Here is a 108804-nt window from a genome sequence, read left to right on the forward strand (position 1 = left end):
TGGCCGCCGCCGAGAAGCTCGACCCCGAGCTGCTGGCCGAGGCCAAGCGGCACGGCTTCTCGGACGCCCAGATCGGCGGCATCCGCGGCCTGCGCGAGGACGTCGTCCGCGAGGTACGCCACGCCCTGGGCATCCGCCCGGTCTACAAGACCGTCGACACCTGCGCAGCCGAGTTCGCCGCGAGGACCCCGTACTTCTACTCGTCCTACGACGAGGAGTCCGAGGTCGCCCCGCGCGAGAAGCCCGCGGTGATCATCCTGGGCTCCGGCCCGAACCGCATCGGCCAGGGCATCGAGTTCGACTACTCCTGCGTCCACGCCTCCTTCGCGCTCCACGACGCGGGCTACGAGACCGTCATGGTCAACTGCAACCCCGAGACGGTCTCCACCGACTACGACACCTCCGACCGGCTCTACTTCGAGCCGCTCACCCTGGAGGACGTCCTGGAGATCGTGCACGCCGAGCAGCTGGCCGGACCGGTCGCCGGCGTCGTCGTCCAGCTCGGCGGACAGACCCCGCTGGGTCTCTCGCAGGCCCTGAAGGACAACGGCGTCCCGATCGTCGGCACGTCCCCCGAGGCCATCCACGCCGCCGAGGACCGCGGCGCCTTCGGCCGGGTCCTCGCCGACGCCGGTCTCCCGGCGCCCAAGCACGGCACCGCGACCACCTTCACCGAGGCCAAGGCCATCGCCGACGAGATCGGCTACCCGGTGCTCGTGCGCCCGTCGTACGTGCTCGGCGGCCGCGGCATGGAGATCGTCTACGACGAGACCCGGCTCCAGGCGTACATCTCGGAGTCCACCGAGATCGGTCCGGACCGGCCGGTCCTGGTCGACCGCTTCCTCGACGACGCCATCGAGATCGACGTGGACGCGCTGTACGACGGCTCCGAGCTGTACCTCGGCGGCGTCATGGAGCACATCGAGGAGGCCGGCATCCACTCCGGCGACTCGGCCTGCGCCCTGCCCCCGATCACGCTCGGCGGCTTCGACGTCAAGCGGCTGCGGGCGTCGACCGAGGCCATCGCCCGCGGCGTCGGGGTGCGCGGACTGATCAACATCCAGTTCGCGATGGCCGGCGACATCCTGTACGTGCTGGAGGCCAACCCGCGCGCCTCCCGCACCGTCCCGTTCACCTCGAAGGCGACCGCCGTGCCGCTGGCCAAGGCCGCAGCCCGGATCTCGCTCGGCGCCACCATCGCCGAACTGCGCGAGGAGGGCCTGCTGCCCGCCCAGGGCGACGGGGGCACGCTCCCGCTGGACGCCCCGATCTCCGTCAAGGAGGCCGTGATGCCGTGGAGCCGCTTCCGCGACATCCACGGACGCGGTGTCGACACGGTCCTCGGCCCGGAGATGCGCTCCACCGGCGAGGTCATGGGCATCGACAACGTCTTCGGCACGGCGTACGCCAAGTCGCAGGCCGGGGCCTACGGGCCGCTGCCCACCAAGGGCCGCGCCTTCATCTCGGTCGCCAACCGGGACAAGCGCTCGATGATCTTCCCGGCCCGGGAGCTGGTCGCGCACGGCTTCGAACTGCTCGCCACGTCGGGCACCGCCGAAGTGCTCAAGCGCAACGGCATCCACGCCACCGTCGTGCGCAAGCAGTCCGAGGGCGAGGGTCCCGGCGGGGAGAGGACCATCGTCCAGCTCATCCACGACGGTCAGGTCGACCTCATCGTCAACACGCCCTACGGCACGGGCGGCCGTCTCGACGGCTACGACATCCGCACCGCTGCCGTGGCCCGCGGCGTGCCCTGCCTGACGACGGTCCAGGCGCTCGCGGCGGCGGTCCAGGGCATCGACGCGCTCAACCTCGGCGGGGTGGGCGTCCGTTCGCTCCAGGAACACGCGGAGCAGCTGACCGCGGCCCGCGACTAGCAGCCCACGAGGGGGACACCGAACCGGTGTCCCCCTCTTCGTGAGGACACCCGTCCTCGTGAGGACACACAGGACACCACTGAGATGTACAAGCTCTTCTTCAACCTGGTCTTCAAGCGGATGGACCCGGAGGAGGCCCACCACCTCGCCTTCCGGTGGATCCGGCTCGCGGTCCGCGTCCCGGTGCTGCGTACGTTCGTCGCCGCCGTGCTCGCACCCCGCTACGAGGAACTGCGCACCGAGGCCCTGGGGCTGCGGATGCACGGCCCGTTCGGGCTGGCCGCCGGGTTCGACAAGAACGCCGTCGCCATCGACGGCATGTCCATGCTCGGGTTCGACCACGTCGAGATCGGCACCGTCACGGCACAGCCCCAGCCGGGCAATCCCCGCAAGAGGCTCTTCCGCCTTGTGCCGGACCGGGGGCTGATCAACCGCATGGGCTTCAACAACGACGGTTCCGCCGCCGTCGCCGCCCGGCTCGCCGCCCGCCGGGAGATCTTCCGGACGGTCGTCGGCGTCAACATCGGCAAGACCAAGGTCGTCCCCGAGGGCGAGGCCGTCGGCGACTACGTGACCTCCACCGAGCGGCTCGCCGCCCACGCGGACTACCTCGTCGTCAACGTCAGCTCGCCGAACACTCCCGGCCTGCGCAACCTCCAGGCCACGGAGGCGCTGCGCCCCCTGCTCAGCGCGGTGCGCGAGGCCGCCGACCGCACGGTCACCGGCCGCCGCGTCCCCCTCCTGGTCAAGATCGCCCCGGATCTCGCCGACGAGGACGTGGACGCCGTCGCGGACCTCGCCGTCGAGCTGGGCCTCGACGGCATCATCGCCACCAACACCACCATCGCCCGCGACGGTCTCGGCCTGAAGTCGGACCCGGCGCTGGTGAAGGAGACCGGTGGGCTCTCCGGCGCCCCCGTCAAGGAGCGCTCCCTGGAGGTGCTCCGCCGCCTGTACGCGCGAGTGGGCGACCGCATCACCCTCGTGGGTGTCGGCGGCATCGAGAACGCCGAGGACGCCTGGCAGCGCATCCTGGCGGGGGCCACGCTCGTCCAGGGCTACAGCGCCTTCGTCTACGAGGGCCCGTTCTACGCCCGGGCCGTCCACAAGGGCCTGGCCGCCCGGCTCGCCGCGAGCCCCTACGCCACCCTTGCCGAGGCCGTCGGCGCCGAGACCCGAAAGGCAGCCACCTCATGAGCCCTCTGGAACCGTTCGGCACCCGTCTGCGCCGCGCCATGGACACCCGCGGCCCCCTGTGCGTGGGGATCGATCCGCACGCCTCACTGCTCACCGCCTGGGGGCTGAACGACGACGTCAACGGCCTGGAACGGTTCACCCGTACGGTGGTCGAGGCTCTGGCCGACCGGGTCGCCGTCCTCAAGCCGCAGTCCGCGTTCTTCGAGCGCTTCGGCTCGCGCGGCATCGGGGTGCTGGAGAAGGCCGTGGAGGACTCCCGGGCCGCCGGCGCACTGGTCCTGATGGACGCGAAGCGCGGTGACATCGGCTCCACCATGGGCGCCTACGCGGAGGCGTTCCTCCGGAAGGACTCGCCGCTCTTCTCCGACGCCGTGACGGTGTCGCCGTACCTCGGCTTCGGTTCGCTGCGCCCGGCGCTCGACCAGGCCGTCCTCAGCGGCTGCGGGGTGTTCGTCCTCGCGCTGACCTCCAACCCGGAGGGCGCCGAGGTCCAGCGCGCCACCGCGTCCGGCGGAGGCTCGCTCGCCCAGCTCATGCTGAACCACATGGCCGACGAGAACGCCGGGGCGGATCCGATGGGCCCGGTCGGCGCCGTGGTCGGCGCCACGCTCGGCGACGCGGGCGTGGACCTGGACATCAACGGCCCGCTCCTCGCGCCGGGCATCGGCGCCCAGGGCGCGACCCCCGCCGACCTGCCCGGCGTCTTCGGTCCCGCCGTGCGCAACGTCGTGCCGAGCGTCAGCCGCGGCATCCTGCGCCACGGACCGGACGCGGCCTCCCTGCGCGGGGCCGCGGAGCGCTTCGCCGACGAGGTCCGTGCAGCGGTCGACGGCGCGTAGGCGTACGCGAGGGACGGCCCGGGAACCCGTGCCCCAGCCGTCCGGGAGACGTTCGGGTCCGTTCCGAGGCTGCTCCCGGTCGGTTCCGGGGGCCCGCCCCGGGGTCGGGACCGGCTCTCCGGGGCGGAGCCATGCCCTCCGAGGGCCCTGCCGAAGCACTCGGCAGGGCCCTCATCTGCGTCTTCGACCGACGCTTTCTTGACAGAAAGCGGGTCAGTATGTCTGGAATATCCAGGTCGGCCGATGCTGACCAGGACTTTTCCGCTGTTCTCGCTGACTGGAGCGGTCTCGGCCGCTAGTCTCCGTCGAGAGTCAGCGATGCAACGGCCACTGCGTTGTTCGTTGCTCGCCTGGTGAGAGCCGACTAGGTTCCTCACCGGTCCGTATCCGACAGTTCGACATCCGAGGTGACGTAGGCGTGGCTCTTCCGCCCCTTACCCCTGAACAGCGCGCAGCCGCGCTCGAAAAGGCCGCCGCGGCTCGCCGGGAGCGGGCCGAGGTCAAGAATCGACTCAAGCACTCCGGCGCCTCCCTCCACGAGGTCATCAAGCAGGGCCAGGAGAACAACGTCATCGGCAAGATGAAGGTCTCCGCCCTGCTCGAGTCGCTCCCCGGCGTCGGCAAGGTCCGTGCCAAGCAGATCATGGAGCGACTGGGCATCTCCGAGAGCCGCCGTGTGCGGGGTCTCGGCTCGAACCAGATCGCGTCGCTCGAGCGCGAGTTCGGCGGCGGCGCCGCCTGACGTTCCCGGGCACTCCCGAGAACCTGGATAATCGCTGCATGGCAGCAGAGGTACGTCCGCGGCTGACCGTGCTCTCCGGCCCCTCCGGGGTCGGCAAGAGCACGGTCGTCGCCCATATGCGCAAGGTCCACCCCGAGGTCTGGCTCTCGGTGTCGGCCACCACCCGGAAGCCGCGCCCCGGCGAACGTCACGGTGTCCAGTACTTCTTCGTCGGCGACGACGAGTTCGACAAACTGGTCGCCAACGGCGAGCTGCTGGAATGGGCAGAGTTCGCGGGCAATCGCTACGGCACTCCGCGCCGTGCGGTCCAGGAGCGCCTGGAGGCAGGCGAACCGGTGCTCCTGGAGATCGACCTCCAGGGCGCGCGTCAGGTCAAGGAGTCCATGCCGGACTCCCAGCTGGTCTTCCTGGCCCCGCCGAGCTGGGACGAACTGGTCCGCCGCCTCACCGGCCGCGGTACCGAGGCCCCCGAGGTCATCGAGCGCCGCCTCGAGGCGGCGAAGGTCGAGATGGCCGCGGAGTCCGAGTTCGACACCACCCTGGTCAACACCTCCGTCGAGGACGTCGCGCGCGAGCTGCTAGCCTTGATGGAAGTTGTCTGATCTTTCTGATTTCCCCGTAGTTTCTTCGGAAGGCTAGAGCGTGTCCTCTTCCATCACCGCGCCCGAGGGCATTATCAACCCGCCGATCGACGAGCTGCTCGAGGCGACCGACTCGAAGTACAGCCTGGTGATCTACGCGGCCAAGCGCGCGCGTCAGATCAACGCGTACTACTCGCAGCTCGGTGAGGGTCTCCTCGAGTACGTCGGTCCGCTGGTGGACACCCACGTGCATGAGAAGCCGCTCTCGATCGCGTTGCGCGAGATCAACGCGGGCCTGCTGACCTCCGAGGCCATCGAGGGCCCGGCCCAGTAGTACCCGGCCCGGGGCCGGCCGCAGTCGCCCCCGGGAGCAAGCGGCACTGTCACCACAGGCCCGGCGGAGCATCCGCCGGGCCTGTGGTGTGTCATAGAGGCGATACGTATCGCCATCGGTGGGGAGCGGGAGACGCAGTGGACAAGCCGAAGGTCGTTCTGGGTGTCAGCGGCGGCATCGCCGCCTACAAGGCGTGCGAGCTGCTGCGCCGGCTGACCGAGTCCGGACACGACGTCCGGGTGGTGCCCACCGCCTCCGCGCTCCAGTTCGTCGGTGCCGCGACCTGGTCGGCCCTCTCGGGGCACCCGGTCTCCACCGAGGTCTGGTCGGACGTCCACGACGTCCCGCACGTGCGGATCGGGCAGGGTGCCGACCTCGTCGTCGTCGCCCCGGCCACCGCCGACGTGCTCGCCAGGGCCGCCCACGGCCTCGCCGACGACCTGCTGACGAACACCCTGCTCACCGCCCGCTGTCCGGTCGTCTTCGCGCCCGCGATGCACACCGAGATGTGGGAGCACCCCGCCACCCGGGAGAACGTGGCGACGCTGCGCCGCCGCGGCGCGGTCGTCGTCGAACCCGCGGTCGGCCGGCTCACCGGCGTCGACACCGGCAAGGGCCGGCTGCCGGAGCCCGGTGAGATCTTCGAGGTCTGCCGCAGGGTGCTGGCCCGCGGCGCGGCCGCCCCGGATCTCGCCGGCCGTCACGTGGTGGTGAGCGCGGGCGGGACCCGCGAGCCGCTCGACCCGGTCCGGTACCTGGGGAACCGCTCCTCCGGCAAGCAGGGCTACGCGCTGGCCCGCACCGCCGCGGCCCGCGGGGCCCGGGTGACACTGATCGAGGCCAACACCGGTATGGTCGACCCGGCCGGCGCCGACGTGGTCCACGTCGGCACCGCGGTGCAGTTGCGTGAGGCGGTGCTGAAGGCCGCCGCCGACGCCGACGTGGTCGTGATGGCCGCGGCCGTCGCCGACTTCCGCCCGGCCGCGTACGCCGAGGGAAAGATCAAGAAGAGGGATGGCCAGGAGCCCGCGCCGATCGCGCTGGTGCGCAACCCCGACATCCTCGCCGAGATCTCCGCGGAGCGGGCCCGTCCGGGGCAGTTGGTGGTGGGTTTCGCCGCCGAGACCGACGACGTGCTCGCCAACGGCCGGGAGAAGCTCCGCCGCAAGGGCTGCGACCTGCTGGTCGTCAACGAGGTGGGGGAGCGGAAGACCTTCGGCTCGGAGGAGAACGAGGCGGTGGTCCTGGCCGCGGACGGGGCCGAGACACCGGTTCCGTACGGACCCAAGGAAGGACTCGCGGACACGGTCTGGGACCTGGTCGGGGCCCGGCTGGCGTGACGCGCCCCGCGCGGCGGTCCCGGTGGCGGGGTGTGACGAAGCGCTCACTCCCGGGTCCCGCCCGGTGGACACGCCGGAACCGGGTGAATCCGGAATGAATTTCTCATCCCTCGCGAAGGACGCGTCAAATCTGGCGAATCCGCCCCTTCCGGGCGCATGTCGCCGTCGCCCGTGCCCGGGCGACGGGTGATTCGGCCGACGGTGGGCCGCCCAGGGTGCGAGACGCTGGTCCGGTCGACGGGAGTGCCCGATAAACTGTCCCTCGGACACGACGCGGGGCGCAGCCCCCCGGCCGGTCCACCAATGATCAGCCAGCAGCCGCTGCAACCCCAGGGAGCGTTGTGTCCCGTCGCCTGTTCACCTCGGAGTCCGTGACCGAAGGTCACCCCGACAAGATCGCTGACCAGATCAGCGACACCATTCTCGACGCACTGCTTCGCGAGGACCCCACGTCGCGCGTCGCCGTGGAGACGTTGATCACCACCGGCCTGGTGCACGTCGCAGGTGAGGTGACCACCAAGGCGTGGGCGGACATTCCCACGCTGGTGCGCAACAAGATCCTCGAGATCGGCTACGACTCCTCGAAGAAGGGCTTCGACGGCGCCTCCTGCGGTGTCTCCGTCTCCATCGGGTCCCAGTCGCCCGACATCGCCCAGGGTGTCGACACCGCCTACGAGAGCCGGGTCGAGGGCGATGACGACGAACTCGACAAGCAGGGTGCCGGCGACCAGGGCCTGATGTTCGGGTACGCCTGCGACGAGACCCCCGAGCTGATGCCGCTGCCGATCTACCTCGCGCACCGGCTGTCCCGCCGTCTCTCCGAGGTCCGGAAGAACGGCACCATCCCGTACCTGCGCCCGGACGGCAAGACCCAGGTCACCATCGAGTACGACGGCGACAAGGCCGTCCGTCTCGACACGGTCGTGGTCTCCTCGCAGCACGCGTCCGACATCGACCTGGACTCGCTGCTCGCGCCGGACATCCGTGAGTTCGTCGTCGAGTACGTGCTGAAGGAGCTCGTCGAGGACGGCATCAAGCTGGACACGGACGGCTACCGGCTGCTGGTCAACCCGACCGGCCGCTTCGAGATCGGCGGCCCGATGGGCGACGCCGGCCTGACCGGCCGCAAGATCATCATCGACACCTACGGCGGCATGGCCCGCCACGGCGGTGGCGCGTTCTCCGGCAAGGACCCGTCCAAGGTCGACCGCTCGGCCGCCTACGCGATGCGCTGGGTCGCCAAGAACGTCGTGGCCGCCGGCCTCGCCTCGCGCTGCGAGGTCCAGGTCGCGTACGCGATCGGCAAGGCGGAGCCCGTCGGCCTGTTCGTCGAGACCTTCGGCACCGCCGCGGTCGACGTCGAGAAGATCGAGAACGCCATCGGAGAGGTCTTCGACCTGCGCCCGGCCGCGATCATCCGCGACCTCGACCTGCTTCGCCCGATCTACTCCCAGACAGCCGCCTACGGCCACTTCGGCCGTACGCTCCCCGACTTCACCTGGGAGCGTACGGACCGCGTCGACGCGCTGCGCGCGGCGGCGGGCCTCTGACGGCACCCGCTCGGCACGAGGGGCCCCGGACCGGACAGGTCCGGGGCCCCTCGCGTGTTCGACGGGCCCGGGTGCGCAGGCCCGGGCGCTGTCGGTGCCGTCTGGTAGGAATGTGGCTGTGAGCAGCGACGACGAAGCCTCCGAGCGGCCCGGGGACGGTTCGCCGGAGCAGCTTGCGCTCATCCGGGAGACCGTACGGAAGGCGGCGAAGCCGCGGGCCAAGCCGCGCACCTGGCGCGGGGCGGCGCTCGCCGGGGAACTCCCGGTGGCACGGGTCGTGGTCAACAAGGGCGTGCTGCACCTCGACCAGTACTTCGACTACGCGGTGCCCGAGGAACTGGACGAGGCCGCGCGACCCGGAGTCCGTGTCCGGGTGCGCTTCGGCGCGGGGTCCCACCAGGTCCGGGAGGGCCGCCGCGAAGGCGGCCGGCTGATCGACGGCTTCATCGTCGAGCGACGGGCCGACTCCGACTACCCGGGCCCGCTCGCCGCCCTCGCGGACGTGGTCTCGCCCGAGCCAGTGCTCGGCCCCGGGCTGCTCGGCCTGGCCAGAGCGGTCGCGGACCGCTACGCGGGCAGCCTCGCCGACGTGCTGCAGCTCGCCGTGCCGCCCAGGAGCGCACGCGCCGAGTCCCGGCCGTCGCCCCCTCCACTGCCCCCTCCGGTGGTCCCGGAGCCGGGCACCTGGACCCGTTACGACCAGGGGCCGGCGTTTCTGCACGCCCTGGCGGAGGGCGGCGCGCCGAGGGCCGTGTGGACGGCGCTCCCCGGCCCGCACTGGGCCGGCGAACTGGCGGGAGCCGTCGCGGCGGCCCTCGCGTCCGGCCGGGGCGCACTGGTGGTCGTCCCGGACGGGCGGGCCGTCGCCCGGGTGGACGCGGCCCTGACCGGCCTGCTCGGTGAGGGACGCCACGCGGTGCTCACCGCGGACGCGGGCCCCGAGAAGCGGTACGGGCAGTGGCTCGCCGTACGGCGCGGCTCCGTGCGGGCGGTGGTGGGGACGCGCGCGGCGATGTTCGCGCCGGTCCACGACCTGGGGCTGGTCGCGATATGGGACGACGGCGACTCCAGCCACAGCGAGCAGCACGCGCCGCTGCCGCACGCGCGGGAGGTCCTGCTGCTGCGTGCCGCGCACGAACGCTGCGGATTCCTGCTCGGCAGCGTCAGCTGCACGGTCGAGGCCGCCCAGCTCGTCGAGACCGGCTGGGCGCGGCCCCTGGCGGCGGGCCGGGAACAGGTGCGCCGCGCCGCGCCGCTGATCCGCACGGTCGGCGACGGCGAGCTCGCGCGCGACGAGGCCGCACGGGCCGCCAGACTGCCGTCTCTGGCGTGGCAGACCGTCCGGGACGGCCTGCGCACCGGACCCGTGCTGGTCCAGGTGCCCCGCCGCGGATATGTGCCGAGGCTGGCCTGCGAGCGCTGCCGGGCGCCCGCGCGCTGCGCGCACTGCGCAGGCCCCCTGGAGGCCCCACGGGAGCAGGACCTCAGGTGCGGCTGGTGCGGACGGGACGCCTCCGGCTGGCACTGCGCCGAGTGCGGCGGGGCCCGGCTGCGCGCACGGATAGTGGGGGCCCGGCGAACCGCGGAGGAGCTGGGCAGGGCGTTCCCGGCGGTGCCGGTGCGGACGTCGGGGCGCGACCATGTGCTGGACTCCGTACCCGGCCGTCCCGCGCTGGTGGTCAGCACACCGGGCGCCGAGCCCGTCGCCGAGGGCGGCTACGCGGCCGCACTGCTGCTCGACGGCTGGGCGATGCTCGGGCGTCCCGATCTGCGCGCGGGCGAGGAGGCGCTGCGGCGCTGGACGGGTGCCGCCTCGCTGGTGCGGGGTCAGGCGGAGGGCGGCACGGTCGTCGTGGTCGCCGAGCCCACGTTGCGCCCCGTCCAGGCCCTGGTGCGATGGGACCCGGTCGGCCACGCCCAGCGCGAGCTGGCCGAGCGCGCCGAGCTGGGCTTCCCGCCGGTGTCGCGGATGGCCTCGGTGACCGGCCGGGCGGAGGCGGTCGCGGGCTTTCTCGCCACGGCGTCCCTGCCCGACGACGCGGAGGTGCTGGGACCGGTGCCTCTGCCGTCGCCCTCGCCGGGGCGTTCACGCCGGCCGGGCGACCCGCCCCCGGCTTCCCCATCAGGGCCTCGGCCGGGGGAGCAGTGGGAACGCGCTCTGCTGCGCGTACCGCCCGGCAGCGGCGCCGCGCTCGCCGCCGCGCTGAAGTCCGCCCAGGCCGCCAGGCTCGCGCGGGGCGGTGGAGATCCGGTACGGATCAGAGTGGACCCGCCGGACATCGGCTGACGGGGAGGAGGCGGCACCGGACATCGGCTGACCGGGAGGCAGGGCCCGGCCGGGTGCTCGTGGGCCTGCCCCTCCGCTGCCTCCGGGGCCTCCGACGTGCCGTCCGCACCATGCGGCGTCCGCGGCCGGGCGGGAACGACGTGGCCGAGCCCGGCCGCGCGACGGGCCCCGGGGCGGTCGGGCCGGTGCGGGCAGGCGGTGATCGGCACAGTTCGTGCGACAGCGCCGCAGGGCGAGCGGAGTCCGACCCGGAGCCGCAGCGGATCATCTTCGTCAACCTCGACGGCTCAACCGGTCTGGTAGACCTGGCCTTCTTCAGCGGCAGTCAGGCCGGCTGCGCGCACACGATCTCTCACAGCCGGCTGCTGCCGGTCCGCGGGAGATCCAACGCCGTGGGCCGCGTTCGCTCAGTGTCGTCGGATCCGCCGCGCGGGATCTGACGACACTGGTGGAGTTGCGCCGTTCCGGAGGCCTCGACGCTGTGGCGGACCGATGGGCGGAGCGTCAGGAGCGACCTGAACCTGAGGCGAGAGAGCCCGGCGGCGGCACGGTCACTTTCGAGCTCGACAAGCAGGACCCGAAGAACCCGGCCGGGGACAGGTTCACCGGGAAGCGCTTCGAGAAGCTTCTGAACATCACGCTCAACTCCTTGGTGTTCCGCTCCGGCGGACAGGACCTCACCACCACCGGCACCTACATCGAGATGACCGCTTACTGGGCCTCGTGGTCGCCGACTGTTGTGATGCCGGGGCCGCGACGGGCGCCCACCCCGCCAGTGGACGCCGACAAATGCGAACATCGGAGCAACCCGACCGCGAGCGTCTACTGATGATCTTTGCGTGAGGTCTCGCCAGAGCCGACGAGCGTCCCAGTTCAGGCACACTCCGTCTGCGACATCACGCGTGGAATCTCAGTAACAGGACGGGCGGTACGCGTTCACCAGCAGCGTGTCGGCGGTGCGCGGCCCGTCGGTGGTGGCGGGCAGCACATCGACGGTAATCCTGGTGAACCCGGCCTCGTCGAGCAGCTTGGTCCAGACCTGCTCCTGGAGCACCCAGCGACACATCGTGGCTTCCTCGCCGTCCGGTGTCTTCGCCGGGACTTGGGCGGCCACCACATCGGGCTGGGCGGGCGCCCCGCTCAGGTAGTGGGCGAGAGTTGCGAACACCAGCCGCCCGCCCGGCTTGAGGGCGGCGGCCGCCGCGGGCAACAGCTGGCGCGGGTCGGTGAAGTCGAGGGCTCCGAAGATGCTGTACAGCACGTCGTACGTGTCGCGCATCGCCTGGAGGTGGGGCAACGCCTCGGATTGCACAATGAGCAGGCGCGGCGCGAGGTGGGCGTACAGGTCGGTTGCCCTGGCGTGCTGGGCGGGCGAGGCGTCGAGGGCGATGACCCGGGCGGGCTGGTGATGAACCGCCAGGTGTGCGGCGTGCCGGGTGGCGCCAGCGCCGAGGTCGCCCACATAGCAGTCGGTCAGGTCTCCCAGGACCTCCGTGCCGGGCCCGGCGTCCTGGCCCCAGTTCCAGTAGAACGTGTCGGGAACAGCGCGGTCGCTGGAGGCGCGGGCGCGGCCGTAGTGGTGCCAGAGGTCTGCGGTGCTGGATGTCACCCGCCCTATCCTGGCGGCCACTACCCGACAGCGGGCGACTTCGGCGAAATCTCACCCCGGGCGCGCTTCGGGGCCCCGGCCGTCCAAACTGGAGTACCCCGAAGCGCCCGCGCTACGGTGTGGTCAGTGCGAGTCGTTGCCGGGGTGGCACGGGCCGCACTCGGCGGCGTCCGCCCACAGCGACAGGTCGACCTCCCAGCCGTCGGCCGCGATGATGTGGGCCGTCTTGATCACGGAGCCGTCGTTCTTGAAGTGCTGGCGGATCGCGGAAGTCCTGCCTCGCTGCGGCGCCGGGACGCCAGTCTTTCGGAGGGGGACCTGGAGGCTGACCGGGTTCATGGGCTGTCCGGGCCGGCGGCCAGGAAAGAGCCACTGTGAGCTTCTGCTACTGGCGTAGGGCATGTGTTGTCGAGACCGGATGTAGGCCCGCATCAGGTCGGCGACGGGCTCCGGCAGCGGGGACGGCGGCTCTCTGGCTTCGTAGGTGACAACGAAGGACGACTGTCGTGGAGTTGCGGCAGCAGAGGGTGATCAACTGGCTGCGGAGTGTTGGCGAGAATCAGTAACACCACCTCGGCACTGCGCGTGTCGGCGGGCTCAGGAATGATGCTTCCGTTCGAGGCCGGTGGAGCGGGGCTGTGGTGGAAAACGACCTGGGCGAGCTGATTCATCTGGCCGATCCCGCCGGGGACCAGCGGCCACGTTGCCTCTATGCGTGTGCTGAAGCTGCCATCCCCTGGCAGAGACATCTTGGACTGCGAGTTCGTCGTGGAGGCCGAGATCGTCAAGGGCAGCTTCTCCGTCTATGTCACGTCCGATAACCTCGATGACCGGGAGGGGGCCCTGGGGGTGCTCGCCGGGAATCGGTTCGTGTCGTGGCTGAACTCGGGGCGGACGGTTCAGCTCAAGATCAAGCCGCTGCGCCCTGGTGTCAGTCCATGACAGCCCGTCGTCGCAGGTGACGGTCAGCTTGCCCCTCTTCCCGGCGGCTGGCTGGATCGATGATCAGCGTGCGCGTCCTGAGAAGCTGCGGCGGGCGTTTGCGGGCTAGCGGTCCTGGTGCGGTGCTGCTCAGCGCGCTTGTCAGCTGGCCGCTTGCTGTTCGGCGCGGGCTCGGGTGGTGGCGAGGCGGTAGGAGTCGGTGCCGGGTTCGATGATGTTGCCGCCGAAGGTAAGGCGGGCGACGATGGCCGCGCAGAGGCGTGGGTTGGTGAAGGTCTTCGGCCGATCGGAACATCGGTACAGCGGTCAATACTGCAACCGCATCTGGGGTGACGATCAGTCTCGGCCGTTTGACGGTGACTGTGTGCTGATGCGCTGACGGTCGAACAGGTTGAGTCGTGGTCGGAGGGGATTGCCGGGCTGCATGCCCGGTTTGCCCACCGTTTTGGCAGGTTCGAGCCGCGCGATCGGGCGCTGGACTACCTGGAGGGGCTGGTCGCTCCTCTGGAGAAGAACGGCTGGACGCCGGCCGAGTGGATCGGCCAGCTCCGCCCGGACGGTGTCCAGCGCCTGGTCAACCTCTCCGACTGGGCGGTCGGAAGCGCATCCGCGCCGGTCGGTATCGGGTCCGAACCACCTGCCGGAACGTCCCGTCACCGTTCGCGGCCGCGGCGCACCCGCGTGGTGCGGCGCCGCGCGCGGCGCCGTCCGCCGGCGTGCCGCCCCCGCACGGCACCGCCCCGGCGTCCGCGAGGGTGCGCCGGGGCGGTCGGGGGAGGGGTCAGCCGTTGCGCGGGCCGGGGAAGGCGCTCGGGCGGACCTCCTCGCGGAGGGGGTGGGCGCCGGGCGCCGGCTGCGGTGGCATGGAACGTGCCGCAGGTACCGCGGGGGCGACGGGCATCGTGCGGGTCGCCCCCTGCTCCGGCTCGGCGGGCACGGCGGTGGGCTGCGGCGTGGTCCGCCGTGATCCGTAACGGCGGTGCACCGCCTGCTTGGTGACGCCGAGAGCCGAGCCCACCGCGTCCCACGAGAAGCCCAGCGAGCGGTCGAAGTCGACCGCGGCGGTCACCAACGTCTCGACGCTGTCCCGCAGTTCCTGGGCCAGACGGACGGTCGGGGCGGGCGCCCGGCCGTAGACGACGAAGCCCGTGGACGGGCCCGAGCGACGCGGACGGTAGACGTTCCCCAACTGGGCCGTGAGCGTGCGCAGAGCATCCACCTGCCGGCGGACCCGCTCGATGTCCCGCACCAACAGATGCAGACTTGCCCGGGCCTGGGCGTCGTGGGTTGCGTGGTCGGCCATGAACAAGCCTCTCGAACCGGCGTTGAAAAGGGTCGGGCCGATCCGGCGGCCCGCTTCGGTCAATCTCTCTTGACAACGCGCCACCGGGGGTTCTGGTCACGCTGCGGAGGAGCAAGCGCACATGCACGGGGCGCGCGGCAGCCCGCGCGCCCCTGTCGGTGCGGCCAAATAGACTGGTGCGTCGCGCGATCACCCCGGCACACAGAGCGAGGTATTACCAGTGAAACTTGTCTTCGCAGGCACCCCCGAGGTCGCCGTACCCGCCCTGGACGCCCTGATCGCATCCGGCCGGCACGACGTGGCGGCGGTCGTCACTCGTCCGGACGCCCCCGCGGGACGCGGACGCCGTCTGGTGGCCAGCCCGGTGGCCCAGCGCGCGCAAGAGGCCGGCATCGAGGTCCTGAAGCCTGCGAGGCCGCGCGACGAGGACTTCCTGGCCCGGCTGCACGAGATCGCGCCGGACTGCTGCCCCGTGGTCGCCTACGGCGCGCTGCTCCCCAAGGCGGCTCTCGACATCCCGGCCCGCGGCTGGGTCAATCTGCACTTCTCGCTGCTGCCGGCCTGGCGCGGAGCGGCTCCGGTGCAGCACGCGATCCTCGCGGGCGACGAGATGACCGGCGCCTCCACGTTCCAGATCGAGGAGGGGCTGGACTCGGGCCCGGTCTACGGCGTGATCACCGAGCACGTGCGTCCGACGGACACCAGCGGAGATCTGCTCACCCGGCTCGCCTTCGCCGGCGCCGGACTGCTGGCCGCGACCATGGACGGCATCGAGGACGGCACGCTCGAGGCCGTTCCGCAGCCGGCCGCCGGGGTCACCATGGCGCCGAAGATCACCGTCGAGGACGCGCACGTGGACTGGCGCACGCCCGCCCTCCGCGTCGACCGCATCGTCCGGGGCTGTACCCCCGCGCCCGGCGCGTGGACGCTCTTCCGCGGCGAGCGGCTCAAGCTCGTCAACGTCCAGCCGCTGCCGGACCGCACCGAGCTGGCGCCCGGTGAGCTCTCGGCCGGCAAGAACCATGTGTACGCCGGTACCGGTTCGCACGCCGTCGAACTCCACTGGGTACAGCCGCAGGGCAAGAAGCCGATGCGTGCCGCGGACTGGGCGCGTGGCGTGCGGATCGCTCCCGGGGAGATGCTCGGCTCGTAGTGTCGCGTCGGGCAGGCCTGCCCGACGCGGCAGCGGCGTCCGGTGCACGGGGCCTTGCCCGGCCCTCCGGGGCCGGGCCAAGGGATCGCGGGGCGCCCCGGATCGACCTCGTGGTGGGTGTGCCCGGTCGATGCGGCGGTGCCGCGAGTCGACGTACCGGGCGTCGCGACGGGGCGAACCTCGGCTGTCACGGCACCGGCCCGCGCCCCGAGCCGCGGCCGGGGGCGGTCCCGGGGCGAGGGCGGGGACGCCCGGCCGGCCGACGTAGGCTGAAGGGGTTCGACCCTTCCGAAACGCGGAGCACCTTTGAGCCAGCAGAGCCGTCGTCGTCCCTCCCAGCCCTACCGCCCCCCGCAGAAGGACCCCGTGCGGATCCTCGCCTTCGACGCACTGCGGGCCGTGGACGAGCGTGACGCGTACGCCAACCTCGTCCTGCCCCCGCTGCTGCGCAGGGCGCGTGAACAGGGCGACTTCGACAGCAGGGACGCGGCGCTCGCCACGGAGCTGGTGTACGGCACGCTGCGGCGCCAGGGCACCTACGACGCGATCATCGCCGAGTGCGTCGACCGGCCGCTGCGCGAGGTCGACCCGCCCGTCCTCGACGTACTGTCGCTCGGCGCGCACCAGCTGCTGGGCACGCGCATCCCGACGCACGCCGCGGTGTCGGCGAGCGTCGAGCTGGCCCGGGTCGTCCTCGGCGACGGCCGGGCCAAGTTCGTGAACGCGGTGCTGCGCCGGGTCTCGCAGCACGACCTCGACCGCTGGCTGGAGCGGGTCGCGCCGCCCTACGACGAGGACCCCGAGGACCATCTCGCCGTCGTCCACTCCCATCCCCGCTGGGTCGTCTCGGCCCTGTGGGACGCGCTGGGCGGCGGCCGCGCCGGGATCGAGGACCTGCTGGAGGCCGACAACGAGCGGCCCGAGGTGACGCTGGTCGCCAGGCCGGGCCGGTCTTCAGCGGGCGAGCTGCTCGATCTGCTGGGCGAAGGGGGCGGGCTGCCCGGCCGCTGGTCGCCGTATGCCGTGCGGCTCGCCGAGGGAGGCGAGCCGGGCGCTCTCGACCCCGTGCGGGAGGGACGAGCGGGGGTGCAGGACGAGGGCAGCCAGCTCGTCGCGGTCGCCCTGGCGGGCGCGCCGCTCGACGGCCCGGACGAGCGCTGGCTGGACGGCTGCGCGGGCCCCGGCGGCAAGGCCGCCCTGCTGGGTGCGCTGGCCGCCGAGCGCGGCGCCGTCCTGGTCGCGGCCGAGAAACAGCCGCACCGGGCCCGTCTGGTCGAGCGGGCGTTGGCCGGCAATCCCGGCCCGTACCAGGTCGTGACGGCCGACGGCACCCGCCCGGCCTGGCGTCCGGGCACCTTCGACCGCGTCCTCGTCGATGTGCCGTGCTCGGGCCTGGGCGCTCTCCGGCGCAGGCCCGAGGCCCGCTGGCGCCGCCGCCCCGAGGACCTGGACGCCTTCGCCCCGCTCCAGCGGGCCCTGCTGCGCGAGGCGCTGGAATCGGTACGGGTGGGCGGAGTGGTCGGGTACGCCACGTGCTCGCCGCATCTCGCCGAGACCCGAGCGGTCGTCGACGACGTCCTCGACGCGCGCGGCGGGTCCGTCCGGGCCGAGTGGATCGACGCCCGCCCCCTGATGCCCGGCGTACCGGCCCTGGGAGACGGCCCGGACGTCCAGCTGTGGCCGCATCTCCACGGCACGGACGCGATGTACCTGGCACTGCTGCGCCGCACGGCCTGACGCCGCCGGAGACCGGCACGTCACCGCGTCGCACGCCGCAGCGGGCCGGCGGCGCGTCCCGGCTCGGCGCAACCTGCGGCAGAGCGGCGCGTCCGGCGTCCGGGACGGTTCCGGGCGGCAGGTCCGGGCGATGCCCGCGGCGTACTCGTCGTCGTGCACCGGCGCTCGGGGCGGCCGAGCGCGAAGTCGCCCCCCTCCTGCCCCGGCGGACGGTTGTCGGGACGGGCCACGCGCACGGTCCGGCCCGCAGTGCCGAGGAGCCCGTCCGCCCCGGCGCACAGGGCGGCGGGGACGGCGGCACCGCGCACGCCGCAGCCGGCCGGAAACTACCGCGGTGGGCACGGGAGTCCGTGCGCCCGGAAGCCCAGTCGCGGCCGGGTTCGACGTGCCGTTCGTCGCGACGGCCTCGTGGGTGCCGCCGGTCGGGCGGAGACCGTCCCCGCCGAACAGGCCGCTGCCGCCGGTCGGCCGCGTCCCGTCGACGGGGATCCGGGTCCGGTTGAATCCCTCGGCGATCATCGGCAGATCGGCGTCGGCCTCCTGGAGGTTCCGGTGCCCGAGGCGCTGGGAGGCGGCGAACCAGCCGTGCCGGTCTCCGCGACCCCGGTCGGGGTCGTCGCGGACGAAGCGGCGCACCGCGGTGCTGCCGTTCGGCGGTCCTGCCGGCCGGCCCGCCGAACCCCGTGCGAGGCCGTCGTGCGGTGCGGAATGCCGGAATCATGGCGACTCGTGCGCCCCGCGCGGCCGGCGGTACCGAGGAAAGGACGGCTTCCGCCGACTCCGAGGCAGGGAAGCACTCCGGAGCATGGCAGTCTTGGCACATGGCCCAGATCAACCCCAGCATCCTGTCCGCCGACTTCGCCCGACTCGCCGAGGAGGCGAAGGCGGTCCGAGGCGCCGACTGGCTCCACGTCGACGTCATGGACAACCACTTCGTGCCCAACCTGACGCTGGGGATCCCGGTCGTCGAGTCGCTGAGCCGGGCGACGGGCACCCCGCTGGACTGTCACCTCATGATCGAGAGTCCGGACCGCTGGGCTCCCCAGTACGTGGAGGCCGGTGCCGGGTCCGTCACCTTCCATGCGGAGGCCGCCGCGGCGCCGGTGCGGCTGGCGCGGGAGATCCGGGCCAAGGGCGCGCGCGCCTCCATGGCGCTCAAGCCCGCCACGCCCGTCGAGCCGTACGAGGACCTGCTGCCCGAGCTCGACATGCTGCTGGTCATGACCGTGGAACCAGGCTTCGGCGGCCAGGCGTTCCTCGACATCATGCTCCCCAAGATCCGCCGTACCAGGGAGCTCATCAACAAGCACGGCTTGGAACTGTGGCTCCAGGTCGACGGCGGCGTCTCGGAGTCCACCATCGAGCGGTGCGCCGAGGCCGGCGCCGATGTGTTCGTCGCCGGATCCGCGGTCTACGGGGCCGAGGACCCGGTGCAGGCCGTCCGGACGCTGCGCGAGCAGGCCGACCGGGCGATCGCGTCGGCACCCTGGGCGTGCAACCACTGAGCCACAGCTCGGTGAACGGGGCCCTACCGGGCTGATCAACATCACCCGGATCTGTCAGGATGGCGGTTCCGGAATGTGAACAGCAGTGAGGAGAACGCGGTGTCTGCTATGTCGGCGGGACGGTCGGCCCTGCGGATGGGACCCGCGGAGCTGGTGCAGGCGGCGGCCATGGCCCGACGCTTCTATCTCGAGGGCAAGTCCAAGATCCAGATCGCCGAGGAGTTCGGCGTCAGCCGCTTCAAGGTGGCCCGGGTCCTGGAGACCGCGCTCGAACGAGATCTGGTACGGATCGAGATCCGCGTCCCCGCCGAGCTGGACGCGGAGCGCTCCGACGCGCTCCGCGCCCGTTACGGACTGCGGCACGCGGTGGTCGTGGAGTCCCCGACCGAGGGCGAGGACGAGTCGCCCGACCCGGAGAACCTCGGCGAGGTCGCGGCGGATCTCCTCGGTGAGCTCGTCACCGAGGGAGACGTGCTGGGACTGGCCTGGGGCCGCTCCACGATCCACATGGCGGCCGCGCTCGACCGGCTGCCGCCCTGCACGGTCGTCCAGCTCACGGGGGTGTACGACGCCGGGACCGCGGAGCGCGGCTCGGTCGAGGCGGTGCGGCGCGCCGCACAGGTGTCCGGCGGCGAGGCGCACCCGATCTACGCGCCGATGCTGCTGCCGGACCCGGCGACGGCCGCCGCGTTGCGCAACCAGACGGGCATCGCCAGGGCTTTCGAGTACTTCGACAAGGTCACGGTCGCCTGCGTCTCGATCGGCTCGTGGGAGCCCGGCATCTCGACGGTGCACGACATGCTGAGCGACGAGGAGCGGGCGCACTACGCCTCGCTCGGCGTCGCGGCCGAGATGTCCGCCCATCTGTTCGACGCCGACGGTCGACGTGTCGGCCGTGACCTGGGCGAACGCTGTATCACGGTCGAGGCCGACCGGCTGCGCCGCATCCCCGAAGTGGTCGCCATCGCCGGCGGTCAGCGCAAGGCGGCGGCGATCGGGGCGGTTCTGCGGTCCGGGCTGGTGACCAGCCTGGTGACGGACACCGCGGCTGCGGACTACCTGCTCACGGAGTCCCGCCCCGCACCACGCCCGGCGCTGGAGCGGGCCGACCCCGACGACTGACCGCCACGGATCCGGTCCGGGCCGAAGCCCGTTCCCGCGCCGGGGGAGCGCGATCGGGGCGCGCGCCGCATCGTCACGGGCCGGGACGGGGAGGTCTACTACACCGACGACCACTGCGAGACGTTCAGGGTGGTACTCCGATGAGAAACGATCCCCTCGCCGCACTGTTCGGTGCCACCCCGGGGCGGAACATCACCGTGCTCGACCTCCACGGCGTCACCGACAAGAAGACCTTCATGGAGCGCTGCGCCGGCGACCTGGGGCTCCCCGCGTGGTTCGGCCGGAACTGGGACGCCCTCGCCGACTGCCTCACCGACCTCCCCGGCGAGGAGGGCACCCTCGTGCTCGTGTGCCGGTGGCAGGGGTACGCCGCCGCGCGGCCGGGGGAATGGGCGATCGCCCAGGAGGTCTTCACCCACGCCGTGGAGACCATGCCCGGGCAGCTCGCCGTGCTGCTCACCCTTGGAGGATCCGACGAGAGGGCGACCCCCAGTGCTGGATGATCGGCCCGCACGGTCCAGCCCCCGGCTCATGGGAGAATGAAGTACGTGCGTCTTCTCCCGGGCGAGTGTCCGGGACCCCTCCGAATCGACTGGGATGTTCAGCACGTGCGTTTCCTCAACGACATCAAGCCGCCGTACGACCTGACGTACGACGACGTGTTCATGGTGCCGAGCCGCTCGGCCGTGGGCTCCCGTCAGGGCGTCGACCTCGCTTCCCCCGACGGCACGGGCACCACCATCCCGCTGGTCGTCGCCAACATGACCGCGATCGCCGGTCGCCGGATGGCCGAGACCGTCGCCCGCCGCGGCGGACTCGTCGTCATCCCGCAGGACATCCCGATCGACGTCGTGACCGAGGTGATCACCTGGGTGAAGACGCGTCATCACGTCCTCGACACGCCCATCGTGCTCACCCCGCACCAGACCGTCGCCGACGCGCTGTCCCTCCTGCACAAGCGCGCCCACGGGGCGGGCGTCGTCGTCGACGAGGAGCAGCGGCCCGTCGGCGTCGTCACGGAGCACGACCTGTCCGGCGTGGACCGCTTCACCCAGCTCGCCGAGGTGATGTCGAAGGACCTGCTGCTCGTCGACGCCGACATCGACCCGCGCGAGGCGTTCACCAGGCTCGACGGCGCCAACCGCAAGCTCGCCCCGGCCGTGGACGGGGACGGCCGCCTCGCCGGCATCCTGACCCGCAAGGGCGCTCTGCGCGCCACGCTGTACACGCCGGCCACCGACGCGAACGGCAAACTGCGCATCGCCGCCGCCGTCGGCATCAACGGCGACGTGGCGGGCAAGGCCAAGCAGCTCCTCGACGCCGGCGCGGACGCGCTCGTCGTCGACACCGCCCACGGCCACCAGGAGTCGATGATCGCGGCGATCAAGGCCGTCCGCGCGCTCGACCCGCAGGTGCCGATCGTCGCGGGCAACATCGTGGCCGCCGAGGGCGTCCGGGACCTCGTCGAGGCCGGCGCGGACATCATCAAGGTGGGTGTCGGCCCCGGCGCCATGTGCACCACCCGCATGATGACCGGCGTGGGCAGGCCGCAGTTCTCCGCCGTCCTGGAGTGCGCCGCCGAGGCGAGGAAGTACGGCAAGCACGTGTGGGCCGACGGCGGTGTCCGCCACCCGCGCGACGTCGCCATGGCGCTCGCCGCCGGCGCGTCCAACGTGATGGTCGGGTCCTGGTTCGCGGGGACGTACGAGTCGCCCGGCGATCTCCAGCAGACGGCCGACGGCCGGCTCTACAAGGAGTCCTTCGGCATGGCCTCCGCCCGTGCCGTCCGCAACCGTACGAGCGAGGAATCGGCTTACGACCGGGCCCGCAAGGCGCTCTTCGAGGAGGGCATCTCCACCTCGCGCATGTTCCTCGATCCGTCCCGCCCGGGCGTCGAGGACCTGATCGACTCGATCATCGCGGGTGTCCGCTCCTCCTGCACCTACGCGGGTGCCGGTTCCCTGGAGGAGTTCGCCGAGAAGGCGATCGTCGGCATCCAGAGTGCCGCCGGCTACGCGGAGGGCAAGCCGCTGCACGCCAGCTGGAACTGACGCCCCGCCGTACGGCCGGCCTGAGCCGGTCCGTGCCGCCCACCGACGGCCGTGGCCCCGGGGATCTCCCCCGGGGCCACGGCCGTTCCGGCCGGGTGCCCCGGTCTCCCGGGCTGCGGGTGTGCGATGCGGCGCAACACACGGGGGATCCCGCTTCGTGGTGGTTCTGCGTACCGCACCGCCTCCGCACGTGCGGGGGGTTCAGGCGCTCCCCCTCCCCGCGCTCACTGCGGCCCGTGCGGGGGCGAAGCCCGACGCCCGGACGGCCCGGGTCACCGCGGAGGCCATCCGGGCGTGGCCGCTGTCGTTCGGATGCAGACCGTCCGCCAGGTCGTCCGCCGTCAGCAGACCGGCACCGGGCAGCAGAGCCAGCCGGTCGTCGCCGTCGGCGACGAGCTCCCGGACGGCCTCCTCCATCGCCGCGCGGAGGTCTGCCAGCGTCGCGCCCAGCGGATTCCGCGCCGTCTCCGCTTCGGGGCGCAGCACGGGGGAGACCAGCAGCAGCGGGGTGGTCCGGTGCCCCCGGCGGACGAGGGAGACGAAGGCGCGGGTCTTCTCGTACAGCAGGGGAGCGGAGCAGGGGACGCCCGACCAGCAGTTGGTGCCGAAGGCGAGCGTCACCAGGTCTGCCGGAAGCGAGGCCAGCTGCTGCGCGGTCGCCAGTTCACCGCGGGCCGACCCCGCGTAGCCGAGGTTCACGTAGTCCAGGCCGAGGGCCCGGCCGGCTGCCGAGGGCCAGGCGTGCGCGGGGCGGGTGGACCACCATCCCTCGGTGATCGAGTCGCCGTGGACCGCCCAGCGAGGCCGGCGCGGTGCCGGGATCACCCTGCCGCCCAGTCCGCGCACCCCGAGGACCACCGGTGCCTGTGACTCCGGCGGATGGACGGTGAACGGACCCGGGCCGGGCGGCAGGGGGATCGTGACCGTCGCCTCCTCGGCGGGCTCGGTGAACCACTCGGCCGCACAGCGGTCGCCCTCCCACAGCGCGAAGCAGTGCGCGAGGTCGCGAAGCGCGTCGGTCGAGCCGGGCACCCGGGCCCGGTAGCGCAACTCGACCGCCCGGGCGCCGTCGGCAGCCGTGAACTCCAGCCGTACGCCGATCGGGAGCGCGGCGCGTTCCCGGGTGTCCCACGGCAGCCGTTCGAGATCACCGGGGTCGGCCCTGACCGGACGCCCGCCGTCGAGCCAGGCCACGCCGCGCAGGAATGGTCCGGGGTCGAGCCAGTTCGGGTCCGGCGTCACGGATGCCTCCGTCCGGTCGGGTGCGGGATCTGACTCCTACCCCGCAAGCGGCGAACGCTGCCTCCCGTCCGGCTGCGCCCCCTCCGCGACCGCCGTCCGCCGACGGCCTCACCACCGGTGGCCGGTGACCGCCCACGGGGTTACCGGGGGGAGCATTGCGCGGCCCGTGACCGATCGCGTAGCTTCTGCCCGTACCCGGCGGTAACCCGCTGGTCGTATGTCCCGAACGTTCAGGGGAGCCCATGCGCCGGCGATTGCGCCCTTCCACGGTCCGTGGCCGGATCGTGGCCCTCACCGTCGTGCCCGCCGTGGCCCTGCTGGCGTTGTGGAGTTTCGCCATGGTGTCCGTGACGGGCGATCTGCGAGCGCTGGTCCGGCTCCAGAGCGTGTACGAGACGTTCGGCACCCCCGTCGACACGGCGGTCGGGCAGATCCAGATCGAGCGCCGGCTCGCCGCGGCCTATCTGGGCGCCGGGCAGCGGAACGCCGGGGCGGCCGACGCCGCCGCCCTGCTGTCCCAGCAGCGTTCGACCGACCGGGCAGTGGAGGCGATGCTCGACGCCGTCGGGGACCCGGAACGCCGCGAGGACCTCTCCGGCCGGCAGCGGGCGTCCCTGGACGCGATGGTCCGGGCCGCCGCACGCCTCGACACGCTGCGGGAGGAGGTGGTCGACCGCAGGCTCTCCTGGAGCGAGGCGGTCGACGCCTACACGGTGATCGTCGAGCCGACCTTCGACGTCCAGTCCCAGCTCACCGCGCTGCAGGCCGGACAGCTCGCACGCGAGGCGCAGGTCGTGGTGGAACTGGTACGGGTACGCGAGTTCGTCTCCCGCGAGGACGCGCTCGTCGCCGGGGCACGGGCCGCCGGCATCCTCACCGACGGCCAGTACGACATGCTCACCGCTGCCATCGAGGACCGCCGGGTCTTCCACCGCACCTACGTGCCCGATCTGCCGGCCGACTCCCGGAAGCTCTTCACGGACTTCCAGCGGGGCCCCGAGTACCGGGCACTGACCTCGGGGGAGGACGCGCTGCTCCGGGCGGGTGCGGCGAACGCGGGCCAGGCCATGGCGGACGCCTCGTGGCGGACGACGACGGACCGCGCCGTGAAGCGGTACATGCTGCTGTGCACCGAGTCGGCCCTGAACGCGGCCGAACGCGGGCGTGCCTTCGCCTACCGCGAGATGGTCAAGGCGGCCGTCGTCGGCCTCACGGGGCTGGTCGCGGTCGGGCTCTCCGTCTGGCTCTCGGTGAGCGCCGGCCGCCGGATCGCCCGGCGGCTGGAGGAGCTGCGGGACGCGGCCGACGTCCTCGCCACCCGACGGCTGCCCGAGGTGATGGAGCGACTCGGTGCGGGCGAGGACGTCGACCCGGCCGCGGCGGCGCCGCCGCTCGACTTCGCCGACGGGGACGGGGAGCCCGACGAGATCGCGCAGGTGGGCACGGCCCTCAACGCGGCGCGCCGGGCGGCCGTCGAGGCGGCGGTGAAGCAGGCGACGTTGCGGCGCGGCGTCTTCGCCGTGCTGCTGAACATCGCACGGCGGAACCAGGCGCTGGTGCACCGGCAGGCGAAGCTCGTCGACACGCTGGAACGCCGGACGACGGACCCCGACACGCTCGAGGACCTGTTCCGCATCGACCATCTGACGACCCGGATGCGGCGCCACGCGGAGGGCCTGATCATCCTCTCGGGAGCGGCGCCCGGACGGCGTTGGCGGGGGCCGGTGCCCCTCGTGGACGTGGTCGCGGCCGCCGTCGGCGAGATCGAGGACTACACGCGGGTGGTGGTGCCCCCGATGCCGGCGGTGGGCGTCGGGGCGGACGCCGTGGCGGACGTGGTGCACCTCGTCGCGGAACTGGTCGAGAACGCCACGGCCTTCTCGCCGCCGCACACCCAGGTGACGATGCGCACGGGCGAGGCCCGCAACGGCTTCGTGCTGGAGATCGACGACCGAGGCCTCGGCATGGACGGCGACGAGCTCGCCGAGGCCCACCGCACCCTGGCGCGGCCGGGCGACTTCGACCCGGTCCAGGACGAACGCCTCGGGCTGTACGTCGTGGGACGTCTCGCGGCCCGGCACGGCATCACCGTCACCCTCACGCGCTCTCCGTACGGGGGCACCACCGCGGTGGTGCTGCTGCCGAACAAGATCACCACCCCGGCGGAGCGGGAGCCTCGGCCGGAGCCGGAGCCGGAGCCGGAGCCGGAGCCGGAGCCGGGGCCGGACTCGGTCCCGCTCCCCTCCTCCGAACCGGGGCGGGAGCATGCGGAGGCGGGCGCGGTGGCGGCGTACGGGGCCGGGACCTTCCCGCCCGAGCACGCGCCGGCTTCCGAGGATGCCGTGCTCCACGCCCTTCCCACGGGCGCCGTGCCGACCGCGGACGGGCCGGCCGGGCACGGCAGTGCCGCGCCTTCCGATGGAGAAGGCGCCACCGGCGCGCGGTCCGGCGGCGTCGGCGAAGTCGCGGGTGTCCGGCCCGGCGGCGGTCCGGAGATCGGAGCCGGTCCCGCCGCCGACGGCACGGGCGGGGGAACCCGGCCCGGCCCCGGCATCGAGGTGGCAGACGTCCGGCCCGGCGGCCCGCCGCGCCCGCTGCCCGCCCGCCGGCGCTCCCGCCCCCTGACGGCGGAGGTGGAGACCGCCCCCGGCACCGTCCCCGGGGCGGATCGGCCCCCCGCCGGCCCGGCGCCGCGTCCGGACGTCGGGCCGGGGAGCGACGCGGCCCCGCCGTCCACCGCGGCCGTCCCCGGAGCCCGGGCCGCCGGCGAAGCGCCCGCGCGGGATCCGGCACCTCGGAAGCTGCCCACCAGGATCCGGCAGGCGTCCCTCGCCGACCCGCTGCGCGAGGGACCCGGCGGAACGCGGCAGGACGGGCCCGGAAGACCGGAGAGGGAGGTCAGCGCCGAGGAGATGCGGGCCATCTTCGGGGCCTTCCAGCGAGGGCTCGACCGCGGACGGAGGAGCGAGCCCCGCGGGAGTGAAGCGCAGGGCGGTCCGCCCGACGGGCCGGAAACCACGAACGACGAAGGGACGCACGACGATGGCTGAGCCGTACGACAGAGAGACCGGACGGACCGCCGCCGGTGGCCTCGGCTGGCTCCTCGACGACCTGCTCGAGAGGACCGACCACGTCCGGCAGGCCGTGCTGCTCACCGGGGACGGCCTGGTCACCTCCGCCTCCCGGGGCATGCCGCAGCGCGACATCGAGCACCTGTCCGCCGTCTGCGCCGGCTTCCACAGCCTCGCCAAGGAGACGGGTTCCCGATTCGCGGCCGGGAAGGTCCGTCAGACGATGGTCATGCTCGACGACGCCTACCTCTTCATCACCCCGGCGGGCGATGGGAGCCGTCTCGCCGTGCTCAGCGACGCCGAGACCGACGTAGGGCAGCTCGCCCACGAGATGGCGCTCCTGGTGAAGCGCGTCGGCAGGCACATGACCGTTCCCGCGCGCTCGGCCGCCGAGGCCCCCGACGCGTAGTCCCGTGAACGATCACTGGTACGAGGACGAGACCGGGTCGATGGTGCGGCCGTACACCGTCACCCGTGGCCGGACCCGTCCCGTCGCGGAGCACCACTTCGATCTGATGTCGCAGGTCAGGGCCGTGGACTGGGACAAGCCCGAGCCGCGACTCGACCATGCCCGCAGCGCGCTGCTGGAGCTGGTGCGCCGGGCGCCGAGGCCCGTCGCCGAGGTCGCCGCGGACGCCGACATGCCCCTCACGGTCGTCCGGGTCCTGCTCGTGGACCTGGTGGAGGCGGGTCTGGTGCGGATCTCCGAGCCGCCCGCCGGGCGGGGCGCGCACGATCCGTACCTGTTGAGGGAGATAGCCGACCGGCTGCGCGAGATGTGAACGCTTTTGCGCGGCCGTGCAATGTTCCCCCGTCGTCGCCCTCAGCACGCAACGATCTTGCGCGGGTGCGCAAAGCTCATGCATTACGGTCGGGAACGTCAACCTCGTAGGGTCCTGCCTGTACGTGGAGTGGCGGGGACCGTCTGCTCGGCGATCCCCCGCGCTCCGGGCTGCCCTCAGCCGTGCCCGCGCCGGGCCGCCGCGGTCGCCGCCTCACCGATAGGCAGCGATAAGGAGCCTCCCCAGTGTTGGACCACGGCGCAGCGCCCACCATGACCCCCCAGAGGGATCCCGGTGGCCCCGCCCAGGGCCTCGGCAGCCGTCTGATGCGGCGCAAGCCCGTCGAGCAACTCGTCTCCGAGGGCGGTCAGGGCGAAGGCGGCACGCTCCGCCGCTCGCTCACCATGTGGCAGCTGACCATGATCAGCATCGGTGCCACGCTCGGCACCGGTATCTTCGTCGTCCTCGGCGAGGCCACCCCGCTCGCCGGCCCGGCCGTCGCGATCTCCTTCGTGGTCGCCGGCCTGACCGCCCTGTTCTCGGCCCTGTCCTACGCCGAGCTCGCCGGCGCCGTGCCGGTCTCCGGCTCGTCCTACTCGTACTCGTACGCCACCATGGGCGAGCTGATCGCCTGGGTGTGCGGCTGGTGCCTGGTGCTCGAGTACGGCGTCTCCGTCGCGGCCGTCGCCGTCGGCTGGGGCGAGTACCTGAACGAGCTGCTCGACGGCACGATCGGGGTGACGATCCCGGACGCCGTGTCCGCGCCGATCGGCGAGGGCGGGTTCATCAACCTCCCCGCCCTCGTCGTCGTGCTGCTCGCCATGGTCTTCCTGATGGGCGGCGCCAAGGAGAGCGCCCGCGTCAACACGGTCATGGTCGTTATCAAGATCGTGACGCTGCTGCTCTTCATCGGCATCGGCTTCCTGGGCATCAAGGCCGGCAACTACACCCCGCTCGCCCCGCTCGGCGTCACCGGCATCAGCGCCGCCGCGGCCACGCTGTTCTTCTCGTACATCGGCTTCGACGCCGCCTCCACCGCCGGTGAGGAGGCGAAGAACCCGAAGCGGGACCTCCCCCGCGCGATCATGCTGTCGCTGCTGATCGTCACCGTGCTCTACTGCCTCGTCGCCCTGGTCGCCGTCGGCGCCATGCCGTGGCAGGACTTCGAGGGCACCGAGGCCGCACTCGCGCAGATCATGAAGGACGTCACGGGCCAGAGCTTCTGGGGCGTGGTGCTCGCCGCCGGCGCCGTCGTCGCGATCGCCAGCGTCGTCTTCGCCGTGCTGTACGGCCAGACCCGGATCCTGTTCGCGATGTCCCGCGACGGCCTGGTGCCCAAGGTCTTCGCCAGGGTGAACGAGAAGACCGGCGCCCCGCGCGCCAACACGCTGATCGTCTCGCTGTTCTGCGGCGTCCTGGCGGCCTTCATACCGCTCGGCGAGCTGGCCAACGCCACCAGCATCGGCACGCTCTTCGCCTTCGGGCTGGTCAACGTCGCCGTGATCATCCTGCGCTGGAAGCGCCCCGACATGAACCGCACCTTCAAGGTGATGCTCTTCCCGGTCACCCCGATCCTCGGATTCGGCTTCTGCGCCTACATGATGCTCAGCCTCCCCGGCATCACCTGGGTGTGGTTCGGTGGCTGGATGGCCGCCGGGCTCGTGTTCTACTTCCTGTACGGCCTTCGCCGCTCCCGGTTGGCAACAGCAGAGAAGTGATCCACCCCCTGTGCGACTGAACGATCTCGACGAACGCATCGTCCACGCCCTCGCCGAGGACGCCCGCCGTTCCTACGCCGACATCGGTTCGCTCGTCGGCCTGTCCGCGCCGGCCGTGAAGCGGCGCGTGGACAGGCTCCGGGCGGAGGGAGTCATCACCGGCTTCACGGTCCGCGTCGACCCGGCCGCGATGGGCTGGGAGACCGAGGGCTTCATCGAGATCCACGCACGCAGCAACACCTCGCCCGAGACCATCAAGCGCGGCCTCGAGCGGTACCCGGAAGTCGCGTCCGCCTCCACCGTCACCGGTGAGGCGGACGCGATCGTCCAGGTCTTCGCCTCCGACATGCGCCACTTCGAGCGCGTCCTGGAGCGGATCGCCGGCGAACCCTTCGTCGAGCGGACCAAGTCGGTCCTGGTGCTGTCGCCCCTGCTCAGGCGGTTCTCCTCGGGGGCGCCCGCCTGAGTCCGCGGCGGCCCGAGCCCGCGGTGGGAGGGGCGGTCCCACGCGGGCTCCTCCGGTCCCACCGCGGGCTCCTCCGGTCCCACCGGAAGCCGTCGGGGTGCCGACGCCCGAGGCGCAACGAATCACCGGCCCTGGCCGGATTCACGCAACGGATCGACACTCGGAACGCAACGGTCTCGCCTTGTCCCGGCGGTTGGCCGGAACGTACCGTTTTTGACGTCTCCCCGACGCCCTCCCCACTCCTTCCGAGGTAGGTCCATGCCGCCGCTGCGCACCGCCCTGCTCCAGAGCTCCGGGACCCCCGGCGACATCGCGAAGAACCTCGAGATCCTCGACACCCACGCGGCCCGCGCCGCCGCCGCCGGAGCCGGCCTCCTCGTCGCCCCGGAGATGTTCCTCACCGGCTACGCGATCGGCGCCGACGTGCACCGCCTCGCCGAGACGGCCGACGGCGCCGCCGCCGGGGCCGTCGCCGCGACCGCCGCCCGCCACGGGATCGCCGTCGTCTACGGTTACCCGGAGCGCGGCACCGGGCCCGAGGCGGAGGCGGTGTACAACGCGACGCAGCTGATCGGTCCCGACGGCGCCCGCCTCGCGAACTACCGCAAGACCCATCTCTTCGGCTGCTTCGAGAAGCAGTGGTTCGCGCCGGGCGACGAGACGGTCGTCCAGGCCGAGTTCGGCGGCCTCCGCATCGGCCTGCTGATCTGCTACGACGTCGAGTTCCCGGAGAACGTGCGCGCCCACGCCCTGGCGGGCACGGACCTGCTGGTGGTGCCGACGGCGCTGATGAACCCCTTCCGGTTCGTCGCCGAGAAGCTCCTCCCGGTCCGCGCCTTCGAGAGCCAGATGTACGTCGCGTACGCCAACCGCACCGGCCCCGAGGGTGACTTCGACTTCGCCGGGCTGAGCTGCCTCGCGGGCCCCGACGGCATCGTCCGGGCCCGCGCCGGCCATGGAGAGGACCTGGTGGTCGGCGACGCCGACCCGGTCCTGCTGGCCGCCTCCCGCGCCGACAACCCGTATCTGCGCGACCGCCGGCCCGGCCTGTACGGGCCGCTCGCCCGCTGAGACATCCCGCCCCGCCCCCGCCACACCAGGAGCAGCACCCCATGACGTCCACGGTGCCCACCGCCGTCCCGCACACCGACGCGCAGCCGCCCATCACCATGTTCGGGCCGGACTTCCCGTACGCCTACGACGACTTCCTCGCGAACCCGGCGGGCCTGGGCCAGATACCCGCGACCGAGCACGGCACCGAGATCGCGGTCATCGGCGGTGGTCTCTCCGGCATCGTCGCCGCGTACGAGCTGATGAAGATGGGCCTCAAGCCGGTCGTCTACGAGGCGGACCGGATCGGCGGCCGGCTGCGCACGGTGGGCTTCGAGGGCTGCGACCCGTCGCTCACCGCCGAGATGGGCGCCATGCGCTTCCCGCCGTCCTCTACGGCGCTGCAGCACTACATCGACCTGGTGGGTCTGGAGACCAGGGCCTTCCCCAACCCGCTCGCCGAAGCCACCCCCTCCACCGTCGTCGACCTCAAGGGCGAGTCGCACTACGCCGAGACCATCGACGACCTGCCGCAGGTGTACCGCGACGTGGCGCAGGCGTGGAACGCCTGCCTGGAGGAGGGCGCGGACTTCTCCGACATGAACCGCGCCATGCGCGAGCGCGACGTCCCGCGGATCCGCGAGATCTGGGCGAAGCTCGTCGAGAAGCTCGACAACCAGACCTTCTACGGCTTCCTCTGCGACTCCGAGGCCTTCAGGTCCTTCCGGCACCGCGAGATCTTCGGCCAGGTCGGGTTCGGCACCGGCGGCTGGGACACCGACTTCCCCAACTCCATCCTGGAGATCCTCCGCGTCGTCTACACCGAGGCCGACGACCACCACCGCGGCATCGTCGGCGGCTCCCAGCAGCTGCCGCTGCGGCTCTGGGAACGCGCGCCGGAGAAGATCACGCACTGGGCGTACGGCACCTCGCTCGCCACGCTGCACGTGGACGGGGAGCCCCGGCCCGCCGTGACCCGGCTGCACCGCACCGCGGGCAACCGGATCACCGTCACGGACGCCTCCGGCGACATCCGCACCTACCAGGCGGCCGTCTTCACCGCGCAGTCCTGGATGCTGCTCTCCAAGATCGCCTGCGACGACTCGCTGTTCCCCATCGACCACTGGACGGCGATGGAGCGCACGCACTACATGGAGTCGTCCAAGCTGTTCGTCCCGGTGGACCGGCCGTTCTGGCTGGACAAGGACGAGCAGACCGGCCGTGACGTCATGTCGATGACGCTCACCGACCGGATGACGCGCGGCACCTACCTGCTGGACGACGGCCCGGACAAGCCCGCCGTCATCTGCCTCTCGTACACGTGGTGCGACGACAGCCTCAAGTGGCTGCCGCTGTCCGCGAACGAGCGCATGGAGGTCATGCTCAAGTCGCTCGGCGAGATCTACCCGAAGGTCGACATCCGCAAGCACATCATCGGCAACCCGGTGACCGTGTCCTGGGAGAACGAGCCCTACTTCATGGGCGCGTTCAAGGCCAACCTGCCGGGGCACTACCGCTACCAGCGGCGGCTGTTCACCCACTTCATGCAGGACCGGCTGCCCGACGACAAGCGCGGCATCTTCCTCGCCGGCGACGACATCTCGTGGACGGCCGGCTGGGCCGAGGGCGCGGTGCAGACGGCACTCAACGCCGTGTGGGGCGTGATGCACCACCTCGGTGGTGCCACCGATGCCACCAACCCGGGCCCGGGTGACGTCTTCGACGAGATCGCCCCGGTGGAACTCCCCGAGGACTGACGCCCAGGACTGACGCCCAGGAGTGACGCCCAGGACTGACGCCCCTCCCGGGACCCGCACGCCGCGGGTCCCGGCGTGAACGAACCCCCGCCGCCGACCGCGATCCGGCCGGACCCGGGAGGTCACCTCAGCCGCCGCCGGCCGGACACCCCGGCCGGCGGCCCCGTGTGCGCCGGGTCCGGCGCGGCGGGTCCCGCGCAGGCCGCCCGTGTTCGGGCCCCGCCGACAGGCGGCATACGACGGTATGAGACGCGGCCGCTGCCGGGAGACGCCATGTCGCACTGCCGACTGCTGCCCGGTCCCGGCAGTGTGCTTCCGCGGTGATCGATGCGACGATGCTTCATCGGCGGGTTCGCCGCCTCGGCGGAGTCGCACTGAAGGCCCGGATCTCCCGGTTCCAGCGTCTTCGGGCCGGTTCCTCCCACCGCTTCCCTGACTCCCCCATCCCAGACAGGACACGGTATGACCGAACCCCGGGCGAGGCGGTACCGGCACTGGGCCTCCCGCGCTCTCACCACTGTGTTCTTCGCAGTGCTCGCAGGTGTCGGATTCCTGTGGACCGCACTGGGAGTCTCCGGGGGTGGAGCCGCCGTCGGCCTCATCGGTGTGCAGGGCAGCATCACCGTGACGGCCTGCGACACGCGTCAAGCCGCGAGAGGGGGCGACACCACCCACTGCCGGGGGACGTTCGTCTCGGCGGACGGTCGGATCACCGACAGACATGCCGAGACGGACCCCGCGGAAGCGCGCCCCGGGGACCAACTCAGGGTTCGCAGTGTGATCACCGGCGTGTATACCGTCGAGGACATGTCATCAGGGGCTCTGCACATCCTGGGAATCGTCGGGGGCGGGATCGCGAGCGCCGTCGGCTTCTACGGGATGTTTCGCGCGCCGGCGCTGAGCGAGGTGCGGGCCTCATGGCGGTCGTGGTCCCGCGTGCGCTCCGGACGGTGAGTTGCCGTCGGCCGGTGACGGCTGCGGCTGTTCCGGCGAGAGTGGTGCGCGGGGAGGACCGGTCGCGCGCGTCATCGAACGCCGCGAGCGTCACCGCGCCGTGGCACCGACGTACGACAGGCTTGCCGTCCGCTACGAGGCGACCGTGCGTCGTGGTGCGCCGTGAGCGCCCGCACCCGGCGCCTGGCAGCGCTGGTCGGAGAACAGGCCACAGCGCCGTCAACGCAGCCCGCAACTTCGCGGCCCGCCCTTTCGGCCGGGGCCGTGCCGTCAGCGCAGCGGGGTGAGGAGGCAGCGCCCGACCAGGCCGACCCCGGCGTCCAGCCGTTCGGTGAACTCCTCGGCCAGAGAGGGAAGTTCCCGAAGCCCCCACAGCAGGCGCGCCGCCGACCAGGCGCCGTCACGGGCCCGCTCCAGGCTCCATGAGCCGAGGAGATGGGTGAGCGGATCGGCGATCTCCAGCAGATCGGGACCGGGCATCAGATCCTCGCGGATGCGCTCCTCCAGCATCGTGAGGATGTCGCCCACGCGGTCGAAGTCGGCTTCCAGGTCCGGGGGTCGGCAGCCGAGCGTACGGCAGGTGTCCACCACGGCCAGCGCGAGGTCGTGTCCGATGTGCGCATTGATCCCGGCCAGCGCGAACTGCAGCGGGCGTACGCCGGGATGACGCCGGAACTGGAACAGCGGCCGCCAGCAGGCCGGCGCCCGGCCGCCTGCGGCGACCGTGTCCGCGGCCGACAGATAGCGCTCGGCGAAGAGGACCTGCAACGTGACCGCGGACTCGCGGTCGGGGAACCCGCCGTTGTCGATGCACCGGCCGAGTTGTTCCGTGACGGTCAGGTAGACGCGGTTGAAGACCGCGATCCCGTCGCCCGCGGGCCAGTCGGAGCGGAACGCGCGCATCCGGTCCAGCACCGTGCTGATCGGGGCACGGCGCGCTCCGCCGCCGGCCGCGTACTGTGCGATCTTCGCCATGGGGGCAGCGTCCCAGCCTTAGGCTCGGACACGCGCCGCCCGGCCGCAGACGTCCCCGGAACGGGGGAACGTCACGGCCGCGGCGGCCTGGGGAGGGAGCACAGCACATGTCAGGCGTACCCGATCGGCGCCGGGCGGAACGGCGGGACCGGCGTCTTGCGGTCGGCCGGGGCGTCATGGCCGCGGCGGCCTCCGCGGTGGTGGCCCTGGGCACCGTCGCCGGACTGATGTCCACCGCGGCGGGCCGTGGCGGCGAGGACGGTACGGCACGGCCCGAGGCGAGGAGTGCGCCCGTGACGGTACCGCTGCCCGCACGCCCGAGCCGTACGCCGTCCGCGCCCGAGGCGTCCCCGGCGCCCTCGCCCTCGCCCGCGGCCCCGGCCGTGTCCGCCACCTCGTCCCCGAAGAGCCGCCCGGCCGGCGGCACCGGGACGCCCGCGGCCGCCGGCCGGCTCTACCGCCATCCGCAGTCCCAGGTCCTGGACTGGGTGCGGGAGCACCGTGACGATCCCCGCAGGCCGCTGATCGAGTCGCGCATCGCCGCGCACCCCGCCGCGGTCTGGTTCCCCGAGCACGACCCCGGTCGGATCACGGGCCGGGTGCGGGCGGTGACCTCGGGTGCGGCCGCTTCGGGCCGTGTGCCGGTGCTGGTGCCGTACGCAATCCCGGACCGGGACTGCGGCGGCGCGTCCCGGGGCGGCGCGCCCGATCTCGCCGCGTACGACGCCTGGATACGGCAGTTCGCCGCCGGCCTCGGCGACGGACCGGTCATCGTCGTCCTGGAACCCGACTCCATCGCCCTCGCCGACTGCCTCGCGGACGACCGCCGGGCGGCCCGCTACGCCTCGCTCGCCCGGGCGGCGCGCACCCTGAAGGCCGCCAACCCCCGGGCGAGGGTGTACTTCGACGGAGGCCACTCCGGCTGGCACCCGGCCGCTGAGCAGGCCGCCGAGCTGCGTGCCGCGGGCGCCGCCACCAGCGGCGACGGCATCTTCACCAATGTCTCCAACTTCCACGGCACCGACGAGGAGGCGCGGTACGCACGCCGGGTACTGTCCTCCCTCGGCGGGCCCCCGGGTCTGGGCGCCGTCATCGACACCAGCCGCAACGGCAACGGCGCGCCGCAGCAGGGCGCCTGGTGCGATCCCGCCGGCCGCGCCCTCGGCCGGACCCCGACCACCGGGACGGGGGAGGCCCGCATCGACGCCTATCTGTGGGTGAAGCTGCCCGGGGAGTCGGACGGGTGCCGGGGCGCGGCGGGCACCTTCGCCCCGGACTACGCCTACGACCTGGCGACCGGCTGACCGCCGCCGTCACCCTCGTCGTACGTGGAGGTGCCCGCGTCCGGCAGCGGTTCCTGCGGCTCCTGTTGCTTCATGTGGGCGAGGGCGAGGGCGAGGGCGAGGGCGAGGGCGAGGGCACGCAGCACGTGGTGGCGGCCGTCACGCCGACGGTGCGGAGGGCGATGCCGCCCAGTTCGAAGTTCACGGTGAACTCCGGGCTGACGGCGCCCACCCCGATGATGAGGCCCGCAGCGGCCGGGACGAGGTTCAGCGGATTGCGCGGGTCCACCTCGGCGTTGATCCAGATCTGGGCGCCGAGCAGGCCGATCGTTCCGTACCGGGACGACCGTGATGCCGCCGGCGCACCGCCCGGATCGCGGCGACGACCGCGCCGCACTTCGGGCGGAGCCCGGGCGGGAGCGCGAGGCACGCGGCGGTCCGGCAGGCGGCCGTCGAGCACACCCGGGTGGCGGCCGTCTCGCCGACGGCGGCGCAACCCCCGCGCTACGCCCGGAGATCCGGTGCCGGAGCGGGAGCCTGAGCGCCGGATGCCCCCGGCGCGGTGGGCGCCGGCCCCCGGGCGCTGCCCCGCAGCACTCCCGCCCCCGGCACCAGCCCGAAGGCGAGCACCGTCACCAGCCCGAACGACACGACCAGCGAGGTCAGATCGGCGATCCCGCCGATCGCCGAGGGAGCGATCAGGCCGGACGTGTATGTGATCGTCGCCACCCCCGCGATCGACTGGCTCGGGTTCGTCCCGCTGCGCCCCGCCGCCGCGAACGCCAGCGGCACCACCACGGCGATACCGAGCCCGATGCAGCCGAACCCGGCCATCGCGGCCGCCGGATGGGGCGCCAGAACCACCAGTACGCCTCCGGCGGTCGCGAGTACGCCGCCGGCGCGGACCGTGCGGACCGGGCCGAACCGGTCCACGACCCGGTCGCCGGCCAGCCGCGCCACCGCCATGGTCAGGGCGAACGCCGTCGTGGACGCGGCGGCGAGCCCGGCCGAGGTGCCCAGCACGTCCCTCAGGTAGACCGCCGACCAGTCCAGGCTCGCGCCCTCGGCGAACACCCCGCAGAAGCCGATCGCGCCGATGACCACCGCGGACTTCGGCGGCAGTGCGAACCGAGGGGGCGGCTCCTCGTCGGCGGAGCCGCGCAGGTCGAGCACACCCTGACAGGCCAGCAGACCGACCACCGTCAGGGCGGCGGACGCGAGCAGATGATGGAGCCGTGCGTCGCTGCCGAGATGCGCGGCCACCGTGCCCGCGGCGGAGCCGAGGAGTGCGCCCACGCTCCACATGCCGTGCAGCCCGGACATGATCGAGCGGTCGAGACGGTTCTCGACCTCGACCCCGAGGGCGTTCATGGCGACGTCGGACATCCCCGCGGCGGCGCCGTACACGAACAGCGTGGCGCACAGGGCGTACACGTGGGGGGACAGTGCCGGGAGTGCCAGGGACAGCGTCCAGAGCGCGAGCAGCCCGCGCAGCGCGGTGCGTGCCCCGTAGCGATGGCTGACGGCGCCCGCGAGCGGCATCGCGAGGGACGCGCCGATGGCGGGGAAGGCGAGTGCGAGGCCCAGTTGTCCCGCGCTGACGCCCGCGTGGTCCTGGATCCACGGGATGCGGGTGGCGAAGCTGCCGGTCACGGCACCGTGCACACAGAACACGGCGGCCACGGCGTAGCGCGCCCTGGTCAGCCGTCGCTTGTCGTAGGCCACCTGTGTCGGCATCGGCGTCGTCCTCCCCGGTAGTCGTGGTCTGCGCGTAAACTATCAGGAACCCTGCCTGATAAATACCCGGCAGTGAGGCAGCATCTGGAAGGATTCCGGTATGCCCGCATCCCCGAGCACCGCCCGGGCCATCAACGACCGGCTCGCGCTGCGACTGCTGCAGCAGGAGGGCCCGTTGACGGCAGGCCAGCTGAAGACGCTCACCGGACTCTCCCGGCCCTCCGTCGCGGACCTGGTGGAACGGCTCCAGGTGTCGGGGCTGATCCGGGTCGTGGGAGAGGCCGGCGAGAAGCGCCGCGGGCCCAACGCCCGGCTGTACGGGATCGTCGCCGACCGCGCCCATCTCGCGGCCCTCGACGTCCGCACCCAGGGCCTCTCCGTCGTGGTCGCCGACCTGGTGGGCGCCACACTCGCCGAGGCGACGCTGCCCATCGGCAGCGACACGGGCACGGATCCGGCCGTCGAGCGGGCCGTGGCCCTGCTGGAGAGCACGGCCCAGGAGGCCGGTGTCCGGCGTCTGCACAGCGTCGGCATCGGCGCGCCGGGGCTGATCGACCCGGTCACGGGGGAGCTGCGGAACTCCACCAAGCTGCCCGCCTGGCATCGCAGACTCGTCGCCGCCCTCCAGCAACGGCTCCCGGCGACCGTGCTCGTGGAGAACGAGACCAATCTCGCCGCCGTCGCCGAACAGCGCCTCGGGTCCGCCCGCGGCCTGGACGACTTCGTCCTGCTCTGGCTCGGCCAGGGAGTCGGCGCGGCCGTCGTCCTCGGCGGCGCGTTGCGGCGGGGCGCGTCGGGCGGCGCGGGGGAGATCGGCTTCCTGCCGGTGCCCGGCACCGGCGGGCTCCCGTCCGCGACGGGCTGCGACGCCGGTTTCCACGCGCTGGCGGGCGCGGCCGCAGTCCGGGAACTCGCCGTGCACCACGGCATCGACGCGGAAGCCGAGGAGGCGGTACGGGCCGCGGCGGCGGGGAAGTGCCCCGGCGGGCGCGGCGAAGCCTTCCTCGACGCGCTCGCCGGGCAGCTCGCGGTGGGGGCCGCCGCGGTCGCCGCCGTGCTCGACCCCGGCTGTGTGGTCCTCGGCGGGGAGATCGGGTACGCCGGCGGCGCGGCCCTCGCCGGACGGGTGGAGGCACGCCTGGCGGCCCTGTCGCCGCTGCCCACGGGCGTGCGGCCGACGGAGCTGGGCGGTGAGGCCGTGCTGCGGGGCGCCCTGCTCGCGGCCCGGGACGCGGCCCAGGCGGAGCTCTTCGCGCCGGCGCCCTGAGGGTTCGCCTTGCCGCGGGTGTCCGTTGCGCCGTTGCCCCGGTGGGGTACGTGCCGGCCGCGGGGCGCATCAAGGGGACTGGACCAGTGCGTTCAATAGGTCTGGACCATCCCGGGTCGGTGGGCTCCTGTGAGCCAGCACACAGAGAATCGCCCGTATGGCCCGCCGGTGCTCGTGGCACACTGGGCCTGTATCAGCAGCAGCGCACTCCGGGGTCGGTGCAATTCCGAACCGGCGGTTACAGTCCGCGACCCGTCCGCAGCCAGCGGTCGGTTGACCAGGTGAAATTCCTGGACCGACGGTGAAAGTCCGGATGGGAGGCAGTGCGCGGCGGGCGGCCCTGGCGGTCCGCCGGCCGTAGCGGCTGATCGTCCTCGAAGGACACGCCGAGGACGGTCGCAACCGCTGACGCCGGCGTTTCCCGAGGTGCCGCGCCGCTTCTCTGTCGACATCGACAGCCCCGGAGTCCGTGCCCGAAGAGGCAGGAGGACCCGGTGGCCACCGCAGCCGACACGCACGCCATGCGCCGAGCCGTCGCGCTCGCCGCCCGCGGTCTCGGCTCCACCAGCCCCAACCCGGTCGTCGGGTGCGTCGTCACCGACGCGTCCGGGCGCCGGGTCGGCGAGGGCTTCCACCAGCGCGCCGGCGGCCCCCATGCGGAGATCCACGCCCTCCGGGAAGCGGGCGGGCACGCACGCGGCGGCACGGCGTACGTCACCCTCGAGCCCTGCAACCACACCGGCCGCACCGGCCCCTGTGCCCAGGCCCTGGTCGAGGCCGGGATCGCCCGTGTCGTGTACGCGGTCGCCGACCCGAATCCTCAGGCCACCGGAGGGGCGGACACCCTGCGCGCGGCCGGCGTCCAGGTCGAGCAGGGCCTTCTCGAGGAGGAAGCGGAGGCAGGCAACACCGCCTGGCTCACCGCGGTGCGGCTGCGCCGCCCCCACGTCGTGTGGAAGTACGCCGCCACCCTCGACGGCCGGATCGCCGCCGCAGACGGGACCAGCCGCTGGATCAGCTCGGCCGAGTCCCGTGCCGACGTCCACAGGCTGCGCGCCGAAGCCGACGCCGTGGTCGTCGGCTCGGGCACGGCCCGTGCCGACGACCCGCAACTCGCGGTCCGCGGCATCGACGGCGCCACCCAGCCGCTGCGGGTCGTGCTCGACACCGAGGCCCGGGCCGTGAAGCCCGGAGCCCGGGTCCTCGACGCGGCCGCCCCCACCCTCGTCGCCGTCGCCGAGGACGCCGAGACCGCCCTCCCCGGCGTGCTGCGGCTGCCCCGGGACGGCCGCGGCCTGTCCGTCCCCGCCCTCCTCGAAGCGCTGTACGCGCGCGGCGTCCGCTCCGTGCTCCTCGAAGGCGGTCCCACGCTCGCCGGATCCTTCGTCGCCGCGGGCTGCGTCGACCGAGTCGTCGGCTACCTCGCGCCCGTACTCCTCGGCGACGGCCCCGCGGCCCTCGCGGGCGCCGGAATCACCACCATCACCGAAGCGTTGCGGCTCGACGTGGCCGAGACCGTGCGTCTCGGCCCCGATCTGCGCATCACCGCGACCATCCCCAAGGGAGCCTGACAGTGTTCACCGGAATCGTCGAAGAGCTGGGTGAGGTCACCGCCGTGGAGGACCTCGGCGACGCCTCCCGCTTCCGAGTGCGCGGACCCGTCGTCACCGAGGGGGCCAAGCACGGCGACTCCATCGCGGTCAACGGTGTCTGCCTCACCGTCGTGGAGGCCGCCGACGGCGAGTTCACCGCCGATGTGATGGCCGAGACGCTGAAGCGCTCCGGCCTCGGTGCGCTCGACGCCGGCTCCCGGGTCAACCTGGAGCGGCCCATGGTCGCCGACGGGCGCTTCGGCGGGCACATCGTCCAGGGGCACGTCGACGGCACGGGCACGGTCGTCGAGCGCACCCCGTCCGAGCACTGGGAGATCGTCAAGGTCTCCCTCCCGGCCGAGCTCTCCCGCTACGTCGTGGAGAAGGGCTCCATCACGGTCGACGGCGTCAGCCTCACCGTCGTCGACGCCGGCCGGGACCACTTCACCGTCAGCCTGATCCCCACCACCCTCGCGCTGACCACGCTCGGCACCAAGCAGCCCGGCGACCCGGTCAACCTCGAGGTCGACGTCGTCGCCAAGTACGTCGAGCGGATGCTCGGCGACCGCTCCGACCGTGCGGGGGGGACCGCCGAGTGAGCGCCGTCGACTGGCTGAACTCCGAGGCGTTCACCGCCTTCGGCCAGCACATCAAGTGGTCCGACATGACCGGCAACGTGATCGGGCTGACCGCCCTCGCGCTCGGCTGGCGCCGCTCCATATGGACCTGGCCCGCCCAGTTCCTGTCCGGCCTCATCCTCTTCGCCGCGTTCGCCCCCCATCTGACCGGCAGCGCCGGCAAGCAGGTGGTCGTGATGGCCGTGGCCGGCTGGGGCTGGTGGCAGTGGACCCGGGGCCGGGGACAGGCCCAGGACGGCTCCATCGCCGTCCGCTTCGCCACCTGGCCCGAACGCGGACTCATGCTCGCCGTGGCCGCCCTCGGAACCGTCGCCGTCGCCCTGCTCTTCACGGCCTACCCCACGCTGTCGTGGGACCCCTGGCCGGACGCCTACATCTTCGTCGGCACGCTCGTCGCCATGTACGCCCAGGCCCGCGGCATGGTCGAGTTCTGGTTCGCCTGGCTCCTCGTCGATCTCGTCGGCGTGCCGCTGAACTTCGCCAACGGCTACGCCTTCTCCGGTTTCGTCTACGTCATCTACGGCGCGCTCGTCCTGTGGGGCATGCGCGACTGGTGGCTCCGGTCCCGTACGACCACTGCTCTGGAAGGAGCGGCAGCATGAGCGTCCGCCCGTCTCCCACCACCGCCCTGCCGGACTCGGCGGGCCCCGTCGCCCCGTCGCCCTGGTTCCCGGCCGACGGCACCGAGGACGATCTCCGCCTCGACCCGGTCGAGCGGGCCATTCGCGACATCGCCGCCGGCCGGCCCGTCGTGGTCGTCGACGACGAGGACCGCGAGAACGAGGGCGACCTCGTCATCGCCGCCGAGAAGGCCACCCCGGAGATCGTCGCCTTCATGATGAGCGAGTGCCGCGGACTGATCTGCGCGCCCATGGAAAGCGAGGAGCTGGAGCGGCTCGAGCTGCCCCAGATGGTGGCGCACAACACCGAATCGATGAGCACGGCGTTCACCGTCTCCGTCGACGCCGGACCCGCGCACGGGGTGACCACCGGCATCTCGGCCGCCGACCGCGCCACCACCCTGCGGCTGCTGGCGGGCGGCACCGCGGGCGCGGCCGACTTCGTCCGCCCCGGCCACATCTTCCCGCTGCGCGCCCGGCCCGGCGGTGTCCTGGTGCGCCCGGGCCACACCGAGGCCGCCGTGGACCTCGCCCGGCTCGCGGGACTGCGCCCCGCCGGGGCGATCGTCGAGATCGCCGGCGAGGACGGGGTGATGCTGCGGCTGCCCGAACTGGTGCCCTTCGCCCGCAAGCACGGACTCACGATCATCTCCATCGAGGACCTGATCGCCTACCGCCGCAGCGCGGAGCCGACCGTCCGCCGCGAGGCCGAGGTCGACCTGCCCACCGCGCACGGCGCGTTCACGGCCTACGGCTACCGCTCCACCGTGGACGGCGTCGAGCACATCGCGCTCGTCCACGGCGACATCGGCGACGGCGAGGACGTCCTGGTCCGCGTCCACTCCGAGTGCCTGACCGGCGACATCTTCCACTCGCTGCGCTGCGACTGCGGCCCGCAGCTGCGGGAGTCCATGGAGCGCGTCACCGAGCAGGGCCGGGGCGTGGTGGTCTACCTCCGCGGCCACGAGGGCCGGGGCATCGGACTGCTCTCCAAGCTCCGCGCGTACGAGCTGCAGGAACAAGGCCGCGACACGCTGGACGCCAACCTCGAGCTCGGGCTGCCCGCCGACGCCCGCGACTACGACGCCGGCGCGCGGATCCTGGACGACCTCGGCGTACGCAGCCTCCGGCTGATGACCAACAACCCCGACAAGACCGCCGCCCTGCTCCGGCACGGACTGAAGGTCGTCGACCGGGTGGCCATGCCCGTGCAGGCGGGCGAGCACAACCTGCGGTACCTGCGCACCAAGCGCGACCGGATGGGGCACGACCTGCCCTGGCTCGACACCGCGACGGCGTCGACCTGCGGCAACCAGTAAGACCCGCGGCAACCAGTAGGAACAGGAACGAGGAGACACGTGAGCGGCAAGGGCGCACCCGAACTGTCCGTACGCAACTGCGGAGACCTCCGCGTGGCCGTCATCGCGGCCCAGTGGCACGAGAAGATCATGGACGGACTCGTCGACGGTGCCCTGCGCGCCCTGCACGAGCTGGGCATCGACGAGCCGACCCTGCTGCGGGTCCCCGGCAGCTTCGAGCTCCCCGTCGTCGCCAAGGTGCTGGCCGGCCGGGGCTACGACGCCGTCGTGGCGCTCGGGGTCGTCATCCGGGGCGGCACGCCCCACTTCGACTACGTGTGCCAGGGCGTCACCCAGGGCCTGACCCAGGTCTCCCTCGACACCGGCGTCCCCGTCGGCTTCGGCGTGCTCACCTGCGACACCGAGGAGCAGGCACTCGACCGGGCCGGCCTGGAGGGCTCGAGCGAGGACAAGGGGCACGAGGCGGTCACCGCCGCGGTGGCCACCGCGGCGACGCTGCGTTCAGTATCCGAACCCTGGCGCTGAGGAGGGTCCACTTCCGCGTAGGGTGGGACCACCATGTCCAAGAAGACGTTCGAGGAGCTCTTCGCCGAGCTCCAGCACAAGGCCGCCAACGGCGACCCCGCGACCTCCCGCACCGCCGAGCTGGTGGACAAGGGCGTCCATGCCATCGGCAAGAAGGTCGTCGAGGAGGCCGCCGAGGTGTGGATGGCCGCCGAGTACGAGGGCAAGGAAGCCGCCGCCGAGGAGATCTCGCAGCTGCTGTACCACGTCCAGGTGATGATGGTCGCGCGAGGGATCAGCCTCGACGACGTCTACGCCCATCTCTGAGCACACTCGTTCCGTACACCCGAACACTCCCCACGCAAGCACCTACGCACCCGAAGGAAGCCCGTCTCATGCTGCGCATCGCCGTCCCCAACAAGGGTTCACTCTCCGGACCTGCGGGGGAGATGCTCCATGAGGCGGGCTACCTCCAGCGCAAGGACTCCAAGGAACTCGTGCTCGTCGACCCCGAGAACGAGGTCGAGTTCTTCTACCTCCGCCCGCGCGACATCGCGATCTACGTCAGCTCGGGCCGCCTCGACATCGGCATCACCGGACGGGACCTGCTCCTCGACTCCGGCGCCAACGCCGAGGAGATCCTCCAGCTCGGCTTCGCCCGCTCCACGTTCCGCTACGCCACCAAGCCCGGAACGGCCTCCGGCGTCGAGGAGTTCGGCGGTCTGACGATCGCCACCTCGTACGAGGGCATCGTCGCCAAGCACCTCGCGGACAAGGGCATCGACGCGTCCGTCGTCCACCTCGACGGAGCCGTGGAGACCGCGATCGAGCTGGGAGTCGCCCAGGTCATCGCCGACGTCGTGGAGACCGGCACGAGCCTGCGCAACGCCGGCCTCGGGGTCATCGGCGAGCCGATCCTCACCTCCGAGGCCGTCGTGATCCGCCGCACGGGCGCCGAGGCCGACGACCCCAAGGTGCAGCAGTTCCTCCGCCGCCTCCAGGGTGTCCTGGTCGCGCGCTCCTACGTGATGATGGACTACGACTGCCGGGTCGAGCACCTGGAGAAGGCCGTCGCGCTCACCCCGGGCCTGGAGTCGCCGACCGTCTCCCCGCTGCACCACGAGGGCTGGGTCGCCGTCCGCGCCATGGTCCCGGCCAAGGAGGCACAGCGGATCATGGACGACCTCTACGACCTGGGTGCCCGCGCGATCCTGACGACGGCGATCCACGCCTGCCGTCTCTGAGGACCGGGACGGCACGGAGCATGTACATGGACCAACAAGAGCTGCCCACGCTCCCGGTGACCTTCCGGCCCACCCGCACGCGGGCGGTCCTGCTGTCCGTCGGGACCGTGATGTTCGCGGTGATCACCGCGGTCGCCGTCGCGCTGGAGAAGCTCAGTCCGGGGGAGCGGATCAGCTTCGTCCTGACCGCGGTGCTGTTCTTCGCCGTGCTGGCGCTGCTCAGCCGTCCCAAGGTCGTCGCCGACGACCGGGGCGTCACGGTCGTCAACCTCACCCGGACCCGCAGGCTCGACTGGGCGGAGATCCTCCGTGTCAACCTCCGTCCGGGTGACCCCTGGGTGTTCCTCGATCTGAGTGACGGCACCAGCCTCCCGGTCCTCGGGATCCAGCCCGGAATCGCCCGCCACCACGCCATCCGCGACGCCCGGGCGCTGCGGCTGCTCGCCGAATCGCGAGGCACCGGCACGGACGACCGCTGAGCCCCTGCCCCTCGGGGCGGACTCGTGATTACTCTTTACCCGGAGGCGCCGAGTGCGCCTCCGCCTCACACCTGTGGGCCGGCCACGGCCCGTAAGGCACCCTGCGACCCGAGGAGTGACCCTCTCCGGCAATGGACGGATCGTCCGGTAGTACCTGCGCCGCCCCCTCCCAGGAGGCGGCGGCATGATCATCCCGCTACTGCTGCTCCTCGCGGCATTCCTCCTCATCCTCGCCAACGGGTTCTTCGTGGCCGCCGAGTTCGGCCTGGTCACCGTCGAGCGCGCGGACGCCGAACGTGCCGCCGCCGAGGGCGACCGCCGCGCCGGGACCGTCGTCCGGGCCCTGCGCGAGCTTTCGTTCCAGCTCTCCGGCACCCAGCTCGGCATCACCATCACCTCCCTCGTCGTCGGCATGCTGGCCGAGCCGGCGCTCGCCCGGCTGCTCGGCGGCCCGCTCGCCGCGGCCGGGATCCCCGGCGGGGCCGTCCCCGGCGTCGCCGTCGTGATCGGCATGCTGCTCGCCTCCGCCGTCCAGATGGTGGTCGGCGAGCTCGTCCCGAAGAACTGGGCCGTGTCGCGGCCGCTGCAGGTCGCCCGGTTCGTGGCCGGCCCGCAGCACCGCTTCTCGGCGGTGTTCCGGCCCGTGATCGCCCTGCTCAACGCCGTGGCCAACCGTCTCGTCAGGGCGTTCGGCGTGGAACCCGCCGAGGAGCTGGCCTCCGCCCGTACACCCGGTGAACTGGTCTCCCTCGCCCGTCACTCGGCCCGTGCCGGAGCCCTCGAGGAGGACACGGCGGACCTCTTCGTCCGGACCCTCTCGCTCGGCGGGCTCACCGCCCAGCACGTGATGACCCCGCGGGTGAAGATGAGCGCCCTGCAGTCCGACGCGACCGCGGCGGACGTCCTCAATCTGACCCGGGCCACCGGGCTCTCCCGGTTCCCCGTCTACCGGGACCGCATCGACGAGATCGTCGGCATGGTCCACCTCAAGAACGCCCTGGCGGTGCCGGCTCACGCGCGGCTGCGCACCCCGGTCGGCCGTATCGCCGTGCCCCCGCTGCTCGTGCCCGAGACCCTGCCGGTGCGGCAGCTGCTCGGGCGGCTGCGCAGCGAGCAGCCCATCGCCGTGGTCGTCGACGAGTACGGCGGCACCGCCGGCGTCGTCACCCTGGAGGACATCGTCGAGGAGATCGTCGGCGAGGTCCGCGACGAGCACGACGCCGAGGCCGACGGCCGGCCCGAGCTGGCTCCGGCCCCGCCCGAGGACGGCAGCCCGGCCTGGGAGGCCGACGGCAGCTGCCGCGTCCTCACCCTGCGGCGGATAGGCCTCGACGTGCCCGACGGCCCGTACGAGACCGTCGCCGGTCTCGTCGCCGACCTCCTCGGCCGGATCCCGGCGCCCGGTGACCGGGCGGAGCTGCCCGGCTGGCGGCTCTCGGTCCGCCAGGTCGACCGATACCGCGCCGAACGGGTCAGGCTCGTCCGCACGGTGGACGCCCAGGCCATGGCGGAGGCCGCCCGATGAGCGTTCTCCAGCTGCTGTTCGCACTGCTCCTGGTGCTCGCGAACGGCTTCTTCGTCGGCGCGGAGTTCGCGCTCGTGTCGGTGCGCCGCAGCCAGGTGGAACCGCTCGCCGCGCAGGGTTCCTCCCGGGCCCGGCAGGTCCTGCACGGGCTCGAGAACCTGCCGCAGATGATGGCGGCGGCCCAGTTCGGCATCACCGTCTGCTCGCTGACCCTGGGCGCGGTCGCCGAGCCGACCGTGGCGCACCTGTTGGAGCCGGTGTTCCACGCCCTGCGGGTGCCCGAGGCGCTGGTCCACCCCCTCGGCTACGTGATCGCCCTCGCCGTCGTGGTCTTCCTGCACCTCGTCGTCGGCGAGATGCTGCCGAAGAACCTGGCGATGGCCGCCCCGGAGAGGACCGCGCTCTGGCTCAGCCCCGCGCTGGTCGGCTTCGCCCGGCTGTGCCGGCCGGTGACCGCGGCGCTCGGCGCCTGTTCCCGGCTGGTGCTGAAGCTGTTCGGGGTCGAGCCGAAGGACGAGGTCGAGGCGGTCTTCACCAGCGACCAGCTGGGCCAGCTCGTCGAGGACGCCGGTCAGGCCGGACTGCTCGACCCGGAGGAGCAGGAACGTCTCGGGGACGCCCTGGAGCTGGGCAGCCGCCCCGTGACGGACGTCCTGATCGCCCGGTCCTCCCTGGTCACGGTGCCGCCCTCGGTGACTCCGAGGCAGATCGAGGAGCTGACCGTCCGTACGGGCTACTCCCGGTTCCCCGTGGGCGGCGAGGGCAGCGGGAGGTTCATGGGTTACCTCCACGTCAAGGACGTCCTGGACCTGGATGACGACGAGCGGGCCGTACCGCAGCACATCTGGCGCCCCATGGCCACGCTGCGGTCGGAACTGCCGCTCGACGACGCGCTCACCGTGATGCGCCGCGCGGCCACGCATCTGGCCCAGGTCGCCGACGCGTCGGGACGTGTCCTGGGCCTCGTCGCCCTGGAAGACGTCCTCGAGATGCTGGTGGGCGAGGTGCGCGACCCGGCCCACCGTCCGGTGCCGCCCGCCGCGTCCGTCCGGGGCTCCCACGCGGCGGTCGTGCGAGGCGGTCTGCGGACGGATCCGCCGCACCAGCAGGACGTGCGCTCCCAGCAGCCGAGCCCGAGCGGGGTGTGAGGCCGCGTGCCCCGCCCTTCGGGATGGTGTCGGTCAACAGCATCCTTCGGGGCGGGGCACGGCACCCCGGCGGCGGTTGCAGCCGGGGCCGGCCCTTCCCGCCACGTGACCCAGGGGGCTCACGGTCCGGTGGGGTCCTGGGAGCCGCGGTCCCGCGGACCGCGGCCCGAGAGCACCTCCCCGTACGCCTGCATCAGATCCGGCAGCCGCAACGTCGCCAGGTCCTCGCGCGTCGGCGTGCCCGCGTACCCCGAGAGGCGCAGGTCCCGGTAGGCACAGCTCTTCTCGTACAGCGTGCGCAGGAAGCGGCCGTTGCCCAGCTCGTCGATCCAGCTCTGGTCCACCACATGGCCGCTGATCGACCGCAGCTCGTCCAGCGCCTCCTCGTCCCACAGATCGCCGTTGGCCGCCGCGAGCACCTCGCCGATCGCCGTCAGCTCCAGCGGCCGGTACGAGGGGAAGTCGACCCGGGTGGTGAATCGCGAGGAGAGCCCGGGGTTGGTGGCGAGCAACCGGTCCATGCCCTCCGGATAGCCGGCGAGGATGACCACCAGATGGTCCCGGTTGTCCTCGGCCCGCTTCAGCAGCACCTGCAGCGCCTCGTCGCCGTAGGCGTCGCCCTTGCTGTAGCCGGTGTTGGAGAGCGCGTACGCCTCGTCCACGAACAGCACGCCGCCGAGCGCGGAGTCGATCAGCTCGTTGGCCTTCACCGCGGTCTGGCCGAGGAACTCCCCGACCAGGTCGGAGCGCTGCGCCTCCACCAGATGGTCGCCGCCCAGCAGCCCGAGCGCGTAGAAGACCCGGCCCAGGATGCGGGCCACGGTCGTCTTGCCGGTGCCGGACGGGCCGGAGAAGACGAAGTGCCGCTTCGGGGGCTGGACGGGGAGGCCCTGCCCGGCCCGCAGCCGGGCCATCCGCAGCTGTGCGGAGAGGGCCTTCACCTGCCGCTTCACCGGCTCCAGGCCCACCATCCGCTCCAGCTCCGCGAGCGCCTCGGCGAGCAGCACCGGATCGGTGGGTCCGGACGGGAACGGTGGCGCAGACCGGCGCGGGGCCCCCGACTTCTCCCGCACCCGGTCGGCCGGGTCCGCGGCGGCCGCAGAGCCGAGCGGGGGCTGGGGCTCGCCCCCGTAGCGTGATTCGGGTACGAAGGGCGGCTCGGCCTCGGCCGGCTGGGCGTCCGCGGCGTCCTGCCCCGCACCCGCTCCCGCGCCCGCCAGCGACACGGTGGCCAGGCCCGCGGCCTCGTCCGTCCCGTCGATGCCGTCGTAGTCGGCGATCGCGGTGAGCCGGGCCGAGGTGTCCATGAAGGCCGGGTCCACCCGGTGCACGGCCCGGTACAGCGGCAGGGCGGCAGCGCTGCGGCCCGTGCCCTCATGGGCCCGGGCCAGCCAGTAGCGGAGTTCCTTGCGCTGGGGCTGCTCGCTGCGGCAGCGCATCAGCGCCGCGGACAGCAGCGGCTCCGCCTGCCCGTACATCTCCAGCCGCACCCGCGCCATGCCGGCGAACAGGCCGGCCTCGATCCCGAGCAGCGGATCGTCCACGAGCGGTTCGGTGTGCCGCACCAGCTGCTCCCAGTCCTTGACCAGGTAGGCGCGGCAGGCGTGCAGAAAGCGGACCTGCGGATCGGCGTCGACCGGCGGCAGCCCCGCGAGTGCGCGGTCCAACTCGGGCACCTGGCGCCCGTCGAGCCAGTGCGAGGCGTGCGCGAGCAGGAGGTCGCGCGGGCTCTCCAGCACGGGCTGCACCCACCAGCCGAGCCAGTACCAGGAGTTCAGCGTGCGGCGGTGACGGTTCCGTTGCTCGCCGAAACGCTCCCGGTTCCGGTACATCCTCAGCAGCGCGGTGGTGGTGTCCACGCGCAGGGCGTGCAGTCCGAGCCAGCCGTCGGCCATCCCGGGGTCGAGCCGCACCGCGCTCCTGAACTCCTCCTCCGCCTGCGGGTAGGCGCCCATGGTGTAGGCGTCCACGCCGCGCACCCAGGCGAGGTCGGCCGGGGCCGGTGAGCCCTGCGTGCCGATGTCCATCGGGTCCCCCACATACCTGCCCCCGTGCTGTCCCACCGGGCGGATGCCCGGCGGAGCGTGCCGAACCACCTTGTCGCGGACGGGAATTGACCGCACCGGGGTGCATCGTACCTGCGCAGGGGGCGGCGGATTAAGGGCGCGCGAGCATGGCGCGAACGGTGACCCTGGGTGAGCGTTGAGCGCCGCAGGAGTGCCGGGGGAAGGTCCTGAGGACAGAACGAAGCCCCCGATCACGGGGGAACAACCGGGGGCTTCGCGTCCGGGCGACTCCGAAAAGCCGCACATTGAGAACGTAAGACCTGTAAGGGCCCTGGGTCAAGCGGAGTTGAGGCGCCCGGCAGGGTGGATTTCCGACTGCTCAGTACGACGGTCGGAGGTGGTCACGTTCCGTGAGGGAATGGTTCGCTCCTGCTGTCACGCCGGGTCCTGGCAGCCACTCGTACCCCTCGGGCAACTCGCGTACCAGGGTGTCGGCGAACGGGCGCGAGGGGTCGTCCGCGAAATGGCGGCTCTCCGCCACGGTCCAGCCGTCCCAGAAGCCGGAGAGCTCCGGTCCGTCGCGGCGCCGGCCGCGCATCCACGACTCCTGCGGGTCCCGCTCCATCCACAGCAGCCGGGCCAGATGGGGCCGCAGCGCCCGGCGGCCGGCGCCCACGCCCTCGACCAGGACGACCGGCGCTGCGGGCAGCGCGCGTGGTGCCCCGAAGCGGCGGAGATTCCAGTCGTACGGGTGATACAGCCCGCTCTCGCCGCGCGACCACGGGTCGATCACCTGTTCAACCAATCGGCCGGTCCAGGAGAAGAGTTCGTCGTGTGTGGCGATGTCGTCGAGGCGCAGCACCGGCGCTCCGCCGAGCGCCTCCGCGAGTCCGGCGGCGAACGTGCTCTTGCCGGAACCCGCGTGGCCGTCGACCGCGATCAGCCGGACCGGGCCGCAGGACGGCGGCAGTGCGCGCAGGCCCGCGGCGGCGCGTTCGAGGGAGACGGGGCGGCTCATGGGGATCACCCTAAGGGGGTACGCGGGCCCGCCGTCGGTCCACGCAGGTCATGCCGCTGGTCGAGACCGATATTGGTCGGGGCGGCACCGCGCGAGTCACTGGCAGAAGCCGTTCGGGAACCGCGATAGTTGGCCCACCGGCGCACCCTCGAGACCGCTGCTTCCGGAGGTCCCATGACCACGCCTGCCTCGCGCAGATCCGTACTCACCGCGGCACTCGCGGCCGCGGCCGGCGGAAGCGCCCTGACCTCCGCCGCCACCGCGGCCGCCACCGGAGTTCCGGCGCCCGCCGCGCGCCCCCGTCCGCTCGTGGACAACCGTTTCTGGAACTCGTACACGGACTGGCGCAGCGGCGAGGGCGCGGGCACCCGCGCCCTCGCCGGCAGCCGCCCGGGACTGGTGATCGGCGCCCCGGCAGGCCGCACGCGGTACGCCGACCCGCACACCGGCCGCACCACGGCCTGGGACTACGCGCGGTGGATCTCGCCGGTGCACCGCCCCCGGGTGGCCGCCACCGAGGTCATCGCCTCCTGGAACGCCCGCACCCCGGCCGGGACGTGGCTACAGACGGAACTGTCCGGCACCTACAGCGACGGCAGCACGACCCGGTGGTTCGTCATGGGCCGCTGGGCGGCCGGCGACGGGGACATCCTGCGCACCTCGGTCGACGGCCAGACCGACGGCAGGAGCAGCATCTGGACCGACACCTTCGCCGTGGACGACCCGGCGAGCGGACTGCGGCTGGTCGCCTACCGGCTCAGGCTGACCCTCTACCGCCGGCCGGGAACGGCCCTCACACCGACCGTGTGGCGCGTCGGGGCCATGGCCTCGGACATCCCGGACCGCTTCACCGTGCCGGCCTCCGTGCCCCGGGTCGCCCGTGAGCTGGCGGTGCCGCGCTACTCGCAGAACACCCACGTCGGTCAGTACCCCGAGTACGACAACGGCGGCGAGGCCTGGTGCAGCCCCACGTCCTCGCAGATGGTCGTCGAGTACTGGGGCCGCAGGCCGACGGCCGGGGAGCTGGCCTGGGTAGACCCGGACTTCGCCGACCCCCAGGTCTGCCACGCGGCCCGCCACACCTACGACCACCAGTACGAGGGCTGCGGGAACTGGCCGTTCAACGCCGCCTACGCGGCCACGTACCGCGAGATGAACGCCGTGGTCACCCGGCTGGAGTCGCTCGGCCAGCTGGAGACGCTGGTCGGTGCGGGCATCCCCGCCATCACCTCCCAGTCCTTTCTGAAGGAGGAGCTGACCGGCGCAGGCTACGGCACCTCGGGCCATCTGATGACCGCGATCGGCTTCACCGCCGGCGGGGACGTGATCGCGAACGACCCCGCCTCACCCAGCAACGAGGCCGTGCGCCGGGTGTACCGGCGGGCGGAGTGGGAGACGATCTGGCTCCGCACCAAGCGGTACAACGCGAGCGGGAAAGTGGCGTCCGGCACAGGCGGCGTCTGCTACCTCTTCTGGCCCGAACGTCCGACGGCCGCTCAGCGCAAGGCCCTCGCCGCTCTCGGCATCGACTGACGCGCCACCGCCGCGCCCGGGGCCGTGACCGGTGTCACTGCCCGCGGGCGGCGCGGCTGGCAGTGTGGTCGGGGCAGGTCCCCCGTACCCCTTGAGGGCGCGGCAGGGTCCGCCGGGGGGCGACCGGAACCACAAGGACGATCGAGCGAGCCGCCATGACCACGACCACCGCCAACGCCAACGTCGCCCGGGCCCGCACCGGAGGCCCCGAGGACGACGGCCCCAAGATCGTCGAGCACGTCATGGGATGGGTGCTCGTGGTCGTCCTGGCGATGCTCGTCACCCGGGCCGGGCTCCTCTGACGGCCCGCACGCACGCGTGAACGGCCCTCGCGCCCGCGTGAAAAAGGGGGCAGGCAGCCCGACCGGCTCCCCGCCTCCGCCCCTCCCGGAGCCTGCCCCTCGGCCGGTCGACCTGACCAGTTCCCGCCGCGGGGGCGCCCGCGGGTGGCCGGGGAGGTCCGGTGGCCGGGCCGCCCAGGCCCCACGGAGTGATTCCCGCCCGTGACGGACGGCGTCGGATGGGGCATACTCAAGCCGCCACAGCCGCTGGTCAGCCGCTTCCGTGATCCGGGAGGGCAGCATCGGCGCACCAGTGACATCCGGCGGCGCCGTCCAACCCTTCGCGCGCGACCGCCGCAGCGCCCGACAGGGAGGAGAGCGCCGCCATGCCCGACCGCGCCCCGCAGCCGGTGGACCGGACACTGCCCACCGAGGAGGCCAGGGATCTGATCACCCTGGTCCGAGAGATCGTCCAGCGGGAGATCGCTCCACGCGCGGCCGAGGAGGAGGAGGCGGGCCGCTTCCCGCGCGAACTGTTCTCCCTGCTCTCCGAGTCGGGACTGCTCGGCCTCCCCTACGACTCCGAGTACGGCGGTGGCGACCAGCCGTACGAGGTCTACCTCCAGGTCCTCGAGGAACTGGCCGCGGCCCGCCTCACCGTGGGCCTGGGAGTCAGCGTCCACTCCCTCGCCTGCCACGCGCTCGCCGGCTACGGGACCAAGGAGCAGCGCGGAGAACACCTCGCCGCGATGCTCGGCGGCGGGCTGCTCGGCGCCTACTGCCTCTCCGAACCGTCGTCCGGCTCGGACGCGGCCTCCCTGCGCACGAAGGCCGAGCGCGACGGCGACGCCTGGGTCATCACCGGGACCAAGGCCTGGATCACCCACGGCGGGGTGGCCGACTTCTACACCGTGCTGGCCCGCACCGGCGGCGAAGGCGCCCGCGGCATCTCGGCGTTCCTCGTACCGGGCGACGCGGAGGGGCTGAGCGCGGCGGCGCCCGAGAAGAAGATGGGTATGAAGGGTTCGCCCACCGCCCAGCTCCACTTCGACGGAGTACGCGTTTCCGACGCCCGCCGGATCGGTGACGAGGGGCAGGGCTTCGCGATCGCCCTTTCCGCGCTCGACTCGGGACGTCTCGGCATCGCCGCCTGTGCGATCGGCGTGGCCCAGGCCGCGCTCGACGAGTCCCTCGCCTACGCCACCGGGAGGAAGCAGTTCGGCCGCCCCATCGCCGACTTCCAGGGACTGCGATTCATGCTCGCGGACATGGCCACGAAGGTCGAGGCCGGCCGTGCGCTGTACCTCGCCGCCGCGCGGCTGCGCGACCGGGGGCTGCCGTTCTCGAAGGAGGCGGCGATGGCCAAGCTGTTCTGCACGGACACCGCGATGCAGGTCGCCACCGACGCCGTGCAGATCCTCGGCGGCTACGGCTACACCGCGGACTTCCCGGTGGAGCGGCTGATGCGCGAGGCCAAGGTGCTGCAGATCGTCGAGGGCACCAACCAGATCCAGCGGATGGTCATCGCCCGTCACCTCGCTGGGCCAGAGTCCCGCTGACCCAGCCGGTCCGCCCGCTCCACACCGGTGCCGCCGTGAGCCTGTTCCACTCCTGGTCGCGGCGGCCCGGCAGGGTCCGTCCGGCACTGGCCCAGCGGTGGAGCAGGTCGCGGTAGATCGGCGGATCGGGCGTATGCGGAACCGATTCTTCTTGACGTGACGTCATCAGCCGACGGCGGCCCTGGCCGCTCTTGGAGTGCTGCGCGGTCATGCCCGTCCAAACGGCGTCCGGCCGTGCGGAGTCACCCTCGAGGTCATTCGAGCACCGGTTCGCCCCCTCACCAGGGCGTGCGGACGCGGTCCCGGCCGGGTGCCGTACCGCGCACACTCGCCCCCGCGGCCGCGGGCGTGCGCGCCCGGCGCACGGCCGTCGTGCGACCCGGGGTGTGACGTGCCGTCACGCGCACTTCGGCGGACGGGAGATGCAGGGGGAGTCGGACCGGACCATCCCGCACCGCGGGAGCGGCGCCGTCGTGGGGCGGGAGTCCGAGTGGGCGGGGGAGCCGCCGCTCAGGCGGCCCGCCGCATCGGGGGCACCTTCAGGGGCCGCGAACCCGGGCCGCCGACGTGCGAGAAGGGCTGCGTCCGCCAGTCCAGACCCTGAGGGAGCGTCAACAGCAGTGCCGTGTCCTGCTCCTGGACCTCGAGCGTGTCGTCCGCGGGGCGGGCCTCCGCCGCCGCCCGGCCCGTCCCGGCGCAGACCGAGAGCACGAACGGGTTCCACGGCGTCGGGCACAGTGCGTGCTCGGGGAGCACGTGCTCGTCCGCGAGCAGCGCGATCGGCTGCGCGCAATCCGGGCAGACGACCCGGTACATCTCGAAGGTCTCGTAGGAGTCGAGCTCGTCGTCCTCGCGGGACTCGCGGGAAACGACGGAATCGGCAGGCTCCGGTTCGTGACGTCCGGTGCGCTTCAGGCTCTGCATGGAAAATCTCCCCCTCGGGTGGGCCGACCAGGCGCTTGCGGCCTCGACCACAGCAAGCACTTCCCTCCCGGCACCCGGGGTAACCGCGCGGCCCCGACGGACACGGCCCCGCGCCTGTGGTGTTCGTCACATGCCTCCCGCAGGTGCCCTCCCAGGGGGCGGCCGACTGTGCCGGAGGGCACCCGGGGCAATAGGTTGACGTGTATGGAGGAGCTGGATCGTCAGATCGTCGAGTTGCTCGTCAGGGACGGGCGCATGAGCTACACCGATCTGGGCAGGGCCACGGGCCTGTCCACCTCGGCGGTGCACCAGCGCGTGCGCAGGCTCGAGCAGCGGGGCGTCATCCGGGGGTACGCCGCCGTCGTCGACCCCGAGGAGGTCGGACTGCCCCTCACCGCGTTCATCTCGGTGAAACCCTTCGACCCCAGTGCCCCCGACGACATCGCCGAGCGGCTGGCCGGCGTACCCGAGATCGAGGCCTGCCACAGCGTCGCCGGCGACGAGAACTACATCCTCAAGGTCCGGGTCGGAACCCCGCTCGAGCTGGAGGAACTGCTCGGCCAGATCCGCTCGCTGGCCGGTGTCTCCACGCGCACCACGGTGGTGCTCTCCACCCCGTACGAGGCACGGCCGCCGCGAATCTAGGCTGTTCCCATGAGTGAGAGCGCGACCCCGGCCGAACACCGCACCGTGCTGCTGCGCGGTGGAGAAGTCCACAGCCCCGCCGACCCCTTCGCCACCGCGATGGTCGTCGAACGGGGCCACGTCGCCTGGGTGGGCTCCGAAGGGGCCGCGGACGCCTTCGCTTCGGGGGTGGACGAGGTGATCGACCTCGAGGGCGCCCTCGTCACCCCGGCCTTCGTGGACGCGCACGTGCACACGACGGCGACGGGTCTGGCGCTCACCGGGCTCGACCTCTCCTCCGCCGCCTCGCTCGCCGAGGCGGCGGAACGCATCCGGTCGTACGCCGGGGCCAGGCCCGCCGACCGCGTCCTCATCGGACACGGCTGGGACGCCTCGTGCTGGCCCGAGCGGCGGCCGCTCAGCCGTGAGGAGCTGGACGGGCTCACGGGAGGCCGCCCCCTCTACCTCACCCGGATCGACGTCCACTCGGCGCTGGTCACCACCGCGATGCTCGACCTGGTGCCCGCGGCCCGGGGCATGGAAGGGTTCCGCGACGGCGAGCCGCTCACCGGCGAGGCGCACCATGCCGTCCGGGCGGCCGCGTACGCCTCGGTCTCGCCCGGGCAGCGGGCCGAGGCCCAGCGCGCTGCGCTGCGGCACGCCGTCTCCCTCGGCATCGGCACCGTCCACGAGTGCGGCGGGCCCGACATCTCCTCCGAGGACGACTTCACCGGGCTGCTCAAGGCGGCGGCCGAGCCGGGACCGCGCGTCGTGGGCTACTGGGCCGAGACGGACGTGGAGCGGGCCCGTGCCCTCGGGGCCGCCGGAGCGGCCGGAGATCTCTTCGCCGACGGTTCGCTCGGCTCGCACACCGCCTGCCTGCACGAGCCCTACGCCGACGCCCCGCACGCCGGCGCCGCCCACCTCGACGCGGCCGCCGTCGCCGCGCATGTCACCGAGTGCACCGAGGCCGGGCTCCAGGCCGGCTTCCACGCCATCGGCGACCACGCGATCAGCAACGTCGTGGCGGGAGTGAGGGCCGCCGCGGACGCCGTCGGTCTCGCCCGGATCCGGGCCGCCCGCCATCGGGTCGAACACGCCGAGATGCTCACCCCCGAAACGGTCGCCGCGTTCGCCGAGCTCGGTCTGACCGCCTCGGTGCAGCCCGCGTTCGACGCGGCCTGGGGCGGCGACACCGGCATGTATGCGCAGCGCCTGGGCGTCGAGCGGGCCCGCACCCTCAACCCGTACGCCGCCCTGCTGCGCGCCGGGGTCCCGCTGGCCTTCGGCTCGGACAGCCCGGTCACCCCCCTCGACCCGTGGGGCACCGTCCGGGCCGCGGCCTTCCACCGCACTCCCGAGCACCGGGTGTCCGTACGTGCCGCCTTCACCGCCCACACCCGCGGCGGCTGGCGTGCCGTCGGACGCGACGACGCGGGCACGCTGGTGCCCGGGGCCCCTGCGGACTACGCGGTCTGGCGCACCGGTGAGCTCGTCGTCCAGGCGCCCGACGACCGGGTCGCCCGCTGGTCCACCGACCCCCGTTCCGGTACGCCCGGCCTGCCCGATCTCACCCCCGGAAACACGCTCCCGGAGTGCCTGCGGACCGTGGTCTCCGGACAAACGGTCTACGTGCGGCCGGGCGAGTGACATCGGGACGAATCCTCCCGGCGCCCGCCGCCGTGCGGGTTCCTCCACGACCTGCGGATCTTCGCCGCTGACCAGCCCAATCGGTCAATAGCCGCAGATCGCACGACTGTTGACAGGGTGCGCCCGTCGGCCGGTAGGTTCGGCGGGTCCACCACAGGACGTCCGACCGGACGGCATCCACGCAGTCGTCGAACGCCGCTGGGTCAGGGGGTGGAGCGCCGCACCGGCGCTCCACCACTGGGAGCCAGGTCCAGCGCCCGCGCCTCGGGGCGAGGTAAGGCCGCGGCCGGTGGGGGTCCCCCCTGCTCCTACGGTGCTCGGGGGAAGGTGCGACCAGGGTGGGGCCCGGCGTTCAGTAGACAACGGCTCTCGGGCGACCCGCAGCCAGCGGTTCCCAGGCCGGCCCGAAGGACGCCGGGCCCCACCCTCCGCCCCCGCACCGTGCCGTCGTCGCCCCGTCGGCGGTGCTCGCTATGGTGGGTCCCTGCGTACGGACGTTAAGGGGCAGCATGAACGACGGCGGTCAGCGGCGGTACGGCCCGCTCGGCAGAGCCTTGGTGATCATTCCGACCTACAACGAGGCGGAGAACATCGAGCCGATCGTCTCCCGGGTGCGTGCCGCCGTGCCGGAGGCCGACATCCTGGTCGCCGACGACAACAGCCCCGACGGCACGGGAAAGATCGCCGACGAGCTCTCGGCCGAGGACGGCCAGATCCACGTCCTGCACCGCAAGGGCAAGGAGGGCCTCGGAGCCGCCTACCTCGCGGGCTTCCGCTGGGGTATCGACAACGGCTACGGCGTCCTGGTCGAGATGGACGCCGACGGATCCCACCAGCCGGAGGAACTGCCCAGGCTCCTCACCGCGCTCAAGGGTGCCGACCTCGTGCTCGGCTCCCGGTGGGTGCCCGGCGGGCGCGTCGTGAACTGGCCGAAGTCCCGGGAGTTCCTCTCGCGCGGCGGCAGCACCTACTCGCGACTGCTGCTCGGTGTGCCGATCCGCGATGTCACGGGCGGCTTCCGCGCCTTCCGGAAGGAGACCCTCGAAGGGCTGGGGCTGGACGACGTGGCCTCGCAGGGCTACTGCTTCCAGGTGGACCTCGCCCGGCGGGCCGTGGAGGCGGGCTTCCACGTCGTGGAGGTGCCGATCACCTTCGTCGAGCGCGAGCTGGGCGACTCCAAGATGAGCCGCGACATCGTCGTCGAGGCGCTGTGGCGGGTCACCGCCTGGGGCGTCGGCACCCGGGCCGGCAAGATCGTCGGCCGTAGGCCGTTCTGACGCGTTCCGTCCGCACGAGCTCGTGGGCTTCCGCCGGCCGCTCCCGCTCTCCGGCGCCGGGTCCCGGTCACCGGGCAGGGGCGCCGGGGCGGTCGGCCCGACCGCCCCGGGTTCCGGCCGCGGCACGGCGCTCCCACTCCGCCGGCCGGATTGCCGACCGGTCTTACGTCACTCCTGCCGCGGCCCAGGCACACTGGGAGCATGACGACCGGCGCAACGACACCGACCGCCCCCAAGCGCTCACGCGCCCGCACCTTCGTTCCCCTCGGCATCGCCGCCTGGCTCGTGCTGGAGATCTGGCTGCTGACCCTCGTGGCCGGTGCCGCGGGCGGGCTCACCGTCTTCGCGCTGCTCGTGGCCGGAGGTGTGCTCGGTGCCGTGGTGATCAAACGGGCCGGCCGTCGTGCCTTCCGCAATCTGTCGGACACCATCCAGCGGCAGCAGTCGGGCACGGCGAGCACGGCAGACGCCGAGGACGCACGGAGCACCGGGAACGGCTTGCTGATGCTCGGCGGACTGCTCCTCATGCTGCCCGGCCTGGTCTCGGACGCGGCCGGTCTCCTGCTGCTCGTTCCGACCTTCCGCACGGCCCTCGGGCGGAGGGCGGAGCTGTCGCTGGAGCGCCGGATGAGGCAGGCGAGCCCCGGTTCTCTCGGCGACGCCTTCCAGCAGGCCCGTATTCACCGCCCGGACGGAAAGATCGTGCAGGGAGAGGTCGTCCGCGAGGACGCGTCCACGGGACCCGGCCACGAGCCGGGACCGCGTCCGCCGCTGACGTCGTAGCGCGAGGGACGCCGCACGGCCTGCGGGCCGCCAGGGCCGCGCCTCGGCACCGAAGGTGACGCGGTCTCGTGCCGGACCGGCGCCACGGTGCCGCACGGAGCGGCCCGGGTACGTTCCCGAGCCGTGTCCCGGCGTACGAGAGCGCATACGAAGGAGCCGCGGGCTGCGGCACACGTTGTGTGTGCGGCAGCCCGCGGCTCCTGCGCTCTGTGCGAGTCGGTGGTGCGTCCTTACGCGGACTTCCGGCTGTCGCGCGGGTGCACCGCGATGTTCATGGCCCCGGAGCGGAGGACGGCCAGCCGCTCGGCCAGCACCTCCTCGAGCTCCTCACGCGTGCGCCGCTCCATGAGCATGTCCCAGTGCGTACGCGCGGGCTTCCCCTTCTTCTCCTCGGGGCCGTCCCCGTCCACCAGGAGTGCCTGGGCGCCGCACGCCTTGCACTCCCACTCCGGCGGAATCTCCGCCTCGACCGAGAACGGCATCTCGAAACGATGTCCGTTCTGGCATGCGTACTCCACCGCCTGGCGCGGGGCCAGATCGATGCCGCGGTCGGTCTCGTAGCTGGTCACCACGAGGCGCGTGCCGCGAAGAGCTCGCTCACTCATGAATCGTGCCTCCCGGGCTTGTCGCCCACAGGACAGGTGTCGCTGTCGTCGTCATCCGGTCAACGTCCGGTCGGCGGTAAAGATTCCCGTTGCCGGTCATGCGTCGTCGCCCGTCGTGCCGCTGCTTTTCCAGGGTTTGGGTACCCACCAGTGCCCGGTTTGTCACATCTGGCAGAAAGTGTCACCCAGCGTTTGGAGCTTTTCAGCGCGCAGTAACGGTCCGCCTGGCAGGCCGAAGGCGTACACTACCGGCCCTTCGCTTCAACGTCTAAATCCGCTCCGGTACCGGGTTCCCCGCCGCGGCCACCGCGCGCCTCACCGGGACGCGCGCCAGGAGCACGAATCCCAGTGCGAAGAAGATCACCAGAGAGATGATGGCAGTCCGGTAGCTTCCCGTCAGCTGGAACGCCAGACCGAACACCAGCGGTCCCAGCCAGCTCAGCCCCCGGTCGCTCATCTCGTACGCGGAGAAGTACTCCGCCTCCTTGCCGCGCGGGACGAGGTGGGAGAACAGCGAGCGGGACAGCGCCTGGCTCCCGCCGAGCACCAGGCCGATCGCGGCGGCGAGTGCGTAGAACCACACCGGCGTCCGCGCGGGCAGGAAGTATCCGGCGGCGAGGATCAGCGTCCACACGGCGAGCGAGCCCAGGATCGTGCGCTTGGCTCCGTGGATGCGGGCCAGCCGGCCCATGCCCAGCGCGCCGGCCACCGCCAGCACCTGCACCAGCAGCACCGCCGTGATCAAGGTGGTCTGGTCGAGGCCCAGCTCCTCGGAGCCGTACACCGATGCCTGGGAGATCACCGTCTGCACCCCGTCGTTGTAGACGAGGTACGCCAGCAGGAAGGACAGCGTCAGCGGATGGCGGCGCATGTCCTTCAGGGTCGCGACCAGCTGGCGCCAGCCCGCCCCGACCGCGCCCTCCGCGAGGGCGGGCGTCCCGTCCGCGGTCCGCCGGTCCCGCAGCCGCCGCAGCGGCACCAGCGCGAAGGCGCCCCACCACACCCCTGCCGAGGCCAGGCAGATGCGGACCGCTTCCGACTCGGAGAGCCCGAAGGACTCGTGGCCGGTGTAGAGGACGAGATTCAGTACCAGGACCAGCGCCCCCGAGGTGTAGCCGAAGGCCCAGCCGCGTGAGGAGACCGTGTCCCGCTCCTCAGGCCCGGCGATCTGCGGCAGGTACGCGTTGTAGAGGACCATCGAGACCGACAGCGAGGCGTTGGCGACGATCAGCAGGAACGCGCCGAGGAGATAGCGGTCCCCGTCGAGGAAGAACATGGCCGCTGTCGCCGTCGCCCCCAGGTACGCGGCGACCGCCAGCAGCGGCTTCTTGCGGCCGGTGCGGTCGGCGACGGCACCCACCATCGGCATCACCAGCACCGCCAGCACCACCGAGACGGACACCGCGTAGGGGAACACGGAACCGGCGCGGACCGGGACGCCGAGCGGGTGCACGAAACCGTCGGCGTCCGCCGCCGACTTCGCCACCGCGGTGAGGTACGGACCGAGGAACACCGTCAGGACGCTCGTCGAGTAGACGGAACAGGCGAAGTCGTAGAAGTACCAGCCGCGCTGCTCGCGGCGGCGATCGGCGTCGTCGGTACCGGTGGTCCGGTCCGCGGTGTCAGCGGTCACGGCCCGCCCCCCTCACTCGTCCCCGTGGGGAGACGCCGCGACGCTCAGACCCAGAACCCCCGGGCGGACATCACCGTACGCAGCATCTCCAGATGATCGGTCATGATGCCATCCACTCCCAGGTCCAGGAGAGCGGCGGTACGGTCCGGATCGTTCACCGTCCACACGTGCACCTGGAGCCCGCGGGCGTGGGCCTCGCGGACGAAGCGGCGGTCCACCACACGCATCCCGCCCTGCGACTCCGGCACCTGTGCGCACACCGCGCCGGAGCGCATCACCGCCGGGATCCCGAGCGAGCGCAGCCGCAGGCCGAGCACCCCGCGCACGCCGTACGAGGTCGCCAGCGCCGGGCCGGCGAGCCGCGCCGCACGCGACACCCGGCCCTCCGAGAACGAGCCCACGCAGACCCGGTCCCAGGCGTTCGTCCGCCGCACGAGGGCGACCAGTGGCTCCAGCGCGCCCTCGGCCTTGATGTCCACGTTCCAGCGGGCCTCCGGGAACTCCTCCAGCAGGTCCTCGAAGAGCGGCAGGGGTTCCTTCCCGGCCACCCGTGCCCGTTCGACCTCGGCCCACGGAAGCCGGTCGATCCGGCCGCGGGCGTCGGTCACCCGGTCCAGCGTCGGGTCGTGGAACGCGACGAGCCTGCCGTCCGCGGTGGTGTGCACGTCCGTCTCGAAGTAGCGGTAGCCGAGCGCGGCGGCGCGCCGGAAGGCCGCCGCCGTGTTCTCCAGGCCGTCGGCAGTCCCGCCGCGGTGGGCGAACGGTATGGGGGCGGGGTGGTCGAGGTACGGGTGCCGGGGGCGCGGTGCGGAAGTCACGAACGCAGTATCGCTCGTCCGGGTGACGATCCGGCGACGACCGTGCTACCTCCACCGTTGGACGGGATGGCGAACACACGCAGGAACAGTTGCGCCAGCGGGCCGATGGACAGGGCGTAGAGGACCGTGCCCGCGCCCACCGTGCCGCCGAGGAGGTACCCGGTCCCCACGACCGCGACCTCGATCGCCGTCCGGACCAGCCGGATCGAACGTCCCGTCAGCCGGTGCAGCCCGGTCATCAGCCCGTCGCGCGGACCGGGGTCGAAGCGGGCGGAGATGTAGAGGCCGGTGGCGGCGCCGTTGAGGACGATCCCGGCCGCCATCACCGCGATCTGCACGGCCTGGCCGTGGACGTCCGGTACGACGGCGAGGGTGCCGTCCATGGCGATGCCGATGACGAAGACGTTGGAGACGGTTCCGAGTCCGGGCCTCTGGCGGATCGGTATCCACAGCAGCAGGACGACAGCGCCGACGATGATCGAGACGACGCCGATGGTGAGCCCCGTCCGCTCGGCCAGGCCCTGGTGCAGCACACCCCAGGGTTCGAGGCCGAGACCCCCGCGGATCAGGAGCGCGGAGCTCGCGCCGTAGAGCGCCAGGCCGAAGTAGAGCTGCATCAGTCTGCGGGGCAGATGCCTGCCCCGCAGACCGGATGTGATGGACAACGTTCTGCCCCCGGTGGTGGAAGTGGACTGATGCATGACACTCTGTGGCGGGGATGCGGAGGTCAACCATGGCCAATCCGAGGAAGGTGGACTGACTGCGATGGCTCAGTGGACTTCGGCCGTGGGGGCGCCCGCGCTGGCCCGGCAACTGCAGGCACAGCAGCCGCGCCCGGCGGGCCCGGGCACCCGCAGACCGCCCGCGTACCGTGCCCTCGCGGACGGCATCCGGCTGCTCGTCCTGGAGGGCCGGGTCCCCGTCGCCGCCCGGCTGCCCGCCGAGCGTGAACTCGCACTGGCCCTGGCCGTCAGCCGTACCACCGTGGCGGCCGCCTACGAGGCCCTGCGGAACGAGGGCTTCCTGGAGTCCCGCAGGGGGGCCGGCAGCTGGACGGCCGTACCCGCCGGCAACCCGCTGCCTGCGCGGGGGCTCGAACCGCTGCCCCCGGAGTCCCTCGGCTCGATGATCGACCTCGGCTGCGCGGCGCTGCCCGCCCCCGAGCCCTGGCTGACCCGGAGCATCCAGGGCGCGCTGGAGGAACTGCCGCCGTACGCGCACACCCACGGCGACTACCCCGCCGGTCTGCCCGCGCTGCGCCGGACGCTCGCCGACCGGTACACCGAGCGCGGCATCCCGACCATGCCCGAACAGATCATGGTGACCACCGGCGCCATGGGCGCGATCGACGCGATCTGCCACCTCTTCGCGGGACGGGGCGAGCGGATCGCCGTCGAGTCGCCGTCGTACGCCAACATCCTCCAGCTGATGCGCGAGGCGGGCGCCCGGTTGGTGCCGGTCGCGATGGCCGAGGGGCTCAAGGGGTGGGACCTGCCCCGCTGGCGGCAGGTCCTGCGCGACGCCGCACCCCGGCTCGCCTACGTCGTCGCCGACTTCCACAACCCCACCGGGGCCCTCGCGGACGAGGACCAGCGGCGGCAGCTCGTCGACGCCGCCCGGTCCGCCGGCACGGTGCTCGTCGTCGACGAGACGATGGCCGAACTCCGCCTCGACGACGAAACCGCGATGCCCCGGCCCGTCTGCGCCTTCGACCCGGCGGGCTCGACCGTCCTGACGGTCGGCTCGGCGAGCAAGGCCTTCTGGGCGGGTATGCGGATCGGCTGGGTACGGGCCGCCCCGGACGTGATCCGCTCCCTGGTCGCCGCGCGTGCCTACGCCGACCTGGGCACCCCGGTCCTGGAGCAGCTCGGAGTCAACTGGCTGATGGGCACCGGCGGCTGGAACGAGGCGGTGGCCCTGCGCCGTGAGCAGGCCCGCCGGAACCGGGACGAGATGGTGACGGCGCTCCACCGGGAACTGCCGGACTGGGAGTTCGAGGTTCCGCACGGCGGACTGACGCTGTGGGTACGCGCGGGCGGTCTGTCCGGATCCCGTCTGGCGGAGGTCGGCGAACGGGTGGGCGTGCGGGTCCCCTCCGGGCCGCGGTTCGGTGTGGACGGTGCGTTCGAGGGGTACGTCCGGCTGCCGTTCACCGTCGGCGGACCCGTCGCCGAGGAGGCCGCGGCCCGGCTGGCGGCGGCGGCCCGGCTGGTGCGGACGGGCGTGACCACGGGCACGGAGGCGCCGAGGACGTTCGTGGCGTAGGGGTGCTCGCTGCGTCCGGGCGGCCGCGGTGCGGCAGGTGGGCCCGACGGCCCGGGACCCGCGCGGCGGCGTGACGGCGTCGGCCCGGGAGCGGCCTCCTCGGCGACGGCGGGTCGGCCGGGTGCGAGGGGTGCGCCCGGCCGCGGCGTGGGCCGATGGGCCGGGGCGAACGGGTGGGCCCGGTCCGGCCGCCGCGTTCCTTCAGCCCTCCGCGGGTACCGGCGCCGAGGAGGCTCGTACGGGCGCGCTCGCCACCGGTTCCGGGACGGGCCCGGTGTGCGGTTCCCCTGCCGGACCGGCCGGGAGCTCCTCGTGCGGCCCGGCGGGTGTCCCGCCGGCACCTGCCGGCTCGGTCTCCCGCTCCGTGCCCCGCCCGTCCCCGGGCGTTTCCGCCGCCCCGGTGGCCTGCCTCTCCGGGAGCAGACGCAGCACAGCCTGCCGGTGCTCCTCGCTCGCCACCTCGTCGAACGGGTCGGGCGTCGCGGGCACCTGGAGCCTGAGCACCGCTCCCGTTCCCATCCGGGCGTAACCCCGGCCGGGCGGCACGTCGGAGGTGGGGGTCGTGTGCGGGGGAGCGCCGAGCACGCTCTTCACCTGCTCCGGCGTGGCCGGGCCGAGCACGAGCCGGGCACGTGTGTGCGTGCGTACCGTCTCGTTCAGGAACTCGAGGCTGTCGAACTGGTCGGCGACCACCACGGTCACGTGCGCGGCCCGGCCGTGCCTGAGGGGGACCTGCAGGAGCTGCTGAGGGTCGGGTCTGCCGTCCGCTGCCGCCAGATGACTGAAGACACTGGGCCTGTCCACCAGGATGCACAGCGGGCGCCGGGCGTCCTCGGGAGCGGGGTGACCCGCCTGCCGTGCCCGGTTGGCGGCGATGAGCCGGCGCTCCGTCTCATGGGCCGCCCACTCCAGACCGGCCAGCGCCCCGGCCAGCCCGCATTCGACGGCGAGCACGCCGTCGCGGCCGGTCAGACAGGCGTACTCGCCGGTGCCGCTGCCCTCGACGACGAGGACGTCCCCGTGCGGCAGCGCCTGCAGGGCGAGGGAGCGCAGCAGGGAGGTCGTGCCGCTGCCGGGGTGGCCGACGGCCAGCAGATGCGGTTCGGTCGAGCGCGGTCCGGTGCGCCACACCACGGGCGGCGCGTCCCTCGTCGCGTCGCCGTCGAGGACGGGCACGGTCCGCTGGACGGCGTCCGGGTCGGTGAAGCCGAGGACCAGTTCGCCGGGAGCGGTCACGAAGCGCTGGGCGGCGATGGTGGTCGGGAGCGGGGGCAGGACGCTCATCAGCAGCCGGTTGGCCTCCTCGTCCCAGGTGAACAGGTACTCGCGGCCGCGGCCCGACTTGGCGTGGAGCAACTGCTCGATCCGGGCGCGGGCCTCGGGCTCGCCGTCGGGGAAGTACGCCGGGTACGCCACCCGCAGCCGGGTGAGCCGGCCGTCCCCGTCGAACTCGTGGTCGCTGAACGCCTTCGCCCACTCCCCGCCGTGGGCGAACAGCGGACTCGGATCCTCCGGGACGGAGAAGTACGGCACGAGCGCGTCGTGGAGCGCCTGGAGCCGCGCGACCTGGGACTCGTCGGGGCCGGTGCGCACCGGCGTGCGCACCCGCCCCTTCCAGGCCGCCACACCCATCAGGCCGATCAGCCCGAGCAGCGGTCCGTACGGGAGGAGGGCGACGGCCAGGACGCAGACCGCCGCCAGGAACAGCGCGGGGCCACGCCGATCCTTGGGCGTGTCGGCCCACCTGCGCAGTCCGGCGGCGGCCAGCAGTCGTAGCCCGCGGCTGATCGTGATGAGCGGATGGAGGACGTCGGTGGCGTTGTCGGCGGCCGTCCGCGCCAGCTCACGGCTGCGAGCGATCCGGTCGTTGGCGCTGATCGGAATGCGGGGGAGTGGTCGCCGGGCCACGTGGTTCTCCTGCTCCTCAGAAGTGTGGGAGGGGTGGTGCGGGGACGTCAGAACTTGATCCCGCCCAGGAGGCTGGCCAGGCTCGCGCCTCCTGCGGTGATGCTCGGGGCGATGGCCGTGCCCGCGAGGTAGAAGCCGAAGAGTGCGCAGACCAGCGCGTGCGACGCCTTCAGCCCGTCCTTCTTGAAGAACAGGAAGACGATGATGCCCAGCAGCACGACGCCTGAGATGGACAGAATCATGAGCGGTTCTCCTGGTTGAGGGGACAGTCACCATGAGTCCTTCCATCCTCACAGAAGGTATCTATACGACAAAAGGTGCATTCGGGTGAAAGTTCGCTACTTTCACTGGATCGGCGGATGACGGATCGTTGCCGAACGGGTGTTGATCTTCGCGGAGCCACTTCGGGTGATCTTCGCCGTGTGTCGCGGGGTCTTCCTCTCGGGTACTCGGAGTGATGCCCTCCGTGGGGGCGAAGTACCCTGTCGGTTCGCTCGTGCGGCGCCGCCCCGCCCTACGAAGCGGCAGGTCAAGCCCCTATCGGGGGTCCGGGACGCACCGGGCGCCCCGTCGTCAGCGCAGTGAAAGGCGGTCCTTCGGATGAGTGAAGCCCCGGATCCCGAGGTGGTCGAGCTGGCCTCCAGGATCTTCGACCTGGCACGCCAGGGAGACGCCGAGGCACTCGCCGCCTACGTGGACGCAGGCGTCCCGGCGAACCTCACCAACGACAAGGGCGACTCGCTCGTCATGCTCGCCGCCTACCACGGCCACGCCGGTGCGGTGACCGTGCTCCTGGCACGAGGTGCCGACGCGGACCGCGCCAACGACCGCGGCCAGACGCCTCTCGCGGGCGCCGTCTTCAAGGGCGAGGACGAGGTGATCCGCGCCTTGCTGGCCGGCGGCGCCGACCCGGAGGCGGGAACTCCGTCCGCGGTGGATACTGCGCGGATGTTTGGGAAGACAGACCTCCTGAAACTGTTCGGCGCCCGGTGAACGGGAGTTGAACGCCAAGCGGAACAGCCGCCCTAAATGTGGTCGCGGCGACGAAATGGCTGGGTCATCATGACGTCGGGCCCGCAGGGGGCCACCGACGAGAGGCAGAGGAAGATGGTTTGCACCAAGCGGAAGACGACGGGCAGCCGATCATGTTGCCGCGCGGCCTAGGCGAACACACCCCCGGTCGCGTCGACAGCTTGATGTGAGGCACTTTCCATGTTCGAACCAGTCATAGCGCCGAGCGGCACCTTGCTCGGCCTGCTGCAGAGGGGCCGCGGCGACGGCACGCTGCACGCGCTCGCCGCGCCGCGCGCCGAAGCCCTCGAGGCCCTCAACCACTGCGTGCTCCACGACCCCCGCCACGACTGGCAGGTGGAGAACCGCTCCCTCTACTACGCCCGCCTCCACCTGGACCTGGGCGGCGGTCTCGACGAGATCGAGGCCCACCTCTTCGCTGCCGAGGACCACCTCGACACCGACGACTCCCGGACCGGGCTCGCGCTCTCCGTGCTGGGTCACCTGGCCTCCTACGGACGCGACGACGCGCTGGTGCTGCTGCGCAGGTACGCGGCGACCGGTGCCAACTGGGCCTGGGCCCTCGACGAGCTCGCCCTTCGCGACGACGACTCCGGGCTCCGCTCACTCGCGGGAGCCGTGCTCGGCCGTTTCCCGGCCACCCCGGAGGGCGACGCCGAGCTGGCCGCCGCCATGCGCGACGCCTTCGAGCCGAGGCCGTGGCGGCTCTGGGCCGAGGACCGCCGGGAGGCGGTCGGCGCCCGGGTGCGCGCCGCCCGGGAACGCGGGTCCTTCGACCGCTGGCAGCGCCAGATGCGGCCCACGGGGCCACGCCCCGGCTGGAGCGTCGAGTCGGTCCTCGACTGGGCCCAGCAGGGCCTGGAGCGCGGCGGCGCCCTGCATGTGCCCGCGGCGCGCTGCCTCGGCGCCGTCGCCGGCCCCGAGGACCGGCCGCTGATCGCCGAGGCCGCGCGCGGCGGGCCCGACGGTGCACGCTGCGCCGCCCTGCACTACCTGGCGGAGGCGCGAGATCCCGCCGTCCTCGATCTCATCGAGGCCGCGGTCGCCGACCCTTCCCGTACCGTCGCCGACGCCGCCGTCGCCGCGTTCGAGCGGATGTGCGGCGAAGCCGCCGTCGACCGGGCGCGTGGCTGGATCCACCGCCCCGACGCGCTCGGCGCCTCTGCCGCGGGCGTCCTCGCCTGTCGTGGCGGCGCCCAGGACAGCGAGCTCGTGCTCGGCGCGCTCCGCGAGACCGTCCGCGCCGATGGACCCGACGCCCCTCCGCTGTGGGCCCTCGTCGACGGCACCGGCCGGCTGGGCATCGGTTGCGCCGCACCCGTGCTGCGCCACGTCTACCGCGAGACCGCCTCCTCCCAGTTGCGCGGCCGCACGGCCCGTGCCCTGGCCGCCACCGACCCCTCCTTCGCGACCGGCTTCGCCGTCGAGTGCCTGTGGGACTGCGAGGAAACCACGAGGGAGGTCGCCGCACTGCACGCCGAGACCGGTGACGCACGCGTCGCCGAGCGTCTCCGCCGGCTCGCCGCCGATCCGGCGGAGGAGGCCGAGGTGCAGACGGCCGTCCGCAGCCGTATCGCGCGGGAGGCTCCTCCGCGCTGACCTGACGCGTCGGGGTGCCCGCTGTCCGGCGCACCGCGGACGCGTGGAGCGGGGCACCGACGAACCGGTCCGGTCCGGTCCGGGGCGCCAATCGTGCGGTGCGATGACGGGCAGCGGGCGAGCCCGGCGAGGGCAGGGCCGGGCCGGGCGGTCGAAACAGATTGGGGTGCCCGCGAGTCGTGGGCACCCGCGGACGCGTGGAGCGGAGCACCGGCGAACCGGTCCGGTCCGGTCCGGTCCGGGGCGCCATCGTGCGGTGCGGTGACGGGCAGCGGGCGAGTCCGGCGAGGGCAGGGCCGGGCCGGGCCGGGCGGTCGAAACAGATTGGGGTGCCCGCGAGTCGTGGGCACCCGCGGACGCGTGGAGCGGGGCACCGACGAACCGGTCCGGGGGCGGGGCCGCCATCGTGCGGTGCGGTGACGGGCAGCGGGCGAGCCCGGCGAGGGTAGGGCCGGGCCGGGCGGGCGGTCGAAACGGGCTGGGGTGCCGGCGAGTCGTGGGCACCCGCGGACGCGTGGAGCGGGGCACCGGCGAACCGGTCCGGGGGCGGGGCCGCCATCGTGCGGTGCGGTGACGGGCAGCGGGCGAGCCCGGCGAGGGTAGGGCCGGGCCGGGCGGGCGGTCGAAACGGGCTGGGGTGCCGGCGAGTCGTGGGCACCCGCGGACGCGTGGAGCGGAGCACCGGCGAACCGGTCCGGGGGCGGGGCCGCCACTCTGCGGCCCGGCCCGGCCCGGCCCGGCGGTCGACGGGCCGGGGTGGCGGAACGGCCCCGCCGGCGGCTCGGCGGGCGGTTCGGGCTCCCGGGTCCCTCGGCTCCTCGGCGACGCACGCCTCCCGCCGCCGCCGAGGAGGCGGACGGCCGAAAGCACAGCGGGGCCATGGCTGAAACGGGTATGCCGGGGCGACGCGGGGCAGGTCAGGTGGCCACACGCCGGGCGGAGGCAAACGCTCATGGGACGTTCGACGCGCGGAAAGATCCACGTTGGCCGCGCCACCCCCGGCGGGACGAGAACACGAGTATGCGTGTCGTCATCGTCACCGAATCCTTTCCACCCGACGTCAACGGTGTGGCGCACTGCGCCCTGCAGACCGCCCGGCACCTCGCCGCACGCGGCCACGACCCCCTCGTCATCGCCCCGGCCGCGGCCGGACCCGAAGCCGACGCCCCCTGCCCGGTCGTGCGTGTGCCGTCCCTGCCCCTGCCCGGCTACCCCCAGGTCAGGGTCGCGCTGCCCAGTCGGCGGCTGGCCGCGGCGCTCACCGCGCACCGGGCCGATGTCGTCCACCTCGCCAGCCCGTTCGTCCTCGGCGTGCGCGGCATGGACGTCGCCGCCAGGCTCGGGCTCCCCGCCATCGCCGTCTACCAGACCGACCTCGCCGGCTACGCCCGTACGTACATGGGCGCGGGGGAGAACACGGCCTGGCGGCGCATCCGCACCGTGCACACCGCCGCGGACCGGACCCTGGCACCGTCCAGGGCCGCCGTCCGGGATCTGGAGGAGCACGGCGTGCCGCGGGTCCGGCTGTGGCCGCGCGGGGTGGACGCGGCACGGTTCCGGTCCGAGCTGAGGGACGAGTCGCTGCGGCGGGGACTCGCCCCGCACGGCGAGACGATCGTCGGCTACGTCGGCCGGCTCGCGCCCGAGAAATGCGTCGAGCTGCTCTCCGGGGTCTGCGCGCTGCCGGGCGTGAAGGTCGTCGTCGTGGGCGACGGGCCCAGCGGCGCCACGCTGCGCAACTCCCTGCCGGGAGCCGTGTTCCTCGGCCGTCGCACGGGTGACGACCTGGCGAGGATCTTCGCCTCGCTCGACGTGTTCGCCCACACCGGCCCGTACGAGACGTTCTGCCAGACCGTGCAGGAGGCCATGGCCGGCGGCCTGCCGGTCGTCGCGCCCGCGGCCGGCGGCCCACTCGACCTCGTCGACCACGGCCGGACCGGCCTCCTCGTACCGCCGCACGACGCGGGTGGGGTGCGGGACGCGGTGGCGGCCCTCGTGGCCGACCCGGCGCGGAGGCAGGCGTACGGCCGCGCCGCCCGGGCCACCGTGGAGGGCCGGACCTGGGCCGCCGTCGGCGACCAGCTCCTGGGCCACTACGCCGAGGTGCTCCGCGAGCGCACGGCGGTGGCGGCATGAGCGGGGCCGGCGGCACGGGAGGCGCCGGCCGCACGGTCCGAACCCACGGCGCGCACCGCGCGGGGGGGCGCCCGCCGCGCGGTCGGCTCGGACGGCACGCGCGGACTGCGGATCGTACGGCTCGCCAACTTCGTCACACCGTCCTCCGGCGGGCTGCGCACCGCGCTGCGCGAGCTGGGACGCGGTTATCTGGCGGCCGGCCACCAGCCGGTGCTGGTGGTCCCCGGCGACACCGAGAGCGACGAGCGCACAGTGCAGGGGCGGGTCATCACCGTGCCCGGGCCCGAGCTGCCGGGCACCGGCGGGTACCGGGTCCTCGCCGGCCGGACCCGGCTGCGCACGCTGCTGGAGGAACTGGCCCCCGACCGGCTGGAGATCTCCGACCGGACCACGCTGCGCTGGACCGGGGAGTGGGCACGGCGCCGTCGCGTCCCCTCGGTCATGGTGTCCCACGAGACCGCCGACGGCGTGCTGCGCACCTGGGGCGTCCCCCGGGCGTTCGCCGAGGGCGCCGCCGACCGGCTGAACAGGCGCAGCGCCTGGTCGTACTCGCGGATCGTCTGCACGACGGAGTGGGCCGAGCGCGAGTTCGTCCGGATCGGTGCGCGGAACGTGGTGCGCGCCCCCCTCGGCGTCGAGCTCGACCGCTGCCGGCCGGGACGCCGCAGCCGGGTGCTGCGGGCCCGCTACACGGAGGGCGCCGACGTCCTGCTGCTGCTCTGCTCCCGGCTCTCCGTGGAGAAGCGTCCCGGCATGGCCCTGGACGCACTCGCCTGGCTGCGCGGGAGCGGGGTGCGGGCGGCCCTCGTGGTGGCGGGGGAAGGCCCGCTGCGCCCCGGGCTGGTCCGGCGGGCGCGCGAGGAGCGGCTGCCGGTGCACTTCCTCGGCCATGTCGCCGACCGCGAGGCCCTGGCCGACCTCCAGGCCGCAGCGGACATCTGCCTGGCGCCGGGGCCCGCCGAGACGTTCGGGCTGTCCGCGCTGGAGGCGCTCGCCTGCGGCACGCCGGTCGTCGCCAGTGCGTTCTCGGCCCTGCCCGAGGTCGTCGGCGACGCGGGAATCGCCGCGCACGACAGACCGGAGGCCTTCGCCGACGCGGTCCGGGAACTCCTCGCCCGCGCCGAGGGCCCGCGCCGCGCCGCCGCCCGTGCCCGGGCCGAACTCTTCGGCTGGGACCGCGCGGTCGCGGCCTTCCTCACCGCCCACGACGCCCCCACCCGGGTCGCGGGCAGCCCGGAGACAGCGGCATGACCGCCGAGCCGGGCCGGCCCCTCGGCGTTGCGTCGGCGGGCGCCCCGGGCGGTACGGACACGCCCGCCCCGGGCGACGGGCACGCGCCGGCCGGGCCGGGGGCGGGGGAGGCGGCTGTGGAAGTGGGGACCTCGTCCCGTGCCGGGGAGACGCCCGTCGGCGCGGTGGCTGCCACCGGTTCCGGGGGCGCGACCGTTGCCGAGGACCCGGAGGCGGCTCCTCCCGGCCCACATCACCGGGCCTCCGAGGCGCTGACGCCACCCGGAGCGAGCGGCCCGGGCGCGGCGCCTCCGGTCGTGAGCGCCGCGCTCGGTGCGGCGTCCGCGCTCGTCCCCGTACTCGGGCCGCGTATCGGTGCCCGCGCGGGCGAGCCGTCCCGGGCGCCCGTCCCCGCGCCCGGTTCGGGGTCTGTGCCTGCGGGTGTGGGTGTGGTGCGTGGTTCGGGGTCCGTGCCTCCGGTCGTGAGCGCCGTGCCCGGTGCGGCGTCCGCGCTCGTCCCCGTACTCGGGCCGCGTATCGGTGCCCGCGCGGGCGAGCCGTCCCGGGCGCCCGTCCCCGCGCCCGGTTCGGGGTCTGTGCCTGCGGGTGTGGGTGTGGTGCGTGGTTCGGGGTCCGTGCCTCCGGTCGTGAGCGCCGTGCCCGGTCCGGCGTTCGCGAACGCGGCCGCGAACGCCGCGCGTGTCCCGCGCTTCGCCGCCCTCGGCGATTCGCTCACCGAAGGCGTCGGCGACCGCGTCGACGGGGCGTGGCGCGGCTGGGCCGCGCTGCTGGCCGAGGGGCTCGGCACGACCGGTGAGACCGCGGAGTTCCGCAAATTCGCGGTCAGCGGTGCGCTCGCCCGCGATGTGCACGAGACCCAGGCCCCCGCCGCCCTCGCGTACGCGCCCGACCTCGCCTCCGTCATCGTCGGCGTGAACGACACCCTCCGGCACACCTTCGACATCCTCGACCTCGCCGTACGCCTCGACGAGGTCTGCGCCGCCCTGAGCGGAATCGGCAGCCGGCTGCTGACGGCCTGCCTGCCCGACCCGGGTGAGATGCTCGCGCTGCCCGCTCCCCTCGCCCGCCCGCTCGCTCGCCGCCAGCGCGCCGTGAACGCGGTCGTCCACGCGCTGTCCGAGCGGTACGGGGCCGTCCATCTGCATCTGGCCGGCGGGGCCTGGGTCGAGAACCGCTCGATGTGGAGCGCCGACCGGCTCCACCCCGGCGAACGCGGCCACCGGGAGATCGCCCGCCGGTTCCACGAACTGCTCATCGCCGAAGGGCTCGCCCTCGGCGCCGCGCCGGGAGGCGAACCCGAACAGCCCGCGCCCAGCCGCACGGCCAAGATCGTGTGGCTCGCCACCGCCGGTACCGCGTGGGTGGCGCGCCGGTGCACCGACCTGCTGCCCCAACTGCTCGGCCTCGCCGGCGCCGAGCTGGGGCACTGGGCCCGGGGCACCAGCGCCCGACTGGACCACATCGCCGAAAACGCCCTCACCTCCGCCCTCGCCTCGCTGTCCCCCGTCCCGCCGCTTGCCAGAATGGGGGAATGAGCGGGCGCTGGGAGTTCTGGATCGACCGTGGCGGGACGTTCACCGACATCGTCGGCAGACGGCCCGACGGGCGTCTCGTCACCCGGAAGCTGCTGTCCCACAACCCCGAGCACTACGCCGACGCGGCCGTCGCCGGCATCAGGCTTCTCCTCGGCCTCGGACCGGACGATCCCGTGCCGGCGGACCGCGTCGAGGTCGTGAAGATGGGCACGACCGTCGCCACCAACGCGCTGCTGGAGCGCCGCGGCGAACCCACCGTGCTCCTTGTCACGGAGGGCTTCCGGGACGCGCTGCGCATCGCGTACCAGAACCGCCCCCGGCTCTTCGACCGCCACATCGTCCTTCCCGAGGCCGTGTACGACCGCGTCATCGAGGTCCCCGAGCGGATCGCCGCCCAGGGCGAGGTGGTCCGACCGCTGGATCTCGCCCCGGTGCGGGACCGGTTGCGGCAGGCCCGCCGGGACGGCTTCGCGAGCGCGGCCGTCGTGTTCATGCACGGCTACCGCCACCCGGACCACGAGTCGGCCGTCGCCGCCGCGGCGCGTGAGCTCGGCTTCACCCAGGTGAGCTGCTCCCACGAGGTCAGCCCGCTCATCAAGCTCGTACCCCGCGGCGACACGACCGTCGTGGACGCGTACCTCTCGCCGATCCTGCGCCGCTACGTCGACGAGGTCGCGAGTGAACTCCGTTCCATCCGCCTGATGTTCATGCAGTCCAACGGCGGACTGCGCGAGGCCGCCCACTTCCGGGGCAAGGACGCCGTGCTGTCCGGTCCCGCCGGTGGGGTCGTCGGCATGGCCCGCACCTCGGAACAGGCGGGTTACCGCCGGGTCATCGGCTTCGACATGGGCGGGACGTCGACCGATGTGTCCCACTACGCGGGCGAGTTCGAGCGGGAACTGGGTACCCAGGTCGCCGGTGTGCGGATGCGCGCGCCGATGATGAACATCCACACCGTCGCCGCCGGCGGCGGCTCGGTCCTCCACTTCGACGGCCGGCGCTACCGCGTCGGCCCCGACTCGGCGGGCGCCGTACCTGGCCCCGCCTGCTACCGGCGCGGCGGCCCGCTCACCGTCACCGACGCCAACGTGATGCTCGGGAGGATCCAGCCGGGACACTTCCCCGCCGTCTTCGGACCGGACGGCGACCGGCCGCTCGACGCCGACGCCGTACGGGAGGGGTTCGAGCGGCTGGCCGAGGAGGTCCGGGAGGCCACGGGCACCGAACGCAGTCCGGAGGAGGTCGCGGCGGGCTTCCTCGAGATCGCGGTCCTCAACATGGCCAACGCCGTCAAGAAGATCTCCGTCCAGCGGGGCCACGACGTGACCCGCTACGCCCTGACCTGTTTCGGCGGCGCCGGCGGCCAGCACGCCTGCGGGGTCGCCGACGCACTCGGCATCGACACCGTCATCGTGCCCCCGCTCGCCGGAGTGCTCTCTGCATACGGCATCGGCCTGGCCGACGCCACCGCCATGCGCGAGCAGTCCGTGGAAGCGGAACTCGGCGACGACACCCTGACCCGGGTCCGGGGGCTCTGCGACGAGCTGGCCGGACGCACCCGGGCGGAACTGCGGGAGGACGCCGTCCCCGACGAGGCGATCGGGACCCGCGCCCGCGTGCTCGTCCGCTACGCCGGCACGGATGCCGGGATGTCCGTGCCCCTCGGGACGGAGAGCGAGATGCGCGAGGCGTTCACCGCGGCGCACCGCGCACGGTACGCCTTCACCATGGACAAGCCGCTGGTCGTGGAGGCGGTCTCGGTCGAGGCGGTGGGTACGGCCGGGCCCCATGGGACCGTCGTCGTCGAGGAGGCCGCCGGCGGCACGGGGCCGCGAGTGCGGGACACCGTGCGGATGTTCCTGGACGGCCGTCCCGCCGACGCTCCGCTCCTCCGGCGGGTGGACCTCTCACCGGGCGACACGGTCGAAGGGCCCGCGATCGTCGCCGAGGCCGATGCCACCACCGTGGTGGACCCCGGCTGGCGGGCCGCCGTCGGCGAGGGAGGACATCTGCTGCTCACCCGGGTACGGCCGAGGCCCGGCCGTACCGCCGTCGGCACGGACGTCGACCCGGTGCTGCTGGAGGTCTTCAACAACCTCTTCATGGCGATCGCCGAGCAGATGGGACTGCGGCTGGAGAACACCGCCCACTCGGTCAACATCAAGGAGCGGCTCGACTTCTCCTGCGCCCTGTTCGACGCCGACGGCAACCTCATCGCCAACGCGCCCCACATCCCGGTGCACCTGGGCTCGATGGGCGAGTCCATCAAGGAGGTGCTGCGGCGCAACGCGGGCGAGCTGCGGCCCGGCGACGTGTACGCCATCAACGATCCGTACCACGGCGGCACCCATCTCCCCGATGTGACGGTCGTGACGCCGGTCTTCGACGAGGCCGGCCGTGAGCTGCGCTTCCTCGTGGCCTCGCGGGGGCACCACGCGGAGATCGGCGGGATCACACCGGGCTCGATGCCCGCGTTCAGCCGCACCATCGACGAGGAGGGCGTGCTCTTCGACAACTGGCTGCTCGTACGGGACGGGCGGCTGCGCGAGGCCGAGACCCGGGCCCTGCTCACCGGTGCCCGTCATCCGTCCCGCGACCCCGACACCAACCTCGCCGACCTGCGGGCCCAGATCGCCGCCAACGAGAAGGGGATCGGCGAACTGGGCCGGATGGTGGAGGAGTTCGGACTCGACGTGGTGCGGGCGTACATGGGGCATGTGCGCGACAACGCCGAGGAGTCCGTACGCCGTATCGTCGCCGGGCTCGGCGACGGCTCCTGCCGCTACGAGACCGACAACGGCGCGGTCATCGAGGTCACGCTGACCGTGGACCGCGAGGCACGCGGGGCCGTCCTCGACTTCACCGGTACCTCCGGGCAGCAGCCGGGCAACTTCAACGCCCCCAGGTCGGTGGTGATGGCGGCGGTGCTGTACGTCTTCCGCACCCTGGTCGCCGACGACATCCCGCTCAACAGCGGCTGCCTGGAACCGCTGGACGTACGTGTGCCGGACGGCTCGATGCTCGCTCCGGTGTACCCCGCGGCGACGGTCGCGGGCAACGTCGAGACCTCGCAGGCGGTCACGGGCGCCCTGTACGCGGCGCTCGGGGTCCAGGCGGAGGGCTCGGGCACGATGAACAACGTCACCTTCGGCAACGACCGCGTCCAGTACTACGAGACCGTGGCGAGCGGTTCCGGCGCGGGCGACGGCTTCCGTGGCGCCGATGCCGTGCAGACCCACATGACCAACTCCCGGCTCACCGATCCCGAGGTGCTGGAGTGGCGCTACCCGGTACGGGTGGACGCCTTCTCGGTGCGGGACGGAAGCGGGGGAGCGGGCCGCTGGAACGGCGGTTGCGGTGCCGTCCGCCGCATCCGCTTCCTGGAGCCGATGACCGTCACCCTGCTGACCGGCCACCGGCGGGTGAGGCCGTACGGGATGGCCGGCGGCGAGCCCGGGGCGGCGGGATCGAACGCCGTCGAGCGCTCGGACGGGACGATCGAGGAACTTCGCGGCGTGGACTCGGTGGAGGTCGGCCCCGGCGACGTCCTGGTCGTACGGACCCCGGGCGGCGGTGGCTACGGGCACCCTGCCGGCTGAATCGGAACGCCGGACCGGTGGCGACCCGTTGGGCGCCCGAGGACCGCGCGTCCGGTGCGCGTTGCCCGGGCGGCCGAGGTGGCGCGATCTGTGCGGTCGCGGATCCGTGGTCGGGCCGCCGGACCGGTGGCGACCCGTTGGGCGCCCGAGGACCGCGCGTCCGGTGCGCGTTGCCTGGGCGGCCGAGGTGGCGCGATCTGTGCGGTCGCGGATCCGTGGTCGGGCCGCCGGACCGGTGGCGACCCGTTGGGCGCCCGAGGACCGCGCGTCCGGTGCGCGTTGCCTGGGCGGCCGAGGTGGCACGATCTGTGCGGTCGCGGATCCGTGGACGGAACGCCATCCGGGCGCCGCGCGGTGGGCCGGAGAGTCCGGTGCTCGGCCGCCCCCCGGCCCGCGGAGCGCCGGGGCGGAGTGCTCGTGCGACTCGGCCGGGCCACCGTGCCGCCCAGCCCGGGGGTGCCTCTGCGGCCGAGGGCGGCGTCCGGTCCCCGGTTCAGCCGGCCGGAACGAATCGCACGGGTGTGCCCGGGACCGCCTGGGCCGCCGCTGCGAGGTCGTGCTCGCGGACGACGGCCACCACCGGATAGCCGCCCGTGGTGGGGTGGTCGGCGAGGAAGACCACGGGCCGGCCGTCCGGCGGGACCTGCACCGCGCCGAGCACCATGCCCTCGCTGGGCAGTTCGTCGTGGACGGCCCGTTCCAGCGCCGGCCCCTCCGTCCTCAGGCCGATGCGGTTGCTCGCCGCCGACACCCGGTAGCCGCCCGTCGCCAGCGTCCGGCGTGCTCCCTGCGTGAACCAGTCGTCCCGCGGGCCGAACCGCACCCGCAGCACCAGCTCGGACGGCGGACCGGGCCAGGGCGACCCGTCCACGTGGGGGGCCGGCCCGGCGGGCCGGCCCAGCGGAAGGACCGCTCCGTCGGAGAGCGGTGCCGGACCCAGACCGGAGAGCAGATCCGTCGAGCGGCTGCCCAGAACCGGCTCCGTCGCGATTCCCCCGGCGAACCCCACGTAGGTCCGGACGCCCCGGACGGCCGCGCCCACCTCCAGCAACTCTCCTGCCGCCACGCGCACCGGCGCTCCCCAGGCCACGGGCCGCCCCCCGACCCGCACCGCGCACGGCGCGCCGCCGACTGCCACGGTCACCTCACGCCGCGGCCGTACCGCGCAGCCGGTGAGGGTGGTCTCGAGCACCGCAGCGTGCCCGGGGTTGCCCACGAGACGGTTGACCAGGCGCAGCGCGAACGGGTCCAGAGCTCCGGAACGGGGTACGCCGAGATGCGCGTACCCCGGGCGGCCGAGGTCCTGAACGGTCGTCAGCGCCCCGGCCCGCACCACGAGCAGGGCCAGATCGGTCACGGGCCGGCCTCCGCCCCGGCCACGAACCGCACCCGGGCGCCGGGGGAGAGCAGTGCCGCAGGCTCCCTCGCGGAGTCCCACAGGACCGCGTCCGTCGTCCCTATCAGCTGCCAGCCGCCGGGCGAGGCACGGGGGTACACGCCCGTGTACGTCCCCGCCAGGGCGACGGCGCCGGCGGGCACCGCGGTCCGCGGTGTGGCGCGCCGTGGCACCGTGTACTCCTCACCGAGTCCGGTGAGGTAGGCGAAGCCCGGTGCGAAGCCGCAGAAGGCGACACGGAACTCGGCCGCCGAATGGATGGCGGCGACATCCGTCACGGAGACGCCCCACAGGGCGGCGACCTCCGCGAGGTCCGGTCCGTCGTAGCGGACCGGTATCTCCGTCACCGAACGGCTGCCGGCGGCGAGCGGCGGTACGGTCCACCGGGGGAGTTCGCCGGCCAGCCGCTCCGGCTCCTCGACGCCGTCGAGCAGGACGGTCCGTGCCGCCGGGACGATCTCCCGTACCGGGGGCAGCGTGCCCGCGGCGCGGCGGCGCAGCAGCTCGGCGTGGAGCGCCCCGGCCTCCTCGCCGCTGCCGAGCTCCACCAGCAGTGCCCGTTCCCCTACGGGCAGCAGCCTCATACGAACGCCTCCACCCGGACGCCCGACTCCTCCAGCTGTCCCCGCACCCGGCGGGCGAGGGCCACCGCGCCCTCGGTGTCCCCGTGGAGGCAGAGCGAGCGGGCACGGACGCCGACGGACCGGCCGCAGTGCGAGGTGACGACCCCGAACCGGGCCATCGACACCGAGCGTTCGACGACCGCGTCCGCGTCGGTGAGGACGGCGCCCGCCCGTCCTCGTGGCACGAGGGTGCCGTCCGCCGCGTAGGCGCGGTCCGCGAACGCCTCCGCGACCACCGGGAGTCCGGCCTTCTCGGCCATCGTGTGGAGGACCGAGCCGGGCAGCCCCAGCAGCGGCAGCCGTTCGCCGGTCAGCATCACTCCCTCGACCACGGCCTCGGCCTGCTGTTCGTCGTGGACGACGCGGTTGTACAGCGCCCCGTGCGGTTTGACGTACGAGACGCGTGCGCCGGCGGCGCGTGCGAAGACCTCCAGCGCGCCGATCTGGTACGCCACTTCGGTGGCCAGCTCGTCCGCGGGGACGTCCATGGAGCGCCGGCCGAAGCCGGCCAGATCGCGGTACGAGACCTGGGCGCCGATCCGCACCCCCCGCTCGGCCGCCAGCGCGCACACCCGCCGCATGGTGGCCGCGTCCCCGGCGTGGAAGCCGCAGGCCACGTTGGCGCTGGTGACGACGGAGAGCAGTTCCTCGTCGTCGGTGAGCCGCCAGCGGCCGAAGCCCTCGCCGAGGTCGGCGTTGAGGTCGATCGAGACCCAGGTCATGGGGGAAGATCCTTTCACGCGAGCTCTCGGCCGCGGGTCTCCGGCAGTCCCAGCAGTGCGACGACGGCCAGTCCGTAGCCCACGGCGCCGAAGACCAGGGCACCGCCGACGCCCCAGCTGCCGGCCAGGAACCCGACCAGTGTGGGGAAGAACGCCCCCACCGCACGGCCGGTGTTGTACGTGAAGCCCTGGCCGGTGCCGCGCACGGCCGTCGGGTAGAGCTCCGCCAGGAACGATCCGAAGCCGCTGAAGATGGCCGACATGCAGAATCCGAGCGGGAACCCGAGCACCAGCAGCAGCCCGTCCGCGCCGGAGGGGATGTTGGTGTACGCCAGGATGCAGCCCGCGGAGAGCACGGCGAACAGCGCGATGTTCTTCTTGCGGCCGAGGACGTCGGTGAGGTACCCGCCCGTCAGATAGCCGATGAACGCCCCGGATATGAGGAGGGTCAGATAGCCGCCGGTGCCGACGACGGTGAGGCCCCGCTCCGTCTTGAGGTACGTCGGCACCCAGGTCGCCAGTGTGTAGTAGCCGCCCTGGACACCGGTGGACAGCAGCACCGCGAAGACCGTCGTCCGGGTCAGGTCCTTGCGGAATATCGCGGTGAACGATCCGCGGTCGCGGCTCGTCCTGCGGCGCTCGGCGGCCTCGGGCGCGTCCGTCACGTTCCGGCGGACGTAGATGATGAGGAGGGCGGGCAGGGCGCCCGTCCAGAACATGACGCGCCACGCGGTGTCGGCGTCGAGGAACTGGAAGACCAGCGTGTAGACGATCACGGCGAGGGCCCAGCCGGCGGCCCACGAGCTCTGGATCGCGCCGAGTGTGCGGCCGCGGTGCTTCGCCGTGGCGTACTCCGCCACCAGGATCGCGCCGACGGCCCACTCGCCGCCGAAACCGAGGCCCTGGAGCGCCCGGAACACCAGCAGCGTCTCGTAGTTGGGCGCGAAGCCGCACAGCACGGTGAACAGGGCGTAGGTGATCACCGTGATCATCAGGGCCCGGACCCGGCCTATGCGGTCGGCGAGGATTCCGGCGAGCGCTCCGCCTATCGCGGAGACGACCAGGGTGACGGTGGTCAGCAGCCCGGTCTGGCCGCTGTCCAGGCTGAAGTAGGCGGCGATGGCCACCATGCTGAGCGGCAGCGTGAAGAAGTCGTAGGAGTCCAGCGCAAAGCCGCCGAACGCGCCGGCGAAGGCCCGGCGGCCCCGCGGCCCGAGTGCGCGCAGCCAGGCGAACGCGCCGGCGTCCTCGGGCAGTTCGCCTTGCTCCGGCTGGGTCTTGGTCGTGCTCATCGGCACCTCGCAGAGGGGGAGAGGGTGCGGCGGGGATGGTGATGCTGTGTGACGCACTGGTCCTGCAGAGTGACGCTCGCCACACCGTAGAGGATTGTTCAACGATCCGACAAGAGTCTCGTCGTCTCTTGTTCGGGCGGATCCTGCTTCTACGATGGGTGCCGGACGCCGACGGGGCCGCCGGCGGTGACGGAGAGCGGAATAGAGGGCGCTGTGGGCACGACGGGGTCCGAGCTCGGTGAACTGGCCGGTGACCGCCGGCTCCTGGGGCGCACGAGCACGGCGGAGCGGGTGGCGGACATTCTGCGCACCCGGATCGCGGAGGGCTTCTTCCCGCCGGGGGCGCGGCTCTCGGAGGACGGCATCGGCAAGGCGCTCGGCGTCTCGCGCAACACCCTGCGCGAGGCGTTCCGGCTGCTGACGCACGAGCGGCTGCTGGTCCACGAGCTCAACCGCGGGGTGTTCGTCCGGGTCCTCACGGTCGAGGACGTCGAGGACCTCTACCGGACCCGGCGGCTGATCGAGTGCGCCGTCGTCCGCGGGCTCGGCGAGCCGCCGTTCGTGCTCGACGGGCTGCGCTTCGCGGTGGTCGGCGGTGAGCAGGCGGCCCGGGAGGAGAACTGGCCGGGCGTGTCGACCGCGAACATCCACTTCCATCGCGAGCTGGTCGCGCTCGCCCGCAGCGCCCGCACCGACGAACTGATGCGCGGCGTACTCGCCGAACTCCGCCTCGTCTTCCACGTCGTGGACGACCCCCGTGGACTGCATGAGCCGTATCTCGTGCGAAACCGGGAGATTCTGGAAGCGCTGAAGGCGGGCAGGCGCGACGACGCCGAGCGGCTTCTCGCCCGCTACCTCGACGACTCCCGGGCCCGGCTCGTCGAGGTCTACGCAGGGCTCGTGGCGGACGGGGACGCGGTGGAGCGCTGAGCTCCGGGGCGCCCGTGCCGCGCACGGGGTTTCTGCGCCGTTTCGACCGGTGTCGGTGCGAGGACCTAGTCTGTGCACCGTGACTTCGCCTGCCCCGACGGAATCCGTTCCGCCCCAGCTCAGCGCGGGGCCGCGCCCCGCGCAGGGCCCGGCCGCCGACGAAGGGCTCGCGCGGCGACTCCGCGCGCTCGCGTGCACCGCCCCGCTGCACGATCTCGACACCCGCAAGGCGAACCTCGCGGGCGAGTACTCGGTCTACGCGATGGCGGAGGTCGCCCTCGCCGCCATCGACCTCGTCACGCTCAACATGGACTTCGACACCGGCGCCGACCACGAGCAGATAGTGGCCAGGCTCCTTCCGCGGATCGCGGCCCAGGCCCCGCGGCGCCCCGCCGCCGAACACGAGCGGGTGGCGCGCTGGGTGCTGGAGAACCTGATCAACGTCGGCAGTGTCGACCGCGGCTTTCGCGCCGTGTACGGCACCTTCGGCCCGGACGGGGTGTACGTCCGGCGGGACTACGACTTCAAACTCATCGAGGAGGTCCCCGGCTACGGCGGCGGTGTCTATCTGCGCACCACCGACGAGGCGGTGAACGTGCTCGTCGGCGCTCTCGACACGGACGTCACCAGCGCCCAGATCGCCGCGGAGGTGAAGCTGGAGGTGCTGATCAGCCGCGGCCGGCTCGCCGACGCCCAGCTGGCCGCGGAGCAGGCCCGCTACCGGACCGTGCAGTACGCCGAGACCCTGCGCAGGACGCTGGAGGCCACCCGGCGCAATGTGCGCGCCGTCGACTGGCTCAACGCCGTGCCCGACATGATCGCCGAGGCGCTCGACCACGTCGCCGACCGCTACCGCCACGAGAACGCGATCCTCACCAACATCCGCAAGGCCCGCGACGAGGCCGAGGACCCCGAGCACAAGCGCCGGGCCGCAGAGCTCGTCGACATAGTCAAGGACTGCATCCGCCGCCACACCCAGCTCCAGTCCCGGCTCCTGGAGGCCGGCCCGCTCTTCCGGGCGGAGCAGGACCGCCAGGCGTTCGCCGCTCCGGCGGCGCGCTCCGGCGTCGATCTGTACGGCCATCTCGTCGCGCCGCTGCTGCCCCTGCCCGTCGACCGGGCCATCCGCGTCACCGACGCGTACTTCGCACACGGCACCGGGCTGCGCACTCCCGCGTCCGTCCGGGTCGCGGACCTCGTCGACCTGCTCCTCAGCCCGCCCGTCGAGCGGGAGCACCTGGGCGCCGAACTGCCAGAGCCGGATCTGATCGCGACTCCGGACGACAGCCGTTTCAGCGAGGAGCAGCTGACGAGCGCCATGGAACTGCTGGACCTGGAGCACGACGCCCCGCGCCGGCTCTCCGGTCTCCTCGCCGACGCCCGCCGCCGCGATCCGGACCTGCCCTACCTCGTCGCCCTCCTCGCCGTCCACGCGGCCAGCCCTCCGGTCGGCACGGCCTACCGCCAGGGCGAGGAGCGGCTGCTGTTCGCCGTCGACGACGGCACCGAGCTGGACGACCCCGAGTTCGGCGGCGCGGACCTGATCGTGGGCACGGCCCTGCTGGACGCGGCCGGCATGGCCGCGGACCGCACGGAGGCCGCGTGACGCCGAGCCCGGGGCACGGTGTCCCCGCGTTTCCGTCTCCGCCCGTCCGGCGTGCGCACCGTCCGCCCGCCCGGGAGTTCCGCCCGGCCGGCGGCCCGGCGCGCCGCGCAACCGCCCGGCACCGCACCCAAGAGCCCCACCACCGCACAGAGGAGCCCCAGCCGTGAGCGACCAGCACGCAGAGCACGCCGGGCCCCGGCGTGAGCCGGACGTGCCGCTCGGGCCGCCGTCCGGGCCGATGTCCGCTACCACCGCCACCACCGGCGTCACCCCCGCCGACGCGGCCGACGCGGCGCGGCTCGTCTCCTTCGGGCTTCAGCCCAAACTGCTGCCCGCCCGCGACGCCGAGTACGCCGACCTGCTGCGGCGCTACCGCGAGGAGCCCGCCTTCGCCCGCCTCGCCGACGCCGTCGCCACCGGGCTCGGACTGGTCGTCCTCGAGGTGTCGCCCCGCGCGGGGATGGCCGTGACCGCGGCCGAGGACTCGGTCTTCGCCGTCCGTATGGGCGACTACGCCCGACGGGCCTCCGCCGAATCGGCCGACCGGTTCCTCCACGGCCTCGCCCATCTGGCCGTCGCCGCACTGGCGTTCCCCCGCCCCGAGGACCTCGCCGACGACGGCTACATCGGCCGGATCACCGTCAACGGTGTCGACGCCTTCGTACGGCAGGCCTGCCGCCGTCTGGAGGAGCGGGCCGAGGAGCAGGGAGAGAACACCGACCCGGCGTCCGGCGCCCCGGGACTCGAAGCCGCCTGGCGCATCTACGCGCGGCGCAGCGCCACCGGAGCCACCAAGGACGCCCGCCGCCTCGCCGGCTCCACCACCGGCATCATCGCCAAGGCGGTCGCCTTCCTCACCGACTCCGGCTTCCTGCAGCGCACCGGGGAGGACTCCGGCGGCGCGTACCGGACCACCGCCCGTTACCAGCTGCAGGTCCGCGACATGGCGGGCAGTGCCGCCATGGCCGAGCTGCTGGAGCTCGGAGTCGTCCCCGTCACCGACGGCTCCGCCACTCTCGTGCCGGCGCCGGACGCCGACGACCTGGAACTGGCCGCCGACGCCGGCCTCCCGTTCCACCCATGACCTCGCGGCGGGCCGCCCGCCGTCCACCTTCGCCCCACCGCCTCAACCCCCCTGAGAACGACGAGAGTCCGCCGCCATGTACGAGCTGTCCCGGGTACGCCTCTACTCCATCGGGCCCGCCGGTGCGCGCTATGCCGACACCGTGCTGGACCTGCGCGGAGTCGGCGCGCCCGTGCCCGACCCGGCCCCGACGCAGGCCGAGTTCTTCGAGGAGGAGCCGGTCGGGCCGCCCCGCCGCCCCGCCCCCGCGGGCGTGCTCTTCCTGGAGAACGGCGGCGGCAAGTCCGTCCTCCTCAAGCTGATCTTCTCGGTGATGCTGCCCGGTCACCGCAACACCCTCGGCGGGGCCAGCTCCGGTGTGCTGCGCAAGTTCCTGCTCGCCGACGACTGCGGCCACGTCGCCCTGGAGTGGCAGCACACTCTGACCGGCGAACTGGTCGTCGTCGGCAAGGCCAGCGAATGGCGCGGCCGCCAGGTCTCCAACGACCCCCGCAAGTTCGCCGAGGCCTGGTACTCCTTCCGGCCCGGGCCAGGTCTCAGCCTGGACTCGCTGCCCGTCGCCGAGTCCACCGCCGTCCGCCCGCCCGTCGAGGGCGCCTCGGGCGCGCGGGGCCGGCGTCGCACCATGAAGGGCTTCCGCGACGCCATCACCGAGGCGGGCAAGGCGTATCCGCACCTGGAGGTGTACTGGGAGGAGATCCACGACCGCTGGAACGAGCACCTCGGAGACCTGGGCCTCGATCCCGAACTCTTCCGCTACCAGCGGGAGATGAACGCGGACGAGGGAGAGGCCGCCGGGCTGTTCGCGGTCAAGAAGGACTCCGACTTCACGGACCTGCTGCTGCGCGCGGTCACCGACACCCGTGACACGGACGGGCTCGCCGACCTCGTCAGCGGCTTCGGCAGCAAACTGGGCCGCCGCGCCGAGCTCATCGCCGAACGTGACTTCACAGCAGGCTCCGTCGACCTCCTCGGGCGCATCGTGGAGGCCGCCGACACCCGGGCCAGGGCCCGCGACATCCACCTCGGGGCCGAACGCCGCACCCGTACCCTCGCGCACCGGCTCTCCGCCAGGGCCGGCGAGGAGCGCGCCCGTACCGCCGAACTCGCCCAGCAGGTCACCGCCGCCGCACACACCGTCACCGAAGCGGAGCGCTCCCGCAGCCACAGCTCCCTCATCGCGGCCGAACTGGCCTACCGGCACGCGTCGCTGGCCCTCACCGCGGCGGAGAAGGCCGCCGCCGCCCAGCGCCGCGAGCTGACCGACGCACGCACGCTCCACGCCGCCTGGCAGGCCGCCGAGGCGGTGCTCCGCCACCGGGCCGCCACGGACCGCTCCGCACGGGTGGCCGCCGCCATCCGCGAGGCCGAGCGGGACGCCGCCCCCGCGCTCGCGGCCCGCGCGAAGGCCGCCGCCGATCTCGTGCGCGCCCTCCACTCCGCCGCCGAGGACGGCGAGCGCCTGGCCAACGAGGAGGAGGAGCGCTCCGCCGGTCTCCAGGAAGCCGGCGAGGCCGCCCACCGCGACGCCACCGCCGCCGCCACCGACGCCCAGCGGGCCCGCAGCGAGGCGGGCCATCTCCGCCAGCGCCTCGCCGAGGTCGAACAGGAGACCGCGGAGGCCGTCCGCGCCGGCTGGCTCGACGACACGGCCCCGGACGCCGACCCGGCGCGGGCCGCCCTCGCGGCCAGCGACGCGGAGAAGACCGCGGTCGCCGCCTGGGACGCGGCCCGCGACGCCGCCCGCACGGCCGCGGAACGCGCCCGTGAGACGGCGGCCGCCGAGACCCGGGCCGAACTGACCGCGGCCCGCGCCGCGGACGCCGCCGAGGCAGCCGCCCACGCCTACGAGGCCGAGCGGCTCGCCGCCGCTTCCCTCGCCGGGTCCGAGCGCCTCGGCGAACTGCTCGGTCTGCCGGCGACCGCCGGGCCGGCGGAGGTCCCCGGGCCCCGGCGCGAGCCGTCCACCGAGCCGTCTGCTCCCGCCGCGACGGACACGCGGACGGCGATCCCGGCACAGACGACCGGCCCCGAGGACGGCCGCCCCGCGAACGCTCCGGCGGGGACCGCGGCAGCGGACGGCCCCGAGGCCGTCCGGCGCGAGCACGGCACCGAAGGCCCCCTCACCACCGAGGAGTTCGACCGCTACGCCGACGAACTGCGAGAGCTCCTCGACCAGGGCGTCGCGGCCGCCGAGCGCCAGCTGTTCGACCTGAGGACCGCGGCCGCGGACGACTCCCGCATCCTCGGGGCGCTCGGCGACGGCGGGCTGCTGCCCCCCGGGCCCGACGTCCTCGCGACCGTCGAGTTCCTCGGTGAGCACGGCATCCCCGCACTGCCCGGCTGGCGCTACCTCGCCCAGGCCGTCGCCCCGGCCGACCACGCCGCCGTGCTCGCGGCGCGGCCCGAGCTGGTCGACGGTGTCGTCATCACCGACCCCGTGTCGTACGCCCGCGCCCGCGAGGTGCTGAACGGCGCGGCACTGCTGCCGCGTTCCGCCGTCGCCGTCGGAACCGCGGCAGCCCTGCTCGCCCCCGTACCGGGGCCGGCCGCCGGAACGGACACCGACGTGTTCCTCGTGCCGCCGAACCCCGCCATGCACGACGAGCACGCCGCGGACGAGGAGCGGCAGGCACTCCGGGCACGCGCCGCGGAGCGGGACGAGGAGATCAGGAACCTTGCGGCCCGGCTGGCGGGCGACCGAGCTCTCGCCGCCCGTATCGGCTCCTGGCGTGCCGACTGCCCGCCCGGCATGCTCGCCGAGCTCGCCGGGGCCGCGCGCACCGCCCGGGAGGCGGCCGAGGCCGCCGAGGAGGCGCTCGCCGAGGCCCGCACGGCCCGGGCGGAAGCCGAGGAGGCCGCCGCCGACACCGCCCGGGTGCGCGACGAACGGCAGGACACCGCCCAGCGGGCCCGCCGCGCCGCGGACGCGCTCGCCGGACTCGCCTTCCGCCTCCGCGAGCGCGCCGGCTGGCAGGCGAAGCTGCGTGAACTCGCCGACGAGGCCGCCGAGTCCGACGCCCGCGCCGCCTCCTGCCTCGATCGGGCGAGAGCCGCCGACCAGGACCGCCGGGCAGCCCAGCGTGCGGCGGACGACGCCCGGCGCACCGCACGCGCCCTCCGCGCCGAGCGCGCGGAGATCGCGGGCGCGCCCGAGCAGTTGCCCGACCCGGACGAGACCGACGACACCCCCCGCCCTTCGCTGCCCGCCCTGCGGGAGGCGTACCGCGCCGCGTCCCAGTTGTACGAGAAGGTCGGCGTCGGGGCCGACCTCCGTGCCGAACAGGCCCATGCCGAGAGTGACGAGAGCGCCGCGCTCGCCGAACTCGACCGGCTCACCAACAAGGTCCGCACGCGCGCCGCCCAGCTGCTGGAGGGCACCGACGGGGCCGACGGCCCCTCCCGCCAGGCCGCCGCGGCCCGCGCCGAGTCCCATGTGCAGACCCTGGAGACCCGCGCCTCCGAGGCCAGCGAGAAACTCGGTCGGCTGCGCGGTGAGGCCGAGCGCCTCGCGCCCGTGGACGGTGACGCACACACCGGGCTTCCCGAGGAGATGGAACCCTCGGACGCCCAGCACGCCCAGGCACTGCTGCGGACGGCCACCGGTGAGCTGGCCGCCCGTACCGAGGCGCTGGACACCGCCCGGGCGAGGCACGCCGAGCTGCTGCGCGCGCACCGCGCGGCCGAGGACGCGGCGAGCGGCTTCGACGAGACGGCGGCCCTCCTGCGCGATCTGCTCAGGGACCACACCGACGAGGAGCAGGAGCAGCCCGAGCCCTACGCGGGCAGCCTCGAGGAGGCCAGGCACTCGGCGGCCGAGGCCCGCCGCTCCCTGCGCGGCTGCGCGGCCGATCTGTCCTCCGCCGAGTCGGCGGTGCGCGAGGCGAGCGACGTGCTCGTGCGTCACGCCAACTCCACCCGCTACGAGGCGGTGCGTACTCCGGCCCGTCTGCAGATCCGTGAGCTGCCCGCGTCCTCCCTGCCGGAGCACGCGGCGCGCTGGGCCGAGGCGTTCGCACCCCGGCTGCGCGTACTCACTGACGAGCTGGCGCAGTTGGAGCGCAACCGCGACTCCATCGTGGACCGGCTCCGCGGGCTGGTGGAATCGGCGCTCACCACGCTCCGGTCGGCCCAGCGGCTCTCGCGGCTGCCCGAGGGCCTGGGGGAGTGGTCGGGCCAGGAGTTCCTGCGCATCCGCTTCGAGGAGCCCGACCAGGCGACCCTCACCGAGCGGCTCGGCGAGGTCGTCGACGAGGCCACCCGCGCGGCGGTGAGGAAGAACTCCGATCTGCGCCGCGACGGCATGTCCCTGCTGCTCCGCGGCGTCCAGGCGGCTCTCGAACCGAAGGGCGTCGCCGTCGAGATCCTCAAGCCGGACGCGGTGCTGCGCGCCGAGCGGGTACCGGTCGGTCAGATGGGCGATGTCTTCTCCGGCGGCCAGTTGCTCACCGCGGCGATCGCTCTGTACTGCACCATGGCCGCGCTCCGCAGCAACGACCGGGGGCGGGACAAGCACCGGCACGCGGGCACGCTGTTCCTGGACAATCCGATCGGGCGCGCCAACGCCACCTACCTGCTGGAGTTGCAGCGTGCCGTGTCGCACGCCCTCGGCGTCCAGCTGCTTTACACCACGGGCCTGTTCGACACCACCGCCCTCGCGGAGTTCCCCCTGGTCGTCAGGCTGCGCAACGACGCGGACCTACGGGCGGGCCTGAAGTACATCAGCGTCGAGGAGCATCTGCGCCCGGGCCTGCCACAGCAGCGTGCCGAGGGCGAGACCGTGCACGGGGAGATCACCGCGACCCGGATGTTCAAGAGGGCCGCGGACGAGCCGTCGCCCGCGCCGGTCGAGAGCCCGAGTGGGCTCCACCACGAGACGGGGACCGCGCTTCCGACGGAGGCCGTGCCGCAGTCGCCGACGCCGGCAGTCGCTCCTGAAGGCGCCGGTACCGACCCCCGGCCGGGGTCCGGCTCACCCGAAACCCCCGTCCGTCGCGAGGAGTAAGCGGACGCCCGTCCACGATGAGCCGCACCGGTCAGGGGCCGGGCCTCCGGCGCTCCCCCGCCCGGGCGACCCCGGGCCGGGGAAACCCCGGACCTCGCAAGTCCTCAGGCCTGGGACAGCCTGCCCGCACCCCTTCGCCGTATCCGCGCGGATTCACGCGCCTCCGCGCGGGCGACCCTTCGTGCCTCCCGGCGCTCGCGCCGCAGTTGCCGCGCCGTGCTGCTCGGAACCGACACCACGCCGTTGCGCTGGTTCCACACCTGGCGCGTCACCCACACGTCCAGCACCGCCCAGGTCGCACCGACCGTGCTCGCCACACTGCTCAGGACCATGGGAAAGGCCAGCCACGAACCCGTCACCGAGAAGAAGAAGGCCATCAACGCCTGGGTCATCGTGACCGCCGTAACGATCACGGCCCGCACGGCCGCCGTGCGCACCGGGTCGGGCATCCGCGGTCGCCCCACCGGCTCCTCGACCCAGAGCCGCCGCGGTGGTCCCGTCTCGTCCGCCGTCGCCATGGTCTGCGCTCACTCCCCACGAATGTCCGATGCAGGGTCTCGGGTACCCGCTTCCGGTCCGTGCACGCGCCGGCGCGGCCCGTCGGTCGACCCGTAGGCCGATTCCCCCGCAACTCCCGTTTCCCGTACACAAAGACGCACGGAAGCCACGGAAGATTCCCGCTGGAGCGAAGATATCCGGCCATACGTCCATGAAGGGTTTGTGACGTCCGGCCAGGTGTCATCGGCCACGTTCCGAGTGGCAAGTCCGCGAATACCAGGACAACCCATGATCAACGACTTGACGCCCGGCTGAAAAACGTCCCGCCGGGCCTTCGAGTTGTCACTCCGTCAGTAGTAGGCTCGCGCCGTTTGTTGACGCAGGAAGAACAACTCCTGGCACGACGACGTGCAGCTCCTGGCACAACTCGGCACCACTCACCACAGACAACGGCACCACACGCCAAGCGGACATCATTACCCGCGCCTTCCGCGCGGGTCGAGCTGGGGGAGGCCATGCGCTTTCGCGGGAAGTCCATCCGCCGGAAGATCGTGGCGTTGCTGCTTGTGCCGCTCGTCTCCCTGACCGCGCTGTGGGGGTTCGCGACCGCACTGACCGGCCGTGAGGCAAAACAGCTGCTGGACGCCGGGTACATCTTCGAGAAGGTCGGCCTTCCCCTCGAGGACACGGTCCGCGTCATCCAGAAGGAACGCCGCCAGACCCTCGTCTACCTCGCCGACCCCCGCGCCGCCGACTCCCTGATCGCCCTGCGCGGACAGCGGGCGCAGACCGACGATGCCGTGGCCGAAATCCGCGCCAGCGCACAGGACTCCGGGGTCAGGAACTCCCTCAGCCCGGACGCCTCCCGGCGCCTCGACCGGCTCGTCGACGCACTCGACGGCCTCGGCTCCCTGCGGCGGAACGTCGAGCAGAGCGCCATCACCCGTGCCCAGGCGATGGAGTTCTACAACCGCCTCGTCGACCCCTGCTACGGCTTCCTCGGGTCCCTCAACGGCCTGGAGAGCGTCGAACTGGAGAAGCAGGGCCGCGCCCTCGTCGGCATCATGCGCGCACGCGAACTGCTCTCCCGCGAAGACGCGCTCGTGACCTCGTCGCTGGTCGCGGGCAAGATCACGGCTGCGGAGATCCGCGCCGTCACCGATCTCGCCGCCAACCGCAAGCTGCTGTACGAGATCAACCTCGAGGTGCTGCCGGCCTCCGAGCGCGAGATCGTGGAGCGGTACTGGAGAAGCCCCGACACCCAGCCGCTGCGTGAGACCGAGGAGAAGCTGCTCGCCGCCGGCCCCACCGGCAAGCCGCGCGTGGTGGACGCCGAGCGGTGGCAGCGGATCGCCGGGCCCGTCCTCGACGACCTGGCCCGCCAGTCGAGCGAGGCCGGCGACCGCTACCAGGATCGCGTCGAGCCCGCCGCGTACGGCGTGCTCGTCAAGGCGGGCATCGCCGGCGTCCTCGGCTTCCTCGCCCTCCTGGTGTCCCTCGTGATCTCCGTGCGCGTCGGCCGCGACCTCGCTCGTGCGCTGTCCCGGCTGCGCAAGGAGGCCCACGAGGTATCCGGCGTCCGCCTCCCCAGCGTGATGCGCCGCCTCGCCGCGGGCGAGAACGTCGACGTGGAGACCGAGGCGCCCCACCTCGAGTACGACAAGGACGAGATCGGCCAGGTCGGCCAGGCGCTCAACACCCTCCAGCGGGCTGCCGTCGAGGCCGCCGTCAAGCAAGCCGACGTGCGCCGCGGCGTCTCCGAGGTCTTCGTGAACCTGGCCCGCCGAAACCAGGTACTCCTCCACCGCCAGCTCACCCTCCTCGACACGATGGAGCGCCGCACCGAGGACGCGGAGGAACTGGCCGACCTGTTCCGGCTGGACCATCTCACCACCCGAATGCGCCGGCACGCCGAGGGCCTGGTGATCCTCTCCGGCGCAGCCTCCTCCCGGCAGTGGCGCAAGCCGATCCAGCTCATGGACGTCGTCCGGGCAGCTGTCGCCGAGGTGGAGGACTACGAGCGGATCGAGGTCCGGCGGCTGGCCCGCGTCGGCGTGGCAGGGCCCGCGGTCTCCGACCTGACCCACCTCATCGCGGAACTGCTGGAGAACGCCACGGTGTTCTCGCCCCCGCACACCGGTGTGCAGGTGCACGGGGAGCGCGTCGCCAACGGTTTCACCCTGGAGATCCATGACCGGGGCCTCGGGATGGCCCCCGAGGCACTGCTCGACGCGAACCTCCGTTTGGCGGAGACGCCCGAGTTCGAGCTCTCCGACACCGACAGGCTCGGCCTGTTCGTCGTCAGCCGGCTCGCCCAGCGGCAGAACGTGCGCGTCTCCCTGCAGCAGTCGCCGTACGGAGGGACCACCGCGGTCGTCTTCGTCCCGGCGGCGCTGCTCACCGACGCCCCCGACACCGAGGGCACCGGTTTCCGCCTCGACCGCAAGCACTCCCCGGGCGGGCGCGACGGCTCCGCCCGCCGCGCCGAGGCCGGCCGTCTCGCGGCCCTGGCCCAGGTTCCCGCGGGGCTCACGGGCCCCGCCGTCCTCGACGGCCCGGTCGAACTCGAGGCGCCCGTCGGCAGTCTGGGCTTCGAGGACCGGCAGGCCCCGGGCCCCCGGACGGACCGCATCGACACGGCCGAGCCGATCAACGCCGTGCCCGACCACGCGGCGGACATCGAGGACACCGAGAGCGAGCGCGGCGGACTGTTCCGGGCCCGGGACTTCCTGCGCACCCCTGACGAGCAGCACCAGCAGGCCTCCGACCAGGCGCCGGAGCGTCCGGGGAACGGCCCGCGCCCGGTGTCCCGGGGCCCCGTTCCGCTGCCTCGCCGCAAGCCTCCGACCCTGGTCGCCGACAACGGTCGCCGGGTCGCCGAGCGGGGCCGCCCGCACCCGCTGCCCGGACTCGGCGGGGACGGACCGGAGGTCCCCGGCGCGCGCCGGGGCTCCGACTCCGCGAGCCCGGCGCCGGGCCGTCCGCCCTCCGCTCCGGTGCCGCTGCCGCTGCGGAGCAGGCCGCTTCGCGGTACCGGCGGCCCCGAGCGGTCCGCCGGCCCCGCGCAGGTGGACGGCCCGGGGAGCGGCTCCGGCGCCGGTACGGGCGCCGCCCGCCCGGCGCGCGGCTCCTCGGGACCGACGGCCGGCGGGCTGCCCCGCCGGGTCCGTCAGGCCAGCCTCGCGCCGCAGTTGCGCGAGACCTCCGGCGCCCGCGCCGCGCCCGGCTCGGCGGAGGACGCCCAGGACTTCGAACGCGACGCGGAACAAGTACGCGACCGCATGGCCTCGCTGCAACGCGGCTGGCAGCGCGGACGTCGCCAGAACGCCGAGGACGCCACCGGCTCCGGCGAGACAGCACCAGGAACGACATCGGAGGGGGACGGTCGATGACCGCACCGAACGCCGCAGCAACCGACACGACCAAGAACGGCGAGCTCAACTGGCTACTCGACGAACTCGTCGAGCGCGTCGGTTCCATCCGCAGGGCCCTCGTGCTCTCCGGAGACGGTCTCGCCACCGGCGCCTCCAAGGACCTCACCCGGGAGGACGGAGAGCATCTCGCGGCCGTCGCCTCCGGGTTCCACAGTCTCGCCAAGGGCGTGGGCCGCCACTTCGACGCCGGCCGGGTGCGCCAGACCGTGGTCGAGCTCGAGGACGCCTTCCTCTTCGTCACCGCCGCCGGGGACGGCAGCTGTCTCGCCGTCCTGTCCGACGCCGACTCGGACGTCGGCCTCGTCGCCTACGAGATGACGCTGATGGTCAAGCGCGTCGGAGCCCACCTCGCGACGGCACCCCGGACCGGGCTCTCCGCCGGAGGATGAGTGGACCGGCCATGACTGACGGCAGACAGCAGGTCCGGCAAGCCCCCCGGTGGTACGACGACGACGCGGGTCCGGTGGTCCGTCCGTACGCGATGACCCGAGGCCGGACCACGAGTACCACGGAGCACCGGCTCGACCTGATCGCGCTCGTCGTGCCCGAACCGGCCGCCCAGGACCCCGGCCGGGACCAGACGCTCTCCCCGGAGCACGTGGAGATCGTCGAACGCTGCTGCACAACCCCGCAGTCGATCGCCGAGCTCGCCGCGGGCCTGGACCTCCCCGTCGGGGTGATCCGGGTCCTCGTGGGCGATCTCGTCGACGACGCCCTGGTCCACGTGACCCGTCCCGTTCCGCCGGCCGAGTTGCCGGACGTCAGCATTCTCCGCGAGGTGATCAATGGTCTTCGGGCGCTCTAGCCGACGGGAGACGCCGGTGGAGCCGGTGACACTGAAGATTCTTGTGGCCGGCGGCTTCGGGGTCGGCAAGACCACCCTCGTGGGGGCGGTCAGCGAGATCAAGCCGCTTCGTACCGAGGAGACCCTGAGCGAGGCCGGCCGGCCCGTGGACGACCTCGACGGCGTGGAGTCCAAGAGCACGACGACCGTGGCGATGGACTTCGGCCGGATCACGCTGCGGGAGGACCTCGTCCTCTACCTCTTCGGCACCCCCGGTCAGGACCGGTTCTGGTTCCTCTGGGACGAGCTGGCGCAGGGCGCGCTCGGCGCGGTCGTGCTCGCCGACACCCGCCGCCTGGAGGACTCCTTCGCGGCGATCGACTACTTCGAGCGGCGCGGCATCCCGTTCACCGTGGGGGTCAACCGCTTCGAGGGCGCCGACGAGTACCCGGAGGAGACCGTGCGGGCCGCTCTCGACCTCGGCCCCGAGGTACCGCTGATGACGTGCGACGCCCGCGAGCGGGAGTCGGTGAAGTCGGTGCTGGTGGCGGTCGTGGAGCACGCCCTGGTGCGGTCCACCAGGGAGCGTGAGCCCGCGGCGACCTGACGCCCGCTCCGCCCGGGGCGGCGGCAACGCCACGGCGTGGCAACGGCACGGCCCGTACCCCCACCGACAGGGGTACGAGCCGTGGTCCACGGGGTGGGCGGCTACGCGCCGTCCTCCTTCTGCCAGCCGAAGCTCCGTTCCACGGCCCGGCGCCAGTTGTCGTACTCGCGCTCCCGCACGTCCGCCGGCATCCGCGGCGACCACTCGGCGTCGCGCCGCCAGTGCGCCTTCAGCTCGTCCAGCCCGCCCCAGACCCCGGTGGCCAGGCCCGCCGCGTACGCGGCCCCCAGGCACGTCGTCTCGGACACCTTCGGCCGGATCACCGGCACGCCCAGCACATCGGCCTGGTGCTGCATCAGCAGCCCGTTCGCGGTCATGCCGCCGTCCACCTTCAGCGTCGTGATCGTTACCCCCGAGTCCTGGTACATCGCGTCGACCACCTCGCGCGTCTGCCAGCTCGTCGCCTCCAGCACGGCCCGGGCGAGATGCGCCTTGGTCACGTACCGGGTGAGTCCGGTCATCACCCCTCGGGCGTCGGAGCGCCAGTAGGGCGCGTACAGCCCGGAGAAAGCCGGCACGATGTACGCCCCTCCGTTGTCCTCGACGCTCGCGGCCAGGGTCTCGATCTCGTCCGCGGTCCGGATGATCCCCAGCTGGTCGCGGAACCACTGCACCAGGGCGCCCGTGATCGCGATGGAGCCCTCGAGGCAGTAGACGGGGTCGGCGTCACCGATCTTGTAGCCGAGCGTCGTGATGAGCCCGTTCTTGGAGGGCACCGGCCGGCCGCCCGTGTTGAGCAGCAGGAAGCTGCCGGTCCCGTAGGTGTTCTTCGCCGTTCCCGTGTCGTAGCAGGCCTGGCCGAATACGGCGGCCTGCTGGTCCCCGAGCGCGGAGGCGACCGGCACACCGTCCAACTGGCCGACGGCGGTCCCGTAGACCTCCGCCGAGGAACGGATCTCGGGCAGCACCGCCTCCGGGATGTTCATCGCGGAGAGGACCGAGGCGTCCCACCGGAGGCTCTCCAGGTTCATCAGCATGGTGCGGGAGGCGTTGGTGACGTCCGTGACGTGGACGCCGCCGTCCGTCCCGCCGGTCAGGTTCCAGATCAGCCAGGAGTCGATGGTGCCGAAGGCGATCTCGCCCCGCTCCGCCCGTCCGCGCAGCCCCGGCACATGGTCCAGCAGCCAGGCCGCCTTCGGGCCCGAGAAGTAGCTCGCCAGCGGCAGGCCGGTGGTGTCGCGGAAGCGGTCCTGTCCGTCCGCGCCGCCGAGTTCGGCGCAGAGCGCCGAGGTGCGGGTGTCCTGCCAGACGATGGCGTTGTGCACGGGCCTGCCCGTCGACCGGTCCCAGAGCACCGTGGTCTCGCGCTGGTTGGTGATGCCGAGGGCGCTGAGCTGCCCCGCGCGCAGTCCCGCTCCGGCGAGCGCTCCGGCGACCACGGCCTGCACTTTCGACCAGATCTCGGTGGCGTCGTGCTCGACCCAGCCGGGCTTGGGGAAGATCTGACGGTGCTCCCGCTGGTCGACGGCGACGATCGCGCCGTGCTGGTCGAAGATGATGCAGCGGCTGGACGTGGTGCCCTGGTCGATGGCGGCGACGTATTTCGCGGAGGTGTCCGTCATGACGTCCTCTTGTCGGATGGCGCTGCCCTGAGGCTGCGGTGGGAAGAGTGCTGTCCGGTCGGCGCTCCCGGAGCACGCCGTGCGGCGGATCAGAAGACGATGTTGAAGATCACGCCCGAGAGGAGTCCGCCGATGAGCGGCCCGGCCACGGGCACCCAGGCGTAACCCCAGTCGGACGTTCCCTTGTTGGGGATCGGCAGCACCGAGTGCGCCAGCCGGGGGCCCAGGTCGCGGGCGGGGTTGATGGCGTATCCGGTCGGGCCGCCGAGTGACAGCCCGATGCCGACGACGAGCAGCGAGACCAGCAGGACGGAGATCCCGGACCCGTAGATCCCCGCGGCCTCGCCCGGGACCTGGCCGATCCCGATACCGGCGTTCCGCCCGAAGGCCAGGATCGGCAGCACCAGCCCGACCGTGGCGACGGTCTCGGTGACGAGGTTGGCGGCGGGACTGCGGATCTCCGGCGCGGTCGAGAAGATCCCCAGCGTGGGCTGGGCGTTCGCGGGGTCGGCGTTCGCCCGGAACTGGGCGTAGTAGGCGAGCCAGGCCAGTACTGCTCCGAGGAGCGCCCCGATCAGCTGGGACAGGATGTACAGCGGCACCTTGCCCCATTCGCCGGTGTCGACGGCGATGCCCACGGTCACGGCAGGGTTGAGGTGGCCGCCGGACAGCGGAGCCGCCGTGTACGCGCCCGCCAGTACGCCGAAGCCCCAGCCGAAGGCGATGACGATCCAGCCGGACGCCTTGGCCTTGGAGTGGTTGAGGGTCACCGCGGCGCAGACCCCCGCGCCGAACAGGATCAGTATCGCGGTGCCGATGACCTCGCCGAGGAAGATGTCTGCGTTGCTCATGGCGGCTCCAGGGCTGGGTGCGGTTCCCATGGCTACGGAGCGCGGAGGCAGGGCGGAGTGCGGGGCCGTGCCGTGCCGTGCGCGGTCTCCGTGACGAGCGTGGTGAGCGTGCCGGAACGCGGTGCTGCCGTGGGCAGCGGCGCCGACGAAGAGGCAGTTTTCCCCCGGGTTACCGCCCCGTCAAGGTCGCCTGCACCACAGGGGCTTCCGGGAGCGACTCCGGTCCCCGCACGCGAACGGGCCGTCGGGTGGCCGGGGTTGCTCAGCGGACGGCGACGACCGCCGAGCCGTGGCCGAACAACCCCTGGTTGGTGGTGATCCCGGCACGCGCCCCGGCCACCTGGCGTTCGCCCGCGGTTCCGCGGAGCTGCCAGGTCAGTTCGCACACCTGGGCGATGGCCTGCGCGGGGACGGCTTCCCCGAAGGAGGCCAGGCCACCGCTCGCGTTGACCGGTATCCGGCCGCCCAGGGCGGTCGCGCCCTCGCGCAGCAGCGCGGCCCCGTCACCGGTCCCGCACAGCCCGAGGTCCTCGTACCACTCCAACTCCAGCGCGGTGGACAGGTCGTACACCTCGGCCAGGGACAGGTCCTCCGGTCCGAGTGCGGCTTCCTCGTAGGCGGCACGGGCGATCGACTCCCGGAAGCCCGGCGCCGGCGGCTCGACGGCGGCCGCCGAGTCCGTCGCGATGTCCGGGAGGTCGAGCACGGTCCTGGGGTAGGTGGGAGTCACCGTCGAGACCGCGCGGATGCGGACCGGGTCCCCGGCACCGTGCCGGCGGGCGTACTCCATGCTGGACAGCACCAGCGCGGCGCCACCGTCGGACGTGGCGCAGATGTCGAGGAGCCGCAGGGGATCCGCGACGACGGCGGAGGACGCCACCTGCCCCGCGCTCACGGCCGTCCGGTAGCGGGCGTACGGGTTGAGCGCCCCGGCCGCCGCGTTCTTGACCTTGACCCGGGCGAAGTCGTCCAGGGTGTCGCCGTGGAGGGCCATGCGGCGGCGCGCGTACAGGGCGAAGTACGCCGGGTTCGTGGCCCCCAGCAGCCGGAAGCGCAGCCAGTCGGGGTCGTCGGGCCGGTCGCCGCCGGCGGGGGCGAAGAACCCCTTGGGCGCGGAGTCGGCGCCGACGACCAGCACCACCTCGGCCATGCCCGCCAGAATCTGGGCCCGCGCGGAGTCGATGGCCTGGGCCCCCGACGCGCAGGCCGCGTACACGCTCGTGACGCGTGCGCCCTGCCAGCCCAGGGCCCGGGCGAAGGTCGCGCCCGCGACATGACCGGGGTAGCCGCCGCGAACCGTGTCGGCGCCGACGACCGACCGGACGTCCTGCCAGTCGATCCCGGCGTCGGCGAGCGCGGCCCGGGCGGCGGCCGTGCCGTACTCGACGAAACTGCGGCCCCACTTGCCCCACCGGTGCATGCCCGCGCCGAGCACCGCGACATCGTTCACCGGGCCTCCTCCACCGGGCGCCAGTACCAGGTCGTCCACTCCGTGTCCGCGTCCTCGGAGAGGATCCCGGCCACCACCTCGACCTCCGCGCCGACGCTCAGATCCGCGACCGCCACCCCCGTCACCGCCTGGCCGAGCACCACCATCCGTTCGGCCTCGAGCTCCACGGCGACGAGGGTGTACGGCTCCCATTCGGCCTCCGGATCGGAGACGTACGGCGCCGGCGGACGGTAACGGCCGGCCGTGTACGACCACACGCGTCCCCGCTTCGACAGCGGCACCTCCGTCAGTTCGCCGCCCGCGCACGCGGGGTTGCGGCAGAACGAGTCCTCCCGGGGGAAGAAGACGGCGGAGCAGGCACCGCAGCGGGTGCCCAGCAGCCGGAACTCCCGGTCGTCGCCGCCCTCGGTGAACCAACCCGCCACCACCGGTCTGCGCACACGCGTCAAGGTCCCTCCCCGGATGTCCGCGCGGTCCCGTCAGAAACTGACGGTTCGTCAGAACAAGGTCATTGTGCCACGCCGGACACGCGGACACGACCCCGCGCGCAACCCGCGGCCGGAGACGGGCGGGAGGTCCGTGAACCGATCCGCCGAACACCAGAACCGCGCGGGCCCGTTCGGCGTCCGGTACCGGTGAACGGGTGGCCGGAACCCACGGGGGTGGTCCCGGCCACCCGATCCTGATAGACGGTGCGCATGATGCGCACGAGAGGACCCGCCGCAGCCCGCCGAGCCCTGACCGCCCTCGCCGTCACCGGCGCCGCCCTGACCGCCCCGGCCGTCGCCGCTCCGCCCGCCGCTCGGGCCGCCTCCGGTCCGAAGGCCCCCGGGGAGTTCGTCGCCCTGCGCTCCGCTGACCCGACGATCCTCCACGACATTCGCTACACCACGGCGCACAACTTCGTGGGCGAACCGATCGACGGCTACCGCCGGCCGGTCTGCATCCTCACCCGCCCCACCGCCCAGGCGCTCCGCAAGGCCCAGCGCACCCTTCTGCGCAAGGGCTACTCGCTCAAGGTCTACGACTGCTACCGGCCACAGCGGGCCGTCGACCACTTCGTGCGCTGGGCCGAGGACCTCTCGGACGAGCGCATGAAGAAGGAGTTCTATCCGCACGTCGACAAGTCGAGACTCTTCGCGGACGGCTACATCGCCGAGAAGTCGGGCCACAGCCGCGGCAGTACCGTCGACCTCACCATCGTCCCCCTCCCGGCGAGGAAGACCCGCCCGTACGTCCCCGGGGAACCCCTCGTCCCCTGCCATGCCCCGCGGTCGGAGCGGTTTCCGGACGACTCCGTCGACATGGGCACCGGGTTCGACTGCTTCGACACGCTCTCGCACACCGACGACCCGCGCATCCAGGGCGCCCAGCGCACCAACCGGCGGCTACTGAAGGAAACCCTCGCCCGCTTCGGCTTCGTCAACCTGCCCGAGGAGTGGTGGCACTTCACCCACAAACCCGAACTGTTCCCCGACACCTACTTCGACTTCCCGGTCTCGAGGCGATCCCTGACCCGATCGTGAGGACCGCGGGGCCCGGCGTCGCGTACAGTCCGCGTGTGACCGAGCCCCGCGAACCCGCGCCCGAACCCGGCACCGCCGGAAGGGCCCCCGCGCCCGCCCACCCGACGCCCGTGCGGGACTCGCACTGCTCCAGCTGCGGCGCCCCCCGCAGCGGCCCCGCGGGCTGGCCCAAGACCTGCGCCGAATGCGGTGACATCGCCTACCGCAACCCCCTGCCCGTGGCCGTCGCCCTCCTCCCCGTCACCGGCCCGCACCCCACCGGACTCGTCGTCATCACCCGCACCATCGAGCCCCAGCGCGGCCGGATCGCCCTCCCCGGCGGGTTCATCGACCACACCGAGGACTGGAGGCACGCCGTCGTCCGGGAGCTGAAGGAGGAGACCGGCATCGACGCCGCGCACGAGGACGTCCGGCTCGCCGACGTCCTCAGCTCGCCCGGTGGACACCTCCTGGTCTTCGGCCTCCTCCCGCAGCGCCCGGCGGACGAACTCCCCGCATCGGCCCCGACCGCCGAGACGGAAGGCTGGCACGTCCTGCACGAGCCCGCCGAACTCGCCTTCCCGCTGCACACCACGGCGGTCCGGAACTGGTTCGCCGGCCGCTACGGCTGAGAACCGCGGGGCGACCGCGCCCCCACCCCGCCGCGCACCCGCAGCGGACGCCCCGGCCGCACGGCACCGGCGTCGGACACCCGTTCCACGACCACCGCGCCGTCCACCAGCCGTGACGTGTAACGCTCCACCGCCGGCCGCACCCCCGGGGCGGCGCGGTCCTCGACGACCAGACCGCTGCCGGTGCGGCCCGCGGCCGGCGCCCACACCTCCAGCTCCGTCCCGCCGTCCCCGCCGCGTACCGGAACCACCGCACCGGCCCGGGCCAGCACCGGGATCCGCGACAACGGTGCGTCCAGCAGGACCTGGCCCGGGCCCTCGTACGCCTCGCCGGACACCGTGTCGTACCAGCGCCCCCGCGGCAGCCGCACCGCACGCCGGTCCGCCCCCGGCTCCAGTACCGGCGCCACCAGCAGCGCGTCGCCCAGCAGGAACGCGTCCTCGCAGTCCCGCAGCGCCCGGTCGGTCGGCGTACCCCACCACAGCGGCCGCACGTACGGCGCCCCGGTCAGCCGAGCCAGCTGCGCCAGGGTCACGAAGTACGGGCGCAGGCGCTCCCGTTCGAGCAGCGCCGCCCTGGCGTGCCCCAGGACCTGCGGGCCGAACTCCCACGGTTCCCTGCGCCCCGCCCCGATCGCCGCGTGCGTACGGAACAGCGGCAGGAACGACCCCAGCTGGAACCAGCGCAGGAACAGCTCGGGCGACGGGCTCCCGTCGAAGCCGCCCACGTCCGGACCCGAATAGGGCACCCCGCACAGGCCGAGCCCCAGCACCAGCGACAGCGACGCCCTCAGTCCCGGCCAGCCGGTCGCCACATCACCGGACCACGTCCCGCCGTACCGCTGCATGCCCACCCAGCCCGAGCGCGAGAACAGGAACGGCAGCTCCTGCGGACGCAGCCTCCGCAGTGCCTCGTGGCCCGCCCGCGCCATCGCCAGGCCGTACACGTTGTGGGCCTCACGGTGGTCCCCGCCCCGGCCCTCCAGGCAGTGCCGGGCCGAGCGCGGCAGGGTCATGTCGCCGAAGGGCGTGAACGACACCGGCTCGTTCATGTCGTGCCACACCCCGGAGAAGCCCTGTGCCAGCCGCTCCTCGTAGAGTCCGCCCCACCACGCGCGGACCTCCGGATCGGTGAAGTCCGGGTACACGCACTCGCCGGGCCACACCTCCCCGCGCACCTCACGGCCCCGCCCGTCCCGGACGAACGCGCCGGCCGCCGCGCCCGCGTCGTACACCTCGTTGCCGGGCTCCGCCTTCACCGCCGGGTCGACGATCGACACAAGGCGCACCCCATCGGCCCGGAGGTCCTTCGCCAGCCGCGGGAGATCGGGGAAACGCTCCGCGTCCACGGTGAAGACCCGGTGGCCGTCGTAGTGGTCGATGTCCAGGTGCAGCGCCGACAGCGGCAGTCCCCGATCCCGGTAGCCCGCCACCACCCGGCGCACCTCGCGCTCGCCGCCGAGGCCCCAGCGCGCGTGCTGCGGACCCAACGCCCATGACGGTGGCGGCACGGGCGCGCCCGTGAGCCCGGTCCACCTCCGCAGCACCCGGGCGGGTGTCCCCACGACGACCCAGCAGCGCAGCGGCCCGCCGCCCATCCGCACCTCGCTCGTGCCCGGACGGTCGTGCCCCGACCCCGCGCCCTCCTCACCCTCACGCAGGGTGACCAGCCCCTCCCAGGAGTTGTCGAGGAACGCCAGATGCGTGCCCGCGTCCGCGACCACCAGCTGCACGGGCATCGTGATGTACAGCGGGTCGTCGTCAGGCCCGAAGCTCCCGCGCGGATCGGTGTTCCACAGCCGGTACGTGCCGTCCCTCAGCCGTGGCCCCGACGCACGGCCGCCGAGGCCGAAGAACCGCGCGTCCGCGGACACTTCACTGCGCTGGAGCCAGCGGGCCGGCCCGCCGCCGGACGGCTCCCACCAGCGCGGCGGCAGCTCCCTGCGCAGAACCACCCCGCCCGGTGTCCGGATCTCGATCCCGCCGTGCCGGGACACGGCCACCGTGACCCGCTGCGAGACGATCCGCCAGCCGCCGTCCTTGTCCGGCTCGAGCTCGGCCCGGGGATCGGGCCGCGGAGGCGTTCCGTCCAGCGCGTACGACGGTTCGGGCTCCGCACCGTCCCACCCCCAGAAGACGACACCCGAGGCCGCCACCCGCACCCGCAGCTCCGAACGCGCGAACCGGACGATCCCGCCACCCGGCGACGGCTCCGCCCCGGACACCGGTCCCGGCACCCGCGCCCGCTCCGCCCCCCGCGGCGGCAGCCCCCAAGCGTCCGTACGCCTCCGGCGCCACGCCGAACGCGCCGCGCGCAGCCCGCGCACCGTGCCGAAGACCCTCACCACACGCACCAGATCACGACCGTCCATGCCGCTCACCCTGCCATCCGCGCAGGCCGGGGCGGGATTCGTTCAACTGCCGTTCACCCGCGGTGCCGGCCCCCGCCCACGGTCGCCCGGAACCCATCACCCATGGTCGGAGCACACAATCAGCCACCCGGCCATGGGCGGGGAACCCTGGTGCGGAAGACGATCACATGGCATCGTCCCTGTCAGCCGCGCGAAGGCACACCCACGCCCCGCCGGCCACACACGTAGACCACGTGCCGACCGAGTGCCCACCACGCACAGAGCCGCACAGCCGCCCGGGAGCCGCCCCATGACCTCAGCAGCGAACCCTGCCCCCCTCTGGCAGCCGGACGCCGACCGCGTCGCGGCGGCCCGGATCACCCGCTTCCAGGCATGGGCCGCCGAGCACCACGGCGCACCCGCCGAGGGCGGCTACCCGGCCCTGCACCGCTGGTCGGTCGACCGGCTCGACACCTTCTGGCAGGCGGTCGCCGACTGGTTCGACGTACGGTTCTCCACCCCTTACGAGCGCGTCCTCGCCGACCGCGGCATGCCCGGCGCCCAGTGGTTCCCCGGCGCCACCCTCAACTACGCCGAACACGCCCTGCGCACCGCCGAGGACCCAGCCCTCGCCCATGAGCCGGCCCTCATCCATGTCGACGAAACACATGACCCGACCCCCATCAGCTGGGCCGAACTGCGCCGCCAAGTCGGATCGCTCGCCGCCGGACTCCGCGCTCTCGGCGTCCGCCCCGGCGACCGGGTCAGCGGCTACCTGCCCAACATCCCGCAGGCCGTGACCGCCCTCCTCGCCACCGCCGCCGTCGGAGCCACCTGGACCTCCTGCGCCCCCGACTTCGGCGCCCGCAGCGTCCTCGACCGCTTCCAGCAGGTCGAGCCGGTGGTCCTCTTCACCGTGGACGGGTACCGCTACGGCGGCAAGGAACACGACCGCGCCGACACCGTCGCCGAACTCCGCCGGGAACTGCCCACCCTGCGGGCCGTCGTCCACATCCCCCTGCTCGGCACCCCCGCCCCCGAAGGCGCCCTCGAATGGTCCGCCCTGACCGCGGACGACACCGAGCCCGTCTTCGAGCATGTCCCCTTCGACCACCCGCTGTGGGTCCTCTACTCCTCCGGCACCACCGGGCTGCCCAAGGCGATCGTCCAGTCCCAGGGCGGCATCCTGCTGGAGCACTACAAGCAAATCGGACTGCACTGCGACCTCGGTCCCGGAGACCGCTTCTTCTGGTACACCTCCACCGGCTGGATGATGTGGAATTTCCTCGTCTCCGGCCTGCTCACCGGCACCACCGTCGTGCTGTACGACGGCAGCCCCGGCCACCCGGACACCGGCGCCCAGTGGGCGATCGCCGAACGCACCGGGACGACCCTCTTCGGCACCTCCGCCGCCTACGTCATGGCCTGCCGCAAGGCCGGCGTGCACCCCTCGCGCGACCACGACCTCTCAACGGTCCGGTGCGTCGCCACCACCGGATCCCCGCTGCCGCCCGACGGCTTCCGCTGGCTCCACGACGAGGTCCGCGAGGACCTGTGGATCGCGTCCGTCAGCGGTGGCACGGACGTCTGCAGCTGCTTCGCGGGCGCCGTGCCGACCCTGCCCGTCCACATCGGCGAGCTCCAGGCCGCCTGCCTCGGCACCGACCTGCAGTCCTGGGACCCGCACGGCAAGCCCGTCGTCGGCGAGGTCGGCGAGCTCGTCGTCACCAACCCCATGCCGTCCATGCCGATCCGCTTCTGGAACGACCCCGACGGCAGCCGCTACCGCGAGAGCTACTTCGAGATGTTCCCGGGCGTCTGGCGGCACGGGGACTGGATCACGATCACCGACCACGGCTCCGTCGTCATCCACGGCAGGTCCGACTCCACCCTGAACCGCCAGGGCGTCCGCATGGGCTCCGCCGACATCTACGAAGCGGTGGAACGGCTCCCCGAGATCAAGGAGTCCCTCGTCATCGGCCTCGAGGAGCCTGACGGCGGCTACTGGATGCCGCTCTTCGTCCACCTCGCCCCCGGCGCCGCCCTCGACGACGACCTGCGCTCCCGGATCAAGCGGACCATCCGCGAACAGCTCTCCCCGCGCCACGTCCCGGACGACATCATCGAGGTCCCCGGCGTCCCGCACACCCTCACCGGCAAGCGCATCGAGGTCCCGGTCAAGCGCCTGCTGCAGGGAACCGCCCTGACGAAGGCGGTGAACCCCGGCTCGGTGGACGACCTCGAGCTGCTGCGCTTCTACGAGGACCTGGCGCGCGAGCGCGGCACCGAGCGCGGCTGAACCGGGAGCCCTCCCCGAGGCCACGATCCCCCGTTGTCAGTGCCCGCGATTACGGTGAGTGAGCACCGAGCAACAGCGCTCACGCGACCAGGGGGATCCCATGCAGCACCGCAAGCACAACGCAACGGCCCGGACCACGGCCCACGGCACGGAGGGCGCACACCGCGGGTACGACGGCCCGGACCGCACCAACGCCGGCACCCGCTCCGGGCAGCGCGGGCGGACCGGCGCGCGCGCCCGTGCCGGCGACTCCCGTCGAGCCCGCCACCGGGCGCTGCGCCGCGACGTACCCGCGACGGTCGGACTCCTCGTCGACGACCAGGACTTCGCGGCCATGCGCCGGTACCCCACATTCGCCTTCGACGACCATCCGGACTATCTCCGCCATGCGGAGGGCCTGCTCAAAACACTCTCCGCCCAGGGCGGGCACACCGCCGTCGCCCTCTTCGACCCTGAGGAGTTCGCCGACTACTGCAGGGACACCGGGCTCGACCCCGACTCCTCGGCGAGCCGCAGCCGCTACACCGCGGAGGTCGCCTCCACCGGTGCGACGGTCGCGTACACCGGACAGCCGCTCGATGAACTCGTACCGCTGCTCCTCGACCGCACGGCCCGGCAGACCACATGGGAGTACGCCACCTCACTGCTCGCCGCCCTCGGCACCTGCGCGGACTGCGGGGAGGACGCCGGCCGATCGGCCTTCGACCGGGCCTCACGGCTGCTGATCGACCTGCTCGACGGCGCCGGCCCCGGTACGCACCACCTCGTCTGCAGCGTCCCGGCCGAAAAGGGGCAGCAACTCCTGGCGGTCCTCCACACCACACGCCCCGCCGACGCGCCGGCCGTGCTGGACTCCTCCGAAGCCGCCGAGTTCGCGACGGTCCTGGCGGTCGGGATCGCCCTCGACAGTCCCGGCGGAGTCGTTCTCAGGACATCCACGGCCGAGGCCCCAGACCGGCTTCACGGCTGGCGCCTCCACGGTGGCCGGCTCGTCGCGCTCACCGAGGCCGAGGTCTTCAGCGCCTACTGCACGGACGCCGACACCGGAGAGCCGCTCTCCCCGGAACCGGGCGTCGAGTACCGCGCGGGCTTCCCCCTCGGCGACGGACAACCGTAGAGGACGGAGGCACGGGGGAACCCTGCACGCGTGCAAGACCCCCACACACGGAAGTGGGGCTCCCCGCCGCACGGCGGGAAGCCCCCTCACGCTCAGGCCGTCACTCCCCGGACAGCACCGCCTGCGCGGCACGCCGCGCCTCGTCGGCGGAGTCCGCGGCCCGTGCCGCCGCGGCGGCACGCTCGCACTGGGCCAGCGTGTACTTCGCCAGCGTCCCCCGCACGTACGGGATCGACGCCGCACCCATCGAGAGAGAGGTGACCCCCAGACCCGTCAGCACACACGCGAGCAGTGGATCCGACGCCGCCTCACCGCACACGCCACAGCTCTTGCCCTCGGCCCTCGCCGCCTCGGCGGACAGCGCCACCAGGTCGAGCAGCGCGGGCTGCCATGGGTCCTGCAGCCGGGACACCGCACCCACCTGACGGTCGGCGGCGAAGGTGTACTGGGCCAGGTCGTTCGTGCCCAGCGACAGGAACTCGACCTCCTGAAGGACCGACCGCGCCCGCAGAGCCGCCGACGGGATCTCGACCATCACGCCGCACTTCGCGTCGAGCCCGGCCTCACGGCACGCGTCCGCGAACGCCTTGGCGTCCGAGCGGTCGGCCACCATGGGCGCCATGACCTCGAGGTACACGGGCAGTCCCTCGGCGGCCTTCGACAGTGCGGTCAGCTGTGTCCGCAGCACCTCCGGGTGATCGAGCAGCGACCGCAACCCCCGGACGCCCAGTGCCGGGTTCGGCTCGTCGGCCGGAGTCAGGAAGTCCAGCGGCTTGTCCGCACCGGCGTCCAGAACCCGCACGACCACCCGCCCCTCGGGAAACGCCTCCAGCACCTGCCGGTACGCCTCGACCTGCTTGGCCTCCGACGGCGCCTGGCTGCTGTCGTCGAGGAACAGGAACTCTGTGCGGAACAGACCCACACCCTCCGCACCTGCCGCCAGCGCGGCCGGAACGTCGCCGGGACCGCCGACGTTCGCCAGCAGCGGTACCTTGTGGCCGTCCGACGTCGCACCCGGACCGGTGGAAGCCGCCAACGCGGCCTTCCGCTCGGCTGCGGCCTCGGCCAGGAGCGCACGCCGCTCTTCGCCCGGTGCCACGAACACCTCGCCGGTGCTGCCGTCCACCGCGACCACCGTGCCCTCGGCGAGTTCGCAGGCACCCGCGAGCGCCACCACGGCCGGCACCCCGAGCGCCCGGGCCAGGATCGCGCTGTGGCTCGTCGGGCCACCCTCCTCGGTGACGAACCCGAGCACCAGGGCAGGGTCGAGCAGCGCCGTGTCGGCGGGCGCGAGATCCCGGGCGATCAGGACATACGGCTCGTCGCTGTCCGGTACGCCCGGCATCGGTACGCCGAGCAGCCGCGCCACGATGCGGTTGCGTACGTCGTCGAGGTCGGCCACCCGCCCGGCCAGGTACTC

88 protein-coding genes, 5 pseudogenes and 1 riboswitch (2 of these 94 cut by a window edge) are annotated in these 108804 nt (G+C 73.1%); of the genes and pseudogenes, 65 read left to right on the forward strand and 28 right to left on the reverse strand.

Annotated elements, in window-relative coordinates; all coding sequences use genetic code 11:
- From carB to FEF34_RS42135, 10 genes are all read left to right on the forward strand, one after another.
- A protein-coding gene (carB, locus tag FEF34_RS32415) for a carbamoyl-phosphate synthase large subunit (protein WP_138056338.1) crosses the window boundary here: on the forward strand, positions 1-1877 show its 3' portion. 1432 nt of this gene lie to the left of the window's left edge; the window shows 1877 of its 3309 coding nt (coding positions 1433-3309); its start codon lies beyond the left edge, outside the window; its stop codon occupies positions 1875-1877.
- Between the two features lie 84 nt (positions 1878-1961).
- Positions 1962-3074 carry a quinone-dependent dihydroorotate dehydrogenase gene (locus FEF34_RS32420; RefSeq protein WP_138056339.1) on the forward strand — a complete coding sequence of 371 codons (1113 nt, stop codon included), beginning with the start codon at positions 1962-1964 and terminating at the stop codon, positions 3072-3074.
- On the forward strand, positions 3071-3913 hold the full coding sequence (pyrF, locus tag FEF34_RS32425) for an orotidine-5'-phosphate decarboxylase (RefSeq protein ID WP_138056340.1): 843 nt from the start codon (positions 3071-3073) through the stop codon (positions 3911-3913). Before FEF34_RS32420 ends, pyrF begins: the two co-directional genes overlap by 4 nt.
- Before the next feature lie 418 nt (positions 3914-4331).
- The gene (locus FEF34_RS32430) at positions 4332-4655 is read left to right on the forward strand and encodes an integration host factor (RefSeq protein WP_093658266.1); all 324 of its coding nucleotides are present in this window, start codon (positions 4332-4334) and stop codon (positions 4653-4655) included.
- A 38-nt stretch (positions 4656-4693) separates the two neighbouring features.
- On the forward strand, positions 4694-5257 hold the full coding sequence (gmk, locus tag FEF34_RS32435; protein ID WP_138056341.1) for a guanylate kinase: 564 nt from the start codon (positions 4694-4696) through the stop codon (positions 5255-5257).
- A 40-nt stretch (positions 5258-5297) separates the two neighbouring features.
- Positions 5298-5570, forward strand: a complete 273-nt coding sequence (gene rpoZ / locus FEF34_RS32440) for a DNA-directed RNA polymerase subunit omega (RefSeq protein WP_005319902.1) — start codon at positions 5298-5300, stop codon at positions 5568-5570.
- Positions 5571-5707: 137 nt separating this feature from the next.
- The gene (gene coaBC / locus FEF34_RS32445; RefSeq protein ID WP_138056342.1) at positions 5708-6910 is read left to right on the forward strand and encodes a bifunctional phosphopantothenoylcysteine decarboxylase/phosphopantothenate--cysteine ligase CoaBC; all 1203 of its coding nucleotides are present in this window, start codon (positions 5708-5710) and stop codon (positions 6908-6910) included.
- Between the two features lie 341 nt (positions 6911-7251).
- The gene (metK, locus tag FEF34_RS32450) at positions 7252-8460 is read left to right on the forward strand and encodes a methionine adenosyltransferase (protein WP_138056343.1); all 1209 of its coding nucleotides are present in this window, start codon (positions 7252-7254) and stop codon (positions 8458-8460) included.
- Between the two features lie 118 nt (positions 8461-8578).
- A complete protein-coding gene (locus FEF34_RS32455) occupies positions 8579-10747 on the forward strand; it encodes a primosomal protein N' (RefSeq protein ID WP_138056344.1) in 2169 nt (722 codons plus the stop codon).
- A gap of 454 nt (positions 10748-11201) precedes the next feature.
- Complete coding sequence (locus FEF34_RS42135; protein WP_199800766.1) at positions 11202-11576, forward strand: hypothetical protein; 375 nt, start codon at positions 11202-11204, stop codon at positions 11574-11576.
- A gap of 81 nt (positions 11577-11657) precedes the next feature.
- On the opposite strand, the gene FEF34_RS32465 is transcribed toward FEF34_RS42135, so the two are convergent.
- The gene (locus FEF34_RS32465; RefSeq protein ID WP_138056345.1) at positions 11658-12356 is read right to left on the reverse strand and encodes a class I SAM-dependent methyltransferase; all 699 of its coding nucleotides are present in this window, start codon (positions 12354-12356) and stop codon (positions 11658-11660) included.
- Positions 12357-12479: 123 nt separating this feature from the next.
- A complete protein-coding gene (locus FEF34_RS32470) occupies positions 12480-12695 on the reverse strand; it encodes a hypothetical protein (protein WP_138056346.1) in 216 nt (71 codons plus the stop codon).
- Between the two features lie 372 nt (positions 12696-13067).
- On the opposite strand from FEF34_RS32470, the pseudogene FEF34_RS32475 reads away from it, so the two are divergent.
- A pseudogene (locus FEF34_RS32475) lies at positions 13068-13407 on the forward strand (DUF5959 family protein).
- Between the two features lie 32 nt (positions 13408-13439).
- Here FEF34_RS32475 and FEF34_RS42140 read toward each other — a convergent pair.
- A pseudogene (locus tag FEF34_RS42140) lies at positions 13440-13577 on the reverse strand (IS21-like element helper ATPase IstB); the annotation flags it as partial.
- A gap of 96 nt (positions 13578-13673) precedes the next feature.
- Here FEF34_RS42140 and FEF34_RS44510 point away from each other — a divergent pair.
- Positions 13674-13889, forward strand: a pseudogene (locus tag FEF34_RS44510) (IS701 family transposase); the annotation flags it as partial.
- 190 nt (positions 13890-14079) lie between these two features.
- Here the strand turns inward: FEF34_RS44510 and FEF34_RS32485 are convergent.
- Positions 14080-14601 (reverse strand): hypothetical protein, encoded by a 522-nt coding sequence (locus FEF34_RS32485; protein WP_138056348.1) that lies wholly within the window; start codon positions 14599-14601, stop codon positions 14080-14082.
- Between the two features lie 220 nt (positions 14602-14821).
- Between FEF34_RS32485 and fmt the strand changes: the two genes are divergently transcribed.
- From fmt to FEF34_RS32520, 7 genes and pseudogenes are all read left to right on the forward strand, one after another.
- The gene (fmt, locus tag FEF34_RS32490) at positions 14822-15754 is read left to right on the forward strand and encodes a methionyl-tRNA formyltransferase (protein WP_138056349.1); all 933 of its coding nucleotides are present in this window, start codon (positions 14822-14824) and stop codon (positions 15752-15754) included.
- Positions 15755-16060: 306 nt separating this feature from the next.
- A complete protein-coding gene (locus FEF34_RS32495) occupies positions 16061-17491 on the forward strand; it encodes an RsmB/NOP family class I SAM-dependent RNA methyltransferase (RefSeq protein ID WP_138056350.1) in 1431 nt (476 codons plus the stop codon).
- Positions 17492-18312: 821 nt separating this feature from the next.
- Positions 18313-18996 (forward strand): ribulose-phosphate 3-epimerase, encoded by a 684-nt coding sequence (gene rpe, locus FEF34_RS32500; RefSeq protein WP_138056351.1) that lies wholly within the window; start codon positions 18313-18315, stop codon positions 18994-18996.
- A gap of 75 nt (positions 18997-19071) precedes the next feature.
- Positions 19072-20118: a sugar-binding transcriptional regulator gene (locus FEF34_RS32505; protein ID WP_171053178.1), complete on the forward strand. Its 1047-nt coding sequence runs from the start codon at positions 19072-19074 to the stop codon at positions 20116-20118.
- Between the two features lie 30 nt (positions 20119-20148).
- Positions 20149-20262, forward strand: a pseudogene (locus FEF34_RS32510) (ribonuclease domain-containing protein); the annotation flags it as partial.
- The gene (locus FEF34_RS32515; protein WP_138056352.1) at positions 20259-20621 is read left to right on the forward strand and encodes a barstar family protein; all 363 of its coding nucleotides are present in this window, start codon (positions 20259-20261) and stop codon (positions 20619-20621) included. The pseudogene FEF34_RS32510 and the gene FEF34_RS32515, both read left to right, overlap by 4 nt.
- A gap of 36 nt (positions 20622-20657) precedes the next feature.
- The gene (locus FEF34_RS32520) at positions 20658-22169 is read left to right on the forward strand and encodes a GuaB1 family IMP dehydrogenase-related protein (protein WP_138056353.1); all 1512 of its coding nucleotides are present in this window, start codon (positions 20658-20660) and stop codon (positions 22167-22169) included.
- A gap of 201 nt (positions 22170-22370) precedes the next feature.
- On the opposite strand, the gene FEF34_RS32525 is transcribed toward FEF34_RS32520, so the two are convergent.
- Entirely contained in the window at positions 22371-23411 is a 1041-nt protein-coding gene (locus FEF34_RS32525; protein ID WP_138056354.1) for a GDSL-type esterase/lipase family protein, read from the reverse strand.
- Positions 23412-23695: 284 nt separating this feature from the next.
- Here FEF34_RS32525 and FEF34_RS32530 point away from each other — a divergent pair, with 284 nt between their 5' ends.
- The 8 genes from FEF34_RS32530 to FEF34_RS32565 all read left to right on the forward strand — a co-directional run bounded on the left by FEF34_RS32530 (position 23696) and on the right by FEF34_RS32565 (position 33209).
- Positions 23696-26461: a sensor histidine kinase gene (locus tag FEF34_RS32530; protein ID WP_407698319.1), complete on the forward strand. Its 2766-nt coding sequence runs from the start codon at positions 23696-23698 to the stop codon at positions 26459-26461.
- Positions 26454-26891: a roadblock/LC7 domain-containing protein gene (locus FEF34_RS32535; protein ID WP_138056355.1), complete on the forward strand. Its 438-nt coding sequence runs from the start codon at positions 26454-26456 to the stop codon at positions 26889-26891. The genes FEF34_RS32530 and FEF34_RS32535 overlap by 8 nt, the downstream gene beginning before the upstream one ends.
- 4 nt (positions 26892-26895) lie before the next feature.
- Positions 26896-27264, forward strand: a complete 369-nt coding sequence (locus FEF34_RS32540) for a DUF742 domain-containing protein (protein WP_138056356.1) — start codon at positions 26896-26898, stop codon at positions 27262-27264.
- A 245-nt stretch (positions 27265-27509) separates the two neighbouring features.
- On the forward strand, positions 27510-28982 hold the full coding sequence (locus FEF34_RS32545) for an amino acid transporter (RefSeq protein WP_138056357.1): 1473 nt from the start codon (positions 27510-27512) through the stop codon (positions 28980-28982).
- Between the two features lie 10 nt (positions 28983-28992).
- Positions 28993-29448, forward strand: a complete 456-nt coding sequence (locus FEF34_RS32550; protein ID WP_138056358.1) for an Lrp/AsnC family transcriptional regulator — start codon at positions 28993-28995, stop codon at positions 29446-29448.
- 258 nt (positions 29449-29706) lie between these two features.
- On the forward strand, positions 29707-30519 hold the full coding sequence (locus tag FEF34_RS32555; protein WP_138056359.1) for a carbon-nitrogen hydrolase family protein: 813 nt from the start codon (positions 29707-29709) through the stop codon (positions 30517-30519).
- Positions 30520-30560: 41 nt separating this feature from the next.
- Positions 30561-32255: a flavin monoamine oxidase family protein gene (locus tag FEF34_RS32560; RefSeq protein WP_138056360.1), complete on the forward strand. Its 1695-nt coding sequence runs from the start codon at positions 30561-30563 to the stop codon at positions 32253-32255.
- Positions 32256-32717: 462 nt separating this feature from the next.
- On the forward strand, positions 32718-33209 hold the full coding sequence (locus FEF34_RS32565) for a hypothetical protein (RefSeq protein ID WP_138056361.1): 492 nt from the start codon (positions 32718-32720) through the stop codon (positions 33207-33209).
- A 270-nt stretch (positions 33210-33479) separates the two neighbouring features.
- On the opposite strand, the gene FEF34_RS32570 is transcribed toward FEF34_RS32565, so the two are convergent.
- A complete protein-coding gene (locus tag FEF34_RS32570; RefSeq protein WP_138056362.1) occupies positions 33480-34184 on the reverse strand; it encodes a DUF5995 family protein in 705 nt (234 codons plus the stop codon).
- Between the two features lie 107 nt (positions 34185-34291).
- Here FEF34_RS32570 and FEF34_RS32575 point away from each other — a divergent pair, with 107 nt between their 5' ends.
- The gene (locus FEF34_RS32575) at positions 34292-35488 is read left to right on the forward strand and encodes a glycoside hydrolase family 6 protein (protein ID WP_138056363.1); all 1197 of its coding nucleotides are present in this window, start codon (positions 34292-34294) and stop codon (positions 35486-35488) included.
- On the opposite strand, the pseudogene FEF34_RS32580 reads toward FEF34_RS32575, so the two are convergent.
- Together FEF34_RS32580 and FEF34_RS32585 are read right to left on the reverse strand one after the other, a co-directional pair.
- Positions 35467-35953, reverse strand: a pseudogene (locus tag FEF34_RS32580) (solute carrier family 23 protein); the annotation flags it as partial. The gene FEF34_RS32575 and the pseudogene FEF34_RS32580 sit on opposite strands and share 22 nt — an antisense overlap.
- Positions 35954-35971: 18 nt before the next feature.
- On the reverse strand, positions 35972-37204 hold the full coding sequence (locus tag FEF34_RS32585) for an MFS transporter (RefSeq protein WP_138056364.1): 1233 nt from the start codon (positions 37202-37204) through the stop codon (positions 35972-35974).
- A gap of 100 nt (positions 37205-37304) precedes the next feature.
- Between FEF34_RS32585 and FEF34_RS32590 the strand changes: the two genes are divergently transcribed.
- The 11 genes from FEF34_RS32590 to FEF34_RS32640 all read left to right on the forward strand — a co-directional run bounded on the left by FEF34_RS32590 (position 37305) and on the right by FEF34_RS32640 (position 47540).
- Positions 37305-38471, forward strand: a complete 1167-nt coding sequence (locus tag FEF34_RS32590; RefSeq protein ID WP_138056365.1) for an ROK family transcriptional regulator — start codon at positions 37305-37307, stop codon at positions 38469-38471.
- Between the two features lie 200 nt (positions 38472-38671).
- A riboswitch (FMN riboswitch) is annotated at positions 38672-38802 on the forward strand.
- Between the two features lie 163 nt (positions 38803-38965).
- Positions 38966-40042: a bifunctional diaminohydroxyphosphoribosylaminopyrimidine deaminase/5-amino-6-(5-phosphoribosylamino)uracil reductase RibD gene (gene ribD, locus FEF34_RS32595; protein WP_138056366.1), complete on the forward strand. Its 1077-nt coding sequence runs from the start codon at positions 38966-38968 to the stop codon at positions 40040-40042.
- A 2-nt stretch (positions 40043-40044) separates the two neighbouring features.
- Complete coding sequence (locus FEF34_RS32600; RefSeq protein WP_138056367.1) at positions 40045-40662, forward strand: riboflavin synthase; 618 nt, start codon at positions 40045-40047, stop codon at positions 40660-40662.
- Positions 40659-41303 (forward strand): nicotinamide mononucleotide transporter family protein, encoded by a 645-nt coding sequence (locus FEF34_RS32605; RefSeq protein WP_171053179.1) that lies wholly within the window; start codon positions 40659-40661, stop codon positions 41301-41303. Before FEF34_RS32600 ends, FEF34_RS32605 begins: the two co-directional genes overlap by 4 nt.
- Positions 41300-42640, forward strand: coding sequence for a bifunctional 3,4-dihydroxy-2-butanone-4-phosphate synthase/GTP cyclohydrolase II (locus tag FEF34_RS32610; RefSeq protein ID WP_138056368.1), 1341 nt, complete (start codon positions 41300-41302; stop codon positions 42638-42640). The genes FEF34_RS32605 and FEF34_RS32610 overlap by 4 nt, the downstream gene beginning before the upstream one ends.
- Before the next feature lie 39 nt (positions 42641-42679).
- On the forward strand, positions 42680-43165 hold the full coding sequence (ribH, locus tag FEF34_RS32615; RefSeq protein ID WP_138056369.1) for a 6,7-dimethyl-8-ribityllumazine synthase: 486 nt from the start codon (positions 42680-42682) through the stop codon (positions 43163-43165).
- 33 nt (positions 43166-43198) lie between these two features.
- Entirely contained in the window at positions 43199-43471 is a 273-nt protein-coding gene (locus FEF34_RS32620) for a phosphoribosyl-ATP diphosphatase (RefSeq protein WP_093658196.1), read from the forward strand.
- 68 nt (positions 43472-43539) lie between these two features.
- Positions 43540-44388, forward strand: coding sequence for an ATP phosphoribosyltransferase (gene hisG / locus FEF34_RS32625; RefSeq protein ID WP_138056370.1), 849 nt, complete (start codon positions 43540-43542; stop codon positions 44386-44388).
- Between the two features lie 26 nt (positions 44389-44414).
- Positions 44415-44867 (forward strand): PH domain-containing protein, encoded by a 453-nt coding sequence (locus FEF34_RS32630; RefSeq protein WP_138056371.1) that lies wholly within the window; start codon positions 44415-44417, stop codon positions 44865-44867.
- A 184-nt stretch (positions 44868-45051) separates the two neighbouring features.
- Positions 45052-46392: a hemolysin family protein gene (locus tag FEF34_RS32635; protein ID WP_138056372.1), complete on the forward strand. Its 1341-nt coding sequence runs from the start codon at positions 45052-45054 to the stop codon at positions 46390-46392.
- Complete coding sequence (locus FEF34_RS32640; RefSeq protein ID WP_138056373.1) at positions 46389-47540, forward strand: hemolysin family protein; 1152 nt, start codon at positions 46389-46391, stop codon at positions 47538-47540. Before FEF34_RS32635 ends, FEF34_RS32640 begins: the two co-directional genes overlap by 4 nt.
- 119 nt (positions 47541-47659) lie before the next feature.
- On the opposite strand, the gene FEF34_RS32645 is transcribed toward FEF34_RS32640, so the two are convergent.
- Both FEF34_RS32645 and FEF34_RS32650 read right to left on the reverse strand, forming a co-directional pair.
- Positions 47660-49567: an AAA family ATPase gene (locus FEF34_RS32645; RefSeq protein WP_138057866.1), complete on the reverse strand. Its 1908-nt coding sequence runs from the start codon at positions 49565-49567 to the stop codon at positions 47660-47662.
- 358 nt (positions 49568-49925) lie between these two features.
- Positions 49926-50564: a uridine kinase family protein gene (locus tag FEF34_RS32650; RefSeq protein ID WP_138056374.1), complete on the reverse strand. Its 639-nt coding sequence runs from the start codon at positions 50562-50564 to the stop codon at positions 49926-49928.
- Positions 50565-50738: 174 nt separating this feature from the next.
- Here FEF34_RS32650 and FEF34_RS32655 point away from each other — a divergent pair, with 174 nt between their 5' ends.
- The 3 genes from FEF34_RS32655 to FEF34_RS32665 all read left to right on the forward strand — a co-directional run bounded on the left by FEF34_RS32655 (position 50739) and on the right by FEF34_RS32665 (position 53937).
- The gene (locus tag FEF34_RS32655; RefSeq protein WP_138056375.1) at positions 50739-52097 is read left to right on the forward strand and encodes a peptidase C39 family protein; all 1359 of its coding nucleotides are present in this window, start codon (positions 50739-50741) and stop codon (positions 52095-52097) included.
- Between the two features lie 155 nt (positions 52098-52252).
- Positions 52253-52399: an SCO1431 family membrane protein gene (locus FEF34_RS32660; RefSeq protein ID WP_138056376.1), complete on the forward strand. Its 147-nt coding sequence runs from the start codon at positions 52253-52255 to the stop codon at positions 52397-52399.
- A 365-nt stretch (positions 52400-52764) separates the two neighbouring features.
- On the forward strand, positions 52765-53937 hold the full coding sequence (locus tag FEF34_RS32665; RefSeq protein WP_138056377.1) for an acyl-CoA dehydrogenase family protein: 1173 nt from the start codon (positions 52765-52767) through the stop codon (positions 53935-53937).
- A 510-nt stretch (positions 53938-54447) separates the two neighbouring features.
- Here the strand turns inward: FEF34_RS32665 and FEF34_RS32675 are convergent.
- Entirely contained in the window at positions 54448-54861 is a 414-nt protein-coding gene (locus tag FEF34_RS32675) for a hypothetical protein (protein WP_138056378.1), read from the reverse strand.
- A gap of 204 nt (positions 54862-55065) precedes the next feature.
- On the opposite strand from FEF34_RS32675, the gene FEF34_RS32680 reads away from it, so the two are divergent.
- The 4 genes from FEF34_RS32680 (at position 55066) to fxsA (ending at position 59195) form a co-directional block, all read left to right on the forward strand.
- On the forward strand, positions 55066-55506 hold the full coding sequence (locus tag FEF34_RS32680) for an Lrp/AsnC family transcriptional regulator (RefSeq protein ID WP_138056379.1): 441 nt from the start codon (positions 55066-55068) through the stop codon (positions 55504-55506).
- Positions 55507-55515: 9 nt separating this feature from the next.
- Complete coding sequence (locus FEF34_RS32685) at positions 55516-57135, forward strand: amidohydrolase (RefSeq protein WP_138056380.1); 1620 nt, start codon at positions 55516-55518, stop codon at positions 57133-57135.
- Between the two features lie 509 nt (positions 57136-57644).
- On the forward strand, positions 57645-58412 hold the full coding sequence (locus tag FEF34_RS32690) for a polyprenol monophosphomannose synthase (protein ID WP_138056381.1): 768 nt from the start codon (positions 57645-57647) through the stop codon (positions 58410-58412).
- A gap of 201 nt (positions 58413-58613) precedes the next feature.
- Positions 58614-59195: an FxsA family membrane protein gene (gene fxsA, locus FEF34_RS32695; RefSeq protein ID WP_138056382.1), complete on the forward strand. Its 582-nt coding sequence runs from the start codon at positions 58614-58616 to the stop codon at positions 59193-59195.
- 230 nt (positions 59196-59425) lie between these two features.
- On the opposite strand, the gene FEF34_RS32700 is transcribed toward fxsA, so the two are convergent.
- The 4 genes from FEF34_RS32700 to yczE all read right to left on the reverse strand — a co-directional run bounded on the left by FEF34_RS32700 (position 59426) and on the right by yczE (position 62952).
- The gene (locus FEF34_RS32700; RefSeq protein ID WP_003959706.1) at positions 59426-59800 is read right to left on the reverse strand and encodes an RNA polymerase-binding protein RbpA; all 375 of its coding nucleotides are present in this window, start codon (positions 59798-59800) and stop codon (positions 59426-59428) included.
- A 268-nt stretch (positions 59801-60068) separates the two neighbouring features.
- Positions 60069-61433, reverse strand: coding sequence for an MFS transporter (locus FEF34_RS32705; protein ID WP_138056383.1), 1365 nt, complete (start codon positions 61431-61433; stop codon positions 60069-60071).
- A 44-nt stretch (positions 61434-61477) separates the two neighbouring features.
- Complete coding sequence (locus FEF34_RS32710) at positions 61478-62251, reverse strand: glycerophosphodiester phosphodiesterase (RefSeq protein ID WP_138056384.1); 774 nt, start codon at positions 62249-62251, stop codon at positions 61478-61480.
- On the reverse strand, positions 62248-62952 hold the full coding sequence (gene yczE, locus FEF34_RS32715) for a membrane protein YczE (RefSeq protein WP_138056385.1): 705 nt from the start codon (positions 62950-62952) through the stop codon (positions 62248-62250). The genes FEF34_RS32710 and yczE overlap by 4 nt, the downstream gene beginning before the upstream one ends.
- Positions 62953-63016: 64 nt before the next feature.
- Between yczE and FEF34_RS32720 the strand changes: the two genes are divergently transcribed.
- On the forward strand, positions 63017-64516 hold the full coding sequence (locus FEF34_RS32720) for an SCO1417 family PLP biosynthesis transcription factor (RefSeq protein WP_138056386.1): 1500 nt from the start codon (positions 63017-63019) through the stop codon (positions 64514-64516).
- 201 nt (positions 64517-64717) lie between these two features.
- Here the strand turns inward: FEF34_RS32720 and FEF34_RS32725 are convergent, their stop codons facing one another.
- Complete coding sequence (locus tag FEF34_RS32725) at positions 64718-66424, reverse strand: hypothetical protein (protein WP_138056387.1); 1707 nt, start codon at positions 66422-66424, stop codon at positions 64718-64720.
- A 47-nt stretch (positions 66425-66471) separates the two neighbouring features.
- On the reverse strand, positions 66472-66666 hold the full coding sequence (locus FEF34_RS32730) for a hypothetical protein (RefSeq protein ID WP_017949565.1): 195 nt from the start codon (positions 66664-66666) through the stop codon (positions 66472-66474).
- A gap of 358 nt (positions 66667-67024) precedes the next feature.
- On the opposite strand from FEF34_RS32730, the gene FEF34_RS32735 reads away from it, so the two are divergent.
- The 6 genes from FEF34_RS32735 (at position 67025) to FEF34_RS32760 (ending at position 77576) form a co-directional block, all read left to right on the forward strand.
- Positions 67025-67417 (forward strand): ankyrin repeat domain-containing protein, encoded by a 393-nt coding sequence (locus tag FEF34_RS32735; protein ID WP_138056388.1) that lies wholly within the window; start codon positions 67025-67027, stop codon positions 67415-67417.
- 219 nt (positions 67418-67636) lie between these two features.
- Positions 67637-69055: a HEAT repeat domain-containing protein gene (locus tag FEF34_RS32740; protein WP_138056389.1), complete on the forward strand. Its 1419-nt coding sequence runs from the start codon at positions 67637-67639 to the stop codon at positions 69053-69055.
- A 1020-nt stretch (positions 69056-70075) separates the two neighbouring features.
- A complete protein-coding gene (locus tag FEF34_RS32745; RefSeq protein ID WP_138056390.1) occupies positions 70076-71191 on the forward strand; it encodes a glycosyltransferase family 4 protein in 1116 nt (371 codons plus the stop codon).
- A gap of 105 nt (positions 71192-71296) precedes the next feature.
- Positions 71297-72442, forward strand: coding sequence for a glycosyltransferase (locus FEF34_RS32750; protein ID WP_138056391.1), 1146 nt, complete (start codon positions 71297-71299; stop codon positions 72440-72442).
- Positions 72443-73068: 626 nt separating this feature from the next.
- Complete coding sequence (locus FEF34_RS32755; protein ID WP_234042632.1) at positions 73069-73977, forward strand: SGNH/GDSL hydrolase family protein; 909 nt, start codon at positions 73069-73071, stop codon at positions 73975-73977.
- Positions 73974-77576, forward strand: coding sequence for a hydantoinase B/oxoprolinase family protein (locus tag FEF34_RS32760; protein WP_138056392.1), 3603 nt, complete (start codon positions 73974-73976; stop codon positions 77574-77576). Before FEF34_RS32755 ends, FEF34_RS32760 begins: the two co-directional genes overlap by 4 nt.
- A gap of 493 nt (positions 77577-78069) precedes the next feature.
- Here FEF34_RS32760 and FEF34_RS32765 read toward each other — a convergent pair whose 3' ends face one another.
- Genes FEF34_RS32765 through FEF34_RS32780 form a run of 4 tightly spaced genes read right to left on the reverse strand, consistent with a single transcriptional unit; the run spans position 78070 to position 81609 of the window.
- Positions 78070-78933, reverse strand: a complete 864-nt coding sequence (locus tag FEF34_RS32765) for a 5-oxoprolinase subunit C family protein (protein WP_138056393.1) — start codon at positions 78931-78933, stop codon at positions 78070-78072.
- Entirely contained in the window at positions 78930-79556 is a 627-nt protein-coding gene (locus FEF34_RS32770) for a 5-oxoprolinase subunit B family protein (protein WP_138056394.1), read from the reverse strand. The genes FEF34_RS32765 and FEF34_RS32770 overlap by 4 nt, the downstream gene beginning before the upstream one ends.
- Positions 79553-80317 carry a LamB/YcsF family protein gene (locus FEF34_RS32775; RefSeq protein ID WP_138056395.1) on the reverse strand — a complete coding sequence of 255 codons (765 nt, stop codon included), beginning with the start codon at positions 80315-80317 and terminating at the stop codon, positions 79553-79555. The genes FEF34_RS32770 and FEF34_RS32775 overlap by 4 nt, the downstream gene beginning before the upstream one ends.
- Before the next feature lie 14 nt (positions 80318-80331).
- The gene (locus FEF34_RS32780; protein ID WP_138056396.1) at positions 80332-81609 is read right to left on the reverse strand and encodes an MFS transporter; all 1278 of its coding nucleotides are present in this window, start codon (positions 81607-81609) and stop codon (positions 80332-80334) included.
- A gap of 213 nt (positions 81610-81822) precedes the next feature.
- Here FEF34_RS32780 and FEF34_RS32785 point away from each other — a divergent pair, with 213 nt between their 5' ends.
- From FEF34_RS32785 to FEF34_RS32800, 4 genes are all read left to right on the forward strand, one after another.
- On the forward strand, positions 81823-82539 hold the full coding sequence (locus FEF34_RS32785) for a GntR family transcriptional regulator (protein WP_138056397.1): 717 nt from the start codon (positions 81823-81825) through the stop codon (positions 82537-82539).
- A gap of 79 nt (positions 82540-82618) precedes the next feature.
- Positions 82619-84145: a hypothetical protein gene (locus tag FEF34_RS32790; RefSeq protein WP_138056398.1), complete on the forward strand. Its 1527-nt coding sequence runs from the start codon at positions 82619-82621 to the stop codon at positions 84143-84145.
- A gap of 163 nt (positions 84146-84308) precedes the next feature.
- Positions 84309-85229 (forward strand): hypothetical protein, encoded by a 921-nt coding sequence (locus tag FEF34_RS32795; RefSeq protein WP_138056399.1) that lies wholly within the window; start codon positions 84309-84311, stop codon positions 85227-85229.
- Positions 85230-85305: 76 nt separating this feature from the next.
- A complete protein-coding gene (locus FEF34_RS32800) occupies positions 85306-90234 on the forward strand; it encodes a hypothetical protein (protein WP_234042633.1) in 4929 nt (1642 codons plus the stop codon).
- A 104-nt stretch (positions 90235-90338) separates the two neighbouring features.
- On the opposite strand, the gene FEF34_RS32805 is transcribed toward FEF34_RS32800, so the two are convergent.
- Complete coding sequence (locus FEF34_RS32805; RefSeq protein WP_138056400.1) at positions 90339-90752, reverse strand: hypothetical protein; 414 nt, start codon at positions 90750-90752, stop codon at positions 90339-90341.
- Between the two features lie 495 nt (positions 90753-91247).
- Between FEF34_RS32805 and FEF34_RS32810 the strand changes: the two genes are divergently transcribed.
- From FEF34_RS32810 to FEF34_RS32825, 4 genes are read left to right on the forward strand one after another with little or no spacing between them, the layout of a single operon-like run.
- Positions 91248-94124: a sensor histidine kinase gene (locus tag FEF34_RS32810; protein ID WP_138056401.1), complete on the forward strand. Its 2877-nt coding sequence runs from the start codon at positions 91248-91250 to the stop codon at positions 94122-94124.
- The gene (locus tag FEF34_RS32815) at positions 94121-94555 is read left to right on the forward strand and encodes a roadblock/LC7 domain-containing protein (RefSeq protein WP_138056402.1); all 435 of its coding nucleotides are present in this window, start codon (positions 94121-94123) and stop codon (positions 94553-94555) included. Before FEF34_RS32810 ends, FEF34_RS32815 begins: the two co-directional genes overlap by 4 nt.
- A gap of 11 nt (positions 94556-94566) precedes the next feature.
- Positions 94567-94971: a DUF742 domain-containing protein gene (locus FEF34_RS32820; protein ID WP_138056403.1), complete on the forward strand. Its 405-nt coding sequence runs from the start codon at positions 94567-94569 to the stop codon at positions 94969-94971.
- Entirely contained in the window at positions 94952-95557 is a 606-nt protein-coding gene (locus FEF34_RS32825; protein ID WP_138056404.1) for a GTP-binding protein, read from the forward strand. Before FEF34_RS32820 ends, FEF34_RS32825 begins: the two co-directional genes overlap by 20 nt.
- 101 nt (positions 95558-95658) lie before the next feature.
- On the opposite strand, the gene glpK is transcribed toward FEF34_RS32825, so the two are convergent.
- The 4 genes from glpK to FEF34_RS32845 form a co-directional block, all read right to left on the reverse strand.
- Complete coding sequence (gene glpK / locus FEF34_RS32830) at positions 95659-97179, reverse strand: glycerol kinase GlpK (RefSeq protein ID WP_138056405.1); 1521 nt, start codon at positions 97177-97179, stop codon at positions 95659-95661.
- 89 nt (positions 97180-97268) lie between these two features.
- The gene (locus FEF34_RS32835) at positions 97269-98030 is read right to left on the reverse strand and encodes an MIP/aquaporin family protein (RefSeq protein ID WP_138056406.1); all 762 of its coding nucleotides are present in this window, start codon (positions 98028-98030) and stop codon (positions 97269-97271) included.
- A gap of 262 nt (positions 98031-98292) precedes the next feature.
- Complete coding sequence (locus tag FEF34_RS32840; protein ID WP_199800707.1) at positions 98293-99480, reverse strand: lipid-transfer protein; 1188 nt, start codon at positions 99478-99480, stop codon at positions 98293-98295.
- Entirely contained in the window at positions 99477-99908 is a 432-nt protein-coding gene (locus FEF34_RS32845; RefSeq protein WP_138057870.1) for a Zn-ribbon domain-containing OB-fold protein, read from the reverse strand. The genes FEF34_RS32840 and FEF34_RS32845 overlap by 4 nt, the downstream gene beginning before the upstream one ends.
- A gap of 270 nt (positions 99909-100178) precedes the next feature.
- On the opposite strand from FEF34_RS32845, the gene FEF34_RS32850 reads away from it, so the two are divergent.
- Positions 100179-101006 carry a M15 family metallopeptidase gene (locus tag FEF34_RS32850; protein ID WP_138056407.1) on the forward strand — a complete coding sequence of 276 codons (828 nt, stop codon included), beginning with the start codon at positions 100179-100181 and terminating at the stop codon, positions 101004-101006.
- Between the two features lie 35 nt (positions 101007-101041).
- Positions 101042-101617 carry an NUDIX domain-containing protein gene (locus FEF34_RS32855; protein ID WP_138056408.1) on the forward strand — a complete coding sequence of 192 codons (576 nt, stop codon included), beginning with the start codon at positions 101042-101044 and terminating at the stop codon, positions 101615-101617.
- Here the strand turns inward: FEF34_RS32855 and FEF34_RS32860 are convergent.
- Entirely contained in the window at positions 101608-103989 is a 2382-nt protein-coding gene (locus FEF34_RS32860) for a glycoside hydrolase family 31 protein (protein ID WP_138056409.1), read from the reverse strand. The two genes, FEF34_RS32855 and FEF34_RS32860, sit on opposite strands and share 10 nt — an antisense overlap.
- A 289-nt stretch (positions 103990-104278) precedes the next feature.
- Here FEF34_RS32860 and FEF34_RS32865 point away from each other — a divergent pair, with 289 nt between their 5' ends.
- A complete protein-coding gene (locus FEF34_RS32865) occupies positions 104279-106267 on the forward strand; it encodes an acetoacetate--CoA ligase (protein ID WP_138056410.1) in 1989 nt (662 codons plus the stop codon).
- A gap of 100 nt (positions 106268-106367) precedes the next feature.
- Positions 106368-107384, forward strand: coding sequence for a hypothetical protein (locus FEF34_RS32870; RefSeq protein ID WP_138056411.1), 1017 nt, complete (start codon positions 106368-106370; stop codon positions 107382-107384).
- Between the two features lie 100 nt (positions 107385-107484).
- Here the strand turns inward: FEF34_RS32870 and ptsP are convergent, their stop codons facing one another.
- Positions 107485-108804: the 3' portion of a phosphoenolpyruvate--protein phosphotransferase gene (gene ptsP, locus FEF34_RS32875; protein WP_138056412.1), read on the reverse strand. It continues 351 nt past the right edge of the window; the window shows 1320 of its 1671 coding nt (coding positions 352-1671); its start codon lies off the right edge, out of view; it ends in the stop codon at positions 107485-107487.

The sequence above is a fragment of the Streptomyces marianii genome, assembly GCF_005795905.1.
GTDB classification, from domain to species: Bacteria; Actinomycetota; Actinomycetes; order Streptomycetales; family Streptomycetaceae; genus Streptomyces; species Streptomyces marianii.

Bases quoted from the DNA above. Each gene is read 5' to 3' on its own strand.
- FEF34_RS32420 (WP_138056339.1), top strand. From the start codon at position 1,962: ATGTACAAGCTCTTCTTCAACCTGGTCTTCAAGCGGATGGACCCGGAG.
- pyrF (WP_138056340.1), top strand. From the start codon at position 3,071: ATGAGCCCTCTGGAACCGTTCGGCACCCGTCTGCGCCGCGCCATGGAC.
- gmk (WP_138056341.1), top strand. From the start codon at position 4,694: ATGGCAGCAGAGGTACGTCCGCGGCTGACCGTGCTCTCCGGCCCCTCC.
- FEF34_RS32470 (WP_138056346.1), bottom strand. From the start codon at position 12,695: ATGAACCCGGTCAGCCTCCAGGTCCCCCTCCGAAAGACTGGCGTCCCG.
- FEF34_RS32485 (WP_138056348.1), bottom strand. From the start codon at position 14,601: ATGGCCGACCACGCAACCCACGACGCCCAGGCCCGGGCAAGTCTGCAT.
- rpe (WP_138056351.1), top strand. From the start codon at position 18,313: ATGGCCCAGATCAACCCCAGCATCCTGTCCGCCGACTTCGCCCGACTC.
- FEF34_RS32515 (WP_138056352.1), top strand. From the start codon at position 20,259: ATGAGAAACGATCCCCTCGCCGCACTGTTCGGTGCCACCCCGGGGCGG.
- FEF34_RS32520 (WP_138056353.1), top strand. From the start codon at position 20,658: ATGAAGTACGTGCGTCTTCTCCCGGGCGAGTGTCCGGGACCCCTCCGA.
- FEF34_RS32535 (WP_138056355.1), top strand. From the start codon at position 26,454: ATGGCTGAGCCGTACGACAGAGAGACCGGACGGACCGCCGCCGGTGGC.
- FEF34_RS32555 (WP_138056359.1), top strand. From the start codon at position 29,707: ATGCCGCCGCTGCGCACCGCCCTGCTCCAGAGCTCCGGGACCCCCGGC.
- FEF34_RS32560 (WP_138056360.1), top strand. From the start codon at position 30,561: ATGACGTCCACGGTGCCCACCGCCGTCCCGCACACCGACGCGCAGCCG.
- FEF34_RS32565 (WP_138056361.1), top strand. From the start codon at position 32,718: ATGACCGAACCCCGGGCGAGGCGGTACCGGCACTGGGCCTCCCGCGCT.
- FEF34_RS32570 (WP_138056362.1), bottom strand. From the start codon at position 34,184: ATGGCGAAGATCGCACAGTACGCGGCCGGCGGCGGAGCGCGCCGTGCC.
- FEF34_RS32575 (WP_138056363.1), top strand. From the start codon at position 34,292: ATGTCAGGCGTACCCGATCGGCGCCGGGCGGAACGGCGGGACCGGCGT.
- FEF34_RS32585 (WP_138056364.1), bottom strand. From the start codon at position 37,204: ATGCCGACACAGGTGGCCTACGACAAGCGACGGCTGACCAGGGCGCGC.
- FEF34_RS32590 (WP_138056365.1), top strand. From the start codon at position 37,305: ATGCCCGCATCCCCGAGCACCGCCCGGGCCATCAACGACCGGCTCGCG.
- FEF34_RS32610 (WP_138056368.1), top strand. From the start codon at position 41,300: ATGAGCGTCCGCCCGTCTCCCACCACCGCCCTGCCGGACTCGGCGGGC.
- FEF34_RS32620 (WP_093658196.1), top strand. From the start codon at position 43,199: ATGTCCAAGAAGACGTTCGAGGAGCTCTTCGCCGAGCTCCAGCACAAG.
- hisG (WP_138056370.1), top strand. From the start codon at position 43,540: ATGCTGCGCATCGCCGTCCCCAACAAGGGTTCACTCTCCGGACCTGCG.
- FEF34_RS32630 (WP_138056371.1), top strand. From the start codon at position 44,415: ATGGACCAACAAGAGCTGCCCACGCTCCCGGTGACCTTCCGGCCCACC.
- FEF34_RS32635 (WP_138056372.1), top strand. From the start codon at position 45,052: ATGATCATCCCGCTACTGCTGCTCCTCGCGGCATTCCTCCTCATCCTC.
- FEF34_RS32640 (WP_138056373.1), top strand. From the start codon at position 46,389: ATGAGCGTTCTCCAGCTGCTGTTCGCACTGCTCCTGGTGCTCGCGAAC.
- FEF34_RS32645 (WP_138057866.1), bottom strand. From the start codon at position 49,567: ATGGACATCGGCACGCAGGGCTCACCGGCCCCGGCCGACCTCGCCTGG.
- FEF34_RS32650 (WP_138056374.1), bottom strand. From the start codon at position 50,564: ATGAGCCGCCCCGTCTCCCTCGAACGCGCCGCCGCGGGCCTGCGCGCA.
- FEF34_RS32655 (WP_138056375.1), top strand. From the start codon at position 50,739: ATGACCACGCCTGCCTCGCGCAGATCCGTACTCACCGCGGCACTCGCG.
- FEF34_RS32660 (WP_138056376.1), top strand. From the start codon at position 52,253: ATGACCACGACCACCGCCAACGCCAACGTCGCCCGGGCCCGCACCGGA.
- FEF34_RS32665 (WP_138056377.1), top strand. From the start codon at position 52,765: ATGCCCGACCGCGCCCCGCAGCCGGTGGACCGGACACTGCCCACCGAG.
- FEF34_RS32675 (WP_138056378.1), bottom strand. From the start codon at position 54,861: ATGCAGAGCCTGAAGCGCACCGGACGTCACGAACCGGAGCCTGCCGAT.
- FEF34_RS32680 (WP_138056379.1), top strand. From the start codon at position 55,066: ATGGAGGAGCTGGATCGTCAGATCGTCGAGTTGCTCGTCAGGGACGGG.
- FEF34_RS32685 (WP_138056380.1), top strand. From the start codon at position 55,516: ATGAGTGAGAGCGCGACCCCGGCCGAACACCGCACCGTGCTGCTGCGC.
- FEF34_RS32690 (WP_138056381.1), top strand. From the start codon at position 57,645: ATGAACGACGGCGGTCAGCGGCGGTACGGCCCGCTCGGCAGAGCCTTG.
- fxsA (WP_138056382.1), top strand. From the start codon at position 58,614: ATGACGACCGGCGCAACGACACCGACCGCCCCCAAGCGCTCACGCGCC.
- FEF34_RS32700 (WP_003959706.1), bottom strand. From the start codon at position 59,800: ATGAGTGAGCGAGCTCTTCGCGGCACGCGCCTCGTGGTGACCAGCTAC.
- yczE (WP_138056385.1), bottom strand. From the start codon at position 62,952: ATGCATCAGTCCACTTCCACCACCGGGGGCAGAACGTTGTCCATCACA.
- FEF34_RS32720 (WP_138056386.1), top strand. From the start codon at position 63,017: ATGGCTCAGTGGACTTCGGCCGTGGGGGCGCCCGCGCTGGCCCGGCAA.
- FEF34_RS32730 (WP_017949565.1), bottom strand. From the start codon at position 66,666: ATGATTCTGTCCATCTCAGGCGTCGTGCTGCTGGGCATCATCGTCTTC.
- FEF34_RS32735 (WP_138056388.1), top strand. From the start codon at position 67,025: ATGAGTGAAGCCCCGGATCCCGAGGTGGTCGAGCTGGCCTCCAGGATC.
- FEF34_RS32740 (WP_138056389.1), top strand. From the start codon at position 67,637: ATGTTCGAACCAGTCATAGCGCCGAGCGGCACCTTGCTCGGCCTGCTG.
- FEF34_RS32745 (WP_138056390.1), top strand. From the start codon at position 70,076: ATGCGTGTCGTCATCGTCACCGAATCCTTTCCACCCGACGTCAACGGT.
- FEF34_RS32760 (WP_138056392.1), top strand. From the start codon at position 73,974: ATGAGCGGGCGCTGGGAGTTCTGGATCGACCGTGGCGGGACGTTCACC.
- FEF34_RS32770 (WP_138056394.1), bottom strand. From the start codon at position 79,556: ATGAGGCTGCTGCCCGTAGGGGAACGGGCACTGCTGGTGGAGCTCGGC.
- FEF34_RS32775 (WP_138056395.1), bottom strand. From the start codon at position 80,317: ATGACCTGGGTCTCGATCGACCTCAACGCCGACCTCGGCGAGGGCTTC.
- FEF34_RS32780 (WP_138056396.1), bottom strand. From the start codon at position 81,609: ATGAGCACGACCAAGACCCAGCCGGAGCAAGGCGAACTGCCCGAGGAC.
- FEF34_RS32800 (WP_234042633.1), top strand. From the start codon at position 85,306: ATGTACGAGCTGTCCCGGGTACGCCTCTACTCCATCGGGCCCGCCGGT.
- FEF34_RS32805 (WP_138056400.1), bottom strand. From the start codon at position 90,752: ATGGCGACGGCGGACGAGACGGGACCACCGCGGCGGCTCTGGGTCGAG.
- FEF34_RS32810 (WP_138056401.1), top strand. From the start codon at position 91,248: ATGCGCTTTCGCGGGAAGTCCATCCGCCGGAAGATCGTGGCGTTGCTG.
- FEF34_RS32815 (WP_138056402.1), top strand. From the start codon at position 94,121: ATGACCGCACCGAACGCCGCAGCAACCGACACGACCAAGAACGGCGAG.
- FEF34_RS32820 (WP_138056403.1), top strand. From the start codon at position 94,567: ATGACTGACGGCAGACAGCAGGTCCGGCAAGCCCCCCGGTGGTACGAC.
- FEF34_RS32825 (WP_138056404.1), top strand. From the start codon at position 94,952: ATGGTCTTCGGGCGCTCTAGCCGACGGGAGACGCCGGTGGAGCCGGTG.
- glpK (WP_138056405.1), bottom strand. From the start codon at position 97,179: ATGACGGACACCTCCGCGAAATACGTCGCCGCCATCGACCAGGGCACC.
- FEF34_RS32835 (WP_138056406.1), bottom strand. From the start codon at position 98,030: ATGAGCAACGCAGACATCTTCCTCGGCGAGGTCATCGGCACCGCGATA.
- FEF34_RS32850 (WP_138056407.1), top strand. From the start codon at position 100,179: ATGATGCGCACGAGAGGACCCGCCGCAGCCCGCCGAGCCCTGACCGCC.
- FEF34_RS32860 (WP_138056409.1), bottom strand. From the start codon at position 103,989: ATGGACGGTCGTGATCTGGTGCGTGTGGTGAGGGTCTTCGGCACGGTG.
- FEF34_RS32865 (WP_138056410.1), top strand. From the start codon at position 104,279: ATGACCTCAGCAGCGAACCCTGCCCCCCTCTGGCAGCCGGACGCCGAC.
- FEF34_RS32870 (WP_138056411.1), top strand. From the start codon at position 106,368: ATGCAGCACCGCAAGCACAACGCAACGGCCCGGACCACGGCCCACGGC.